The following is a 115,343-nucleotide window of genomic DNA, read 5'->3' on the forward strand; positions in this document are numbered from 1 at the left end:
TTGATTTTGGTATCTGGAATACGCTTCAGCCAAAAGATCTAATCTGTCCTTGCGATGTGCATGTTGATCGGGTAGGACGGTTGCTTGGATTGATTAATAGAAAGCAGACCGATTGGTTAACTGCGATTGAATTAACCAACAATTTGAAGCAGTTCGATCCCTCAGATCCGGTGAAGTATGATTTTGCACTATTTGGATTAGGTGTAGAAAAATTACTTTAAAGTTTTAGAAAAATTGAGAAAAGTCAAAAAAAAGTTCTTTTTTCAATTCAATCTTCCTATACTTACGTAGTGATCCTGCTTCGGTTTAGCAGGATTGTGTCTATCCAATGTTTCGCTATGATTGCAGTTAATTTATCTGATGAAGATAGGTGGAAGAAATATAATAATTTTTCTCCTTTAGTCTCAATTTTTAAGAAATTCCATCCGCTTAATGATGAAATAGAAAAGCGGATTAACCAGCATACCTTTCCGATCAGCTACAAAAAAAATAAATACCTTGTTTCGCCTGTAGACCGTAACAAGTTCCTTTTTTTAATTGTTAAAGGTGTAGTTAGGGGGTTTATTAAGGATGGGGATAACGAGATTACCACGTGGATTGCCAAAGAAAATGAAGTTGTAGGTACCATACGTAATTTGTGGATAGATGGCGATTCTGATGAGTATTTACAGGCATTAGAAGATGTGGATTTAGTTGCTATCCCCCATGTATTGTCAGAATACCTTTACGAAAATTTTCCTGAAGCCAATATTGTTGGCAGAAAGATGATGGAGTTATATTACCGTTCGGCAGAGGAACGTGCATACCTGTGCCGGATTTCGTCAGCAGAAAAAAGATACAAACGGTTTTTGCTTTCATTCCCTGATTTAATTAACCGGGTTTCTTTAAAACACATTGCTTCTTTTTTAGCCATCAGGCTCGAAACATTGAGTAGGATTAGGGCGAAGATTTAACTTTTTTACTCCGATTTTATTTCTTGTTTTTTCAGGTGAAGGGGTCTGAGATTTTAACAAATCTCAGACCCCTTTCTGCTTGTGTTCCAAAAAATCATTTTTATCTTAAATTGGTAGTATAAAAACTACACATTGTTATATAGTTGTTGATTAAAATCAAAAAAACACTTTGGGGATCAGCGGTTGTCTGCGTGAATAGTTAAAGTCGATTTCCTTTTTTAGTTTCTTTGTAGCATTGATAATACAGTTTTTGACGAAAATAGTACAAAAACAGGCTGCAGTTTTGTGGTTTATTGGTTCTTGCAGGAGTGTGAAAAATAATATACTTTTGCGGCCCTTAAAAATGGCATTTTCAAATGGTCTCTATCTCTCCAAAAGTGTTTTATAATCAGCGTTTAAACGCTTTTTTTACTGCGTCCTACTAAGAGAATTTTCTATTGAATACAAATTTTTTAGGAAGATTTTGTGCTCATCGGATGAGATCATTTATATGCAGTGATTACCCTATTATTTCCAGGTGGAAAATGAATAAAAATATGCAACGCTTTCTCTTTAAGATCATGCCTTTCGGCAAGATATCATCTCTTGTTTTATTCTTACTTGTATTAGGAATAAGTCATGCTTCGGCTCAATTTAATGTTACGGGGTTATTTACAGATTACAAAGGATACTGGTCTTCTAAACAGGGAGCCATTAATCCGGTTTGGCCCGATAATAAAAATAATTTACTCGGTTTCACTTTTAATAATATAAATTATTCGACAGGGGTAAACGATGCTTTACTTACATCGAAGCTCGTTTCATTTACTCCTGGAACTTATCAGGCTTTTCCTGTTAGAAACATTCCCTTACCTGGAACAGCTTCAAATTTTATTGGCTTGGGGCAGCTCGAAGATGGCGTAGATAATGGCGGTGTATATCCATATTCTGTTCCTGTTACCGTAGCTCAGATTCTTACCAGAGGCGTGAGAGGTCTTGATATGGGGTCTTGTATTACTAATATTCCGGCAACAGCAGCACCATTGAGTTTTAATTTTGGTGCAATTACCGACGATTCACAAATTGGTGATGGTATTCCTGATATTTTAATTACTCAGGTAGCGCAAGCTACCGGCGCGCTGGATCAAGTATATTTTGAAGATGGTAATGGGAATCTTGTTGGTAATAAGATCAGTATTGATCAATCTGCTATTCCGGCAATCGGCACATGGTTGCCTGATTTCTATGATCCCAATACAGGAGTCATTCAACCAGGTTTTATTAAAACTGAAAGGCCTATTAGAATATGGGCTGCAGATGCGAGTGCTTTTGGAATAACCAGTGCCAATTATTTGCAGCCGCTGGTTTTAAGATATAAACTTGGCGGGAGTAGTGATCCGGCCTTTATTGCCTTTAATACCAAGTTCATCAATTTGGTAACTGCAAATGATGATCAGGCAGCGACCACGTTGAATACGCCCATAAATTTTGATATACTGGCTAACGACCAACCACACGATCAATCTGCATTATACTCTTATACTGTTCCAACCACTTCGGCACATGGCACGATAGTTAAAAATGCGGATGGAACCGTAACTTATATTCCAAATGCTGGTTATTATGGACAAGATAGTTTTACTTATACCATTTGCACCAATATAAACGGAACAATTACCTGTGACGATGCCGTTGTTACTATAAATATCTCTCCTAATGTTATTGCTCCGGTATTTAGTGCAGGAGTTGATTTGAGGTGTCAGAGGACAGGTACTTCTTCTTACACGGCTAGTTCGGGTTTTGCTACATCCATGGCTTTTGCCATTAGTCCTAATAATGCCGGCACTGTTTCAGCCTCACCAATGACAACCAGTGCAAATGTTGGAACAGCTACTGCAACAGTTACATGGGCTGCAGATTATTCCGGAAGTGCCACTATAACAGCAATTGCATATGGCTCAAACGGGCCCAAATCCACTGCATATAACGTTACAGTAAACCAAGCGCCAACGTTGGTGGTGAGTAGTAATGCTAACCAAACCATTTGTGCCGGATCGTCAATTGCGTCTACAACTTTTACCTGGGGTGGAAGTGCAACAGACGTTACTATTACTAATCTTCCAGCTGGATTATCAGTCATTAAAAGTGGTAAAATATTAACGGTAAGCGGAACTCCCACTTCTTCTGGTAGTTATACGGTTAGTACAACTGGTCAGGCCAGCCCTTGTGGAGCTGCGAATGCTACTGGAACAATTAATATTAATCCTATTGCGACATTGGTTTCAGGTGGTGGGGATGTTAATCAGGTAACGTGCGCAAATGGAGCAATTACACCGATAACTTATACATGGAGCGGGTCGGCAACCGATGTGAATTATACGACTCTTCCAGCTGGTTTAATAGCAAGTAAGAATACAACTACAAAGGTTTTAACCATCAGCGGAACGCCTACATCTGGTGGAACATATAGTGTTAGTACAGCCGGGCAGATTACTCCTTGTACTGCAGTAACAATAACTAGCCAGATAACTGTTAATCCTTCAGCAGGGCTGGTAGCTGGAGGAGGATCAAGTAATCAGATAATATGTGTGGGTAGCTCCATAATCCCAATTACTTATACCTGGTCTGGCTCTGCTACCGATGTGGTAGTGAATAATTTGCCTTCAGGGCTTGTGACATCCAAAAGTGTAAAAACGTTAACCATAAGTGGAATACCAACCTCAGGAGGAACTTTTGATGTGAGCACTATTGGGCAAACTGTGCCATGTTTACCTGTGTCTTTAAATGGTTCAGTAACGATTACCGCAACGCCGGCACCAACGGCAAGCAATCAAAACTTCTGTGAAATTTCGAATGCTACGGTTGCCAATCTAGTTGCCACAGGAACAGGTATTAAATGGTATACGCAGGCAATGGGCGGAACGGCATTGGCTTCAACTACAGCCTTGACTAACGGAACTTATTATGCCAGCCAGACTTTAAACGGTTGTGAAAGTGTTACACGTGCTTCGATCACCGTAGCCATTACTGCAACGCCGGCACCAACGGCGAGCAACCAAAACTTCTGTGAGATTTCGACTGCTACGGTTGCCAATCTAACCGCAACAGGAACAGGTGTTAAATGGTACACGCAGGCAACGGGTGGAACGGCTTTGGCTTCAACTACAGCCTTGACTAACGGAACCTATTATGCCAGTCAGACATTAAACGGTTGTGAAAGTGCCACACGTGCACAGATCACAGTGAGCATTACTGCAACGCCGGCACCAACGGCGAGCAACCAAAACTTCTGTGAGATTTCGACTGCTACGGTTGCCAATTTAGCTGCAGCAGGAACTTCAGTTAAATGGTATACGCAGGCAACGGGTGGAACGGCATTGGCTTCAACAGCAGCCTTGGCGAACGGAACTTATTATGCCAGTCAGACATTAAACGGTTGTGAAAGTGCCACACGCGCACAGATCACGGTAGCCATTACCGCAACGCCAGCACCAACGGCAAGCAACCAAAACTTCTGTGAAATTTCGAATGCTACTGTCGCCAGTTTAGCTGCCACAGGAACAAGTGTTAAATGGTATAGCCAGGCAACGGGTGGATCAGCTTTAGCTTCAACTACAGCATTAGCGAACGGAACCTATTATGCCAGTCAGACATTAAACGGTTGTGAAAGTGCCACACGTGCACAGATCACAGTGAGCATTACTGCAACGCCAGCGCCAACGGCAAGCAACCAAACCTTCTGCGAGATTTCGAATGCTACTGTCGCCAATCTAACCGCAACGGGAACAGGTGTTAAATGGTATAGCCAGTCAAGCGGTGGAACGGCATTAGCTTCAACTACAGCATTAGCGAACGGCACTTATTATGCCAGTCAGACCTTAAATGGTTGTGAAAGTGCTACACGTGCACAGATCACGGTAAGCATTACCGCAACGCCGGCACCAACGGCAAGCAATCAAAACTTCTGTGAAATTTCGAATGCTACGGTCGCCAGTTTAGCTGCAGCAGGAACTTCAGTTAAATGGTATACGCAGGCAACGGGTGGAACGGCATTGGCTTCAACAGCAGCCTTGGTGAACGGAACCTATTATGCCAGTCAGACATTAAACGGTTGTGAAAGTGCTACACGGGCTTCGATCACGGTAGCCATTACTGCAACGCCGGCACCAACGGCAAGCAACCAAACCTTCTGCGAGATTTCGAATGCTACTGTCGCCAATCTAACCGCAACGGGAACAGGTGTTAAATGGTATACGCAGGCAACGGGTGGAACGGCATTGGCTTCAACAGCAGCCTTGGCGAACGGAACCTATTATGCCAGTCAGACATTAAACGGTTGTGAAAGTGCTACACGTGCTTCGATCACGGTAGCCATTACTGCAACGCCGGCACCAACGGCGAGCAACCAAAACTTCTGTGAGATTTCGACTGCTACGGTTGCCAATTTAGCTGCAGCAGGAGCTTCAGTTAAATGGTATAGCCAGTCAAGCGGTGGAACGGCATTAGCTTCAACTACAGCATTAGCGAACGGCACTTATTATGCCAGTCAGACTTTAAACGGTTGCGAAAGTGCCACACGTGCTTCGATCACGGTGAGCATTACCGTAACACCGGCACCAACGGCAAGCAACCAAACCTTCTGCGAGATTTCGAATGCTACGGTTGCCAATTTAGCAGCAGCAGGAACAGGTGTTAAATGGTATACGCAGGCAATGGGTGGAACGGCATTGGCTCCAACTACAGCCTTGACTAACGGAACTTATTATGCCAGCCAGACTTTAAACGGTTGTGAAAGTGCTACACGTGCTTCGATCACGGTAGCCATTACTGCAACGCCGGCACCAACGGCGAGCAACCAAAACTTCTGTGAGATTTCGACTGCTACCGTTGCCAATCTAGCTGCCACAGGAACAGGTATTAAATGGTATAGCCAGGCAACGGGCGGAACGGCATTGGCTTCAACAGCAGCCTTGACTAACGGAACTTATTATGCCAGCCAGACTTTAAACGGTTGTGAAAGTGCTACACGTGCTTCGATCACGGTAGCCATTACTGCAACGCCGGCACCAACGGCGAGCAACCAAAACTTCTGTGAGATTTCGAGTGCTACGGTTGCCAATTTAGCTGCAGCAGGAACTTCAGTTAAATGGTATACGCAGGCAACGGGTGGAACGGCATTGGCTTCAACAGCAGCCTTGGCGAACGGAACCTATTATGCCAGTCAGACATTAAACGGTTGTGAAAGTGCCACACGCGCGCAGATCACAGTGAGCATTACCGCAACACTGGCACCAACGGCAAGCAATCAAAACTTCTGTGAAATTTCGAATGCTACGGTTGCCAATTTAGCTGCAGCAGGAACTTCAGTTAAATGGTACACACAGGCAACGGGTGGAACGGCATTAGCTTCAACTACAGCCTTAACTAACGGAACTTATTATGCTAGCCAGACTTTAAACGGTTGCGAAAGTGCCACACGTGCACAGATCACGGTAACGATCAATCAAACACCAAAAGGGTTTAATGATACCAGGACTTTAGATTTTGCGGGAAGCTTCAGCTATGATATTCAGACACTAAATATTAACAATACTGCAAATGGAGGAAATTCTGTACCTGCTTCATTTATCTGGACGGTAAATTCAACTCTTAATGTTTTAGGCGCGGCTAACGGAACGGGTAATACAATTACGCAAACTTTAATCAATACAACTAACAGTATCCAAACAATAGTATATACCGTAACACCGAAAGCGACCGTAACAGGTGGCTGTGTTGGTAATAGTTTTACGGTAACGGTTTCTGTTCCGGTATGCTCATCGATATCAATTACAAAGTCTGCAGATGTTTCATCTGTTAATAAAGCAGGAAATGTCATCAATTACACGATTACAGTCGCTAATACTGGGAATGCTAATCAAAATAACATCACCATTAGTGATCCCTTGCTTGGTGGTAATTTAAGTAATCCTGCTAAAACCGGAAATACAGATAATATTTTAGAAAAAGGCGAAACCTGGACCTACAACGGATCCTATACTGTCCTTCAATCTGATTTAAATAATAATGGTAATCCAATTAATAATACGGGGAAGATTGTCAATACAGCAAGTGTTAATAGCACGGAACTGCCAATCGCTAAAACAGCAGCAGCTGATGTCAACATTGTTTTAAATCCGGCGGTTACTTTAGTGAAAACAGGAACATTAAACCTTAATGGAAACTCGGTAAGTTACCTGTTTACCGTTAAAAATACCGGTAATATTACCTTGAACAACCTGGTTATAACCGATAGTAAAGTTACAGGTTCAATAACCCTGGCTGCTACAACATTGGCGCCTGGAATGAGTACAACAGCTACGGCTTCCTATGCAATTTCTGCTGCAGAAAAGTCTGCAGGATCGGTTAGCAATACAGCTACAGTTAATGGAAAGGATCCATTAAATGGTAATGTTTCAGATATTTCGGGTACTGCAGAAGGCAACAATACGCCAACTGTAACCAATACCGGGGTTTACGCATTAGATGATGAAGGAACTTTAAATGCAGTAAATGGTGGTGTGGCAGTTACTAATGTTTTGGCTAACGACAAACTAAATGGTAGTCAGGCTACTTTAACTAATGTAACCATCAGCCCGATTTCGAGTTCAAATCCCAATATATCTATTGATCCGGCGACCGGAAAAGTGAATGTTCTGCCAGGTACACCTGTGGGATCTTATACATTGGTTTACCAAATAGAAGATAAGGCAAATCCAGGGAACGTAAAGCAAGCAACTGTTACCATTCATTTGATTGCAGGTGCTTTATTGGCGAAAGATGATGCAGGTACCGCCAACTCAATAACAGGCGGAACAGCGGTAGCAAACGTACTTTCGAACGATACCTACAACGGAACAATGTCTGCTCCAACATTAAACGATGTAACCATTACCCATGGTACAAATGATAGCAATGGCAAAGTAACACTGGATCCAACAACGGGAGCGGTTAATGTTGCAGCCAACACCCCGGCAGGCGTTTACACTTTAACTTATACGATCACGGATCAACTGGACGCTTCGAAAACTTCTACCGCAACAGTAAAAGTAACAGTGGCTTCCGGTGCTTTATTAGCTAAAAATGATGCAGGTACATCAAACTCGGTAACCGGTGGAACAGCGGTAGCCAATGTTTTAGCAAACGATACTTACAACGGAACAACAACAGCGCCAACCTTGGCTGATGTGACCATTACGAACGGAACAAACGACAGCAATGGCAAAGTAACACTGGATCCAACAACGGGAGCGGTTAATGTTGCAGCCAACACCCCGGCAGGCGTTTACACTTTAACTTATACGATCACGGATCAACTGGACGCTTCGAAAACTTCTACCGCAACAGTAAAAGTAACAGTGGCTTCCGGTGCTTTATTAGCTAAAAATGATGCAGGTACATCAAACTCGGTAACCGGTGGAACAGCGGTAGCCAATGTTTTAGCAAACGATACTTACAACGGAACAACAACAGCGCCAACCTTGGCTGATGTGACCATTACGAACGGAACAAACGACAGCAATGGCAAAGTAACACTGGATCTAACAACGGGTACGGTAAATGTTGCAGCAAATACCCCGGCCGGCGTTTATACTTTAACTTATACGATCACGGATCAACTGGACGCTTCGAAAACTTCTACTTCGACAGTAAAAGTAACCGTAGCTTCCGGTGCTTTATTAGCGAAAGATGATGCAGGAAACGCAAACGGTTTGATAGGCGGAGTAGCTGTAAATAATGTTCTTTCTAATGATAGTTACAATGGAACTTCTACAGCTCCTACATTAAATGACGTAACTTTGTCGCAGATCTCAACATCAAATCCTAACGTAATACTTAATGTTGCAACTGGACAGGTTGATGTAAATGCCAATACGCCAGCTGGTATTTATACAATAATTTATGAAATTGTAGATAAATTAGATGCAAATCAAACCAAACAAGCTACGGTAACCATCACGGTTGGGTTGCCGGTCTTAGTTGCCACAAACGATTCTGGAAATGCAAACGGCTTCGCGGGCGGAACAGCGGTTGAAAATGTATTGATTAACGATACTTACAATGGCAATCCGGCAACATTAAATGATGTAAAACTGAGCCAGGTTTCAACTAGTCATCCGAATGTTACTTTAGATGTAACGACCGGAAAGGTGAACGTGGCGCCGAACACTCCGGCAGGAAGTTATACGCTGGTTTACCAGATCGAAGATAAACTGAACCCGGGTCAGACCAAAACGGCTACGGTAACCATCACAGTTGGGACACCTGCATTGGCTGCTACAAATGATTCAGGAAATGCAAATGGCTTCACGGGCGGAACAGCGGTTGAAAATGTATTGATTAACGATACTTACAATGGCAATCCGGCAACATTAAATGATGTAAAACTAAGCCAGGTTTCAACTAGTCATCCGAATGTTACTTTAGATGTAACAACCGGAAAGGTGAACGTTGCGCCGAACACTCCGGCAGGAAGTTATACTTTGGTTTACCAGATCGAAGATAAACTGAACCCGGGTCAAACCAAAACAGCTACCGTAACCATCACAGTTGGTACACCTGCATTGGCTGCAATAGCCGATTCAGGAAATGCAAACGGCTTTACGGGCGGAACAGCGGTTGAAAATGTATTGATTAACGATACCTACAATGGCAATCCGGCAACATTAAATAATGTAAAACTGAGCCAGGTGTCAACCACTCATCCGAATGTTACTTTAGATGTAACAACAGGAAAGGTGAACGTTGCACAGAACACTCCGGCAGGCACCTATACTTTGGTTTACCAGATCGAAGATAAACTGAACCCGGGTCAGACCAAAACGGCTACGGTAACCATTACTGTTGGGACACCTGCATTGGCTGCAATAGCCGATTCAGGAAATGCTAACGGCTTTACGGGTGGAACAGCCGTTGAAAATGTATTGAACAACGATACTTACAACGGCAATCCGGCAACATTAAATAATGTAAAACTAAGCCAGGTGTCAACCACTCATCCGAATGTTACTTTAGATGTAACAACAGGAAAGGTGAACGTTGCACAGAACACTCCGGCAGGCACCTATACTTTGGTTTACCAGATCGAAGATAAACTGAACCCGGGTCAGACCAAAACGGCTACGGTAACCATTACTGTTGGGACACCTGCATTGGCTGCAATAGCCGATTCAGGAAATGCTAACGGCTTTACGGGTGGAACAGCCGTTGAAAATGTATTGAACAACGATACTTACAACGGCAATCCGGCAACATTAAATGATGTAAAACTAAGCCAGGTTTCAACTGGTCATCCGAATGTTACTTTAGATGTAACGACCGGAAAGGTGAACGTTGCGCCGAACACTCCGGCAGGAAGTTATACGCTGGTTTACCAGATCGAAGATAAACTGAACCCGGGTCAAATGACATCAGCTACGGTAACCATCACGATTGGGTCGCCGGTATTAGTTGCCACAAACGATTCAGGAAATGCAAACGGCTTTACTGGTGGAACAGCCGTTGAAAATGTATTGGCCAATGATACTTACAATGGCAATCCGGCAACATTAAACGATGTAAAACTGAGCCAGGTTTCAACTAGTCATCCGAATGTTACTTTAGATGTAACAACAGGAAAGGTGAACGTTGCGCCGAACACTCCGGCAGGAAGTTATACGCTGGTTTACCAGATCGAAGATAAACTGAACCCGGGTCAAACGACATCAGCTACGGTAACCATCACGGTTGGGTTGCCGGTCTTAGTTGCCACAAACGATTCAGGAAATGCAAACGGCTTCACGGGCGGAACAGCGGTTGAAAATGTATTGGACAACGATACTTACAACGGCAATCCGGCAACATTAAATGATGTAAAACTGAGCCAGGTTTCAACTACTCATCCAAATGTTATTTTAGATGTAACAACCGGACAGGTGAACGTGGCGCCGAACACTCCGGCAGGCACTTATACTTTGGTTTACCAGATTGAAGATAAACTGAACCCGGGTCAAATGACATCAGCTACGGTAACCATCACGATTGGGTCGCCGGTATTAGTTGCCACAAACGATTCAGGAAATGCAAACGGCTTCACGGGCGGAACAGCGGTTGAAAATGTATTGGACAACGATACTTACAACGGCAATCCGGCAACATTAAATGATGTAAAACTAAGCCAGGTTTCAACTACTCATCCGAATGTTACTTTAGATGTAACAACCGGAAAGGTGAACGTTGCGCCGAACACTCCCGCAGGCACTTATACCTTGGTCTACCAGATCGAAGATAAACTGAACCCGGGTCAGACCAAAACGGCTACGGTAACCATCACAGTTGGTACACCTGCATTGGCTGCAATAGCCGATTCAGGAAATGCAAACGGCTTTACGGGCGGAACAGCGGTTGAAAATGTATTGGACAATGATACTTACAATGGCAATCCGGCAACATTAAATGATGTAAAACTGAGCCAGGTTTCAACTAGTCATCCGAATGTTACTTTAGATGTAACGACCGGAAAGGTGAACGTGGCGCCGAACACTCCGGCAGGAAGTTATACGCTGGTTTACCAGATCGAAGATAAACTGAACCCGGGTCAGACCAAAACGGCTACGGTAACCATAGTTGGGACACCTGCATTGGCTGCCACAAACGATTCAGGAAATGCAAACGGCTTCACGGGCGGAACAGCGGTTGAAAATGTATTGGACAACGATACTTACAACGGCAATCCGGCAACATTAAATGATGTAAAACTGAGCCAGGTTTCAACTACTCATCCGAATGTTACTTTAGATGTAACAACCGGAAAGGTGAACGTTGCGCCGAACACTCCCGCAGGCACTTATACCTTGGTCTACCAGATCGAAGATAAACTGAACCTGGGTCAAACCAAAACAGCTACCGTAACCATCACAGTTGGTACACCTGCATTGGCTGCAATAGCCGATTCAGGAAATGCAAACGGCTTTACGGGCGGAACAGCGGTTGAAAATGTATTGGACAATGATACTTACAACAGCAATCCGGCAACATTAAATGAGGTAAAATTAAGCCAGGTTTCAACCACCAACCCAAATGTTACTTTAGATGTAACGACCGGGAAGGTAAATGTTGCCGCAGGAACGTTTCCAGGGGTTTATGCGTTAACTTATCAGATTAGCGATAAACTGGATGCGGCAAAAACTTCGACAGCCGTAGTTACAGTTAACATTCCGAACTGGATCACCGATCTTCAGATCAGCAAAACAGCCAATGTAACCGGTGTTGAAAAGAATGGTGATATCAGTTATACGATTATTATTAAAAACAACGGACCTGCTACGGTATTAAGCGGTGAAGCTATCGGATTGATAGAAAATCTCCCGGTAGGATTAGAAAATATAAGCTACCAGGCAACTGGCGGAACCTATGATTCAACCGCAAAAACATTTACCGTTAATGCGGACTTATTGGCTGGTCAACAGGTAAGTTTAACCGTTAGTGGCCGTGTAACAACAGCATTTGCCGGAGCAGACTTAGTCAATACTGTATCGTTAAGTCCAACTGCTAAATCAACAGATCCGGATCATACCAACAATCAGTCAACGGTTACCACAATCATTTTGAGAGGTAAAATCACATTGGTTAAAACAGGTGCTTTAAGTGCCGACCGCAACAGTATTACTTATACTTTTAACGTGATCAATATAGGTGATGTAGCTTTGAGTAACATAGTGCTGATCGACCAAAAATTAGCTTTGAATAAAACCTTCTCAACTGCGTTGGCAGTAGGGGCGAGCTTTACTTTCGATCAGGTTTATACACTTTCTCAAAGTGATAAAGATGCGGGATCGGTTAGTAATACGGCTTCTGTGAGTGCCAAAACACCTGCAGGAAATACCATTACCGATGTTTCAGGAACGACTAGCGGAAATGATAATCCTACAGAAACCCCAATTTTAAATACTTCTTCACTTACTTTTACAAAAGTAGCCGGTGCTGCAGGAACAAAAGTCGGCGAATCGATCGATTATACCTTTGCTATTACCAATACTGGAAGCGTAACGTTAAGCAATTTAACTGTAAGCGATGCTGCGGTTGATGCCGGATCGATCAAACCCGCAGTTATTTCAACTTTGGCGCCAGGTGCAAGTATAAATGTTAGCGCTAAGCACACTTTAACGCAAAACGATATCAATCTGGGATCGTTTACCAACCAGGCGTCAGTCAAAGTAACTGATAATAAAGGCCTTGTAATCACCCAATTGTCTGATGATCCGGCTACACCAGCACTAAATGATGCTACCGTAACCCAATTAACGCCATCGCCTGGTTTCACCTTGACTAAGTCGGCTACAAACAGTGCAACCAAGGCCGGAGATGTGATCAATTATAACATTATATTCAAAAATACCGGGAATGTAACTTTAACCGATATTGCATTGGTTGATGCAAATGCCGATGCCGGCAGTTTAACTCCGTCGAATATAACTTCGGTGCCGCCAGGGGCCACGGTGAATATTACAGCCAAACATACGGTAAAACAAAGTGATGTAAATGCCGGTGGTTTCAGTAATCAGGTAAGTGCAAACGTAAAAGATCCGAAAGGGAATACGATCACAAAAGTATCCGACGATCCGTCGACTCCTGTAGTGGACGATGCAACCTTTAGCCCGATTGTAGCCAATCCATCGCTAAGGTTTACCAAAGTATTTGCAAATGCTGCGGGTGTTGTTAAAGTGATCGAGTACAGCATCCAGGTTACGAATACAGGTAACGTTACGCTTACTGATATTGTAGTAACCGATGAGGGAGCAGATGCAGGTAGTATTACCCCTGCTACTATCGGTAAATTAGAGCCTGCTGAAACTGCTTGGATTTTAGCCAGACATACCTTAACACAACCGGAAATTGATAACGGCAAGTTTGTAAACCAGGCGGCTTTAGTTGCCAAATACTCCGGCGCTAATAAACTGAGTAAACTTTCAGATGATCCGAGAACTTTGGCACCTGATGACCCTACGGTATTCCTGATTAAAGAAACACCAGGTCTTACCTTGGTTAAAACAGGTGTTTTAAGTGCTGATGGAAATGCCATTACCTATACTTTTACAGTAAAAAATACCGGGAATGTTACGTTAAGCAATTTCAGATTGCTTGATCCAAAACTTTCATCAACGCTAACCTTTGCACCTGCAAGTATCGCACCGGATCAAACGGCAGTAGCCACGGCAGTATATGCCATTACGCAGGCAGAGAAAAATGCCGGTACAGTGAGAAACACGGCTACGCTTACGGCCAGCACGCCGGCTGGAACACCAGTTTCTGACGTTTCGGGAACGGAGGAAGACAACGATTATCCAACCATTATAGAATTGCCAAAAATTGTAAGTTCTAAAACCGTTACAGATGCCAATAACAACGGAATGGCCGAAGCAAATGAGGTGTTAACTTATAGTATTATGGTTAAAAATAATGGAAATACAGCCAGAACAGGTGTGAAGATTACCGATGCAATTCCGGCGAATACGACTTGCATAAGCGCCAGTGCAGATAATGGCGGGGCGTTAGTTGGCAACGTCTTAAACTGGAATAATTTAACCATTCCTGCTAATGGACAAGTACGGGTAAGCTTCAAAGTAATGGTTAACGCCATCATTCCTTCGGGTATATTAAGTGTGAACAACACAGCCACGGTTACAGATCCTGGAAATGCTTTAACGCCATTGAGTCCAGCGGTATCGATTCCTACAGCAGGCATGTTGGAAGGCAGTAAATCGGTTGCTGATAGCAAGGGCAATAAAGACGGCAAAGCACAGGCTAACGAGATTTTGACCTATTCACTCCAGGTCAAAAATACCGGAGGTTCAGCACTAAATGGTGTAACCATAACCGATGAGCTTCCTGCGGGCTTAACTTATGTGGCGAACTCGGTTTCTGGCTATGGTACGGTTATGGGGAATACCCTGAAATGGACGATTAATATGCGCGCCAATTCGAGTACAGTATTAACTTTTGATGCGAAAGTTGCACCAGATGTAAATAACTACAATACGGTAAAAAATGTGGCCATTATGACGGGTCTTGCAGGACCCGTCATCAAGCCAGAAGCGCTTATAGCAATAGATAAATCAGCTGATTTGATGGTTACAAAAGAATTGGTAACAAAAGGTGATATTAAAACAGGTTCTGATGTAACCTATAAAATTACCGTAACCAATAAAGGACCGAATAGGGCAACGGGAGTTACCGTAACGGATAAGCTGTCAACCATTATTGATGCACCTAAAGAAATTACTGTTCCCATTGGTACCACAACTTATTCGACCACCAGCAGAGATTTAGTGTGGTTAGTTGGAAGCTTAGATTTAAACCAGAGCGCAACATTAACCTTTAAAGCAAGAACCTTAGCTGCCGGTGTATTAAATAATTCTGCAACGGTAAAAGGAGATCAGCCCGATCCGATATTAAATAATAATACGGTGCTGGCAGATGCTGCTAGCATAACAGGCGATGACTTATTGATTCCGAACCTGTTTACACCAAATGGTGATGGAATAAACGACACCTTCGAGATTAATGGCCTGGCCGAGTTTGCGGAGAACGAACTCACCATTATTAACCGTTGGGGTAATGAAGTATTCCGAGCCAAAGGCTACCAGAACAACTGGACAGGCGAAGGTTTAAATGAGGGGACTTATTACTATCTGCTACGCGCTAGAAAAGGTGGAAGTAATGAATGGAAAGTATTTAAAGGTTATATAACCTTGATCAGGGCATTTAAAAATTAATAGTAAGGAAGGTAATGAAGAAATTAATATGGTTAATAGCAGGTTCTTTGCTGTTGCTTTGGCTGCCGGCATCTGCACAGCAGGATGCCCAGTATAGCCAGTATATGTTCAACGGGATTTATATCAATCCCGCTTATGCAGGCTATAAAGAGGTGCTGAATGTGCATAGCTTTTACCGGAGCCAGTGGACAGGCATAACCGGAGCACCCAGAAGCATGTCGCTGGCAGTAGATGCTATTGCAAACAGCGGTAACGTGGGGCTGGCCCTTCAGGTGGCGAGCGATAAACTTGGTGCACAGACTAACCTGAGTGTTTATGGTAACTATTCTTACCGCATCAGGATGAATGATGATGGTAGTTCAAGACTGGCACTGGGTCTTGGCCTTGGAATGGTGCAATTGGGTATCGACGGCTCGCTGCTAAACCCAAATAATCCGGAGCCCAACCAGCCGGTCGGCACGCAGAGCACCATTGTGCCCGATGCAAGGGCCGGAGTTTACTTTGCCAACGATAAGTTTTATGCAGGTTTTTCGGCCGATAACCTGATTGCCACTTATATCAATATCGACCGTTATGCCTTTATCCCGCAGCCAAAACCACATTATTACCTTACTGCGGGGGGACTGTTTCCACTTTCGGAAGATTTTCAGGTTAAGCCTTCTTTCCTGTTAAAAGACGACCGCGGAGGTCCGACAAGTTTGGATCTGAATGCCTTTTTAATGATCAAAGATTTCATTTGGGTGGGTGGTTCGTACCGCACAGGAGTTAAGTTGTATGATAAAACCTATTTACAGCGTGATCTTACCCCCCGTAATTCAGCCGTAGCAGCGATACAGATTTTTCCATCCGAGAAACTCAGGATCGGTTATGGTTACGATTTCTCAATCGGTCCGTTACAGGGCTATAGCGGTGGTACACATGAGATTTCTTTGTCTTATTCCTTCATTAAACCAAACATCAGATTGGCAACTCCAAGGGTATTTTAAGCAAAACTGTAAAGTTGTGTATAATAATATTTACACATTTAGGCGAAAAATTAACTACAATTGCGTACAAAAAAATAACTTTTTATTAACTTGCAGAATATTCTTAAAATAATGAAAACAAAAAATGCCGTAAGTACCTTTACAGTGCTCATCGCTGATGATCATGAGATCATCCGTCGTGGCTTAAAAGGTTTAATATCAGACTTTTGGCCTGGTGTTGAAATCATTCATGCATCTACATTAGAGCAGGCGCTTGTCGAAACAGAAAAATCGCCGAGTTTAATCATCATTGATGTAAACTTGCCAGGCGGTAACAACCTTAAGGTAATCGATCAAATTAAGTTGGTGCAGCCAAACGCAAAAATTCTGGTATTTTCATCTTTAAATGAGAATATTTATGCTGTTCCGTATTTAAAATCGGGTGCATCAGGTTACCTAACCAAAAATGCAGAAGAATCAGAAATTGTAACTGCTATTACAACCATTTTGGCAGGCAGTCGCTACTCGAGCAGAAATGTGAAGGAAAATATGTTCAACAGCATATTAGGTAATGATGCCGATAATCCTTTTACCAAACTTTCAGGTAGAGAATTAGAAGTGGCAGAGTTACTGACTAAGGGGATTGGGGTATTAGAAATCTCTAATCAGCTTAATCTTCAGATGGGTACAGTAAGTACTTATAAATTGAGACTTTTTCAAAAGCTGAAAATTAAAAGCATTATAGAACTGGCTGAAAAGATGAGTATCTATGAAAGATAAAAAGAGTATTTTACTCTTTTTATCTTTCCTGCGCTTTTTTATTTTTATCTACAGTACCGGGTCCATTCTCTCCTGATTCGTTAGGGGTGGAGCCAGCCTGGCCAAATTTATCAGAAGCGCCCTTTCCGTTTTGATCGAAGGAAGCCTTTTCCTTTGAGGTTCCTTTACTATTACTTTCTTTTTCGTTTTTATTTTCTTTTGTTTTCATAGCATAAATGTTGATTATTTAGTTCAACATTTTAAACTGATCAAAAGTTTTATTTTATTATTTTCCATTCGCTGCAATAATTTTGATTTTAAATGAGTTGTTCATCTACAATGTTTAGCACCGCTTTGTCTAATATTTTCAATATAGCCATAAGTTGTATTGGTTTGGTTGATCAGGATCAAACAAAGTTGTATAATAAAAACTATTTGCAGCGTGATCTTACACCTCATAACGCTGCCATAACTGATACAGATTTCCCATCCGGGAAGCTCAGGACCAGTTATGGCTACGATTGCTCAATCGGTTCATTACGGGGTTATAGCAATATCACAGATGAGAATTATACCGCTTATTCCTTTACCAGACAAAATATCAGATTGGGCAACGCCAAGGACATTTTAAACTAAACTATAATTAGTATTTTTAATTAACTATCCCAACAACATAATGAAGAAAATTTTAAAAGGCACCTGCCTTTCTGCATATTGTTTATTTGCATTCAGTTTTTCAGCAAGTGCTCAGTATGCACTGAAAGATGCAGATAAGCAATACAAACTGTTTAATTATAGCAAAGCGATAGATTTATACGAACAAGCCTATAAAAAGAAAGAAACTTTACATGCTGCAGAGCGTTTAGCAAGGGCTTATGCGCTTGTTTATAATTACAAGCAGGCCGAAAGCTGGTATGCCATTGCGGCTAAAATGCCTGGCAGTGGCCTTGAGAATATTTTGGGATATGCCAAAGCCCTACAAAGCAATTCAAAATATAGCGAAGCAAAAGTCCAATACCTGAATTACATCGATAAAAAGAAGAATGTATCAGAAGAACAGGAGGCCATTTGGATTGCTTCTTGCGATTCGGCTTTGAAATGGATCAGAAATCCGGAGAAAATCGAACTCATCAACCAAAAAACTTTAAATAGCACACAGTCTGATTGGGGTGCTGTTAACTACCAGGGGGGAGTCGTATTCACTTCCGACAGATTAAACAGTGGATTGAATACTCTGGAAAAAAAACCGTTTTTAAAATTCGATGGATCAAAAGAACCCGATAAAAAAGTATACGGGTGGACCGGCAACGGATACCTGAAACTATATATAAAACCTTCTACAAACGATAGCCTCCAGTTGTTTCCTGTAAAAGCGGCTACCAGGTATCATGTGGGTTCGGCAAGCTTTACAGCTGATGGAAAAACCATGTATTTTACGCTAACCCGTATTACCGGTGAACTGGAACGCTTAAAAAAACAGCCAACAACTGTTAATGTAGAAATTTTTAGCAGTACCAAAGGAACCGACGGTGTTTGGGGTGAGCCGGTTTCATTTGCTTATAATAATGTAAACCACTACGCTGTAGGTGATCCTTTTATTACCAAAGATGGAAACAGCCTTTATTTCGCTTCGAACATGCCAGGCGGATTAGGTGGCACCGATATTTATGTATGCTTAAAAACCGATGCCGGCGAATGGGGCAAACCGATTAACCTGAAAGAAGTAAATACCGAAGGCAATGAACGCAGTCCGGTTTTTGATGAAAAGAATAACTTCTACTTTTCGAGCGATGGTAGAGTTGGGATGGGAGGATTAGACGTTTATCGTGCTTTAAGAGAAAGGGGCAAGATTGGTCAGATCGAAAATATGGGCTATCCCTTCAACTCCCCACAGGATGATTTTGGTTTTAGCTTAAACGAAAAGGGCGGCATTGTTTATCTTTCTTCCAACCGCGAAGGTGGTTTAGGTAGCGATGATATTTATACCATTGATCAGAAAATGATCCTGGCTTTCAAATTAGAAGGCAGGGTTTATGATAAAGACAGTAACCAGCCTGTTGCAGGTGCATTGGTAACGTTAGCAAAAGCAAACGGTGCTGTTTTAAAAACCGAAACTGATGAGAATGGCGGTTACCGGTTTAATTTGGCCAAAGAATCTGAATACAATCTTTCTGCAGAGAAAACAAACTACAGGTCTGACGTGAAAAATCTGACAACTGTTGGTTTAACAACTTCAGACGTATTTACCCAAAACCTGTATGTAGAAAAGATTGTGGTGAATAAAGCCATTAAACTAGAAAATATCTATTACGATTTCAATAAATGGAACATTAGAGCGGATGCTGCTGTAGCGTTGGATAAACTGGTTAAAATTATGACCGATAATCCGACCATCTGGATCGAATTAGGTTCGCATACCGATAGCAGGGGCAAAGATGCTTATAACCTGAACCTATCGCAAAAGAGAGCAGAAGCTGCTGTGGAATATATTATTTCGAGGGGTATCGATAAAAACCGCATTACTGCAAAAGGATACGGCGAAACGCAGCTGTTAAACAAATGTAGTAACGGCCTCGAATGTAGCGAAGAAGCACATCAGTTAAACAGGAGAACTGAATTCAAAATCGTAAAACAATAACACAATTAAGATTTACAATATATTTTAATTTTTTTTACTGCCCCCGATAAAAATCGGGGGCATTTTTATTGTTAGTGTTGATGCTATCGGTTTGTCAGTCTGAGGGTTAATTAATTGTTTAAAGTTAATATGAGTGACGTACAATTGCCTTCTCTTGTTCTACGGCGCGGTCTTGCATCGGCTACCGATGAAAAATCAGCATAGGTCTACCGCCGCCGAAGGGTTCTTTCTTTTTAGCATCAAAGCGGATTTAAGTAGAACGGGGATACCGTACTATGGCCTGGCTGGATGGAAATGTGGAAGTTGTTAAAATGTTGATTAATAATTATTTGCCAAATAACCTCAATGGTAGTGTAGTCGAAGACCCTTCTTGATAAGAAATATAAGGGCATATGAGCTTATATTTTCTTCAATGCCTTATATGGTTAATGATGCCTGCGTTAAGATGCACGCAACTCGCCCCGTAGTTGGTATCTTCGCCAACCATCCATTGTTTAATCCCTGTGCTGTTTATATCATATAAGTTCCCATTGGTCAATCGATTGGTAGTCTAATTTCGTACTTTCCGTGGCAGATCCTTCAGGCATAACTCAACATAATAAATTGTAGTATTAAAAAAAAACTAAATTTGTTAGTATTTTGTTTAAAATTAATTAATACTAATTTTCTTTAAAACTAAAAATATTAGTATTTTTGGTATCAATCATCCTTATAATACGAGAATGGATAAAGAAAGGCAGATTATTCATATGGATCAGGATGCATTTTTTGTGTCGGTAGAAATCAGAAAAAACCCAAAGTTATTGGGTAAACCCGTAATCATCGGTGGCGGTGGCGACAGGGGTGTGGTAGCCTCTTGTAGTTATGAAGCACGCCAGTATGGCATACATTCTGCAATGCCCGGTAGAACAGCAAAATTGCTGTGCCCCCAGGCTATATTTTTAAAAGGCGATATGGAAGAATACTCCAAAGCTTCGCACGAGATTACCGAAATTATTGCCGATAAAGTTCCCCTTTTTGAGAAGGCCAGTATTGACGAGCACTATATCGATATGACAGGTATGGACCGCTTTTTTGGTTGCATGAAGTTCGCGTCAGAGCTCAGACAAAACATTATCAAAGAAATGGGCTTGCCGATTTCCTTTGGCCTGTCGATCAATAAAACCGTAGCCAAAATAGCCACGAACGAATCTAAGCCTGATGGCGAACGACAGGTTACTTTTCCTGAATTGCGGCCCTTTCTCGATCCTTTGGCTATCCACAAAATTCCAGGTATCGGCCATGCTACTTATAAAAAACTAAGCGAAATGGGTGTTCGCGAAATCCTTACACTTACCCAGATCCCACAGCAGCTTATGTTTAAAATACTGGGGCAGCATGGCTTAAGTTTATGGCAAAAAGCAAATGGGATCGATCTTTCGCCAGTTGTACCTTACCGCGAAAGGAAATCTATTGGTACGCAGGCTACCTTCGAAAGCGATACCATGGATATGGCCAAACTAAAGGCCATTATAACCGGAATGGTTACCGGTTTAACTTTTCAGCTGCGCAACCAGAAAAAATTAACCGCTTGCATTACCGTAACCGTTCGTTATACCAATTTTGAAACTGTTACCCAGCAAGAACGTATTCCCTATACCTCGCTCGATTCTTTTCTAATCAGCAAAGCACATAGCCTGTTCGAAAAAGTGTATGCCAAACGGATGCTGTTGCGCTTGGTAGGCGTAAAACTTTCACATCTGGTAAGCGGTTACGAACAGATTGGCTTATATAATATTGCCGAAGAGGAATATAGCCTTTACCAGGCCATGGATAAGGTACGCAACCATTATGGTGCCGAAGCAGTGGTAAAGGCCTGTATTGTTACCCAACCACCCCGCGATGAAACGGGGAAAATAATCAAGTACAATCCGCGCAAAAAGAAAATATTGATCGAAAACAAAACAGAGGAAGAACAGCAGGAAGTAAGGAAACGATCGAAAATTAGAAGCTTTATGAGTGAAAAAGGAACAATAGGTACTAAATCTTATGATTAGCGATGTTTTTAAATGTGCATTCTTCTTATAGCTTAAAATATGGCACGCAGCGCATTGACCAGTTAATTGCTACGGCCCGGCGTTTGGGTATCCACCAAATCGTACTTACTGATATCAATAATTCAACTGGGGCGGTAGAGTTTATTCGCGAGTGTTATAAACAAGGCATTGCTAAAGAAGCCGACGAAATACACAAAGGCAATATTCCATATCAGATTAAACCCGTTGCAGGGATCGAGTTTCGAATTGATAATAAATTGTTGTATGTGGGCATTGCGAAGAATAAAGAGGGGATGCGTGAGCTGAATGAATTTTTAAGCCACCACAACATCAACCATATTCCGTTGCCCAATATTCCACCCGAAATGGAGCATGTTTACATCATTTATCCCTTTCAAAAATCTTTTAACCCCGTACTAAAAGCAAATGAATTTGTAGGCATCCGGGCCAAACAGCTCAATCTTTTGTACAAACACCCGCTTTTAAAACAGAAAGAAAAGTTGTTGGTGTGGCATCCTGTTACCGTTAGCGATAAGATTACCTACCGCCTGCACGAATATTTTAGAGCCATTGAACTTAATACCCTTTTAAGTAAAGTGTCCGATGAGCAAAAATGTGATCCGGATGAGTTCCTGATTCCAGAAGTAGAACTAACCCAGCAATTTGAACAGTATCCTTTCATTGTTCAAAATACACAGAAACTGATAAACAGCTGCGATTTAAGTGTTTATTTTGAGGACAGCCCTATACCTACTTCTAAAAACAAGTTTTTTTATACCGGAGATTTCGAAGGAGATAAAAAAATGCTTCGGGAGTTGGCCGAAGAAGGGCTTAAATACCGTTACGGTGAAAATAATACAGAAGCCATTGAGCGTTTGGAGAAAGAGCTCCGGATCATCGAACTTAAAAACTTCTGCGCCTATTTTCTCATTACTTACGATATTGTGCGGTACGCCATGACTGAATGTGGTTTTTATCACGTTGGCCGTGGCTCGGGTGCCAATAGCATTGTAGCTTATTGTTTGCGCATTACCGATGTAGATCCGATTGATCTCGATTTGTATTTCGAACGTTTCCTGCATGAAAAACGGACAAGTCCACCAGATTTTGACATCGATTTCTCCTGGGACGAAAGGGAGGTGATACAACGTTATATCTTTGAACGTTATCCCAAATGGCATGTTGCTTTTTTAGGCACTATGAGCACTTTTAAAGATCGTGCAATTATCAGGGAAATTGGTAAAGTGCTGGGTTTACCCAAAGGCGAAATAGATAGTTTTACAGATCCCACCAAAGAACGTGAAAATTTATTGAATGTTACTTACCAGAAGTTATTGGCCGTTTACCAATACATGAAAGGAATGCCCAACCAGCGTTCTATTCATGCCGGGGGGATTTTAATTTCCGAAGAACCGATTACCTATTATACAGCCTTGGATATGCCGCCAAAAGGTTTCCCAACCGTGCAATGGGATATGTACGAAGCCGAAGCCATTGGTTATGAGAAATTCGATATTTTAAGCCAGCGGGGTATCGGGCATATCCGCGAAGCCGTGCAGCTCATTAAAAAGAATAAGGGTAGGGAAATCGATATCCACGATTTTAAAACTTTTAAAGAAGACCAGAAATTGAACTGTATTCTTAAAGAAGGACAGCCCATTGGGTGTTTTTATATCGAATCGCCAGCCATGAGGCAATTGCTCAAAAAACTAAAATGCGATAATTACCTTACGCTCGTGGCAGCCAGTTCCATTATCCGTCCGGGGGTGGCCAGTTCGGGCATGATGAAATCCTATATCGAACGCTACCATGCACCCGAAAAAGTAGTATACCTCTGCGAGGTGATGAAAGAGCGGCTTAGTGAAACCTATGGGGTAATGGTTTATCAGGAAGATGTGATCAAAGTATGTCATTATTTTGCAGGTTTAGATCTAGCCGATGCCGATATCCTGCGCAAAGCGATGAGTGGTAAATATCGGTCTAAACTGGCTTTTGATGAACTGGTAAACAAGTTTTTTGTTTCAGCCAGAAAGGAAGGGCACTCAGAAGAACTCATTACCGAAGTTTGGCGACAGATTTCATCTTTTGCCGGTTACAGTTTTTCGAAAGCACATTCGGCCTCTTTTGCGGTAGAAAGTTACCAGAGCTTATTTTTGAAAACGTATTATCCCATGGAATTTATGGTAGCGGTACTGAATAATTATGGCGGTTTTTACAGTCGCTGGGTTTACGTGCACGAACTGCAGAAAACAGGAGCAAGGGTGCATTTACCCTGCGTTAACTGTAGCGATGATGTGGTAAATATAAAAGGTGAAGATGCTTATCTGGGCTTCATTGCCGTTCAGGGCCTGGAAGAAAAAAACATCAAAATCATCCCGCAAGAACGCAGGGCGAACGGCCTGTATCTCGATCTCGAAGATTTTGTAAGACGGACCTGCATCTCATTGGAACAGGCCATTATTTTAATCCGTTTGGGCGCCTTACGCTTTACCGGGAAAGACCGTAAAACCCTGCTTTGGGATGTGCATAACTACCTCGGCTTTAAACAAAAAAAAGTGAGCCATGCCGAGCTTTTTAAGCTGAGTTACAAAACCTATCAGCTCCCCGTACTGGCCGATTCCGAACTCGAAAATGCTTACACAGAATTGGAGTTATTGGGGTATCCACTCAATTATAAAATGTTCGATTTTTTAAAAACGCCTTATCGTGGTGATGTTATGGCGGCAGATCTGCACAAACATTTTGGTAAAACGGTAAGGATGGTAGGAAACTATGTTTGCGAAAAAACGGTACATACTATTAAAAATACCAAAATGTGGTTCGGTACTTTTTTAGATGCCAACGGAGATTTTTTTGATACAACGCATTTTCCCAATACCACACCCATGTATCCTTTTAAAGGAAAGGGCTGTTACCTTATTTTGGGTAAAGTGGTAGAAGATTTCGGCTTCCAGAGCATCGAGGTTTTAAAGTTTGCCAAATTGGATATCCAGATGAACCCGGTAGCAATTGATTAAATAAATTGATATGGATTTAAAATTAAAAAAAGACAGGTATTCAATAGTTGTTTACCCTCACCGAGAAGCTATTAATGATGTTAAAGTTTTGAAAGATATACTCTGGTACAAAGTTGGCTGGTATAATAGTAGAAATTCTGAGGCTCATATTACCATTATTGAGTTTTCAGCAGATCATTACGAGCTGGGTTTTTACAAAAAATGCATTGAGAAAATTTGTAGTTCACAAAGGCCACAAGAAGTAACTTTTGATTATTTAAGTTTATCTAAATTTAGTCAGGCTATTGTTTTACTTCCTAACGACCCGTCCAAATTGTACCTGAATGATCTTTTAAAAGCATTTCGGAAAAGGCTTAAATCTAAGAATAACATAAACGGTAGTAATGCCCATATTTCAATAGGGCGTAAACTGAGTTCGGCTCAAATTGATCAGGCCGAAAATTTGTATGATAATATCAATATTGCATTTAATTGTGATACGATTGCCGTTCGCAAACTTGATGAAATTACAAAACAATTCGTGGTAATTAATGAGTTTAAATTGACGGGGAATCCTTTAAATCATCATCAATATCCTTTGTTATACTAATTTGTTTTAGATATTGAGCCGGTTAATCTTGCTAATCGGCTCATAATTTGGGTTGTTTTTGAGCCGATTAAATTGTATATTCGGCTCATGCAGTATAATTGGGAGCTCACAACTTGGCCAAACTTTACATTTTCTATAAAAAATATTGAACATGATCTTTATAGTTTTGCCCAGGAAACAGGTGAGGTTAATGCCTTACTAAAGTCATTGCCTGATGATATTAGGCAAGAAACATTGCTGGAAATGATATTATCTGAAGCAATAAAAACTTCTGAGATAGAAGGGGAATTTTTGAGCAGAAAAGATGTGATGTCTTCCATTAAAAATAACCTAGGGATTAATAAAACACCTGATGTTGTTAAAGATAAACGTGCTTCCGGGATTGCCGATTTGATGATTGATGTGAAAAACTCCTATTCTGATCCACTAACTGAAGCTACTTTATGGAAGTGGCACGAGCTTTTATTTACTGGAAATAAATATATAAATATTGGCACATGGAGAAAAATCGATGATCCGATGCAGGTTGTGTCTGGCGGGATAGGTAAAGAAGAAGTTCATTTTGAAGCACCGCCATCACATCGTGTTGATGGCGAAATGAAAGCTTTTGTCGATTGGTTTAATGAAACCAAACCACAAGGAGTTAAAGAAATTAAAGATCCTGTAATAAGGGCAGGTATTGCACATTTGTATTTCGAAACAATCCATCCTTTCGAAGATGGGAATGGGCGTATTGGGAGGGCGATTGCTGAAAAAACTATTTCGCAAACATTAGGTCGGCCAGTTATGCTCAGCCTATCCAAAGCAATCGAAAGTAATAGGTCGGCTTATTATCAAGCTTTAAAAAATGCACAAAGAAGTAATGAAATTTCTGCATGGCTCAACTATTTTTCGACTATTGCACTTCAAGCGCAGTTAGAAGCCAAGCAAATGATCGACTTTACACTTCGCAAAATAAAAGTTTTCGACTTATTCAGCGCAAAGTTGAACGATAGGCAGAAGAAAGTTTTGCAAAAGATGTACAGCTACGGAATCGAGGGTTTTGAAGGCGGGATGACCACTAAAAAGTATATTTCAATCACTAAAACTTCAAAGGCAACTGCCACAAGAGATTTACGAGAGTTGGAGAGCTTAGGGGTTTTAATAACTTTTGGTAGCGGCAGGAGTGTACATTATAAAATCAAAGAATCATAAATTTAAACTATGATCCACTTTAAAGCAGAAATAGAGCGTTTCGAAACCATGGGTGAAAAAACCGGCTGGAGTTATGTGTTTATTCCGGCAGTTTTAGCCAATGAAATTAAACCTGATTGTAAAAAGAGTTTCAGGGTAAAAGGAAAGATAGATCAGTTGGATATTAACGGTATGGCGACCATCCCAATGGGAGAGGGCGACTTTATTATTGCTTTAAAAGGGGAAGTCCGTAAAAAACTAAGAAAGGAAGCCGGAGCAGGTGTTGAACTTTATTTAGAAGAAGATAAAGATTTTAAGATCGAAATGCCCGAAGACCTCGAAATCTGTTTATCAGAAGAAGAACATTTAATCCGGAATTTTTTAAAACAGCCTAAATCGCACCAAAACTATTACATCAACTGGATCAATCAAGCTAAAACAGAACCTACACGTACCAAAAGAATCGTAATGACCGTTAAAGCCATGGATAAAGGGCAGGATTTTGGCGCAATGATCAGGGAATCGCAGGGAAAGTCTTAATTTATAGTCCTAAGTCTGTAGTCTTTAGTCGGAAGTCAATAGAACTAGGCGATTTGAATTTAAGATTCTGGACTTCGGACTCTGGACTTCGGACTCTGGACCTCGGACTCCCTATTATAATTCCTAAACCAACTCGAAACCTTCATTTGTATTACACCTAAAAAAGCCTCCCTAAAGATACGGGTGCTCATTTTTGATGTTCCTTCGGTACGGTCGGTGAAAATGATTGGAACTTCAACTACTTTAAAGCCAAATTTAATGGCGGTGAATTTCATTTCGATCTGAAACGCATAGCCAACAAACTTAATTTTATTTAATGGAATGGTTTCCAACACAATTTTGCGGTAACATTTAAAGCCAGCAGTAGCATCCTGAATATTGATCCTGGTAATCATACGCACATACATTGAAGCAAAATACGACATTAAAACCCTGCCCATTGGCCAGTTTACTACATTTACGCCTTTAACATACCTGGAGCCAATGGCTACATCAGCACCGTTTACACAGGCTTCGCGTAAGCGGGATAGGTCGTTAGGATTGTGCGAGAAATCGGCGTCCATTTCAAAAATGTAGGCATAATCGTGCTGTAGCGCCCAATTGAAGCCGTAAATATAGGCTGTACCCAATCCTTGTTTCCCTGCACGCTCTTCAATAAATAAATGTCCTTCGTATTCGTCTTGTAACGACTTTACAATTTCAGCAGTTCCATCAGGAGAACCATCATCAATAATTAAAACATGAAAAGGCTGCGTTAAAGAAAAAACCTTTCTAATGATTTTTTCGATATTTTCCTTCTCGTTGTAGGTGGGAATGATGACTAAACTATCTGACACGTTTGTTGTGGTTTTTAATAATATAAGCTTTTGTATGTGGTATGCTGTGCTTATTTGCGCTGAGCAATTGCTTTTAATGTGCGAAAGTAAATATTTAATGTGAAACCTTTATGAATTTTCATTAATAACCAATGATTCCTATTCCTGAACTTGTTTTATAGTAGTTTTTATTGTTTTTAAAGCATTGTCAGTCTGAGCGTGGTCGAAGACCTTACCCAAATATTTCCCGCTGATTTCGCAGATCACCGCCGAGAAACTTCTGATGGTCCGGATTTGTAATCCAGATCTTCGTTCTCCAGATTTGTAATCTGGTTTAGCAGTTTTGCAAGGATTACAGGTCTCAACTCGCTGTTGTATTTACTTTCAGTTTTTACTGCACAAACCTTGTTCCTAAACCCGATAGGCGTGTAAAGCCCGCAGACCGAAGCATGAGGGCGAGGACTTGGAACAAGAGCGGGACAGCAGGCCTCCAAGAACCACTGTCCTTTCATTTCCAAGTCTTATAGTATATCAATAAATAATCGTTTTATAGATTTCTCCACTTCAGTCGAAATGACGATCCTTTCTTACCTCACCTCTTGCATTAATTTCTTAACCAATTGCGAGAAAATAATCAGCGCCAAACCTGCAATTAATGAATATAATGCCAATGCTTTATAACCTTCAGTATAAGCCATTAATTTCGTTGGAAGCGATGCATTATCAATACTCGACATTTCTGCGCCTAATTTTCCGGCTGCCAATTGTCCGAAAGCACTTGATAAAAACCAAAGGCCCATCATCATCCCGAACATTTTCTTTGGCGAAAGTTTAGTAATGATCGACATACCTATCGGGCCCAGACAAAGTTCGCCAAGGGTTAATAATAAATAGGCTAACGTAAATACATTTAACGAACTAATGCCCTGTACATTGGCGAAGAACCTGGTGGCGTAAAAAACATAAAAGCTCAAAGCCAGTAAAAGGAAGCCAATTCCGAATTTTACAACCGTGTTCGGTTCTATTTTACGTTTGTATAAGCCTAACCACAAAATGCCAACAATCGGACTAAAAACAATTACAAAGAATGAGTTAACACTATTGTTTACCACATTTGGATCGATGTTGAAAAAGAGTATTTTATGATCAAGATTGTCCTTTGCAAATAATGATAGTGAACCGCCGCTCTGCTCGGATATGGCCATAAAAATGAAATAACAGAAGATAAAAACGAAAGCAGCAAGCAGTTTATATTGTGCTTTTTTATCTTTTATTTTAAACGTTTCGTACAAGAAATAAACCAGGGCAATAATGCCTATGGTGTACATGAAATAATCGGTAAAGGCCGTATTTTTTACCATGATATAAATCAGTGGAATACAAAGTATCGACCCCACATAAACGGCTATTTCCCATAGCTGCTGTTTTGATTTTTTAAGATGCAGCAAAGGCGAATTCCCGATCGGACCTAAATATTTTTTTGTGAAAATAAATGTGCCCAAACCGAACATCATTACCAATGCGGCAGATAAGAAACATAAGTGCCAGCTGTAATATTTACCGAGATAAATACACATCGCACCGCCCAATAATCCACCCACGTTTATCCCTGCATAAAAAAGCCCATAACCCGCATCTCTGCGGTTGTCTTTCTCGTGGTATAATTCGCCAACCATTGATGAAACATTGGGTTTAAAGAAACCTGTTCCAATAATAGATAAGGTAATTCCAACATAAAACAGATCGTGAGGAGAGAAGGCTAGGATTAAATTCCCGATAATCATCAATGATCCGCCCCAAAAAAGAGATTTTCTGAAACCTAAAATCTTATCGGCAAAAATACCACCTATAAAAGTAAAGGCATAAACAAAGGCTTGTATAGCACCGTACTGTAAGTTCGATTTTTGGTCGCTTAAACCCAGTTGCTCAACCATAAAGAAAGCCAATACCCCGCGCATTCCATAAAAACAGAAACGCTCCCACATTTCTACCAACGATAAATGCCAGAGCTGTTTCGGGTATTTTCCCTCAAAATTTTGAATGTCTTCTATTGAAACTGTTTTTTCCATTAAATAGGTTTAAAAATTAAAAGCCCGATGTAGATCGGGCTTTATGTTAAATTTATTTTTTGATTAGTGAACGCCGTGCATCCATTTACGCAATATCGGACTTATAGCAAACATAATTAAGCCTGCAACAATAGGAATAATGGTAAATATTAAGAAGAAAATTGAAATGGAGTATTCTGAACTTATTTTGTCAATTAAGCCGCCAGTGGTACCCGCTAACCAGTTACCAATCGCTGTACAGGTAAACCATACACCGAACATTAAACCTACCACTTTGGCCGGCGCTAATTTACTAACGTAAGACAATCCAACAGGTGAAACACATAATTCGCCAACAGTATGAAAGAAGTAAGCGAAAATTAACCAAAACATACTTACCTGTGCAGATGTAGCACCTTTTGCAATATCCATACCGCCATAAGCCAATCCTGCAAAACCTATACCTACAAAAATTAAACCGAGTCCAAATTTTACGGGCCCACTTGGGTTAAATTTAGTTTCCCATATTTTAGATACAAATGGTGCAAGGGAAACAATAAAGAATGAATTTAGAATTCCAAACCATGAAGCAGGAACTTCTGTGTTTAAAGCGGTAAATTCTTTTTCTACCTTCCAAATGGCTAATCCCCAGATAATAATGAAGCTTATTGCAGTGAAAATTATTGTGGCAGGATATTTTTTTGCGATTTTTGCCGCTAGACTTAATAAAACAACAGTTACAGCAATGAGTGGGAAAATAGTAAGTATTGCATCAACCCATTTAAAAATTGTACTTGCATTCCCTGTTAAATTTCTAAGTGTATAATCTTTAGCAAAAATAGTCATTGAGCCGCCTGCCTGCTCAAATACCATCCAAAAGAAAATGGTGAAAATTGAAAATACAGCAACTACAGCTAAACGTTGATTGCTTACTTTTTTTGGTAAAATTTCATCAGTTGGATCAATAACTTTTTCTGTTTTATTTACAGCAGCACCTAAAACACCAAAGATCTTTTGTCCAAAATAAAATTGAAGCATTCCAAAAAACATAAATACCCCCGCTAATCCAAAACCCCAATGCCAGCCCACTTTTTCGCCAATGTAACCGCACATTAACATACCTAAAAAGGCACCAGAGTTAATGCCCATGTAAAAAATAGTGTAAGCAGCATCTTTTTTATCACTTGTAGATGGGTAAAGTTTTCCTACAATAGAAGAAATGTTTGGTTTGAATAATCCGTTTCCAGTAATTAATAAAAATAATCCCAGATAAAAGAAATTGGTATTTGAACCTTCTAACGCCATTGATATGTGGCCAATGGTCATAATTAAAGCGCCTATGATAACCGCTTTCCTATATCCGGTCAGTCGATCCGCAATTAAGCCACCAATTATTGGCGTTAAATATACTAAACCTGTGTACCAGGCGTAAAGTTGTAAAGCCTCTGGCCTTGTCCAGTGCCAGCCACCTTTACTTATTTCGCTTACCAAGAATAAAACAAGTAATGATCTCATTCCATAGTAACTAAATCTTTCCCACATTTCTGTGAAAAATAGCACAAAGAGGCCTACAGGGTGGCTAAATAATTTTTCTTTGGATACATTGTTACTGTCTAAGTGGAGATCTAGTTCCTTGCTATGGTCAATACTAATGGTTTCATTAGATGTTTGCATAAAACATTTGTTGGTTTTAGTTTATGAATTCAGAATTTGTGTGTTGTTTAAGCTAGTTAAGCAGGGCGCAATATAGTCAGCGAATGCCAAACTCACAAATTTTTAAATGATGTGTTAGGTAAATGATTTGTTAAGGTTTGTTAAAAATTAGAACTTTCTGATGGGTTTTACATTTTTCTTTGGGTCGGCATAAAGTTCGTCGCTCGCATTCGGATCGTTGTTAAGTGTGATATCTTCCTGCAGTATTAGCCTTCCCCCAATAATTTTAAAACCATCAAAAGTACCGTCTGATCCATGATATTCAAATGTATCTTTCATTTCCGGATTGAAGGATGCTAAATGGTCGAACACGATCATCCCGGCTTTTAAATCCGTTTTTAAAGTCATCGCATTCGATTTGGCGTACTCAAATATTACCCTGTTCTTTCCTTTTAGTTCCTTTCCATCGAAAACCGGGGCACCAAAAGTGAGATTATCTTTATCGAAAGAAAGGATTTCGATTACTTTTTTAGTAGTAAATTGTGTATTTCCTTTCCATCCTAAAAGTACATAATAGGGAAGGCGGTTTCCACTGGTTACCGGAACAATTTCATAATACCTGGCGCCGAACCATTTCTGGTTATTGGTAATGCTGTTCGGGTCGGCTAAATTTTCGGTCTGATCGATCAGGGGATAAAGTTTCAATGGGCCACTTTTGGTATTCATTTGGATGGCGCCATAATAGCGGTATGTACCGTCTTCGAGTAGTACATACCAACTCAAAATCCTAAAAGCCTGATCGGATGATTTAATTACCGATACATTTTTAAGAGAATCGAACGGATAAGAAAAAGAATTGGGGGATTTTAAGGCCTCTACCAAAGTTTTTACAAAATTGCCGTTTATTTCTAATTTTTGTGTATTACTTTGAGCAGCAATAACCCTTGCCGATATTTTAATCAGTGTATCTTGAAAAACTTCTAACTTATTTGGTGCTTGCTGTGCTTTTAAGTTAAAGCTTAGCGCTCCGAAGATTAAAAGGATATAAAATCTGATAAGTTTCATACGATCAAATGCGCAAAGATTATGCAAAATTAAAAATTATAATTTCTCGATAACAAGTGCACTTGCGCCACCACCTCCGTTACAGATTCCGGCAACACCGATTTTTCCAGCGTTCTGTGCCAATACCGAAAGTAGGGTAACTACAATTCTTGCGCCCGATGCGCCAAGTGGATGGCCCAATGAAACGGCACCACCATTAACGTTAACCTGGCTGTCGTTTAATTCTAAAAGTTGATTATTCGCAATGGAAACGACAGAAAAAGCTTCGTTAATTTCGAAAAAGTCAACATGCTTAATGTCGATATTGGCCTTGTGTAAAGCCAATGGAATTGCTTTTGAAGGTGCGGTTGTAAACCACTCCGGTGCTTGTTGTGCATCAGCATAGCCTAATATTTTGGCCAAAGGTGTTAAACCTAGTTCTTTTGCTTTATCGGCACTCATTAAAACCAATGCCGCTGCGCCATCATTTAAGGTAGATGCATTTGCTGCAGTTACTGTTCCATCTTTTTTGAAAACAGGTTTTAAGGAAGGTATTTTGTCAAATTTAACGGCCGTTGGCTCATCATCGGTATCAACCAGGGTAATTTCACCTTTACGGTCTTTCACTTCTACAGCTACAATTTCGCCGGCAAATTTGCCCGAAGTTTGTGCTGCCTGCGCTCTTTTGTACGATTCTATTGCAAAATCATCCTGCGCTTCGCGGCTGATGTTACATTCAGTAGCGCAAAGTTCGGCGGCAGACCCCATATGATAATCGTTGTAAACATCCCATAGACCATCTTTTACCAAGCCATCTGTAATTTGTCCATGGCCTAAGCGATAGCCGTTTCTTGCCTTATCCAGATAATAGGGAACATTACTCATGCTTTCCATGCCGCCTGCTACAATAATTTCATTATCGCCATTAGCAATACTTTGCGCTGCAAGCATAATTGCTTTTGTGCCCGAAGCGCATACTTTATTTATTGTAGTGGCAGGTAAATCTGGTAAACCTGCAAATTTTGCGGCTTGTGTAGCTGGTGCTTGCCCCAGGTTTGCAGATAAAACATTCCCCATATATATTTCCTGGATCTGTTCTGGTTTTAAGCCAGCTTTTTCAATAGCAGCCTTAATGGCAAAGCCACCAAGTTGAGTAGCAGAAAATTGAGCTAATGAGCCTCCAAAACTGCCAATAGGTGTTCGCACAGCTGATACAATTACAACTTCTTTCATGTAAACTAAATTTATGAATTTTTGGTTAGGCCGCTAAGTTATGCATTTTAAATATTAAACAAACCTCGCAGGTTTAATTCGGGGTTTCTGATGTCTTCATTAGCCTCATTGAGGGCTAACGCCGTTCCAAAACCCGCAAGGTTTAAAAATAACGTTTAGAAAATGATTTTAGCCTATTGAAAATATAAGTTTTAATAGATTTTTGGAAAGGTGCTGTGGTAGTACTTGGGTTTGTTCAGTCCTGCTGTTCGCTGTAGCCCTCATACTTCGGGGCTGTCGCAGCCATCAGGTTTAATTAACTTGGGCTGGTGGTTCTTTGGCGAGGTTGCTTTTCTAACGTCGATTATTCCCCTCCTTGTTTAAGGGAGCATAGGGGCGGGGCGGTTAAGTAATATGAATTTATTCGGAAAGACGCTGCAGTAATGCTTGGGTTTGTTCAGTCCTGCTGTTCGCTGTAGCCCTCATACTTCGGGGCTGTCGCTGCCATCAGGTTTAGGTTACTTGGGTTGGTGGTTCTTTGGCTAGATTGTCTTTCTGGCGTCGATTACTCCCCTCCTTGTTTTAAGGAGGGGGTGCCCCTGGGGCGGGGTGGTTAGCGTTAGGGATTGTAAGGGTTTAGTACCGATCCTTCATCGGTACCGGAGCGTAGCGCAGCCCTGCAAAGCCCGACCCTTGCGTAGCTTGGGGAACGCCCAATTCAGTTAAGAGTTGGCAGTTAGCAATTAACAGTTGGTTCTTGTAGACTTCCGAAGTTTGCTGATGCCCTAGGCCCTGAAAACTTCGGAAGTCTTGCTTTTATTCTTCTTTTGCTTTTCCCTTTTTTCTCGATTTTATAGCTTGTGTAAGTAAAAACTCGATCTGCCCGTTCGTACTTCTGAACTCATCGGCAGCCCAGGTTTCTACTTCTTTTAATAAAGCAGGACTAATTCTTAATACAAAAGCTTTTTTATCTTTCTCCGCCATTCTTATTGTATTGCTTGTATATTATACCTCGTTTTTAAATTAATAAGGAACATTTCGAGTTCTTCTATCTTATTTGAGCTGAACAGGAGCTTTTTGCCGTTTTTAAACTCCAATTGTAGTCCTCTGTTTTTATCGTTTAAAAGGTAAGCTTTGTCTCTAAATTTAAACCAAAGGCGGTTTTTTACACCATAACCGCCGTATTCAGAAAATGCATCATACTTCCTGATATAAGCTTTTTCAATGCTTACCCAATGGAAACGACTTGGTGTAAAGTGAAAGGGAGGATACCGGAAGGAAACGCCTTCAGCAGTTATTTTTAGTATGAGCTTACTCTGTTGCACGAAAAAAATGATTAAAAATGGTGATAGAAGCGCTAAAACCGGAGCGAAGTACATGGCTTTAAGTTCAGCGAAACTAAAACCGTTATTCTGAAAAATAAGTATGGCCGCTGTTGGGAATATAGTTGCTGCAGTTACCAGATATAGCCACCAGATCTTCAAACCATGTTTTTCCTCAAATTCCATTTTGTCTAATTATATAAGGTTCCGGTGTTTACCACGGGCTGTACATGGCGATCGCCGCAAAGTACAACCAGTAAATTGCTTACCATAGCTGCTTTACGTTCTTCATCCAGTTCAACAATTCCTTTTTGCGATAATTTCTCTAAAGCCATCTCTACCATACCTACAGCACCTTCTACAATTAATTTACGGGCTGCAATAACCGCAGTGGCCTGCTGACGCTGTAACATGGCACTGGCAATTTCTGGTGCATAAGCCAAATGTGAAATTCTGGCTTCTAAAACTTCAATACCCGCTCTCGATAAACGTTCGTTCAGTTCGTTTTCTAAAAGCTCGCTTACTTTATCTGCACCATCTTTTAAGGTAATGGTGGTTTCTTCACCTTCGGAATGATCATAAGGGAAAATGTTGGCCAAATGCCTTACAGCGGCTTCGCTTTGTATGTTTACGTATTGCATGTAATTTTCAACAGAGAAAACGGCTTTGGCTGTTTCGTTTACCTTCCAAACTACCACAGCAGCAATTTCGATCGGGTTGCCCAGTTTGTCGTTAACCTTTAACTGTTGCCCGTTTAAATTGTTTGCTTTTAACGATAAACGCCTTTTAGCGGTTAGCGGATTTACCCAGAAAAATCCATCGGCTTTTACTGTACCAATATATTTTCCGAAAAGGGTGAGTACCATTGATTGATTGGGATTGATGATTAAAAAGCCCGGGAATATTAAAAATATATCTATGGCCAGTAAAATTCCTCCCCAGAGAAAAATTTCTGAAACAAAACAGAAAATAGAAGCGCCCAGCAATGCAATGCATAGTGCGAATGTTAGATAGCCAGATGGCGGGTTAATAATTTTTTCCTGATACATAATTGATATTAATTTGATATCATAAAGTAAAATATAAAATCTGGTAATTGCAAACAAAACCTGTAAAATGTATATTAGATAAAAATGCTATTTTTGACAATACAATAATTACATCGTTTTGGCCAAAATAAAGAGAAATTCACACAAAATCCTTTACCGGAAGTATTCATCAAACCTAAAATATGTGATGATGATATTTACCGTTTTCATTATTACGTTATTCCTGCCCAAACAGCCCCGGTTTAGATATGAGTTTGAAAAAAATGCAGTATGGAAAAACAAGGACCTGATTTCGCCCTTCAGTTTTGCTATTTTAAAAACCAATCCGCAGGTTAACGCCGATAAAAAGAATGCACTAAAAGATATTTTACCTGTTTACCAATTCGATAGGGGCATTACGGCAAATGCGCTGGAAGAGTTTGCCAACGAGTTTGATGTGAAATGGAAATCCAAGCAACTTAACGAAAAAGATAAGGACGTTTATAAAAGTGCTTCCTATAAATTGCTGCAGAACATTTACGAGAAAGGGATTATTGGTTTAAATGTGAAACATCAGGCAGGAGGGAAGAACTATGACTTTTCTTTACTTGAAAACAATGTTGCTCAGGAAAAGAATACTCAGGATGTTTTTACTGCAGAATCGGCCCTGAAGTTTTTTAAAGATAATTTTAAAGCCCCCAATCAGGTAATGGGCGATCTGGTTGCAAACCTTGCCATTGATCACATTACCCCGAACATTGTATTTGATGAGCGGCTAACCCAAACCATACAGGATAACACGGTTAACAATATCTCTACTACCAAGGGTATGGTACAGAAAGGAGAGCTTATTGTAGCGAAGAATGATGTTATTGATGAAGAAATTTATCAGAAACTGGAATCTTATAAAGCAACCTACGATGCGCAAAGCAAAACAATTGGTAGCAGGGCATTGGTTTATTTGGGGCAGGTAATATTGGTTGGCTTTATACTTGCCATTTTAATGTCGTTCCTTTTTCTTTTCAGGAAGGATATTTTTGCCGATAACCGTCAGCTTTCCTTAATCCTGATTGTTACCACGGGGATGTTACTGGCATTAACCTGGGCCATTAAAATGGAAATCCCGAGTTTGTACTACATTCCGTTCTGTGTAGTACCCATTATTATTAGGATCCTGTTTGATACCCGTTTGGCACTTTACCTCCATATGCTGGTGATTTTAATTGCTGGTTTTTTTGTGGCCAATAGTTTCGAGTTTGTGTTTTATCAGGTTACTGCGGGCATGGTTGCCATATTCAGTATAAAAAACTTTGTTAAGCGCGAAAGATTCCTGGTTTCGGCCTTATTTATTCTTCTGGCTTATTTGGTTTCTTTTATAGGCATTGCCCTGCTTCGTGAAGGATCTTTCCGTGAAATAGAATGGATGAATTTTATTCCTTTTGTTTTTAGTGTACTCTTATCTCTTTTAGCTTACCCCTTAATTTATCTGTTCGAACGTATTTTTGGTATCACATCAGATGTGGCTTTAATTGAGCTCACCAATACCAATAATAAATTGTTAAGGGAGCTTGCCTTTAAAGCGCCTGGAACGTTTCAGCACTCTTTACAGGTGGCAAACCTTGCAGAGGCCGCAATATTTAAAATAGGGGGTAATTCTGTCCTGGTAAGGGCAGGTGCCTTATATCATGATATTGGTAAGGTAGACAATCCGCAATATTTTATCGAGAACCAGAATACCGCTGTTAGTCCGCACGATAAACTGCCATATGAACAAAGTGCGCAGATTATTATTCAGCATGTGCATAAAGGAATTGAAATTTTAAGGAAGAACCAGATCCCTGAAGCGATTATTGATTTTATCAGAACACACCATGGAAATACCCGGGTGGATTATTTTTATCAGTCTTTTTTGAAAAATACGCCTGAAAAATTTGTCGACGAAAACATTTTCCGCTACCCCGGACCAATACCTTTTAGTAAAGAAACTGGTGTGTTAATGCTCGCCGATTCGGTTGAAGCTGCCTCAAGAAGCCTGAAAAATCCCGATGCGCAGAACATAAATGACATCGTTGAACGGATAATTAACTACAAATTGGAGCAAAATCAGTTAGATGACTGCGATTTAACATTAAAAGATATTGAGACTATCAAATTGATATTCAAGACGATGCTTATGAGCATCTATCATGTGCGTATAGATTATCAACAAATTTTGTAATTTTTTTTTGTTGGATAACTTGTTTTACTATATTTGCAGACCTCAAAACAACGCCGGTAGGGCGGAAAATAGAGGTCGAAAGGAGAGGTGCCTGAGTGGCCGAAAGGAACAGTTTGCTAAACTGTCGTACTGGTAACGGTACCGCGGGTTCGAATCCCGCCCTCTCCGCAGAAAATAAAAATTTGCAAATAAAAATGGAATTATCAATTTAAAACCGTTTCTTTGCAATCCCTTCGAAAAAGGGAAATTAAAAAGAAGATACCAAGTTCGGGATGTAGCGTAGCCCGGTATCGCGCCTGCTTTGGGAGCAGGAGGTCGTAGGTTCGAATCCTGCCATCCCGACAAAAAGTTGATCCACTTTTAAAACAGGATTAAAAGATCGATACCAAGTTCGGGATGTAGCGTAGCCCGGTATCGCGCCTGCTTTGGGAGCAGGAGGTCGTAGGTTCGAATCCTGCCATCCCGACACAAAACAGAGAGCCTTTAGATCGTTAGATTTAAAGGCTTTTTTGTTTTAATGTTGATATTTTGGGAATCAAACGGGATCAAGGATCAATAGGATCAAGCGGAAAAGTTGGGGGAATATCTAGGCATATATTTTCGATAATCTAAATAAGAAGAATTTAATATCCCTGACGCCTCTTGATGTTGCCCTAAAAGCTTTGATCTTTGCATTGAAAGATTCTTCAGAGGCATTTGTGGATCTGTTAATAAAGAAATTAAGGATATACAGATAATGCGAATGAATTGATATGGCAATAGTCCTGAAGCAATCAATTCCGCATGATTCGACTTCATAATACCTTATTGCCAATCTTAATCACCGATAATAAAATTCATTTGATGACAATACCGATCGATCCAATTGAGTAGTCCGTGACTATCTATTAAATCTATTAGATGGCTCATTTCATGTTTTCTTTTCCACGCATCTGCTGAAAAATGAGAAGTAGTGACTAAAATGCCTTTGTTTGCCCGCTCTCGTAGTAGCACATCATTAAAACCTCTAACAACATTTATTCCTACAGGATTTTTTTTCAAGTTGCGTTTACATTCAATAACTATCTTGATATCGAATCCAGAAATATTTTTAGTGGCTTCAATATCATAACCATTGTCCCTAGTTTGCTGAGTTAGCCTGATTTCAAAATTTTCAGCAAGAAGCATTTCAGCAATAATATGTTCGAAAAGTCTTGGCGATATTTCGAATAGCAGGTCATTATTATAATGAATATCTTTGATAATGCTACGTATATATTCTTGCTTTTCGGTAGTAAATTCTTCTAGTTTTACAAATATAAAATCTGGAATTTCAGCCCAGGTTTTCTTTATGGCATTAAGGATTTCATTGTAATAGGACAAACTTCTTACAGCTTTAATTTGACGAACAATAGATGCATATCCTGTAGCAGGCCATATACTTATACATCCGAGTTTATCGAGCGCTTGTACATAATCCAGCAGTTGATGATTGTTTTTAGCATGTTGTTCATCAACGAATCTTGAAAACTCACAATCTCCAAAAAACGTGATTCCTGCCTCTTCGTCAATAAATTCTGCTGATGCTTCTTTATCTAAATTTGAATCTTGCGGTTTAAACTTCCTGTTATACATACGGTAAATAATGTTACTGATACATAATTATGTTATGACTCTATAAAGGTATCTGATCCGATGGCGGATTTTGGTAAATTCAGCTGTCTGTTTTTACATTTATGATGATTGGGCCTTTCGTTAAAAACTGACTAATGATTCCGTGTGCAAGTGATTGCGGAGGAGAATCTGACCGCGTTTTTGGGTGCCCTTGGTCAATTTTGTGTCTAACAGTTCTGCGATTTAGGCCTGATCCTTGTTGTAGAAGTTGTACCAGGCGTGCAGTTCTGCAAATCCGGCTTCCATCCGCCTTTATATGATCTAACATCCATAAATTTTCCCTGGTATATTTTTGCCGATTTGTCAAATGCATCAGCAGGTTTCAAAATTTTCATACCTTCAGCAAGATTTAAACAATAAAATTAAAAATAACGCACGCTGGTTTTATATTCTTTTGTTTTCTCCTGATCGGATCCTGCTTAACGTTTCCAGCCTTAGTCCAAGGAACGAAGCAACATACCGGAGCGGCACACGGTTAATCATCCAGGGGAAGGCTTGAAGCAGGTGTTTATAGCGGCCCGTGGCAGAGGGAATCTGGCAGATAAAGCCCCTGTCATTCGCTCCTCTATAATGAAGCTCCATGATCTTTCTACCAATAATGTTTGCCTCTGCAAAATTTTTATAAAGCATAGTCGTGAGCTCATGAGGTATGGCAATCAGCTCTACATCCTCTATCGCCTGAAGGTATTCGTCTGATTCCTCTGCAGTCCATAAATTGCGGATGGTTCCTACAATTTCATTTTCCTGACAGATCCAGGAGGTGATCTCCGTTCCCGAGTCCTTTTAGAATCCCCTTACTACCCCTTTTAAAATCAGGTACAGATATCTATTACGGTCTATCGGGGAGATAATATATCTGTTCTTGCGGAAACTCACCGGAAAGGTGAGGCTATCAATAAGTGCCTCCATTTCAGCTGTTAGGGGGTGAAAGCTATTGTATAGGGCAATAAGTGGGGAAGCACCGTTATAGGAGTCCCATTTGCTATTTTCCTGCGCACCGGCCATGATTCTTTAGTTTAGCTTTTCAGATAGGATAAAAGTAATTAAAAGACTAAACTTTTCAAATTTCGTTGGTGCAGATTAATTGGATGGTGTTTTGATCTCAGTTAGCAGGAAAATTCAGCTGATCATAAAGTCCTATTAAAATACCAGGTCGGTAGCTATATCGCGGTTCATCAGTATAAATTTGGCAAATATTAAAATGGCTTGTTTTGGGCACTTAGTGATGTGCGTAAAGCGCCCGATAAGGCAAGCATTTCACAGACTTTATCATTCCAGTCTATCAGTGCATCTTCAGGAGATGTTCCAAGGCCTGAAACATCGTGTTCCTCTTCAAAAGATAATACAGCGTAATAGCAATCACCGTCTTGATAAACGGAGGGTTTAAACTGCATTACAAATGTTGGTAGCCTGTATCTGTTATAATCAAAATCTATCAGTTTTCCTGGGATTGTCCTGGCCGGCTGTTTCATAGCTTGCTATTTTATTGAAACTCTTGGTTTACTTGCCATCTGCTTATGGTAAGCAAATGCATTTGTAAATTAGTCAATCAATGTTTCCTTAAGGTTAGCAGGTTATTGTTTGTTTGTTAACTGTTTGGTGTAAATATGTTTTAGCAAAAATACCTGATATGCTTTTTCTTAAGATTGGGGTTTCCCATTTGCCCAGAATCATTTTTTACAGGAGAAACCTGTTGCTGAACTTTTAGATGTGGCACATTGAGCAGGAGAATGATGGTGAGCAGGCATTTTTAATATTGATATTTGATCGATATGATCAGTGAATAAAGATATTTTTTTTTGCGTTTAATCTTTTTGGCTCAACTACAGTCAAATCCCATCTATACCCATTTAGCCATGAAGGTTGAAAAGAAAACTTTAAAAACATCAGATAAAAGCGAGAATGAGGTACGTGAAAGTGTCTTTCCCAAAAGAATGGTGCTTTTTATCCTTGTGTTAAGCACAATACTAATGATCTTGATTTTGTTTAAAGATTAACCTGGGTTGAAATGTTTTCTCTTATCCAACGCATGCTGAGTACGGTTATTAATATAAGTTTTATTTATGTTCAGTTTTCAGGATTTAAAGCTTGGTTGGTTGATCTTGCAGATGAAAAATTAATTTTCCGCCTTGCACCAGCAATTGGTGTTTAATTTGGTTTTGGGTAAAAGGCTTTCCATTTAAACTGATTTTTGAAATGTAAATAGAATTTTTGTTCTTTTTAATGGCTGTTATAACTAATTTTTTGCCGTTTATGAAAGATATGGTAGCCTGTTTAAACAAAGGGCTGGTGAGTTGATAGTTTCCTGAAACAGGATCTACCGGATAAAAACCGAGTGCTGCAAATACATACCATGCCGACATTTGCCCCGCATCGTCGTTGCCACTTAAACCACCAGCGCCTTCCCCATACTCTTCTGCCAAAATGCGTGATACCTGCATCTGGGTTTTCCATGGAGAAGAGGTGTAGTTGTATAAAAATGGAATCTGGTGACCAGGCTCATTACCATGCCAATATTCTTTTTTATTAAAGAGCGAATCCAGTTCATTTTCGAGTTTTTTACGCCCACCCATCAACTTGATTAGTCCGGGCATATCATGCGGTACATAAAAAGTATACTGTCTTGGGGTTCCTTCTGTAATATAAGGTTCGCGGTGATCTGGATAAAAAGGCTTGTACCAGTTGCCATTGGCAAAACGGCCGCTAACCATTCCAACATTGGGATCAAAAACATGTTGGTAATTAAGCGATCGTTTTGAAAGCTCCTGGTAATCGGTGTCTTTGCCCAAATCTTTCGCGATACTTGCGAGTGCATAATCATCGTATGCATACTCTAAGGTTCTACTTACCTGTTCTTTTTTATGAAAAGCGTTTGGGATACTGTCTTCTAACGGAATATAGCCATACTTTAAATAACTGTTAATTCCACGTCGGCCTTTTCCATTCAGATAATCAACAGAATCGGGCATTTGAAAGGCATTTTGCCTCATCAATCGGTAAGCTTCATTAATATCATAATTGCGGATTCCTTTATTATATGCGGAAGCAATGAAAGCAGTGGCATGATCCCCAATCATAGCGGCAGTATAACTGTTCCAGCAAGGGAAAATAGGCATCCAGCCACCTTGCTGACCTTTTAATACCATCGAATTAACAAGGCTGTTAGCTAAGTTGGGATTTAATAGCTCAACTAAAGGTAATTGCGCACGGTAAATATCCCACATCGAAAAATCATCGTAATAATTGCCTTTATTTATTATTTTGTTCTGATATTTTCCATCAAATTGCGGATATTTCCCATCTACGTCATTGTACAACCTGGGATGTTGCATAGCATGATAGAGGGCCGTATAAAAGATTTTTTTCCCTTTTTCATTTGTGTCTGAAATACGTACCTGTGATAGGAATTTTTCCCAAGCCTGATTGGTACGTGTTAAAACAGTATCAAAATTATCATTTTTAATCTCACTTTCCAGGTTGGCCTTGGCAGCTGCGATACCTGTAAAAGAGGTGCCAGAATAAATCACTAACTGTTCTCCTTTTTGCAGTTTAAAGCCTGCATAGGCACCAAGATCTTTTTTATTGCTGATGTTTTGCTGATTAAAAATATGACCTTCGCTATAAACCCCTGCTGAAGTAAAGGATTTTTTAAAACGGATGAAAAAATAACCACTAAAGCCTGCAGGTTCTCCCCATCCCTGATAAATCCGGTGAACAGGATTATATCCGGAAACTTCACCTTTTTCTGCATCAACTTGAATAAAACCTTTGTTCTGATCGCTATTGGGTGTAACTAAAACATAAACGCTATCCGTTTTTAGCGCGGTTATCCGCATTACACCGCTTCTAAGGCTGGCTGTAATTTCTGTTAACAGTTGATGTTGGGGTAATTTTAATTTGTAATAGGAGGGAGTAGAAACTTCGTTTTCGTGGACATAATTTTCTGCATATTGAGCTGCATTGGTTTTAAGTTGACCTGAAATGGGCATAATGGTAAAGCTTCCATAATCTTGGGTGCAAGAACCACTGATCCAATGGCTTGCCCTAAATCCATAAAACTTTTTGTTGTTGTAATAATAAGGTGCCAAACATTTTTTTTCAGTCAATTGCGTTTGTGGCGTCCATTGTGTCATACTAAAAGGCGGCGCTACAGCCGGAATGGTATTGGCCAGGCGTTCGGTTTTATCTTCAATATGCTGGCTGGCCAGTGTGGTGCTGGCAGAAGTACCCGAAAATGGCTGAACGTATGGAATTAAAGGCTGTTTTTGTGCATAAACAACGTTTGTATAAGTAACCGCTATAGCCGAAAGGAACAGAAACTGTATTACTTTTTTTAATTTTGACGCGCTATTTTTTAAATCAGTTAATAACATATGTATAGTGGGGCAGGATTTGATATTAAAGGAAGTTCTTTTAATGGCTTCTTTGGTCTTCAAGAGTAATTTGGTGTTTTTAATATCGCTCGTTTCGTCATCCTGAACTCGTTTCAGGATCTTTCTAGTAATTACTTAGCGTATGGAGCCTACTAGCCTGCCTTAAATTTTCAAGAACCATTTTCTATCATAAAGAAATTTCAAGATTCCAAGCTGTATCAGTAGAACACCTAGCCATAAACCTGCCTGCTGCCAGGTCAAAGGTATTTTAGCGATAACTCCACCAAAGAGGAATTGTGAGGTAGATTCGAAATTGAAAAGCCCATGGGCGCAAACATAAATTAAAATAGAGTTTGTACCGATCCAGATGAAAGGTAAGCTCCATTTTTGATGAGTTTTAACATCAATAATGTAATAGAAGAAGGAGAACAGCACCAGACTGAATCCACCGGCAACCAATACAAAAGAACTTGTCCACATGTTTTTATTGACAGGAAAAAACTGGTTCCATAGTAATCCAAGCGAAACCAGTACTATGCCTGCTATAAAGAGGTATAAAGCTTTTAAAACCAGACTGAAACGATTGCTTTTAGCGTTTAGGAATGTTCCCGTAAATACCCCTAAAAGGGCTGTTGCAATAGCAGGGATAGTGCTCAATAAACCTTCTGGATCGTAAACTGTACGATGGAGTTTGCCGGGCAACAATAAGCGGTCTACATATGCTGCCAGATTACCTTCGGGTGTTAAAACGCCATTTCCAAAACCAGGAACAGGTATGGCTATCATAATGATGTAGTAGCCCAATAAAATACCCAGCAGCCAGATAAGCTGTTTACGTAACGAAAAATTGAGGTAAATTAAGGCGGCAAAAAAAGTGGAAAGGGCAATCCGGCCAAGTACGCTCGCGAAACGTGTACTTTCGTAGCCTTCCCATTTGAGCAGGCCGTTTACCACCATTCCAAGAAAGATTAAAATCAGTGTTCTCCTGATCAGTGCATAATAAATACCTTTTGCCGATTTTTTTTTATCATTTCCGGCATTTAAATGTTTTTCGTAGGAAAATGGCATCGAAACACCAGAGATAAAAATGAAAAGCGGAAAAATCAGGTCGTAAAAAGTAAAACCATTCCAAAGGGAGTGATGAAGCTGGTTGCTGAGGCCAACCAAAAAACTTTCGAAAAATGATAAATGGCCATTGCTGGCGATGGTCCAATCATTGGGGTTTCTAATCAAATGGTGTGCTTTCATTACACCGTTTGCTAGTCCGTGGAAAATACCTTCTCCACTAATAATCCAGAACATATCAAAACCGCGTAAGGCATCTAAAGAAAGTAGTCTTTTCTTTTTCGGTAAAAGCAAATCCTGTGGTGCAGATTCGGTAATGGCCATAATATTTTTAAGCTAATGATGGGCGATTTTTGTTTTCTAAAAATAAGCGCTGTTAGGAGAAAAGCAGCATTTATTTTTTGATAATGGTATTATAAATAATTTCTCCTTCATCGTTAATGGTTTGTACACGGATTAAATCTTTACTGACCGAAAAAAGCATGAAACCATACACAGAAGCCACCATCTGGGCATTATCAATGAGTTTTACAGGTGTTTTTTCTGATGCTGCTCCTGAAATAAAGTGATGCGTTTTGCCTTCAGGTTTAATATACTGCAAGCTGTGCTCATGCCCGGTGAGGTATACATCTACGCCATAACGATCAAGAATTGGTTTAAGAGAACGGCGGATTGCTTTGGTATCATATCCATCTGTGCGGCTTCCTCCAGTATACATGGGATGATGACCTACAACAATTTTCCATCTGATGCTTGGATCTTCATCACTTAATATTTTGGCCAGCCATCGTTTCTGTTGGGTAGTATCCTGGCCTTTTACGTTTGGGCCGTATTCTGAATTTTTGTAAAATTCTGGAATTAAAGGGTTGGTATCGATAAAAGCAATCAATACCTGATTATTCAGATCTCCGTTGATGGGGAATTTCTTTGCGTGATAACGGGCAGGCATTTTCCATCTTCTGCTGATTTTTGAATAGGCTACCTGGGCATCTGGATTGGATTTATAATCGTGGTTACCCAGTACCGGATACCAATCCCATTGCAAAGAAAATGCAGTATAAATATCTTCAAATGAATATTTAAAAAGTGGATCGTGCTCACTGATTACACCGCTAGGGTAGAAGTTATCGCCCGTAGAAATGATAAACTGTGCCTTAACATCCGCTGCTGTAATGCCCATTTGCTGTGCAACCTGTTTCTGATGGTCGGCACCGTTCCTTCCCCAATCGCCCATGGCAATAAAATTAAGCGATAGGGCATCTTTAGTTAAAGTTTTGGTTGGTGGGGTGGTTTCAGATTGTGTTTTTAGTAAAACCTGAGCTTGCAATGAACAATAGGTAAATAGGAAAATCAATAAAAGTAAGTGTTTCCTCATGGAGATAAATTTAAAGTGCTTGAGCAATTTTGGTGGGCCATCGGCCTTAAACAGGATGGGAAAAAAGAAATTCCTCTGGCTTTTACACCAGAGAAATTTTTAGTTTTTTTTTACCGATGGTTAATTGTAACCAGGGTTTTGCTTTAGCTTAGGATTTAAAATCATAGCTGATGATGGAATCGGCATTAGTCGATGAAAAGTTTGTGCATCCGTTTTAAAACCCCATGTTCCTTCATATTTACCAAAGCGGATCATATCGTTGCGGTGCCAGCATTCCCAGGCCATTTCTCTGCAACGTTCTTTATATAAATCCTCTAAAGTAATTGATGTCCATGCAGGAGAAGTAGTACGAACGGCACGTAACTGATTTACTAATGATAAGGCTGTTTGCCCTTGAGTAGGCGTTGCACCTCTAAGTATAGCTTCAGCTTTCATCAACAGGATATCAGAATATCTGAATATTGGTACATCATTATTTTGATTTCTGCTGGATGAGGTGCTATCACAATAAAATTTATTGTTCCGATAACCCATATTCCATGAAACCTCGTCATTTCCGGCATCAAAAGGTCGGGATGCATCTCTAAGGGTAACATTTGGTGTAATATCAACCTGGTAAGTGAGTGCAGCTGAACCATCAGCGCCTGCATAAAATTGATCGTATCCTTTTTTGGTGGTAGCTACTGTTACTGGTCTGCCATCATTCAAAAATTGTAGTCCCTTAATCCATTGTGCATTTCTTTTATCATTAGGATCGTTAAAATTTGCGTAAAATTCTGGTAATGTACTCATCGGGGCACTTGGTGTAAATTTTAAGCTGTATTTTGCCTGTAACGATCTTGGTAGCGAATATCTCGAATAGATCATGGTACCATTACTAAATCCAGGATCGAAAGGGATAGCAAAAATAAATTCTTTTATCTGCGGGCCATTATCAATGAAGAACATTTTTCTGTAATCGCTTTCTAAACTATAAGGAGAACCTGAGGCACCAATAATGGCATCACACATGGCTACCGCTTCATTGTATTTTGGTGTATTGATATAAACTTCTGCATTAAGGTACATTTTAGCCAAAATAGCATACGCTGTATATTTATTTGGGCGGCCATAGGTCGCTGTTCCTACGGCGCTGCTTAAATTAGGCAATACTTCTTTAAGTTCCGCTTCAATAAAATTAAAAACTTCCTGACGCGATTTGGTATCGGGCGGTGTTGTTTGTCCGAAAGTAGTTACAACAGGAATATTCCCCCATAAATCCATCATCATGAAGAATGCCAAGGCTCTGGTAGCCCTAACTTCTGCTACTGCTGCTGTTTTTCCCGAAGATTCAGGCGCGTCTTTCAGTAAGAACAAGCTTTGATTTGCTTTACTGATTGTTGCGGAAAGCCAGCCCCAGCCACTATTAACATGGCCATTATCCTTATTCCAGGTATGCTTATGATGGTTTTCAAATACTCCACCATCATACCAGTTACCGCCCCTGGCAGGCATAATGGCTTCATCGGTACTTAACGACTGCATAAAGAAATAATCGGTACTCCAGTTTTGGCGAAGCTGTACATATACCTGACCGGTTAGCTGTATAAAGTGCTGGTCTGTTTGGGGAAATGTTTCAGGAGTTAGCTGTGTTTCCACTTTCAAATCCAGTTTATGGCAGGATGTCAACATGCTTAGAGATAAAGCTGTCCCTGCAATGTATTTGATAAGATTTTTCATCTTTTTAAATTTTAGTTAAATGATACGTTTAACCCGAATAAAAATGTTCTGGTTTTAGGGTAAAAGTTATTGGTATCTACCCCTGGAGCGGTACCGCCCTGGTTGATCTCTGGGTCTATTCCTTTATAACCGGTAATTACAAACAGGTTATTCGCTGTGGTATACAATCGGATAGAATTTACACCAGGGATAAGGCCTTTTTTGAAAGTATATCCAAGTGTAGCATTATCTAAACGCAGGTAACTGCCATTTTCTAAGAATCTGCTTGAATATTTATATGAGTTGAAATCAGCTGATGATTCATTTTCAACCTCTACAGGGATATTGGTGAACTGGGCCGTGCTCGGTCTGAATAAATCAGCACGTGTTACGTTCATAATTTTAACGCCCAATACTGCTCTCATAAATACACTTAAATCAAAATTTTTATATCTTAAATTGTTTGACCAACCTAACAGCGCTTTCGGTTGCGCATTTCCAAGAATATAATAATCTGTTTTATTAAGCAGATTTTGTGTTTTAATGTTACCTGCAGCATCATAATACTGTGAAACACCATTTGCATCTTTACCTGCATATTTAAATGTGAAAAATGTTCCGATCGGCTGCCCTGGCTGAAGTATTTGCAATGTTGCACCACTTTGTCCGGCACCGTCAGGAGAAACGGTAAGGCGATCCTCGATATTGAATCTACTATCGTCAGATAAGGTAATAATTTTATTTTGGTTATGTGCCAGATTAAATCCGGTAGTCCAGCTGAAGTTATCGGTGCTTACTGGCGTACCGTTTAAAACTACCTCAATACCTTTATTACTCAGTTTACCCACATTGGCCGTATAAAGTGGCGCTGGAAACAAGTTATTATCAACGCCAAATTGCAGTATTAAATCAGTTGTTTTTTTATCATATAGATCTACAGATCCTGTTAATCTGCCATTGAATAGCCCGAAATCTAAACCAATATTGGTTGTGGCCGTTCTTTCCCATCTTAAATCGGGGTTTTCATTTTGGACTGCACCATACGCACCTTCTCTCGGCGAACCGTTATAATAAAATTGCCCTACCTGCCCATAAATGAGTTTAGTGGTAAGTGGAGCAAAGCCAAGAGAGTTACCCGCAATACCATAACTACCTCTCAATTTAAGGGTTTTAATTACGCCTGCGTTTTTAAAGAAATTTTCCTGATCAATGTTCCAGGCTGCACCCACAGATGGGTAATAACCCCATGTTTCATTTATTCCGAACACATTTGACCCATCTCTTCTGATTGATCCCTGAATAAGGTATTTGTTTTTATAATTATAATTTACCCTTGCAAAATCAGAGATCATCAAAATTTCCTGATAAGTTACGCTTGGATTAAAATCAACTCTAAAATCAGTAACCGCATAAGGGTTTCCTAAACTTAAATTATTATAATTTACCTGGTTAATCGGGAAATTTGTAGAAGTAGCTTGAAAACCATCGTTATTCAGCGATTGCTGATAAGAATAACCAACCACGGCATTGATATCATGGTCGCCAAATTTTTTATTCCAGGTTAAGTAGGTTTCAATAATTTTATTGGTGTTTTGATAGGCATTTCTTACTGCCAAACCATCCTTACCTACTAAGGTTACAAAACTTGGATTTGCTGGTGGATCTGGTGTATTTCGAACATTGTTATACCTGGAAGTATAAATGCTATTATAAAATGCGCCATAAACATTTTGGCTATTCTGATATGATGCTGAAATATCGTAAGAGAAGCCGAATGGTAATTTTAAGTTAATCGTTAAATTACCCAGGATGTTTTTATTCTTAAGATTCTCATTACCGTTTTCAAGCATAGAAACCGGATTATAGTAGCTGGTCTGGATTAGGTTATCGAAATAGGATCCATCTGGATTTTTAACAGGCGCTGTTGGCAGATAAGTAAGCATTTGTGACAGCACCGTATTACGATAAGGAACCAGATTAGCGTTGGTTACCGAGTTGCTGATGTTCAATCCAATCTTCAACTTATCGTTTAAAGCCTTTTGTTCAATTCCGATGCGGCCAATAAATCTATTTAAATCACTGGTTTTAATAATTCCATCTTGTTTAAAATAATTTAAACTGGCATTATAAGTAGTCTTCTCGGTACCACCACTTAAAGAAATATTGTGGTTGTATGATAAAGCATCACTGCGCTGTACCTCATCCTGCCAGTTGGTATTTGCACCTTTATCGTTTGCAGGCGTTAATGCAGAATTGGTTTTTGCTAAAAAGGCACGTAACTGATCTGAATTCATCATGTCATATCGGTTAGATACGTTTTCTACACCAAAGTAACCATTGTAAGCAATTTGTGTTGCACCCGCTACACCTCTTTTTGTGGTTACCATAATTACACCATTGGCAGCTCTGTTGCCATAAATAGCAGCAGCGGCAGCATCTTTCAATACATCGATCGAAGCAATATCATCTGGTGCAAGAATAGAAATGTCAGCACCAACCACACCATCAATTACAAATAGTGGCGATTGAGCACCTTCACGAAGGGTAGATGCACCACGCATAATGATTGCAGCGTTACGGTTTGGGTCGCCGCTTCTGGTAATGTTTAATCCTGGTACTTTACCTTGCAACATCTGACCAACATCGCTAATTGCACCTTTATTCAAATCATCACCTTTAACAGTAGAGATAGAACTGGTTAATGCTTTTCTTGAGCTTTTACCATAACCAACAACTACTACATCAGTAAGCGATGAACTCGCTTCGTTGATGACTACCTGATAGGTGGATGCGTTAGTTACCGTAAGTTCTTTTGTTTGGTAGCCCAAAAAACTGAAGAGGATTTTGTCACCTGTTTTTGCTGAAATGGTAAAGGATCCGCCGGCACTGGTTGAGGTAACTTTAGTAGTTCCTTTAACGGTAACTGAAGCGCCTACAATAGGCAGTTTAGCGTCGTCTATTAAATTTCCGGTAATTTTTCGTTCCGTTTGTGCAAAAGCAGTATTGAACGATTGGCTGATCAGTAAAAGTAGCAAAAAGATGCTGGCATACTTTAAGCTCGTACATTTAAATCTCATGATTTTTGTAGATTTAGGTTCATAAATTGTTTGTTTTGTTTAGTTATTGTTTGGAGATAGAATGTTAAAATTTAATAGTAGCCGGCAGATATTTGGCCACAAGCGCTTTGTAATAAGGCTCTAGTTCTGCCCAGCTCTTCTGATTGGGGTTTTTAGAGTACAGATCATAAGGGTTAAACAGGTTAACCCATTTGAACATTTCATGATCTTTATCATTCATCAGGTGATCGTATGCATTTTCCCTGTGCTGCGAGTAAAAGGAATGGTAACGGAGCATGTATAAACCTGGCTCCGGAATGTAGGGCTTCATCATGTGGTATACATATTCGTCATGGCCCCAAGACATGTCTACATTGTCTAGACCACAATTTTGGGTATACACACCCAATTTGGTCTGATAGGTTTCGTTTTTAAAATCGGGGTTCTGACTGAAAAATTCTGGATAAACAATTTTATCTGAATAGGCGCAACCTACCGGAAAAGTATCGCCCACTACGGCCCATTGCGGTTCCCCAAATAAACAAAGCACTTTACCCATATCATGAATTAACCCCACCAATACCATCCAATCGGGGTGGCCATCATTACGAATGGCTTCAGAGGTTTGCAACAAATGCTGCATCTGGTCCAGATCGGTATCAGGATCAGAATCATCTACTAGCTTGTTCAAAAAATCAAATGCACTCCAGATTGGCATTTCCTGTTTGTCGAACTTTAAATAATCTGCTTTTTTCTGTTTTACGAAATCATATGTTTGATAAGTATGGTTAAGCCTGTAAAATTCTTTTACGCTGTCTTTTTCCGTTTCATCATAATTTCTGAACTGCTCTTCTTTTTTTTCAGCATTGATGTTTTTTGGATCAGGATAGCGGATTAAAATATCCTCTTCCCATTGATCAAGATTTTGCAATGGATTTTGATTATCCTTTGAAGCTTCGCTTTGGTTTCTCATAAGGCTAGAAATGGATTGGTTAAAGATTTTCTTTGGTTTTATAAGTTAAAGTTGAGTTTTTAGAAGCTTAAACTTTTATATTTCACCGATTTTATTTACGTAAACGATTAAGTAAAATTTAATTCTATACGATGTAATCAACTTTAATTTGTTTATATTTAATAGGTTACAGTTTGTGTTTCATTAACGGTCGTGCTTTTCTGCCTGAATGCCCATTAGTGAAATGTATAAAAGAAAAGAAATAAACGTTGTTATTACGATTATTTCATATTTTCGTTTGTAGCAGATACTTTTTCTTAGTCGAAAGAAGTATCTTATTGCTGTAACCAACAAATGTTATGGACATAAATTCGGTAAACCCGCTCTAAAAATCGGAGTAAGCTGGATTGTTTTTGATGAAGATGCTGGTGAAAAAGAAGCTTTTGACCTATTGTATCGCTAATTAGTGTTATATAGGGCATTTCCTCTGAAAAAAACTAACGAAACAAATTTTTAAAACATGGCGGAAGCAGTGAACATTAAGCGGTTGGCTCAGGAATTAAATATTTCCATCGCAACCGTTTCTAAGGCCCTCAATGACAGTTACGAGATCAGTTTAAAAACTAAAAACAGGGTGTGGACCTTAGCCAAAGAGTTAAATTATACACCCAATCCAGCCGCCAGCAACCTACGGAGCCATAAAACTAAAACGGTAGCGGTGATTATTCCCTGTGTAGCCAATAACTTTTTCTCACTATCCATTAAAGGAATCGAAGAAATTGCAAGGCAATACGGTTACCATGTACTTATTTATCAAACGCACGAGAATATAGAAGCAGAAGTAGCCTTCACCAATAGTTTATTAAATGGCAGGGTAGATGGCATTCTTACATCAGTATCGAGTAGTGAATATAACAGTGAATATTATACCAACCTGGTTAAGAAAATTCCATTGGTGTTTTTTGACCGCGTTTATGAAAACCTGGATGCAGTTAAAGTAACTACCGATGATTACGAAATTGCTTTTCAGGCGACTGAGCATTTAATTGAATGCGGTTGTACCAAAATTGCGTATTTATATGGATTGGAAAATCTTCCTGCTGGTAAAGCCAGGTTTGCAGGTTATCTTGATGCATTGAAAACACATGGAATAGCTGCTGATGAGCAGCCCATTGTTAAATATCAGGATGACGAAGAACTTAATCTGCAACATATAAAGGAACTGCTTAAGAAGTATAAGCCCGATGCACTTTTTTCTTCCATTGAAGAATTTATTATTCCTGCTTATTGCGCCTGCAGAGAAATGGACCTAAAAATTCCGAATGATGTAAAAATACTGAGCTTTTCGAACCTGAGTACAGCAAAACTATTGAGCCCCTCACTTACCACAATCTCACAGCCAGCCTTCGAAATCGGACGCGAAGCGGCAAAATGCCTGTTCAAAATTCTCAATAATAAACAACTGGATGATGAACAGAACATTATATTGAAATCGGTGCTCACTAAGCGTGAATCAACAGGCTGTTAACAGGAGTAGATCTATATATTGCTGGCTGCTACGCGAAAACGTTTACGTAATTAAATAATCGAATTTAGCCCCCAACATTAGGATTTTTTCTGATTTTTAAAAAAAACCAAATATAAAAAATCTATATGAACCACCTGTCTGCATTCGATTATGCTGTTTTTTTGATGTATTTTATTATTGTTTCGGCATATGGTTATTGGGTTTATCGAAGCAAGAAAAAAAAGCGTACCGATACCAAGGATTATTTTCTGGCAGAAGGCTCGCTCACCTGGTGGGCAATTGGTGCCTCTATCATTGCTTCTAATATTTCTGCGGAGCATTTTATTGGCATGTCAGGTTCGGGTTTTGCTATGGGGCTTGCCATCGCAAGTTATGAATGGATGGCAGCTGCTACGCTAATTATTGTAGCCATATTTTTTCTGCCCATTTATATCAAGAACAAAATTTATACCATGCCACAGTTCCTGTCCAACCGCTATAATAATACGGTAAGTACGCTGATGGCTGTTTTTTGGTTACTCGTTTATGTATTTGTAAACTTAACGTCTATTTTCTTTCTTGGTGCTATTGCTATTGAAACCATTACGGGCGTTCCTTTTAATATATGCATTGTTTTTCTGGCCATTTTTTCTGCTATCATTACGCTGGGAGGGATGAAGGTAATTGGTTATACCGATGTAATACAGGTTTTTGTCTTAGTTGCAGGTGGGTTGATTACCTGTTATATGGCACTTAAACTCGTATCCGAAAAATTAGATGCACCAAGTGTTTTAGCCTCGCTTCCATTATTACGCAGTGAAGCTTCTGATCATTTTCATATGATATTTTCGAAAGGCGATAAATTCTACAACGAACTGCCAGGTATTGCGGTATTGGTAGGTGGTTTGTGGATCAATAATTTAAATTACTGGGGCTGTAACCAGTATATCGTTCAAAGGGCACTGGGAGCCGATTTAAAAACCGGGCGCAACGGACTAATATTTGCTGCATTTTTAAAATTACTCATTCCGGTAATTGTTGTTATTCCTGGTATTGCGGCTTATGTGCTTTATCAACGTGGTTATTTCCATTCAGAAATGCTCGATGCCGCCGGAACAGTTAAACCCGATCATGCTTATCCGGTGCTCATGAATTTATTGCCTGCAGGAATTAAAGGCCTTGCTTTTGCCGCACTAACTGCTGCTATTGTAGCCTCTTTAGCAGGGAAATGCAACAGTATAGCCACTATTTTTACGCTTGATATTTACAAAAAGTTTATCAAACCCGAAGCTTCAGAAACCCGTTTGGTTTCAGTTGGGCGGTGGTCTGTTGTTATTGCATCCTTAATCGCTATCGTTATTGCGCCTGCATTGCGTAGTTTCGATCAGGTTTATCAGTTCATTCAAGAATATGTCGGTTTTATTTCGCCAGGTGTTTTTGCCATCTTTTTACTGGGCTTTTTCTGGAAGAAAACAACCTCGCGTGCTGCACTTACCGCTGCATTATTAACCATACCATTATCTATCCTGTTTAAATTTTTACCCACATTAACCGATGGGGCCATTGAGCCAATCCCTTTCTTAAACAGGATGTCGTGGGTATTTGTGATCATCATTATTTTGATGGTTTTGGTTACGCTAACCGATCCGAAAAGTAAAGATAATCCACAGGGTCTTGAAATAGACCGCAGCATGTTTAAAGTTACTCCGGCATTTACCATTGCCTCGGTTATAATATGTGGTATTCTTGCAGCACTTTACACCGTTTTTTGGTAAACGGGCCTTTGCCTAAAATAGCCTTATGTATTTATTCCTAATGAATTGAAAATGAAGATCAAAATATTACTTTTTTTTGCAACGCTGATTTCTTTCGGTGCGCTGGCCCAAAATAAATTGTACAATATTAAAAGCTACGGTGCAGTTGGCGATGGCAAAACCAATGATGCAGTTGCTATTCAGAAAACCATCGATGCCTGTGCAGCAGCAGGCGGCGGACAGGTAATTGTACCAGCTGGTTATGTGTTTTTAACAGGTCCTTTTAACTTAAAATCGTTCATCGATTTAAGAGTGGAAGGTGGGGCTAAGCTTTTGGCTAGTCCAGATGAAAGATTATACACCCAAAGTGCCTTTCGTGAAAACAAGGGCGAGGGAACCATCTGGATTGGAGGAGAAAAACTTGAACAGGTAAGCATCAGCGGAACAGGCATAATTGATGGAAATGGAATTTCGTTTATGGGGGAGGAGCTTAGCGACTCATATGTATTAAAACCTTTTAATGTTGTAGACCCCAGGCCGCATTTGCTTACTTTAATCGGCTGTAATAAACTGAACATAGATGGTGTAACTTTTCAGAATTCAGCTTATTGGACGGTTCATTTAGTGGGTTGTAATGATGTATCGATATCAAATATTACGCTGTTGAACAGTATTAAAATCCGTAACAGCGATGGGATTGATCTTGATCACAGTAAAAATGTGAGGATTACCAATTGTTTTATCGAATCGGGTGATGATTGTATCTGCTTAAAAAACAGACGGGAATTTGAAGAATATGGTGCATGCGAAAATATTGTGATTAGCAACTGTACCATGACCTCTAGCTCATGTGCCATTAAAATAGGTTCTGAAAATATGGACCGGATCAGTAATGTGCTCATCAATAATTGTAATATCAGGAAAAGCAACCGCGGCATTGGTATTCAAAACCGTGATGAGGGGACAGTAGACAACGTAATTTTCTCCAACCTGTTTATCGAATCGAAACTTTTTTCGGATGTATGGTGGGGCAAGGCAGAGCCGATTTATATTACTGCTTACCCAAGAGCAACCAGCAACAATAAAGATGCGGGTTGGCGTTTACCAAAAGGACAAACCAAGGGAAAGGTAGGAGCGGTTAAGAATATTTATTTCAGCAATATCCGCTGTACGGGAGAAAGTGGTGTGTACATCAGCGGCGAAAGTCCAGATAAAATTTCAGAGATCTACTTTGATCAGGTTAGTGTTTATCTTAATAAAACGACAAAGGAAGAAGGAGGTGTGTACGACCGTAGGCCGAGCAATGTGGAAGGGCTTGTTAAAAGTGCAATTGCTGGCTTTTATTTTGAAAATACAGGATACATCAGCTTACTCAACAGTAATGTGGTGTGGGGCTTAAATAAACCTGGTTATGCAGGAAAAGCCTTAGAACAAAAGAATGTGAAAATGCTTAAAACGGTTAACTTCAGCGAAACTACTGTAAACAAATAATTAGCGGATAAATAACAGCATTAAGGCTTTGGCTGTACATCTGTCAGCCCGGCATTGCTATGCGCTAATGTGCTTTTTAAATACTTTCTTACTTAAACGTTTACGCAAATAAATACTTCTAAATCCAATTAAAGGCCTGCTTTTTTTAACAACTTCGCTATACTGCAATCTATACCAGAGCTAAACTTAAGGAAGATAACAGCCATCGTGAGAAGAAAGAAAAATATGTTAAAAACAATAAACGTATTGGTTGATCTGCCAGATTTTGGCATTGTAGAGTTGCCCTTAGTTTATGAAATGAGCATAGAAAGGGGTGAAACAGGCGTTAGTTTGGCCAGCTGTAAGATAATGTTGAGTGCAGAAAATCTACCTGAATGGCTATTAACAACTACTTTTAGCATTGTTTATACCCCAGCTGGGGTAAGAAACGCAAGCACTGTTTCAGTGAATACCGATAACAGCACTACAAATCGCTATCATGAAATCATGTTGAGTATTGTATCGTCTTATATTAAGCTTATAGAAGACCATATTGGCTTAAATGAGCGCTTAATGACAACAAAAAGTACAATTGATTAGGTTACTGATTCTGTTGTTTTTCTTTGAGCAATTTCAGCCATTGAAATAACAATTTCGTTAATGGTTTTGATGCTAAAAACATGCCTGCCCATTAACCACCTTTTAATTTCGTCAGGATTGATATCCAATATAAAAGCCAGGTCGTTTTCTGTTGCACCCTTTTCTGCAAGTACTTTTGTAGTTTTATTGGCAACTTCAAGATTTAGCTGCGCTAGTTTCTCAATTGCAGGATTTCCGGTTTCTTCCAGCCAGATAGAAACAAAATCGTTTTCTTCCATTTTATTCTTTTTTACCGTTCAGAACAATCGTAAACGTTATATTAATTGTTCATTTGGGCGGCAAATTTAACGATTAAGTCCATTATTGCAAGCCAGAATCAAAAGATAAGCCATAGCCCTATGAATTAGTGCATGGGCATACTTAATATAGTCGACGATTGTTCCTATTTTAGAGCTTGAAACAGGCGAAATTTGATGTTGAAAGCAGCTAAAAATTTTCTTTGCAATCATTCATTTAGCCTTACTCATGTTACAACGTTCAAATTAGATTAATTTACAATGGCCTCAGAACAGAAATTCGTAGACTTTATAATAGATCAGATCAATTATTCCGGACATGTTACTTATAAAAAAATGTTTGGTGAATACGGCTTGTATTTTGATGATAAGTTGTTTGCGCTGGTGTGCGACAACAAACTGTTTATTAAGCCTACTACAACAGGAAGAGCATACATAAAAGACGTTGTGGAAGCTCCGCCTTACCCTGGTGCAAAAAATCAATTTCTAATAGAAGAGCAGTTGGAAAATCGCGATTGGCTAAAAAAACTGGTTAGCATTACTGTAGCTGAACTGCCTGAACCTAAACCCAAGAAAAAGAAATGAGAACAGCATCTTACATGCTTCTAAGTGGATGATTTTACCAAAAGCTAAAATGTGCACTACGGTAAGCTGTACGTGCGGCGCTTAAATTTGTAACAAGCTTGTTTTATTACCCAGATTAAGGGGCACTATGCCAGTATAGCGCTGCTATGGTACATATTTTAACTATATTGGAACTATGAAAAATTTAGCCCTGTTTCTGTTATTATCATTCTCTCTTCGCCCTTTATTTGCACAGCAAACGCAAAAGCCAATGCTTTACGGCAACAGCTGGATGGCCATTACCGGAAAGCCAATGGCAGCAACAGCTGGATCGATGATCTTTCAGCAGGGTGGAAATGCAGTTGATGCGGCATGTGCCATGTTGGCTGCTACTTGCACCATGTGGGATACTTTAAGCTGGGGAGGAGAAACACAGGCGCTGATTTACAATCCGAATACAAAAAAGGTGATAGCGATTAATGCAATGGGTGTTGCCCCAACCGGAGCAACCGTAGCCTTTTTTAAAGCTAAAGGTTATAGCTTTCCGCCAGAATACGGGCCTTTGGCTGCAACCACGCCAGGCACACCCGGCGGACTGATTTACATGCTAAGTAAATATGGCAGCATGAGCCTGGAGCAGGTTCTGGCACCTGCTATGCATATGGCTGCGGGTTATGCCATAGAAGCACAAGCTGCAAATAGCATGGAGCGCGACAAAGAATTGATCAAAACCTGGCCTTATAGTAAAAAAGTGCTATTGCCACATTTGGGCGAAAAACGTGAGGCGCCAGAAGCAGGTGAGGTTTTTATTCAAAAAGATTTATTGGCCACCTTAACCAAAATGGTTGAAGCAGAGCAAGCTGCGCTGAAGAAAGGTAGCTCTCGACAAGAGGCATTAATGGCCGCTTACGATCGTTTCTATAAAGGAGACATTGCGAAGGAATTCGTGAGTGGGAGCAAGGAACAAGGTGGATTAATTACCATGGATGACCTTGCTAAATGGAAACCAGTTGAAGAAGAAGCGCTAAGTACCGATTATAAAGGCATTAAAGTATACAAATTAAAACAGTGGACACAAGGCCCAGTTTTGCTGCAAGCTTTGAATATATTAGAGAATTTCGATCTAAAAGCAATGGGCTACAATAGCTCAAAATATATTCATACTGTTTATCAGGCCATGAACCTTTCTTTTGCCGATCGCGATTTTTATTATGGCGATCCTAATCAAAACCCTGCTGAACCGATGAAAGGTCTGTTAAGTAAAGATTACGCAAAACAAAGGGCCTCACTTATTCAGCTTGATAAAAATGATGCAAATACCGGTCCTGGCGATCCTTACCCATACGAAGGCAAGAAAAACCCTTATTTAAATCTGTTAAAAAGTAGAGGCTTTAATCCCGATACAACCAAGCGTAACTTTGCGCCAAAACACGATCTTGGTAACAATACGCCAAAAGAAATTTATGAAGACCGTTTATGGCGGGGAACAACATCGATAGAAGCTGCAGACAAAGCCGGTTGGGTGGTATCAGTTACCCCAAGTGGCGGCTGGCTTCCTGCCTGTATTGCCGGTAATACGGGAGTTGGCATGAGTCAACGTATGCAAAGCTTTGTGCTCGATTCTACCTTAAATCCCTTCAATGTTGTTGCGCCGGGCAAACGGCCAAGGGTAACCCTATCGCCTTCATTGTTTATCAAAGATGGTAAACCATTTGTATCGGCCGCAGTGCAGGGCGGAGATACCCAGGATCAGAACCTACTGCAATTCTTTTTAAACATCGCTGAGTTTGGTATGAATGTGCAAAAGGCAACCGAAGCGGCTAACTTTAATACAAATCAGCTTTGGCTTTCTCTTGGTGGTAATAAAACAAGTGACAGAGCACCAAAACCTGGTCAGATCCTGTTAAACACCAATACGAAAGAGGAGGTGCGCAATGAATTGAAAAAAATGGGTTATACCCTCAGTTTTTCAGAACGGACCAGTGGGCCAATCAATGCCATTTATTTTGATTGGAAGCACAATAGTTTGCAAGGTGGCTCGAGTAACCATGGCGAAGATTATGGTGTTGCATGGTAGTATCAATCCCAATTAAAAATTAACCCTTTACAGTGGAGGGGCCCTATGGGGTTTTGATTTTCATTTCAGTCACATTCGAATGTTTAGCTCGATTAAGAATTTGCATTGTCTGACTCAGGAGTGCTGGGCGTTTCACCTAAGGGGGCTATTCCACAGGCAGCCCATATAAATTTGAAAATATTGAGGAATTCACATCGGATATCCCTGTCAGATTGTATTTCGTTCTCCATGTTGTACCGCTTTAATCTATTTATTAAAACATAGAAAGGCTGGTTTTGTGTTAGCGAAGGTAATCCTTTAATGTAAGTATATTGTTGCCTAAATGTTAAGGAAGATGTTTTAAAGCTTAGCCGATTCTGCGTAATATTTATTTAACTGTTCTGCCTTATTCCTGAAAACCTGCTGGAACCATTGTTGGTATGCGCACTGGCAATTGCTTTCCGAAGGTCATTTGCTGAAAATGCCGGCAATAGTATCGGTAGCAAGGATTCCGACATCACAGACATTAATATTTCTTAGCGGCGTCGTTATCAATGACGGATTGTAAAAGAGAGGGCCTGTATATAATTAACTTTATATTAGTTTGCCGTCAATAAATTCTATTTACACTTCATTTCGAAATAACTGTGAAATAGCGTAGGATGGATTTTTTTTGTTAAAAATCGTCATTTCTTCATCTAATTCTAGTTGTTAACTAATAATTCGTTCAAAATGTAGGGCTAAATGATCTAATTATTGCGATAAATCAGCTTTTGCTTCACTAAATCATAATTTCTCAATCCAAACCTGAAGTTCAACTTCATTATAACTTCATAAATCTGTACTTATTTCGCTTTCGAATTAAATCATTGCGTAACCCTAATTTATTGAAGTCAATTGAGTATCTGCACACAGTTGTAGGCTGCTTCTTATCATAAATTGGTTGCAAAGGGAGACTAATTAGAGAAAAAAATAAATCAGATTAAAACCATTTAACAAAAAAAAATGAAAAGAGTTGTCATGTGCTTAGGCTTATGTACTTTGCTTTACGTAACGGGTTGTACCTCGAAAAAAGAAGAAAAAGAAGAAGTCGCTACTTATGCGGTAACCACGCCGTTAAGAATGGATACTTCGTTTACCAAGGAATATGTTTCGCAGATTAAATCTGTGAGGAATATCGAAGTTAGGGCGCAAGAAAAAGGCTATCTCCAAAATATTTATGTAGATGAAGGCCAGCATGTAAAAGCAGGCCAGCTGTTGTTTAAGATTATGCCTAAAGCAGCACAATCTGAGTTGTTAAAAGCACAAGCCGAAACTAAATCTGCAGAAATTGAACTTGAAAACACCAGATTACTATCTGATAAAAACATCGTTTCTAAAAACGAGCTGGCTATGGCTAAAGCCAAACTTCAATCAGCAAATGCCGAAACCTCATTGGCCAGATTCCATTTATCCAATACCGAAATCAGGGCACCATTTGATGGTACCATCGATCGTATTCCTTTAAAACTGGGTAGTTTGGTTGATGAAGGTGCTTTATTAACCAGTCTTTCAGATAACAGTCAGGTTTTTGCGTATTTCAATGTATCTGAACCTGAATACCTGAATTATCAGCGTACAGCAAAAGCAAAAGGCCAGCAAGAAGTTAGTCTGTTATTAGCGAATAATGAGTTGTTAAAATCGAAAGGTAAGGTTGAAGTGATCGAAAGTGAATTTGATAACGAAACGGGAAATATCGCTTTTAGAGCCAGGTTTAACAATACTGATAACTTATTGAGAAACGGAGAGACTGGCAAGATCCAGATGGTTGTTCCTTTAAAAAATGCTTTGGTGATTCCACAAAAAGCTACTTACGACATTCAGGACAAAACCTATGTTTTTGTAATCGATAAAAATAATAAAGTACATTCTAAAGCAATTACGATCGCAGGTGACCTTCCCGATTTATACATCGTAGGTGATGGCATTAACAATGGCGATAAAATATTGCTTGAAGGGGTGCAGAAAGTAAAAGACGATGATAAGATTGCCTTCAAATTCCAACAACCTCAGGAAGTGATGAAACAATTAAGATTGAAAACTGAATAATCTACCACCCTCCATATTTATTTTATGTTTAGTAAATTCATACAAAGGCCTGTCCTTTCTATAGTAATATCGCTTGTCATTGTGTTTCTTGGGGTGTTGGCCATCAGCTATCTGCCCGTTACACAATTCCCTTCTATTTCGCCGCCTAAAGTTAATATTACGGCAGAGTACCCGGGGGCAAATAACGAATTATTGATCAAATCGGTAGTTATTCCGCTCGAACGTGCCCTTAACGGCGTTCCGGGCATGAAATATATTGCCTCTGATGCCGGTAATGATGGTGAAGCCTCTATTCAGGTCGTATTTAATTTAGGTACCGATCCCAATCAGGCTTCGCTTAACGTACAGAACCGTGTAGCGGCTGTTACCAATAAACTTCCTCCTTTAGTGGTTCGCGAGGGAGTAAAAATCACCCGCGAGGAGTCTAACATGTTAATGTACATCAATTTGTACAGTAAAGACCCTAAAATGAACCAGAACTTCCTGTATAATTATGCTGATATCAATTTGCTTTCTGAGTTGAAAAGGGTTGATGGTGTAGGTTTTGCCGATATTTTGGGTGATAGGGATTACGCCATGCGGATCTGGCTTAAACCCGACCGTATGCAGGCTTATAAAATCTCAGTAGATGAGGTGATGAAAGCACTTGATGAGCAAAGTTTAGAAGCCTCTCCAGGTAAAACCGGTGAGAGTTCTGGTAAACGCTCTCAGGCTTTTGAGTATGTGTTAAAATATTCAGGACGTTTTAGTACGAAAGAAGGATACGAAAATGTAGTACTAAGAGCAAGTGCTAATGGCGAATTACTTCGTTTAAAAGACGTTGCAGATGTAGATTTTAGTGCTTCAGCCTACAATTTATATTCTACGTTAAACGGAAAGGCTTCTGCAGCTATCGTATTGAAACAATCTTACGGAAGTAATGCCAGTCAGGTAATTAAAGATGTAAAAGCGAAAATGGCCGAGATCAAATCGAGCTCATTTCCTAAGGGTTTAGATTATGAAGTAAGTTACGACGTTTCTAAATTCCTGGATGCCTCCATTGAAAAAGTAATCCACACCCTTGTCGAAGCCTTTATCCTTGTGGGTTTAGTGGTATTCCTATTCCTTGGCGATTGGCGTTCAACGCTCATCCCCGCTATTGCAGTACCCGTATCCTTAATCGGAACCTTTGTATTTATGCAGTTCTTCGGCATTACACTTAACTTAATTACCTTGTTCGCCTTGGTGTTGGCCATTGGGGTGGTAGTAGATGATGCCATTGTGGTAATTGAAGCAGTACACGCCAAGATGGAACACGATCGGAAACTTTCGGTACTGAAGGCTACCCAACAGGCCATGAAAGAAATTGGCGGCGCAATTATCGCCATTACCTTTTTAATGGCATCTGTATTTATTCCTGTAGCTTTTATGTCGGGGCCAGTAGGTATTTTCTACCGTCAGTTCTCCATCACCATGGCAACGGCAATTATCCTTTCGGGTATTGTGGCGTTAACACTTACCCCTGCATTGTGTGCCATTATGTTAAAGAATAACCATGGATCCAAGAAAAAGAAGACGATTATTGATCGCTTTTTAGATGGTTTCAATAATGGTTTTGCTAAACTTTCAGGCAAATATGAGCTGGTGCTAACCAAGGTAGTAAGCCGCAGGATATTAACTTTTGGTATTCTGGCAGCCTTTTGTTTAGGTGTTTGGGGGTTAAGTGGAAGTGTACCATCAGGTTTTATTCCGAACGAAGATCAGGGAATGGTTTATGCTATTATCCAAACGCCTCCGGGATCTACCTTGGAGCGTACCGATCAGATTGCGGAGAAACTGCAGAAAATGTGCGAAGATATTGATGGCGTAAAGTCGGTTTCATCTTTGGCAGGATATGAGATTCTTACTGAAGGTACGGGATCAAACTCCGGTACCTGTTTAATCAACCTGAAAGACTGGAGTGAACGTAAACATTCGGCAGTAGAGATTATTGAAGAGCTTGAAGAGAAATCAAAATCTATTCCAGGTGCAACCATCGAATTTTTCCAGCCACCAGCCGTTCCAGGTTATGGTGCAGCGGGCGGTTTCGAGCTTCGTTTACTGGATAAAGCCGGTAGTGGCGATTACAAAAAAATGGAAACCGTTGCCAACGACTTTGTAAAAGAGCTGAACAAACGTAAAGAGCTATCATCAGTATTTACTTTTTACAGCGCGAGTTTCCCTCAATATATGTTAGATGTTGACAACGATATTGCGCAACAAAAAGGAGTGAGTATTGATAATGCAATGAATACACTGTCGACTTTTGTAGGAAGTAATTACGAAACCAGTTTTATTAAATACGATCACCAATATAAAGTAATTGTACAGGCATTGCCGCAGTACAGGGCTTTGCCGGAAGATATTTTAAAACTGTCGGTTAAAAACGACCGCGATGAAATGGTGCCTTTCTCAGCTTTTATCAGAATGCGGAAAGTATATGGTTTATCCGAAATTACCAGGCATAATATGTATAATGCTTCGGAGATCAGCGGACAATCTGCTCCAGGTTATAGTTCTGGTGAAGCTATTAAAGCCATTACCGAAGTGGCTAAGAAATCACTTCCAAGAGGATTCGGTATCGACTGGGCCGGTATATCTAAAGATGAGGTATCGAGGGGTAACGAAGCCATTTATATTTTTCTGATCTGCTTGGGCTTCGTTTATCTGGTTCTGGCAGCACAATACGAAAGTTTTATTTTGCCCCTTTCGGTTATCCTTTCTTTACCAGCGGGTATTTTCGGTGCCTTCTTATTCCTGAAGTTATTGGGATTGGAAAACAACATTTATGCACAGGTTGCGATGGTAATGCTGATCGGTTTACTCGGTAAGAACGCGGTGTTGATTGTAGAATTTGCCGCACAACGGCAGGCCCAGGGGGCAACGGTACTAAAAGCGGCAATGGAAGGTGCAAGTGTCCGTTTTCGTCCGATTTTAATGACCTCTTTTGCCTTTATTGCAGGTTTAATTCCTTTAATGATTGCTTCCGGGCCTGGGAAAATAGGTAACAGGACCATTGGCTCTGCTGCTGCCGGAGGTATGCTTTTCGGTACCATTTTCGGGGTGGTTATTATCCCGGGATTATATTATGTATTTGGAACAATAGCAGCCAGACACAAGCTAATCAAAATTGAAGAAGAACATCCATTAACTGAAGAAGTAGAAGATAATGTTTAAGAATAATATTTATAAAGGCCTTGGCTTAGTGCTAATATGCGCCACATATGCAGCATGTAAATTGCCAGAAGTGGTCCAACGCGCCGAAAATAAAAATGTTCCTGCGGCCTTTAGTGGCGCACAGGATACCGTAAGTACAGCCAGTATACAATGGCGTAAGTTTTTTACCGATCAAAATCTGGTAAATCTGATCGATACCGCATTAAAGAATAACCAGGAGCTGAATATTACGCTTCAGGATATCGAGATTGCTAAAAATGAAATCAAGGCTAAAAAAGGAGAGCTTTTACCAAGCGTAACCTATGGTGTTGGTGCAGGCTTTGATAAAGTTGGCCGTTACACCAGTTCGGGTGCCGGCGATGCTTCTACAGAAATTACACCAGGTAAAGAAGTACCTGAAATATTGCCCGATTATCGTTTCGGTTTACAGGCCAACTGGGAAGCCGATATCTGGCACAAATTGCGCAATGCGAAGAAAGGAGCCATAAGTCATTATTTAGCAACGGTTGAAGGCAAAAATTTTGTAGTAACCAATTTGATAGCTGAGGTTGCAAATTCATATTACGAATTGCTAGCTGCCGATAATCAGTTAGAGACAGTGAAAAAAAATATTGAGCTGCAGAAAAATGCCTTAGAACTGATGAAAATTCAGAAACAGGCCAGTAGGGTTAACGAACTTGCAGTACGTAAATTTGAAGCTGAGGTGTTAAGCTCTAAGAGTTTGGAATTTGATATTCAGCAAAACATCACCGAAACAGAGAATAAGATCAATTTCCTGCTAGGCCGTTTTCCTCAACCCATTGTTAGGGATAAATCGAGTTTTACCGATCTGCTACCACCAACAGTGCAGACAGGTTTACCTTCACAATTGCTGGCCAACCGCCCTGATATTAAACAGGCTGAATTAGAACTTGCTGCGGCTAAATTAGATGTTAAAGTAGCTAAAGCACAGTTTTATCCATCTTTAGGTATTTCTGCGGCTATTGGTTACCAGGCCTTTAATCCATCTTATTTGTTGAGAACGCCAGAATCGTTGATCTACTCGTTAGCAGGAGACCTAGCCGGACCGCTAATTAACCGCAACGCCATAAAAGCGGAGTATTTAACCGCAAATGCAAAACAGTTGCAGGCCGTTTACGATTATGAAAAAACGATTTTGAATGGTTATATCGAAGTGGCCAATCAGATGTCGAAGATTAGCAACCTGCAAAAAAGCTACGATTTGAAATCGAAACAGGTAGCCGCACTCACTCAATCAATTGATATTTCTAATGATTTGTTTAAATCCGCAAGGGCTGATTATTTTGAGGTATTGATGACCCAACGTGATGCTTTGCAATCAAAATTAGAATTAATCGAAACCAAAAAACAACAGTTAAATGCGGTGGTAGATATCTATCATGCCTTAGGTGGGGGATGGAATTAGGTAAAGTATAGTCGCAATTCATATTATCGTTATATTTCTATTAAGGCTGCTTCAGGTTATTGAAGTAGCTTTTTCGCTTTATTCATCTATTTATCATAAAAATTAGTTTAAAAACAAAGCCACTCACTTAGGGTTTATCTTTATGATATAGAAATTATTATCATATCTAAAAGCACATGGGAAATACAACATTTAAATTAGGCGAATTAGAAATTAACCGTTTAGGTTATGGTGCAATGCAGCTAACAGGTAACGGTGTTTTCGGCGAAGTGGAAGATCGCGAAAATGCAATAAAAGTTTTGCAGGAAGCTGTAGCAAATGGCGTTAATTTTATTGATACAGCAGAAGCTTACGGACCAAAATTTAACGAATCTCTAATTGCTGATGCACTACATCCTTACAAACACGATCTCCTTATTGCTACCAAAGGTGGTTTTGAACGACCTGGTCCCAATAATTGGGTTCCGAATGGGAATCCTGAAAAAATCAGGCAAGATATTGAAGGGAGTTTACAGCGTTTAAAAGTAGACTCGATTGATTTATGGCAACTGCACCGTATCGATCCTAAAGTTAGTGTAGCCGATACCCTTGCACCAGTTATAGAAGCGGTAAAAGAGGGTAAAATAAAATATGTTGGTCTCTCTGAAGTAACCATCGATCAGATCAAACAGGTACAGGATATTCTACCAATTGTGTCAGTTCAGAATTTATACAACTTAGCCAACAGACAATGGGAAAGTGTACTTGATTTTACTGCCGAACAAGGTTTAGCTTTTATTCCATGGTTTCCACTGGCTTCTGGCCCTGCAAAATTAGAGGATAAAATTAAAGCAATAGCCGAAAAACATCAGGCCACTACAGCACAGATTGCACTGGCGTGGTTATTAAAAAGATCTTCAAACATCCTGTTAATACCTGGAACAAAATCTATTGCGCATTTAAAAGAAAACTTAAAAGCTATAGAAATCGAATTAACTGATGCAGAATTTGAAAGTTTAGCGCAATAAGAACGGAAAATTCCCCACGATCGTCATTTCGAGCGGAGTGCAACGCAGTCGAGAACCCGAAGGCTCTGCGAAGCAAAATCTGTCTGGATAGATCTCTCTCCCGAAAGTTCGGGACTGTGCTCCAGTTGAGATGACGATTTTCACTTACTGGTCTTAGCGTTTCGCTAAGACCTTTTTTGCTAATTTTTTGCCACGGATGCACGAAGAGCACGGAAATTACACTAGTGACAACGGTAAGGGACAATTTATTAATAAAATTAATATGAATGACAGTAATTAACTAGCCGTAAAAATTTGCTTGAATTTCCGTCATTTCAAGTGCAGTGCAACGCAGTCGAGAACCCGAAGGCTCTACGAAGCAAAATCTGTCTAGATAGATCCCTCCACTCCGCGATGCTTCGGTCGAGATGACGATTTTTCTGTTGAAGTCTTTCAATGTTAGCACAGCAAAGAACCTGAAGGCGCTGCAAAGCAATTTTCTTAGCATGAATACATTAACTCGTTCCGTCATCCTGAACTTGTTTCAGGATCTTTACTTGATGTATGATCAGGTTCAAAGATCTCGTTATTTCGCGTCGCTCTTGGATATAATGATCTCGCTTTTAGGTTTTTGCGCTTTGTCATGCCGAGCGGAGTCGAAGCATTTCCAAACAAAAAATGTCTACTGAGTCATATTATTTGTATTTATTTATCTGTATTTATCCTTTTTATCTGTGGTTAATAAGTCTGCTCGATAAATGCCCGCTGAGTTTTGCTATCCAAAACGGAGTCGAAGAATGTATTAAAAAATTTATTAAAATTATTCCTTTATAAGTTTGATATTTAAACATGAAAAAAATCTTCCTGTTTACCACTATTTTATTTTCTATCATTTTTCAAAAAGCAATGGCGCAAAATAAACCTGAAAATGTACCTGCTGTTTTAAATCATATCGCTGTTTATGTAGCTGATCTAAGCATAGCAACAACTTTTTACGAAAGTGTATTTAACCTTAAAATCATTCCCGAACCTTTTAAAGATAACCGCCATACATGGTTTACTTTAGGGCCAGCCGGACAGTTGCATTTAATCCAGGGCGCAAAAGGAAATGAGGTTTTTGATAAAAACGGGCATTTGTGTTTCAGTGTTCCATCAGTTGATGAATTTGTAAAGAAGCTGAATGCTAAAAATATAAGTTTCGAAGACTGGCCAGGAAAGAAAGGTGGAATTACCTTGCGTGTAGATGGTGTAAAACAAGTTTATTTCAAAGATCCGGATGGACATTGGTTAGAAGTAAATGATGCCAAGTAAATTTTTCACTACGTGTAGATTTTGTTCTGTACCATCACTTATATTTAGGTTTTATCCGCTAAGCTTATGAAACTAAAATTACTGAAGTATTTTTGTGTTACCTTTTTAATAATTGGTGTAGTTGAGCAATTAAAAGCTCAAAATGCTAACACTGAAGCAGAATTTAAAGCTGTAATGGAGAAATATAATGCGGTTGGTGCTGCTGTGGCTGTGGTAAAAGAAGGTAAGATTATTTATACCCAATCTTTTGGACTAAAAGATTTAGAAAATAAAAAGCCTTTAACCGATCAGGATATTTTCAGAATTGCATCTATTTCGAAGTCTTTTTCGGCAACATCCGTTATGCAACTTGTAGAGGCCGGTAAAATTTCCTTAGATGATGATTTTGGCGATCTGGTGGGTTTTAAAATCAGGAATCCAAAATTTCCTGATCAGAGAATTACCCTAAAAATGGCTTTGTCGCATACATCCAGTTTAAACGATTCTCAGGGATATCTTAATCTGGATGTGATCAATCCGGATAAAAATCCAAACTGGGCCAAATGTTATAACGATTACGTCCCAGGAAGCAAATTCGACTATTGCAATCTTAATTTTAACCTGATCGGTACTATCATCGAGAAAAAATCGGGTGAGCGTTTCGATAATTATGTAAAAAACCATGTGTTGAAACCTTTAGGGCTCTATGCAGGCTATTGCGTCGACTCTTTAGATAGCACTCGTTTTGTTAATTTATACGAATATCACGCCGATACGAAAACTTTCACACCGTCACCAACAGCGTATGCACCACGAAGAACAGAAATTGCAAATTACATAATGGGTTATAGTACACCTGTTTTTTCGCCAACAGGTGGCATGAAAATTTCAGCTACTGATTTGGCTAAATATATGATTATGCACATGAATTATGGCACATCAAACGGTGTTAAGATAATTAATAAAAAGAGTGCGAAAAAGATGCAGACTGCCTTGACCGATGATGAAGGATATGGCTTAGCCATCAGGACTGCAGACCAGCTTATCCCAGGAGTAAAACTTAAAGGGCATACCGGCTCGGCTTATGGTTTGTTCAGCACCATGTTTTTTAATCCGAAAGAAAAATTTGGCTTCGTAATCATTACGAATGGTATAAACGCTACTTATACTGATGGCTTCCCTGATTTTAGCAGGGCAGCTATCAACAGTTTGTATCAGGCATTTATTAAGTAAGCCCAAATTAACCTTTAAACCTATGAAGGATTAAGAAAGCGTTTATAAGCATTTCCAGATTTAATTTTTTCCATTGTTAAATATTCTTTCACAATAGAAAATTCCATGCTCTGGAGGGCTTTAACTACCGATTTTAGTTTTTCACCTGTAACACCTAATCTGGCTGCCCAGTAATTGCGGTCTTGCTCGTCAGCAATCTCAATAAACTCTTTTCGGGCATTCATCGAATTAATTTGATATTCCATCTTTTTACTGATTTTTGGTTAGTCAATATGTGATATAAACACCGCTAATTCTGATTTGGTTTTGGAGTTTTGTCAATAGATGATCAAATATAATTGTGAGAAAACCTTTTTGTTAATGATTATGAGGCGAAAGCTCTTAATTGCCCTAAACCGATCGTAAAACTGGTCTTAAAAATCGATTTAGGCCTATTTTTTTTGAAGGATATTTTATCTCAGAAAATAGTAACATTTTCTTTACAAAACATTAGGAATTTTCAATTAGCATTTTTATTATTGTATTGTAATGTAATTTTTACAAATGCTAAATCCTTTTCTAACCAACGCTACAAGTTTATCCCATCGTCCAAAATATTATCAGAACAATCGTTTTGTATTATTTATTTGGGTATTGATTACACTCATTTTTGTGATCGATTCTTGGGCAACACACAGGTATAATAACTACCTTATTTTTGAGAATACCTTCAGGAATCTTCTTCAGCAAAAATCTCTTTATGCATGGTACCCGGCTTATCATGAAGATGCCAATCATTATGGTCCTATTTTTAGTCTGTTAATTGCTCCATTTGCCTTAATGCATAATTGGATTGGCTTATTATTTTGGAACTTATTTAACTGTTTCATGCTCTTTAAAGCGGTTCAAACCTTACCGCTGAGCGAAGATAAAAAGGTGATTATCGGTTATATTGCCATTCCCTGTTTAATCGAATCGATGCTTAACCAGCAGTTTAATGCCGGTGCCGCGGCCTTAATGATATTGAGTTATACGCAAATAAATAAAGGTAGAGGGATATGGTCTGCGCTTTGTATTGTACTGGGTACATTTATTAAGCTTTATGGCATTGTAGGGCTAGTATTCTTCTTTTTTACCAAGAAAAAACCAGTTTTTGTATTATGGTTAATCATGTGGTGTATCGTGATATTCTTATTGCCAATGTTGTTTGCCTCTCCTGATTTTGTTGTGCAGAGTTATATCGATTGGAAAAACTCACTGATCGGGAAAAATATGATTAATGTCTCAGGTGGAGGAGATATTTCGATTATGGGTTTTTTTAGGCAACTATTTGATATTCCTAAAGTATCAAATTTTCTTTTTCTTACACTTGGCACCCTGTTGTTTATGTTGCCTTTTCTGTACGTTACTTATTTTTCGAAAAGTAAATTCCAGCTCATGATTCTATCTTCCGTATTGTTGTTTCCTGTGCTGTTTAGTACTGCAGCAGAAGATTGTACGTTTATCATTTCTATAACTGGTGTTGGCATTTGGTATGTAAACGAAAATAATAAAGTGCTAAAAAATACATTGTTGCCAATTTTACTTTTCATCACCTGCAATTTCCCTTTGCTACTTTTTCCAACTTTTGCAAAAGCACATCAATTATCATTATCCATCATTAGTTTTCCTTATTTTTTGGTATGGTTGAGGGTTATCCATATCGCTATAAATAACAAACTCGTCCATGAGAAAGAAACAGAATCAGAGATAGTAACAGCACTAGTAGATTAACCTTTAAGTTTTATTTTTTTTAAGGTTTTAATATCCGTTTGTGAAAATGGCTGTTAAAACCTTTTTTAATATTCGGCTGTTTTATTAACTGTCTAATCAAAAAATAGTTATGGATGATAAACAAAAAAACGGTAGTGCTGATCGGGCTAGAATCAACATTAACGAAGGTTATGAACTAGATTATTGGTCTAACAAATTCGGAGTAAGCAAAGATAAACTGAAAGCCGTAGTGCAAACAGTTGGTACCTCAGCACGCGCAGTTGAAGATTATTTGAAAAAGTAAAATATTTATTATGAGTCTGAAAAAGTATGTTGCCAAGCGCGATTTCTCAAAAACTACCGAACCAAAGTCGGGTAAAAGCAGCGATCGGAATAAATTACACTTTGTAATCCAAAAACATGATGCTTCCCGTTTGCACTACGATTTCAGGCTCGAAATGGAAGGCGTTCTAAAAAGCTGGGCTGTACCCAAGGGGCCATCAACCGATCCTAAGACGAAACGTTTGGCTATGATGGTAGAAGATCATCCATACGATTACAAAGATTTTGAAGGTATTATCCCACAGGGGGAGTATGGTGGCGGAACCGTTATTGTATGGGATGAAGGAACTTATGAGCCGATAGAACCGATTAAAGGCAAAAAAGCACAAGAAAAACATCTGTTAGGTCAGTTAAAAGATGGTTCTTTAAAAATCAAATTAAATGGAGAAAAGCTTCAGGGCGAGTTTGCCCTTGTAAAAACACATGGCATGGGCGAAAACGGTTGGCTGTTAATCAAACATAAAGACGAATATGCTTCTATAAAAGACATTACCAAGGAAGATAAATCTGTGCTCTCCGGAAAAACAATCGAAAAGATGGAAAAAACATCCGATAAGGTCTGGAAAGAAGGAAAAGAGCAGGATTTAAAGACTGAAAAAAAAAGCCCCAAGCAAAAAGCAAAGAAAGAAACCACGCCCGTGGGTGATGACTTAGAGGCAGATGTAAAAAGTATATTAAAGAAAGCACCTAAAACAGCTATCCTAAAAGGAGTGAAACCTATGCTGGCTACCCTGGTTGATGAGCCTTTCGACGATCCAGATTGGCAATATGAGGTGAAATGGGATGGTTACCGTGCCCTGGCTTTTATTAATAAAGGAAAGGTTGATTTGTTTTCCAGAAATAATAAATCCTTTAACGAAAAATTTTACCCCATTTACGATCTGCTTTTGACCTGGAAAATGAATGCGGTATTTGATGGTGAGATTTTGGTGCTAAATAATAAAGGTGTATCTAATTTTGGCTCACTGCAGAATTGGAGAAGTGAAGCAGACGGAGAACTTGTTTTTTATGTATTCGATATCCTCTGGTATGAGGGTAAAAACCTTATGGATCTGCCGCTTTATCAACGCCAAGCAATATTAAATGAAGTCCTGCCAACTGATGACGACCGCGTGCGCCTTGGTAAGGTTTTTAAAGCCAGTGGTGTCGATTTTTTCGATGCAGCGAAAAAAATGGGCTTAGAAGGCATCATCGCAAAAAAAATAGATAGTACTTATGCAATAGACCGAAGATCAAAAGAGTGGCTGAAAATTAAAGTGCAGAAACGGCAAGAAGTGATTATTGCGGGCTTTACCAAAAATGCCGATACTTCTAAATCTTTTAGCTCTTTACTATTGGGGGTTTATGAAAAGGGAAAATTGCAATATGTTGGTAAGGTTGGAACAGGGTTTTCGGATAAATTGCAGAAAACAATGATGGAGCAGTTTAAGCCAATTATTATCGACAAAAGTCCTTTCGAAAGTATACCTGATGTAAATAAGCCCTCGCGATTCAGACCAAACCCACCAAAAGCGAAAGCAACGTGGTTAAAGCCAGAACTGGTATGTGAAGTCGCTTTTACAGAAGTAACTGATGATGGTGTTTTTCGTCACCCGTCTTTTCAGGGCATGCGTGAAGATAAAAAAGCCAAAGAGGTAGTAAGAGAAGTAGAAGTACCAACAGAAAAAATTGTTGACGACACTAGTGAAGAAAACCCACATGCACAGGCAATAAAAGCGCCAAAAGGTAAAATGCCTAAAACTTTGTTGAACCCGAAAGATGAAACGCAGGTAAGGAAAATTAAAGGTCACGAGCTTAAATTTACCAATCTGAGTAAAATTTATTGGCCCGAAGATAAAGTTAGCAAAAGAGATATGTTTAACTACTATTATCAGGTTGCTGATTACATTTTACCTTACCTGAAAGACCGCCCACAGTCGCTTAACCGCTTTCCCGGCGGAATTCATGGCAGTAGTTTTTACCAGAAAGATGTTAAAGGCAAAGCACCAGATTGGGCCGAAACTTTTCCTTATGAAACTAGTGAAGGCGAAAAAAAAGAATACCTGGTTGGAACAGATGAAGCTTCATTACTCTGGATGGCGAGTTTAGGCTGTATAGAAATGAATCCTTGGTTTAGCCGGGTGCAAAGCCCTGATAATCCTGATTACTGTGTGATTGATTTAGATCCCGATAAACATACTTTTGATCAGGTGGTTGAAGCCGCGCTGGAAACAAAAAAAGTATTAGATGCCATTAATGTTCCCAGTTTTTGTAAAACATCAGGTTCAACCGGCATGCATATTTACATTCCTTTAAATGCCAAATATAATTATGATCAAAGTCAGATGTTTGCTAAAATAGTGGTTAACCTCGTGCATGATCAAATACCCGAATATACTTCGCTCGAGCGTATGATAGCAGCCCGAAAGGGAAAAATGTACCTCGATTTCCTACAGAATAGACCGGGGGCAACCATAGCCGGACCTTATTCCTTAAGGCCAAAAATTGGTGCAACGGTATCAATGCCATTGCATTGGGATGAAGTTAAACCTGGGTTAAAAATGAAAGATTTTAATATTTTTAATGCTATCGATCGTTTGAAAGTTGAAGGCGATCTGTTTAAAGGTGTTTTGGGTAAAGGAATAGATTTAGTTAAGGCTATCGAGAAAGCAAAAAGTGTTTTTGGATAAAGCTCGCGATCTTTTCCTGCTTTCATTATATTTGGAAAAAATTAAAAAATGATAGCACACCACGTTTTATTCTGGCTAAAAGCCGATACCACCGATGAGCAGAAAGTTGCTTTCCGCAAAGGCTTACAAACATTAGAAAATATTGAAATTGTTAAAACTTTTCACATTGGCGTACCAGCACCAATTGAGCGTGCAGTTGTAGATACCACATATACATTTAGCCTTTTGCTGTTATTTGAAGACTTAGCTGCACACGATGTTTATCAGGTTCATCCATTGCATAAAGCTTTCCTGGATGAATTCAGGGTCTACTTCGAAAAGGTTGTAATTTACGACGCAGAATAAAAGAAATACCTCCGACAAAATCGGGGGTATTTTTTTATCGGTTATTTTTATAAATCTAATTTATTATTTGGAATTATTCTAAATAATAAGATATTTGTCAAATCTATCAATTAATTTGAACTGTAGAAACCATGTGTAAAACAACCGTACTTGCTCAAAACAAAAACATCACCATCGCCCAATGTAATAATTGCAAAGTTTTAAATATATGGCGCTCGGGCGTTTTAATGAACTTTTCTTTTGATCAGTTTGATGCTTTTTATGTGGCTACCAAAAAACTTGATTTCGACGATTATTTGGAGAATAGTCCCGATGGGAGGCAGGTTGTTATTTTATCAACCCCATTTCCTGATATCAGTTTAGTTTTTACAAGAGAAGAATGGCACGAATTTTTTACCAAAATAGATGAGGCGTTGTACATGAAACGGGTTTATGAAATAGTGTATTGCTAATTAACACTACGATTTTGTATGTTTGGTACTTATTAATAAGTAATTTATGATACTACAAAACTAAAGCGTTTTTGGTTACGTAAATACTTCAAACTGCAACCTTATGGAAAAAACAGCTACATTAATTAAAAGAGGATCGCTTAACGTAAATCAGTTAGATAACATTAAAATTGGAGATTTATTATATGATGAATATGGTAAATCAGGCAAAGTGTGTGAAATCGAAAAAGTAAACCGCCATGGTGAATTTCACTATTACTTTAAATTATTTAAATCGGGCACCATCTTAATTATTCTCTAGTTTCTTTCTTGCCTTAACCAATTGGTTGTGTTGTTTACGAGGATATATCTTGTAACCATTGGCTTGGTATTGCTCATCAGTTACTTTGTTCTGGCGTAAAATCATCAACGATGGACGATATAAAACATTGCCTACTTTGTAAAAACAAAAAGCTCCAGATCTGCTGATCTGGAGCTTTTTGTTTAACCTATTCTTGTAATTAGAATTTATAAGATAATGTCGTTACAAACTGGCGTGGAGCAATAGGGTTTACGCTGTAGTTTTCGTGAACGAAATAGTTTAGCTCATTAGTGATGTTTGAAATCTTAGCCAATAACGAAATTTTTTTCCAATTATAGCCAGCAGATAGGTCAAATGTGGTGAATGCGCTTAACGGAATTAATCTACTATAAGTTTGGACTTTAGTGTCGTTATAACCACCATTACGTGCTCCTGTATAGTAAGCAGAGGCACCAAGCTTTAAGCCTTTAATACTTCCTTCCTGGAAGGTATAAAATAAGGTACCATTGGCTGTGTTTTTTGTAGAACCGACCAATCGTTGTCCTTCTATAATACCACCTACGATAACATCTCTAGTTGCATTAGGATTGGCTTGAGTTGGTGCCGCGACTTTCAAAACTGTTCTGTCACGGGTTTCTGTATAACGGATAAAGTTGTAGCTATAACCCGCAATAAAGTTTAGGCCCTTTACAATTGTACCTGTAATATCAAGTTCTAAACCATCACTTAACGATTTCCCATTAAGCTCTTTAATATTCGCATCACCATTTGGTGCTCCTTGAGCATTGATAAGCGCTTGTTGGGCAAATTTATCGTTCGCAATTCTGTACCAGGTCAAGTTAACCGATAATCTGCCTTTAAATAAATCGTTTTTAACGCCGGCTTCATATTGTTGTAAAGTTGATGGGTCTAATGGCGCTAAATTTATATCGGTTCCGGTATTCTGAACAAAATTGCTTGAATAACTAGCATAAACCGATGTTGTTTTTACCGGTTGGTAGATCAATCCAAATTTCGGTGTGAATGCACTTTCTACCTTTGATTTATCTAAGCTGTTAACACTTAAGGTTTGTACACCTGTGGCTAGGTTTGTAGTAACTGTTCGAGGTGTTTTCTGGAAAGTATAGCGAATTCCAGCGAGTACTTTAAATTTATCAGTAATAGAAACTAAATCCTGAATAAAAGTACCCATGCGGTATAATGGTGCAAAAACTTCAGAAACTACGTTCACATTCGGTTCAATACCCGATCCAAAATAAGTTGATGGATCAAGCAGATTTACAGTGCCGTAATTAAAAGTGGTCGCGTTATTATTGCCATAAGTAAATCCACCACTTGTGGTACGCGATTGGTCCGCATCAGCACCAACCAATAAGGTGTGGCTTATGCTTCCGGTTTTAAAATAACCATTTAAGTTAATCTGTTCATTATATGTAAATTCTCTTGTTTTAGAGCGGGTTACATTACGTAAAGCTAAACCATAAGGAAGTGGAGTTGCTATTTTGGTATCTGCAAACGGACGTTCTGCACTGAAATAGTTACGGTTATAAGACTGTAGATTAGCCAATACATTCAATTTCCAGTTATCGTTAAATTTATGGTTTACACTTAATTGAGAGGTTGCGGTATTGGTTTTATTGTAAGCCCAGGGTGCATTTACAAAAGCTTTACGTCCGATGTCAGCTATCTGGTTTTCAACGGTACCCACACCAAAATCTGGTGTCATGTTGCTTTTCAAATAATCTCCTTGTAATAAGATATCTGTTTTCTCGCCAATTTTATAAAGCACAGATGGATTTACATAAATTCTATTAGAAGTTACACCGTTTCTAAAACTTGCAGCATCTTCGTAGGTTCCAATTAAACGGAAAGCAAGGTTCTTTGTAACCGGACCATAAATGTCGGCTGTTGGTTTGTACATACCATAACTGCCTGTACGCATTGATACTTCGCCACCATTTTCAAATTTAGGCTTCTTCGTAACCAGATTTACTACAGCTCCACCGCTTACACCGCCATAAAGTAATGCAGCACTTCCTTTTAAAATCTCAACCGATTCTAAAGTACTAGTTTCGGGCATACCACCACCGGTAGCACGTGATCCATTTTTGAAAACATTGTTGGCACCTAAATTATAACCACGGGCAAAAAAGGTTTCGCCACTTACCGAACCACGATTTTCAGCAAAAGCTACGCCGTTTACATTTTTCAGTACATCGCTTAAGCGATTAGCTTGTTGGTCAGTAATTACCTGATTTCCAATTATTTGTACAGCCTGTGGAAGATCCATAGGGGCAATGGCAATTTTACCTAAGTTAGCTGGCTTTCTATTTGGCGTTTTGTAACCGTTAATGGCTACTTCATCCAATTGCGATGAAGATTCTGCTATGGTAAAATCAGCAGTTACAGTTTCACCGGCTAATATAGTAACAGATTTTTCCTGGGCAGAAACACCAATAGCAGTTGTTTTGATCGTATAAGTGCCGGGAGTTACATTTTTAATGGTGAAATTACCTTTCTCATCAGTTTGTGTAGTTTTACCAGCATTTTTTAAACCAACACTTACATAGCCTGCAGGATTGCCATCGCTAGTTTTAATTGAACCTGAAACAGATCCGTTTTTGCTTTGTGCCATTGTATTCCCTGCTAAAAACAGAAAAAAGGCTATAAAATTTAAAAGAAAAGTAAATTTTTTATTCATCTTTATTTAGATTAATTCTTAGTGGCGCAAAGGAACCATTTTTGAAGCGGATTAGCAAATTATTTTTATTTGTTCTAAATAAGATTAATTTTTAGTCACCTGTTAGAAATACTTAAGCTTTTCTTATGCGTATATTAGGTTGTATTAATTCGAATTATGCCAAATAGCGAAGATCATTTCTATTCCAATCTGCTCATTCATAAATTGCCATTACATCAATTATTGATTCAAAATAAATTATTTGAAAAAGTGATTGCGAGCTGGTGTGTAATCATCACGGATATCAAGCGTTCAACAGCGGCTGTGAATTCAGGTTTACACGAAAATGTTAACCTCATTGCTACGGGAAGTATTGTTGCCGTGCTCAATATTGCATTTAAAGCAAATATTTCGGTACCATTCTTCTTTGGTGGCGATGGAGCCACTTTTATTGTTCCACCAAGTATTGTAGATGATGTGATGAAGTCGTTATTGAAATACAAGGACAATACTTTACAGAATTTTAACCTTGATTTAAGGACTGGGGTTATGCCAGTTGAAGAAATTTATAAAAAAGGCCATACGCTTAATATTTGCAGATTTAGTAGCGCTGAAACATTTTCTATCCCCATTGTTTTGGGTGATGGTCTGGCTTACGCCGAACAAATTATCAAGGGAGAGAATTATCTGTTAGCCGGCCATGATACTGCAAGTGATGAAATCGATTTAAGTGGCATGCAATGCCGTTGGGATAAGATAGAACCACCCGAAAACAGTGATGAGGTGGTTACATTAATCGTTATAGCTTCAGAAATAGAACAACAGGCAATAGCATTCAGCAAAGTGATCCATCACCTCGATCAAATTTATGGAACACCCGAAAAGCGTCAGCCGATTTCAGTTTCTAAGTTGATTTTCAAAACAAGCTTTAACAGTTTAGGAAAAGAGATGAAACACCGAATTGGAAAAATTAAACTTTTTGAACTGATCAGATCATGGCTCATCAACATTTATGGCTATATCTATTTCCGAACAGAGCGTGGTAAAAAATACCTGAAACAGCTTGTAGAAATGTCTGATACGCTGGTGATAGATGGTAGAATAAATACGGTAATTACCGGAACTGCACAGCAGCGGTTAATGTTGCAGAAAGCGCTTAATCAGCTCGAAAAAAATAATGAAATTTTATATGCCCTTTACGTTAGCGGCGAATCGATCATGTCTTGCTATGTTAGAGATCTGGAGGATGATCATATTCATTTTGTTGATGGAGCAGATGGGGGATATACTCAGGCCGCGGGAATACTTAAACAGAAAATACGCGATAAATTAAATGCCAGATGTAAAAGGTAAATAATAACCAAACTTTTGTAAAGGCCACTTGTATGATTATTAGTATAATTTGATTTATCATAAATATCAGCATAGTCGGGTTTTAATTTTTAATTATAAATGGAAAATTATTCAAGGGTTTTAAGTAATAATCAACTTTTAGAGGTTCTTTCCTTATCAAAAGATGCAACAGCAATATACACATCCGAGCATATTGTAATCGAAATGGCTAATGATGCCATGATTGCTTTTTGGGGAAAAGACCGATCTATTATTGGTAAACCTTTAGAAGATGCTGTGCCAGAGTTGAAGGGCCAGCCTTTTATCAATATGCTGAAAAATGTATTGCTAACGGGCATTACAGATAAAGGAAATGCCATTCCGGCCGAAACCCTAAGGGACGGGAGGTTACAAACAGCTTATTATGCTTACGAATATCGCGCCATTAAGAATGAAGCCGGGATGCCTTATTGTATTCTTCATACCGCAAGTGATGTTACTGATATGGTTAATGCGAAAAAGGCCATTAAAGAAACTGAACTGCAACGGGAGGCACTAGACCAGGAACAGATGCTAATCAGTATAAAGGAAGAGCGGCAAAAGAATGATTTCATCAGTATGGTAAGCCACGAGTTAAAAACGCCTTTAACCTCTATTAGTGCTTATGTTCAATTGATGCAGAGTAGGAGTTTAGCAGACCTTTTTGTCGTAAATACTTTAGATAAAGTTCAAAAACAGATCCGGAAAATGAGTTCTATGATCACTTCTTTTTTAAATGTATCACGTCTAGAATCAGGAGAAATACATTTGACCCTATCTCATTTTGATCTTGATAAGCTAATTTGTGATATTGTAGAAGACCTAAGGTTGATTCATCCCAATAATCAGATCAATTTTATAGAGGGAGAGCCTAAATTAATATATGCAGATAAAGATAAAATTGGCTCTGTAATTTCAAATTTGATTAGCAATGCCGTAAAATATTCAGATCAGGGCAGTACTGTTTTTGTTCAATCAGAAGCCTTGGAAAATGAAGTACATGTTTCTGTAAGAGATAATGGCATTGGTATTGAGGCTCATGATCTGGAAAAGCTTTTTGATCGGTTTTATCGCGTAGAAAACCAGCAAACTAAAACAATTTCAGGTTTTGGGATCGGTTTATACCTCAGTGCAGAGATTATAAACTTACATCAGGGTAAAATTTGGGCAGAAAGTAATTATGGCGCTGGTTCTACATTTCATTTTTCGCTCCCTGTAAACCGTTAATTTCAGATTGGATCAATGCCGGACCATTTTTTCGAATCGTCATCCTCAATAGCTTTGAGGATGACGATCGCTTTTTTTAACTTAAAATTTCATCAATCAGTTTTACTTCAGTATCACTAAATTTTATATTATCAAGAGCTTTAATTGAATCCGTTATCTGCTCTGGTTTACTGGCACCTATCAATACTGTGGTAATTCTCTCGTCTTTCAGTATCCAAGATAAAGCCATATGTGCTAATTTTTGTCCACGCGATTTGGCAACATCATTTAGTTTGGCAATCACTGCCAATTTCTCTGGCGTAATATTGCTTTCTTTCAGGAAAATACCACTGGTGGCAATTCTCGAATCGGAAGGAATGCCATGTAAATATTTATCGGTAAGTAAACCTTGTGCCAATGGCGAAAACGGAATACAGCCCACACCATTTTGCTCCAAAACATTAAGTAAACCATTTTCTACCCAACGTTCAAACATCGAATATTTAGGCTGGTGGATTAAACATGGCGTACCGTTATCTTTTAAAATTTTGATGGCTTTTGCGGCTTCTTCTGCCTTATAATTCGAAATACCTACATACAAAGCTTTTCCCTGTTGAACCAGGAGACTTAAGGCGCCCATGGTTTCTTCAATCGGAGTTTCAGGATCTGGACGGTGGTGGTAAAAAATATCAACGTAATCCAGCTTCATACGTTTTAAGCTCTGGTCTAAACTAGAAACCAGGTATTTTTTCGAACCCCAATCGCCATAAGGGCCATCCCACATGGTATATCCGGCTTTGCTGGAAATAATCATTTCATCACGATAGCCCCTAAAATCTTCATGGAGAATTTTTCCGAAAACTTCTTCAGCCGAGCCTGGAGGCGGGCCATAATTATTTGCTAAATCGAAGTGGGTAATTCCATTGTTAAAAGCAGTGTAGATTAGGTTTTTGCTGTTTTCAAAAACGTTTACATGTCCGAAATTATGCCATAAACCCAACGATATTGCAGGCAGTTTTATGCCACTGTTCCCGCAACGGCGATATAGCATTTTGTCGTAACGATCTGTTGAAATGATTTGATTCATATTTGGGATTTGATTGCCACAATAATAATCAGTTTTACTGGATTTTAGTTGATATTAGGTTAATATATCTTCAAATAGGTGAAAATGCTGAAAGTTCAATTTAGCTGAATAGTAATCGTTATACCAACCCGTTTCTACACCTTGTATTTAGCTCATCTTTTTAAAATGATCCTGGAATAAATCCGATGGTTATCGGATCAGGAAGATGATGAAAATAAACAAATATTTTTAATCGTTCTACATTTTGTTGTCACCGATTCTACAAATCGTATCATTGCTCGTGTTTAATTAAATTATTCTTTAATATATGCATTTTAGATTATTCTAAATCGTTTTATTTGTAAAGTTAAGTCATATACTTATATTTAAAAACTTAATTGAAAATCTAAACCAAATATCCCATTTTATGAAATTACAATCATTAACGAAACTCGGTATGCTAGCTGTAATTGGCTTTGCATCTTGTCAATCCGGAACCAAAAAATCTTCATCAGCTGATAGTTTAAAAAGCGACTCGACAGCCGTCGTAAAACTTGTTGCCGATTCTTTTAAAAAGGAAATTGATGGTAAACAAACAGCGTTGTACACCTTAAAAAATAAGAACAATGCCGAAGCTATTTTTACCAATTATGGTGGTCGCCTGGTTAGCTTATTGGTACCAAATAAAGAGGGTAGGTTAGTTGATGTGGTAGTGGGTTTTAAAAGTATTAATGATTATGAAAAATCAACCGAGCCCTACTTTGGTGCAACGATTGGCCGATATGGCAACCGCATAGCAAAGGGTAAATTTACGCTTGAAGGTAAAACCTATTCGCTGTTTACCAATAACGGACAAAATACCCTTCATGGTGGAAAAAAAGGCTATCAATATGTAGTTTGGGACGCAATTCAGCCAAGTGCCAATACCTTAGTACTTCATTACCTATCAAAAGATGGTGATGAAAATTTTCCAGGCAATTTAGATGTTAAAGTAACTTATACCTTAACGGATGATAATGAACTGAAAATGGACTACGAGGCTAAAACCGATAAAACCACTATCGTAAATTTAACAAACCACGCATTCTTTAATTTAAATGGCGATGGAAGCGGTGAGATTTTGAACCACGAGGTGCAGATTTATGCAGATGATTACACGCCTGTTGATTCTACCTTGATCCCGACAGGAAAAATTGAAAAGGTTAAGGGAACGCCGTTCGATTTTACCAAAGCAACTACTATTGGTGCGCGTATAAACGATAAAAATGAACAGTTAACCTTTGGGAAGGGTTATGATCACAACTACGTGCTAAATAAAACCAAAGCTATGGGTATGTTCCACGCGGCTACGGTTAAAGGAGATAAGTCGGGTATAGTGATGGATATTTATACGCAGGAGCCAGGCTTACAATTTTATAGCGGCAACTTTATGCAAAGTAAAAATACCTTTAAAACTGGTGCTAAAGATGATTTTAGAACGGCAATTGCATTGGAAACACAGCATTTTCCAGATTCACCAAATCAACCCGCTTTTCCATCAACAGTTTTAAAGCCTGGGCAGGTATATAAAACAAGCTCTGTATATAAATTTACCAAATAATCGTCTGGTGATCTCCCAAAAATGACAAAATAAAAACGGCCTGTAGAAATGCAGGTCGTTTTTATTAGAAAAGTTCTTGTAAAACCGGATCGGTATAGTCTTCTATAAAAGCAATAATGTTGTTATAAGCTGCAAATTCTTCTTTCGTATGCATAGTTGTTAGCACAATACATCTCATCCCGGCATTCTCTGCTGCTTCAACACCTTTTGGTGCATCTTCAAAAACTATGCAATGGCCGGCAGCAATGCCTAAAATTTCAGCCCCTTTGGTAAAAGTTTCCGGATCGGGTTTACTATTTACCACATCTTCTGCACTTACGATGGCTTTAAAATAGGAACGGATATTTAAATTATCGAGTACAAAATTAATATTGAAGGGAATAGCTGCCGATCCAATAGCCATTTGAACGCCTGATCGTTTTGCTTTTTCTAAGAAGTCGCCTAAACCTGCTATTAATGTTAAATGTTTTTTATAAGCAGCTTGATATCTATGCTCTTTTTCGATTGAAATCTGATCAATCTGTTCCTGAGAGAAATGACCAATACCAAAAACACGCTCTAACAGGTCTTGGTTTTTACCATACATCTGTTTTTTAACCGCATCGAAGCTAATACTTGCTCCTAAATCTTTTGTAAGTATGTTATGCCAGGCATGATTGTGGAAAGCCATATCGTTAATCATGGTTCCGTTAAGATCGAAAAGAAAAGCTTTGGGTTTATTATTCGTCATGGCGACAAAATTATCAGATTTTTTTATGATTAAGTTAAAATATCTATCAAAGCGAAAATTTAACGAATAATTTATTCCTCAAAGTGGTGCCAAAAATAGATAGCCTGAAAAATAAATTTTCCACAACAGTAATTTTTTGGTTGTTATACGCGTTTTCATATTTGGAAATCCGGTATTCAAGCAATAGCTTGCATCGTTTTAAAACCCCCAGATAAATATTATGACTGCTGTCCATCATGAAAGTGATCCTCTTATTAAGTATTTAAATGAGCTGCAGCCATTAAGAAAAGAAATAATTGAGCGGATAAAAACAGAAACATTCAAAATCATTGTGCGTAAGAATGAGGTTTTGCCTAACCTTAGTGATATTAATGGCGATTGTTTATTTTTTATTGTTAAAGGCTTAGTGCGGGCTTTTGTAATAGATGAAGGAAAAGATATTACCGCCTGGTTAACAGACGAAAATCATCTTATTGGTAGTATTCGAAATCCGGGAACGCTTATCCCAACTTATCAGGAACAATATCAGGCACTGGAAGATTCTGAATTACTTATACTGCCATATCGTTTAATTGACGACATATACGCACAGTTTCCTGAAACCAACATATTGGCCAGAAAATTATTGGCCATACATTATCATATGTCGCAAGAGCGATCTATTTTATCACGAATCCCCTCAGCAGAAATAAGGTACAAGCAGTTTAAAATCGGGTATCCTACTATCAAGTCTAGGGTTCCTCTAAAATTTTTGGCCAGCTACCTGGGGATGAGAATAGAAACTTTAAGCAGGATCAGGAAGAAAGAAAAGGAAAAAGAATAGGGTTAATTTGCTTTCTTTTTGAAGTAAAAATAGCAAAGCGGGAAAAGGCAGATTAAGCCTAACAGAAAACCACCAACTGTATCGGTAAACCAATGTGCACCCAAGTAAATTCTGGATGGGGCAATGGTGATCATCAAAAATGCTGATAAATAAGTTACTATATTTCTAGTTAACTTCGGCACCCCTTTTAAAGTATTTATCAAAATAATTAAGAAGCCAAAAAAGAGGGTATAAGAAAGTACATGCCCGCTGGGATAGCTCTGAAACCGGTTTACTTCCACCAGTCGCACATAAAATGCAGTAGGGCGTGGGCGGTTAATCACATTTTTTATACCCAGGATAATTAATCCAGACAATAGCACTGTCGAAATGAATAGGCCTTCGCGTTTATACTTTTGTTGATAAAATATGTTTGCTACCACCACTACCGAAAGTAATGAATAAGGGAGTTCTCCAAAAAAACTGATGGCCAGCATCAATTTATCTAACCAATCTGCATGATATTGCTGAATGAACAACGAAGTTTTAATGTCAAAATCAAGTATAGGATGATGCGCAATGAAAAAACTTAAACAAGTGAATGCAGCAATCAGTAAAATAAGTATAAAAATTAGTGTATTTCGTTTTAAAAGCATAGGTATAGATTGATCAAAAACCAAAACTATGGTTTTTATGTCAATAGATGCAAAATTTTCAGCTTTTTAGAAATGGATTGATTTGAAATCAAAATCTATGAAAGTCTAAATTTAAGTATAAGAAAAACTACAAGGCCAAAAATATTCATCAAGGAAATAAAACGATTCATCAAGGAAATATGCCTATCTGTATAATCCGCTATGATATGTTGAAATGATTTTCAATCTTCGAATCAGATAATAAGGATATCTATGCTTACGAGGTCGGCAGGATTAATTTCCTGCCGACTGAAGGAGCACTCCTTTCGACAATTTACTCACAAATTATACGTTTTGTATTAACGCTCCAGCCGAAGCTCTCCTCCTTTAAATAAGGAGGTGCTTAGGTTGATCAATATCACCCCTTTCTGTCGCCAATTTTTTAAACAATTTATATCTATTATTGGTTTTCTTTGGTATGGAGCCTAAGCCATATAAAGATGAGGATATTAAAGTGCCCCGCTTTGAAGAAAGTGCTGGTTTTTACACCACAGCACAGCGGAGTAAGAACATGTCTAAAATTAAGGCGAAAAATAGCCTGGCAGAGTTGAAACTACGCAAGGCGCTTTGGAGCAAACATGTTAGGTTCAGAATCCACCCTAAAAATTTTCCTGGCAAACCCGATCTGGTTATCAATAAGTACAGGCTTGCCATATTTGTAGACGGCGATTTTTGGCATGGTTACAAATGGGATGAAAAAAAATCAGCTTTAAAAACAAATTCGGGTTTTTGGATCCCGAAGATTGAACGAAATATGCAACGTGATAAACATATTAACCAATTGCTACATGCTCAGGGTTATACCGTAATGCGGTTTTGGGAACACGAGGTACAGGAAAGTTTAACAGCATGTGTTAATCAGGTTTTACTTTATATTGAGGCAGCTAAAGCGGCAATCATTCCGCAGTTTGATGATTAGGCTGTTTATTTTACGGTAATCTGCTTCGGATCGGTAACTAAAATCTGTTTTTTGCCTTTATAATCAGATATAATTCCAGTAACACAGATTTTATTTCCCATAAACATGCTCGAAGGTTCTGAAGAAAATTTACGCTCATCTTCTTTATTGATGACTATAGTGATCAGCTCTTTTGGATAGGCACCACCTAAATTAATTAAAGTTAACTTGTCTAAAGACTTTGCACTATACACCGAATCGCAAATAGTTACATTTTTACCGATATTTTGAGCGGCATCTTTGGCTAAGACCAGCGTTTGACTCTTTGTATATAATGTCGAGGCAATTAGCAACAACAGGAGGGGTAATTTTTTCATAGATAGGATGATTTAAATGAAAATTTAATAACGCAAAAAGCATTAGTTTAGCCTTTCAAAGTTAAGCTGAATTTGATGGAAATCAATAACTAAAACCAAACAAGCACAAATATTACATGAATTAGATTTTATGTTAACATTAAAAATATCTAAATTGTAAGTAAATATTGCTGGCCAAATATTTCTTCGCGTTGATATGAAAGTAGATTACATTGCGTTATCTGTCCCCGTGTTTTTTATTCTGATCGGAATAGAATTGGCTTATAATTTTTATAAAAAACTAAATTATTATCGGCTTAATGATAGTATTGCCAATTTAAGTCAGGGTATAGGGCAGCAGCTCACCGGGATTTTTATGAAAACCGCATTGTTTTTTGGTTACAAATATATTTTTGAGCACTGGCGTTTATTTGAATTGCCCAAAACAATATGGGTTTGGATACTGCTATTTATTAGCGTCGATTTTTTCTATTATTGGTTTCATCGGATGAGCCACGAAGTAAATGCTTTATGGGCAGCACATATTGTACATCACCAATCAGAAGAATATAATTTAACCGTGGCTTTGCGGCAAAGCTGGTTTCAGGGCTGGTTTAGCTGGTTATTTTACCTGCCATTAGCATTTATTGGTTTTGATCCGATTATGTTTTTAACATTAAGTTCTTTCAATACCTTGTATCAGTTTTGGATTCATACCAGAGCCATTAAAAGCATGGGCTTTTTAGAGTATATTTTAAATACACCTTCACATCACCGGGTACACCACGGCTCTAATCCTAAATATCTTGATAAAAACCACGCAGGTACATTGATTATCTGGGACCGCTTTTTTGGTACTTTTCAGAGAGAAGAAGAAGAGGTTTATTATGGTATCACTAAACCTTTAGCCAGCTGGAATCCCGTTTGGGCTAATCTTCATTATTGGGATGATCTGGTTAAAACAGCAAAATTATCACCTAAATTCAGTGATAAAATTAGAGTTTTTCTTGAACCACCTGGCTGGTTTCCTGCACACCTGGGCGGATTTCAACATGCGCCGGAGATAAATGTAGAAACCTATAAAAAGTATAATCCAGCATATCAATCAAAGTTGACAGGTTACGTTCTGATTCAGTTTTTAGTTGCTTTAACTGCAGGTTCTGCAATATTGTTTTCTTATCATAAAATGGAAACCATTGCTTTGGTATCAGGGGCAGTTTTTACTATATTCACATTAATTACCTGTGGTGCGTTATTAGAACAAAAGGCATGGCAAATTAGGTTCGAATATTTTAGACTGCTATTTGGTGTTTTGTTGGTTTTATTTTTGAAATTTCCGATAGGATATCAAGTAATTTTTGTGGCTATCCAGTTAATATCCGTAATTTGGTTTTTTAATTTGCAAAAGGCAAATCCTAATCCTGATGAAGACTAAGCTATTTTCATTTATATTTTTTCTTGTATTTGTAATTCAGCTATATGCCGAATATGCCAATAATATTGAGCTCCGAAATTTCTCTAAGCCGTTAATTGTGGTGGTGCTTTTGGTATGGCTTTATCTCAGCACAAACTTGAAAGGGCGTTTCCATAAGAGAATTTTCATCGGATTAATTTTTGCCTGGGCTGGTGATATTTTGCTGATGTTTCAAAGCGGTAAACCAAGTTTTTTTATATACGGATTAATCGCCTTTGTGGTCTGCCATATTTTTTACATCAGGGCATTTACACTCGATCACAGATCAAATCCTAACCATAAAACGCCTTATTTTTTGTGGGCTGTAGGCGCATTTGCTATTTTTTGTTCAGGTCTGTTTTTCTACCTGCAGCCAAAACTGGGCGCAATGCAGTTCCCCGTTTTAATGTATGCCATTATTATCACGGTTATGGCTATTATGGCTGTTAACCGATATGGAAAAGTGAATATTTTCAGCTTTAAACTCATCCTATATGGGGCGCTGTTTTTCTTATTGTCAGACAGTGTGCTGGCTGTAAATAAATTTGCTCAGCCCATTCCACAAAGTGGTGCTTTAATTATGGCAACCTACATGATTGCACAGTATTTAATTGTTTATGGAACAATTTCGCGGCAGCTAGTGGTTACAAGAACTGAAATATAACAGATCTATGTAAGCCATTTAATCTTTGAAGTTTTAGAAAAGTAGGTTTCTCTGGTAATTGGTTGCAGTAGTCCTGCTCTCGTTCCAACCTTTTTAGCTGCGTTAAAAAAGTAAGTTACTGGAAAGTAAAAAGGATTTCCACATGATCAGGTTTATAGAACTTTACAGAGTTGAAACAAGCAAAATATAAACTGGTGTTAGCGGTTGACCCTAAACCCTAAACCCTAAACCCTAAACCCTAAACCTTGCTACCTTCCACCTTTCTTTTCCTTGTCTAAAACCGTAAAAGTTTGCACCAGCCTTTCTCCGTTTTCATCAACAAGGGTTAAAGTATGTTTACCAGGCGGTGGACTAATGGCCAGTTGATGAAAATTTGTAGTAGTGCTAATATATTCATTGTCAATATGCCAATATATTTTAGAACCTGAATTTCTGTGGGCTGCATTAATCACAATTTTGCCTCTTGTTCCATCCAGTTCTAAAGGAATGTAAACTATAGCATTGTTTTTCGGATAAATTACTTCCATTACGCTATTTCCACCTGAAAGGTCGCAGCCATCTTTAAAAGGAGGGAGCGATTTATAGTCGCTATTTTTTATTTTGTAATAATACTCCATTGCTGGTGGTAGAATAAACCAGCTTTTGTGTTGCATATGGGGTATGCTTTCACATTGGTCGGTAACCCTAAATGTGCCTGTTCTGTCCAAATGAACCAATTTATGGAAAGGGCAGACGGCAGTTTTCTCTCCTGCAACCGGCACTAATTCTTCTGTTACATTTGTACAGTATTCTCCAGCTTTATACCCGCTCTGCTTGCATATTTTTATCTTTTTAAGTTTGGTGGCTGGTGTTTCGAACCATTTTCCATTGGGCAGTAACCTAAAAATATCAAATAGAACTGGGGCAGCTGCTTCAATCCCTACCAGGCCAGGTCTTCCTTCTCCATCGGCATTGCCCACCCAAACACAAACTACATAATTTGGTGTTAAACCAACAGCCCAGGCATCGCGAAAACCGAAACTCGTTCCTGTTTTCCAGGCAACTCTTTGCGATGAGGAAAATTGCTCCCATAAACCTTCATCACCTGGTCGCATTACTTCTTCCATTGCATTAAATGTAGCCCAAATCGAGCCGTGGTCTAAAAAGGAGGTGCGCTGATAATCTTTTTCATCTTTATTTTCGTTATTGAAATAGCTTGCAGGTTTATAATCTTCAGGGTTATACAAACCTTTATAGGTATTGAAATGGTTCAATGTGCGCACCATGCCCATGTAGGTGTTGGCGAGGTCCCACATGGTAACTTCGCTGCCGCCTAAAATTAACGACAAGCCATAGTGATCAGCTGGTTGGTTAAGTGTTCCAATTCCAATTTTTTTTAGTTTATCGTAAAAACGTTCGTATTTGTATTGCTGCAGCATTTTCACCGCAGGGATGTTTAGGGAGCGGCTCAGCGCTTTATCTGCAGCAATGGCACCATCATAGCCCAAATCATAATTTTGTGGTGAATAACCCGCTATTTGAGTTGGGATATCGGGGACTAACGTGTGTGGTAATATAAAGCCATCATTCATCATACTGGCATAAAGCAGGGGTTTTAAGGTACTGCCAGGACTTCGTGGTGCTTTAATCATATCTACGTGGCTTTGCAGGCCGGCATTTTCTGGCTGATAGATATTGCCTACATAACTCACTACCTGCCCAGTTTTGGCATTGAGTACCAGCGCTGAAATATTGTTGATGTCGTTTGCCCGGTAACGGTTGTTGTACCGTTTTAATATGGCGTTAACCTTTAGTTGGATATTTTCATCCAGCGTAGATGTAATTCGAGTGGAGGGGATTTTAAGACTTGCTCGTTCTACTTTAAAACGGTTCAACAGGTGCGGCGCATTTTGGGGTAAGGGCATAGGCTTGCCTGGAACGGGTTCTAGCTTAGCTAAATTAGCCGTTGCCTGATCGATGTATTTTAGTTTAGCCAGCTTATCTAATAAATCATTTCTTTTTTTAATTAATTTCGCCGAGTTTTTACCCGGATGAACCAAAGAAGGACTATTGGGCAATACGGCCAATGTTGCCATTTCACCCCATGAAAGGGTTTTTGCATTGCGACCATAATAGCGCCAACTTGCCGCTTCTAAACCCACAACATTACTGCCGAATGGCGCATTGGCAGCGTATAGGGCTATAATTTCCTCTTTTGAATATTTTATTTCTAAGCGAAAAGCTAAAATTACTTCCAATAATTTCTGCCAAATCGTTCGGTCTTGTTTTCGCGATAAACGAATTACCTGCATGCTTAATGTACTACCGCCACTAACCACACTTTTAGCCTTCCAATTCTGACGCATGGCCCTGCTCATGGCCAAAAAATCAATGCCAAAGTGATTATAGAACCGCTTATCTTCGAAAGCAATGATACAATCTTTAAATTTTACGGGAACACTATCTGCAACAGGGAACCGCCATTGTCCATCGCTGGCAATTGCTGCACTTAATAAATTGCCATTGCTGGCCTCAATTACAAACGATGTGGGGGTTTTAAACAGTTTCGATGGTAACGAAAAAAGAAAAGCCAAAAGCAGGACAAAGCAGATGAGATCGGAAATGAGGAAAGCTTTTGGGATTTTGTTCATTTAATTTTTAAAAATAAATTTCGGTCCGCGGAGACATGGGCCGAGTCTCTTTTTTTAGTATTGTGCGCCGTGTTTCGTGCATCCACGAATCAATTCGAGAGTGAAATAACGTGCTATAAAATTATTTATCAAGCGCCTTATTTAATATCGTTTCAAAAACTGGCTGAAAATGGATTAAAACTTTATCGTTTATTAGTTTGTAATTCTCTTTATCGAAAACCACATCATCGAATTTGTGATTTTTATAACTAGGTGCTAGGACAACTTTAAAATCATTGCTTCCTTTTAAATACTTGATTAGTGAAAAATTATAAAACAACATCGGTCGTTTATCATACATACTCAATGTTGCAATGCCAAAATCGTGATCGAATCCATCAAACATTTGCATCGGATCTGTTAAGGTGTAAGCATTTTTTTTTCTAATAATTATAATTTGATCCAGGTTGTTTTTAATACAGAAGTCTTCAGCATAGGCAACCATTTTTTTGTATTTATGTCGCTCAGAAAAATATTCAAGTTCTTTAAAATCAAAGTTTTCTAATTCCTTATTTTCAATGTTTTTTTTATTTAAGTAAGTAGTTAAATAAGTTAATAGATTAAAATTTAAGTTGTTTTCTGCAAGTACTTTTGGATTAAATGCTCCTTTAAGGTAAACATAACCCATCTGGTAGTTAGTGTCGGATACGATTCCGGTTTTTTGTGCAATTGAACACAACGGAATAAGAAAAATTAAAATTGTAAATATAATTTTCATTTTGGATGGTTTCTGTTTTAACTACATTGTATTTTCTAAGTATATTCTTCATTCGCCTTGTTTCGTGTCACCACGAAACAATCCATTAATAAGTTTTTGTTAAAATTCTATTCTTAAATCTTTTAAGAATGAATAATTAATTTCATTGTTCTCGTAAAAAGAAGCTGATGAATATAAGTAATCCTGAGGTTCATTTGCTAATTGCCAGTGTTCTGTACAGGGATTGTTGTGTAAATAATCTAGTTTTTGATAAGCAACTTCTGGAGAATATAGATGTATTGCCACTGGATCTCTCTGCCAAAATTCATAATTTTTATTAGCCGCATTTGTATAATAATTCATCAGCTCATTTCGATTCAATAATTTTTTGAACTCATGTGCTGTATATTTTAAAAATGAGCCTTGTGCTGTTCCTTTTCCATTTAATTCTTTTATTCGCCAAATTGTGTGAATATGATTAGGCATAATTACAAACGCAAAAACATCGATCTTCTTTAACCTGTTTAGGTATTCAAATGAATTTAATATTACTTCTTTAAATTCTACCTTTTGCAAAAGTTTTTGCCAATTGTTTATAGTTGCCGTCCAAAAATAAATTTGACCTATTTCAATATAACTCTTTCTTTTTTGTTCGAATAGATCATCAATTGTTGTTTAAATTTCGGTCCGTGGAGACACGGACCGAGGCTTGGATTTTTATTTTACGCTGTGGTTCATGCTTCTTTTATGCCGTGGTTCGTGTCTCCACGAACCACAAATTATGCTACTTTACCACCTGCACCCACTTACCTGCTTCAGTTGCCGAAATATCATTATTGTACATTGCTTCACATTGAACAGCTGATAAGTAATATTTACCTAGATAAGAGGCATTAAGTAATACCTTGTAAACTAAACTTTCGCCTTCCCTTACATTAAAATAGGTGAAAACGCGGTCATCTCTGATATCCTGATAGGTAAAAGGAGATGAGGCTAAAATGCTTTGATTATCGTTAACGCGGGTATTGATGATTTCCCAGCCTGAAGGGAAAATCTGTGTTAGCGCCATTTGTTCGTAATAACCCATTCTGCCAGGATTTTTTACGGTTACCTCCGCATAAAAATCTGTTCCCTGTTTTAAGGTAGTCGGATCCAGTACTTTACCATTTAAACGTTTATAGATCACGTTCATATCCAATACCTCTGGTCGGTTTGGCAAGAAATTGTTCTGACCAGCAATTGGTTGTCCTTCTAAAACCAAGCGAACAAACAACACGTTATTGCCATTATTGGTAATAGAAGCCGTATTTCCTTTAAAGGTTACAGGCGTACTGTTAATGTATTGATTTGAACTTACAGGGGCCGATTTTCCGTCTAGTACATACTGATATTGCAGTTTATTTGCCGATTGGTTTGAACCACAGAATTTTGCAATAGCCAACAAACTATAAGCGGTTGTTTGTGTGCTGTACCAGGTGTTTTCGCCAAGTTTAGCAGCTAAAGGTTGTAGTAAACCTGCAGCTTTTGCTTTCTGACCGAGTAGGGTTAGGGTTTCTAAAATCATGGCCTCATCGCGTACGTCAGAGCCATAAGTCCCACCCAATTGTTTGTAAGCCTGAATGGATGTATCTAAACCTCTGATCATATTTTGAGCAACATCATTTTGTCCGGCCAGTTTATAAGCAGCTGCCAATCGCCATTTTGCAGCGATTGATAAATATTCAAAAGCTTTTAAACGGTTCATTGCTGCCATTTCGGGTTTTTTAGCTAATGCAAGCATATACAAACGATAGGCCTGAGACAAATCTCCACCATAAAAATTATTACTGTTTGGCGCCCAGTTTGCCGCTTTTGATTTTTGAAAACGCAACAGTTCATCCAAAAGGCCAACAGGAAGGGTATAACCAGCATTTTGTGCTTCAACCAGGAAGTGTCCGGCATAATTGCTTCCCCATTCATCAGCAGTACCTTCGCCAGGCCAGTAAGACAAACCGCCATCTGTAGTTTGGAAACCTTTTAGCCTGTTTATGCCAGCTTTAATGTTTTTCTCTGTTGTGGCTTTTTGTTGTTCATTCAACGGACTCAATCTATCCAAAAAGAGTTGAGGAAATATACCCGAAGTAGTCTGCTCAATACAGCCGTGCGGATATTGGATGAGATAACTCAATCTTTTGCCAAGGTTGATAGCAGGGATAGAAGAAACTTCCAGTGAACCAGAGTTTGTACCCGTCATACCAATTGGTAAATAGTTTACCGCCCATTTGGTATGCGGCTGAACCGTTGCAGACACCACATTGGTTACATACGGGTTTGGATTTCTGATATCCATTTCCACATCGTAAACTGTTTTTTCAGCTCCACTTTGTGCAACCACTTTTACTTTGGCAATACCTACTGTGTTGGGTGCTTTCACTTCGAAATAGGTCATTTGCTCACCTGTTTGTTTGTAGTAAAGCTGCTGTTTGTTACTTCCCTGAACAATTAAGTTATTTGTCTGGAGTTGTACAGATACATTTTTAAGGTTGTTCTCCGTAGCAAAAACGGTTACTGGTAAGGTGAAACTTTCTCCCGGACCGATAACCCTTGGCAAAGTAGCCAAAACCATTAACGGCTTTTTAACCTGAACTGATTTTTCGGTAAAACCATATGCAGCATCCTGTCCGGCAACTACCATAGCTCTTACTGCACCAATGTACTGGGGTAATTTAAATTTGTGCGTTTTACTTTCGCCTTTGCCAATGGTAAATGGCCCCATAAATTTAACCACCGCTTTAAAACGGTTGGCTTTTGCTGGATTTAAGTTCTTGTTGATGCTACCATCACCACCAATGCTTAAAATGCGTTCTAAATTTCCTCCCCATGCGCCTAACACATAGTCGAATAAATCCCATGTTTTTACGCCTAAACCTTCGCGGGCATAAAATGCACCATGTGGATCAGGTGTTTTAAAACGTGTTAAATCTAATAATCCTTCATCTACTAGGGCAATGGTGTAAGTCATTGCTTTACCGTTCTGCTCAGCAACAGTGATGGTGTTTTCGGTCTCAGGCTTGATTTTATCCAACATTTTTATGGTTGGTTTTAGGATGGTTTGCGGATCTTCTACCGAAAGCGGAATTGCGCCGTACATCCTGATCGGTAAATCGTTAACCGTTTGTGCATGCGGTTGCAATAAAGTAATATTGGCAAAAACATTTGGTGCCATTTCTTTCTCTGCTTTGAACTTAAATTGCGTTTGTCCGGCTTTGGTATCTACCCAAAAGGTTTTTAATACCCGGCTTCCATTTTCTATAGAAATTAATGCTCTTCCGTTTTTACCAGTTGGGATGGTTAAGGTAATATCCTCTCCAACAGTAAATTTTTCCTTATTAGCAGTGAAAGATAACATAGACGCTTCAGTTGGATTGCTGCCCTGTTCGCGCTGTGCCCAGCCTGGCCAATCTACATAAACAGATTTTCCGGTAACGTGGCCACCGTTTACATCGCGTACTAAAATCAAATAACGGCCCCATTCTGGTTCATCAACGCGTAAATTCCAGCTTCCTTTTCCGTTAAATAAGTTTACCTGATGGCTTTCTACCAGTTTATTATACTGGTTTTGTGTAAAGTTAGCGTAGGTGTACTGATCATCCTGTTCCCACCACCAACGCCATTGTGTTTTATATAATTCTACCTGAACGGTTTTGGTTCCGCTCAGCAGTTTTCCATCGGTATTTACATTTACAATTTCGATTTTATGGTCTTTTCCGGTAACCAACATGCCACTCAAACGGTCACCTTTCTCTGGTCGGATACCCAAATAACTGCTGTACACATGATAAGGAATGCTAAAATTATCTATACTGAAATTACCTCCTGGTTCGAAAACTTTGGTTGTAAAGTTTGCCCTTAACACGCCGGGAGCGGTATTATTCTCATTGAGGTTGGTGTTAATCTGAGCTGTACCGTTCTGGTTTAAAGTGCCTTCGAAAATGGTTTTAACCTGCGATTCGAAGTTAATGGTTGGGTTATCGAAACTAAAACCGTCAAAACCTTTAAATTTGGTTTCTGTAGTATTTAAGTTTACATCAACCTTCGCTTTTAAGTTTTGTGCAACGGCACCGAATAGCCATTTGGCCGATAGGGTAGCGGCTGAGGTTCCTGAGCTCAAATATGTTCTGTTGCCAACGTTGAAATCAATCTTCAAACGGTTTGGCATTACGGTTTCGATTTTTAGGGTTTTAGTAAATGTAGCACCACCTGCTTTAACTTTTGCCATCCAGTTGCCAGTTGGCGCTGTACTTTCAGTAGCGGTTTTAAAGGTATAGAACCCATTTAAAGGTTTACCATTGATTAATCTTTTATAAAGCTGGCCTTTCGGGTTATAGAATTCCATCGTTACCGGATAATTGGCAGGCAGTTTTTTAAGTTTGTCTTCCAGCACAAAAGAAACAAATAAACTGTCGCCAGGCCGCCAAACGCCACGTTCGCCATAAATGAAGCCTTTTAAGCCACTTTGAACTACATCCCCACCCACATCGAAGCGGCTTAACGGAAGTGAGCTTCCATCGTCTAATTTAAGGTAGCCACGTTCTGAACCATTTTTAGCAATCAATAAGAAAGGCTGACGTTTCAGGTCAAAACTTGCAAAGCCATCACCATCAGTTTTAGTCGTGAATATGATCTGTTTTTGGTAATCCATCAACTCCAGGTTTACACCACTTAATGGTTTTGCCGTCAATAAATCTGTTGCAACGATAAGCATACTGTTATCATTACCACGTTTGGCTACCAAACCAATATTTGAAGCAATTAAGTTTCTACTGGCCCAGCGCTGGTTGGTGTAAAACGATGGCGTACATGGATTGTCTTTATCGTTCCACCTGTAATTTGGCGGGTAATAATTATTGTAACGTTGCCAAAAGTCATCATCTTCGTCAATCTTTTCACCGTAACCTTCATAATCTCCATATTCGGCTTCTTCCTCATTACCATCGGCTTTTTCTTCCCCGGTTTTACAATTGTAGGCATTGTATTCCTGTCTGAAAGCAATGGTAACCCTGTACATTGCACCCGGCTCAGTACGGATCATTTTATCCAGATCGAGGGTGAAACGGTTCTTTTTATGGAGATTAAGCGCTTTATCTTCATCTAATCGCACGGTTTTTTGCAGAATAGGTTTTGCTACCCTACGCAACTCGTTACCATCTTTATAACTATTCGTTTGAAAAAACTGCGGTATGTTATTTTCATAAATTTTGATCACGGTTACATCAACAGCCTTTAAATTAATCGCTTCGAAAGGTAAAACCAGCTTTCCGGAGTTGGGTAAAATGGTACCATTACCGGCAATGGTAACGGCTGGTAATTTATCCTCGAAAACTAGATTGGCTACTTTACCGTTTGGAAGTGTTTTCGCATTGATGTTTTCTACTCCTGCATTCACACTTAGCGTATAATTGCCTTTAAGTTCTTCGGCAGCATAAACTTTAACCTGACTGGCATCAATGGTATACCTTAAGTCGCTCAGATTGCCAAGCGTAATCATACCTGTTAAATCCTGTCCTACACCAATGGGTTCAGAAAATTGCACCAAAGCATAATCTTCTTCACCCTGAATGGCCTTCATATCCAGTATTTCGAATTTATTTATGGCTGGAACTCGGATTTCTACTTCTCCTTTTTGTTCTGCATCAATGGCATCGCCATCCCAATCTATTTTTAAATTTTGATCGTTTCCAGTCTTTTTTATGCTGTCGATAGTAAATTTTGAAGTGTTTTTTGCCGGATCATGCTGCCATTTGATTTTTAGCTTTTGGTCAAAATCTAAAGAAACCGTTTTCTCTATTTTACTGGTTTCTTCTTCATCTGCAGTAGCCACTTCACCAGTTAATTTCATATAATCCATCGCAGTATTGTTCTGCGAAACCAATCCGTTTTGAGAAAGCATCATCCCTGGGGTAATTACTTTAAACTCAAAATCGAAATCTTCAAGGCCTTTTTCTGTAGCGGAAACCTCCGAAAGTTTGAATGTAGCTTCGTAGTTTTTGCCAGGTTTGAGGTTTTCATCTGGCCTAAATTCAACCGTCTGTGGATCTATCCAATAGGTTTTGCCCGAGATGGAAGGGGAGAAGTCGAAAAGTTCGCGTGAATCTGCCTTGCCCAGATCCTGCATGCCTGTTGCCGCATTGGCTAAATGAACTCTGATAAAACTCTTTTTGGAAATGGTTCCGGAAGTATAGGCTTCGATATATTTTGCATAAGCCTGATTTTCTTCATGATTTTTTTTCTTTCTATTGAAATAAATAAATACGATTGCCGCTATAGAAACAGCAAGTAATCCGATGAAGATAAATTTCTTTTTAGAGGAAGATTGATAGGTAGATGGTTGTTCCATGTTTGAAATTCGTTAAGATAAATGGGGATATAATGTTACGGTAAAAGCAATAGATGTGTCGCAATTTATCCTTTGCATCCTAAACCCTATATTCCATCCGAAAATAAACTAAAATTCACGTTAAAATAAATTATGTTGAAAATTAACGCTTATGGTTTGTTCCTTTGCATGGTTTTGGATAAGTTTACAACATTAACCCAATACAACCAGATATGATAAAGAAACTCTTGATTTTTTCGAGCCTGTTAATTACAGCAAATTTTTGTTTTGCACAAAAGACAAATGCAGAAAAAGAAGTTAATGAAGCTGTAAACAAACTTATTGGTCTAATGATTAATCCTGATAGCTTAGGCTTAGACAAGTTGTTACTTAATAATTTGAGTTATGGTCACTCAAGTGGAAAAGTGCAAACTAAACAAGAGTTTATGCATTCATTATTATCAGGCGAATCAGATTTTTTAGATGATATTATTCTGGGTGATCCAAAAACAATTGTTCAAGGGAATACTGCTCTAGTGAGACATAAACTAATGGCCCAAACAAATGATAAGGGTGTAAAGGGTAGTGTAAATTTATATATTCTTCTAATCTGGAGTAAAGAAAAGTCGAGCTGGAAATTAATTGGAAGACAGGCTGTTAAGGTGCCTTAGTTGAGTTCCTAGTCTTAAGTCCTAAGTCGGTAGTCAAAGACGCTAGACTGAGGACTTAAGACTCATGACTAAACTATTTAATCATCACCCCGGGTCTGTTTACCAGCGGAATCTTGATCATATTGGAATCGATGATGCTTTCGGGCAAGAAAATGAATTTCTTATCATAAATAGTGCTGCCAATATAATAGCTTAGCCAATATTCGTTTGTTAAGCCGAAAACTTCAGGATCAATGGCTTCCACTCCTGCAAAAGAATTTGCTTCCATGTCGCCTACAAAATGCCTTAAAACAGAAGTTTTTACCTGCTTTCCATCTTTTTCTCCATAACCTTTAGAACTGATTAAAACATTGGTAATTGGTTCGTTTTTTAAATTAACGAGATAAACCGTCCAGCTTTTTACTTCAGGTGTTTCGCCCATCAATACAACGGCCATTGCAATATCTTCAACTGTATTTTCTGGTAAATCTGCTTTCAATTTTTGAAATTATTGAATGAGTAAATAAATGAATTATTGAATAAGCGGCCTTCATTTCGGGCTGTTAAAATCTTTAATTGACCGTCACCTTGTGCCTGTTGATAAAATATGTATGTCCTTCGACAGGCTCAGGATGACAATATGAATATTTGGGTTGCCAAATTTTATCCTGGCAATCCAAATATCATTTAATCCTGGCCTATTTTTTCTTAGCCACAGCCTTTTTCGCTACTGCTTTTTTCTTTGCCGGTGCTTTTTTCTTCGTTTCGAAGGCATTAGGCACCTGCTCTACAATCATTTTCTTAACTACTTCCAAATCAATATCAACCAATTCTTCTGGTGTATATTTTTGTTTGGTAGACTCGTTATTCCTCAATTTGAGCATCAACTTGCCAAAACGGATAAATGGTCCCCAACGGCCGTTTTCGATAGAAATTTTTTCAGCATCCCAGGTTTTAATGTATCTGTTAGCCTCTTTTTCTACTTTTTTGCCGATTAAGGTATTAATATCTTCTTGTGTTAAATTGTCGAAATCGTATCCTTTTGCAGGAATATTGATGAAGAGGTCGTTCCATTTGATAAACGGACCAAAGCGGCCTTTGCCCTTTGTTACACCTAAACCTTCGTAATAGGCAACAGGTGCATCATCATCCATTTTCTGGCGGATAATTTCAACTGCTCTTTCGTAAGTAACCGATAAAGGCTCCTCGTTTTTAGGAAGGGAAATAAAACTTTCGCCCCATTTTACATAAGGACCAAAACGGCCAACCCCGATCATTACCTCTTTTCCTTCAAAATCAGGTAGTTGAAAAGGAAGTTTAAATAGCTCCAGCGCATCATCTAAAGTAATGGTTGCAACAGATTGCGTACGCATTAAGCTGGCGTACCGGGGTTTTTCCTCTTCATCAAGCTCTCCAATTTGAACCAATGGTCCAAATTTACCTACTTTGGTGTATACATTTTTACCTGTTGCCGGATCTAAACCCAATAAACGCTCACCAGTGGCACGTTCTGCCGTTTCAAGCGTGGTTTCTACTTCGGTATGAAATGGATTATAGAACGAGTGCAGCATTTTAGTCCACTCTTGTAAACCTTGGGCAATTTCATCAAATTCTTTCTCCACCTTTGCCGTGAAGTTAAAATCGACAATGCCTTTGAAATGTTCTACCAGGAAATCGTTTACAACCTCACCAATATCGGTAGGGAAGAGTTTTGATTTCTCAGCACCGGTAATTTCAGATTTTATTTCTTTTTTTACCTGTCCATCAGCTAAAATGATAGAAGTAAACTTGCGTTGTTTGCCATCTCTATCTTCTTTAACTACATAACCACGGTTTTGTACTGTAGAAATGGTTGGTGCATAAGTAGACGGGCGGCCAATGCCCAGTTCTTCTAGTTTTTTAACCAAACTGGCCTCTGTATATCTTGCTGGCGGACGCGAATAACGCTCGGTTGCCTGCATTTCCTTTAAAAATAGTTCCTGTCCTTTGCTTAATGGAGGTAAAATTGCACCACCTTCTTTTTCTTCGTTTTCTTCATCATCGGTAGATTCCAGATAAACTTTTAAGAAACCATCAAATTTTAATACCTCACCTTCAGCAACTAAATGTTCTTTTCGGGTTGAGGCGGTAATCTGAGCGGTTGTTTTTTCGAATAACGCTTCGCTCATTTGAGAAGCGATTGAACGTTTCCAGATTAAATCGTACAAGCGTTTTTCTGAAATATCGCCGTCTACACTGTGTCTGTCGAAATAAGTAGGTCGGATGGCTTCGTGAGCTTCCTGGGCACCAGCCGATTTTGTTTTATAAACGCGGTGTTGGTGGTATTTATCGCCGTAAGCAGATTTAATTTCAGCGGCAGCGGCGTTTAATGCAGTTTCGGATAAGTTTACGGAGTCTGTTCTCATGTAGGTAATCTTACCAGCTTCGTACAGTCTTTGTGCAACCTGCATGGTTCTTGCTACCGAAAATCCTAATTTTCTGGAAGCTTCTTGTTGTAAGGTTGAAGTGGTAAATGGGGCTGCAGGATTACGTTTTGCCGGCCTGGTTTCTAGACTGGTAATATCGAACCTGGCATTTACACAGTCCTGAAGGAATTTTTCAGCATCAGCCTCGTTTTCGAATCGTTGTGGCAATTCTGCTTTTACAATTTCTTTTCCTTTGCCGGTAGCAAACTGGGCAGTGATTTTATAGGCAGCAGCTGCGTTAAAGTTTAAAACTTCTCTTTCTCTATCAACAATTAAACGTACAGCAACTGATTGTACACGGCCTGCCGATAATGATGGTTTTACCTTTTTCCACAAAACAGGAGAAAGTTCGAAACCCACCAAACGATCTAATACACGGCGTGCCTGTTGTGCATTTACCAGATTATAATCAATTCCCCGCGGACTATCGATTGCTTTTAAAATTGCTGGTTTGGTAATTTCATGAAAAACGATGCGTTTTGTTTTCTCCACTTTTAGGCCTAAAGTTTCGAATAAGTGCCACGAAATAGCTTCTCCCTCACGATCCTCATCGGATGCCAGCCATACCATTTCGGCTTCCTTAGCTAGTTTTTTTAACTCGGCGACAATGTTTTTCTTGTCGGCGGGCACTTCGTATGTCTGCGCAAAATTATTTTTGATATCAATGGCCATATCACCTTTAACTAAATCGCGGATGTGGCCGTAGCTAGATTTTACAAGAAAATCTTTGCCTAGGTAGCCTTCTATGGTTTTAGCTTTTGCGGGTGACTCGACGATTAATAAATTTTTGGCCATGAAATACGTTTTTGTGCAAATAAAGCTATAATTAAAGCATAAATCCAAACCTGAGGAGAATTTAATACATTTTTTTTATTAAATGCAGCGGAAATATGTTGGTTTATAGGTTAATTTTAATGTGGTTTAATCTTTTTTTTGGAAAGCAATATCAGTAATTAATAGGTATGGCTTTTTCCCGCCCTTTGCTACAAATCCTCAACCTCGTTCCTCGGTCTGCGGGTTTTCCGCTTCGGTCGGGTTTAGGTGGCCTGTGTAGTGCTGCTATTTAGGTTTTAATAGCGTTGTGCCAGGCTGAAGGTACAAAATGGCATCTGGCTTTGTTAATTAAACCAGATAGAGCGGAATAGCCCAGAGCACAGCGAGGACTATAAGCGATAGCGGGGCTGTAAACCGCCAAGAACCACTGCCTTCAATTTCCAAATCAGAAAAGACTGTTATTTAAAGGGTGAAATACATGCTTTCATTTTCAATCAAACCTTAAGCTCTTTAATTATCCATATTGCATAATTTACAACAACGTTACGTTGGCACAACCTATTTGTACCTATATTCGTATATAAAAATAAAACAACGATGATCAGCACAATTTTAATCCTATTAAACTTATTGGTATCTCCACCAAAAAATGTTTACGATTTCAGCTTTAAAACCATTGATGGTAAAGAAATTAAACTGTCGAAATTTAAAGGCAAAAAAATCTTAATTGTTAACACCGCTTCTAAGTGTGGTTTTACCCCACAGTATGAAGATTTGGAAAAACTTCAAAAACAGTATGGTAAAAAGGTAGTATTAATTGGTTTCCCTGCGGGTAACTTTGGCGGACAGGAGTTTTCTACCAATGCAGAGATTAAAGAATTTTGTACCGGAAAATACAATGTATCTTTCATGTTGGCAGAGAAAAGCAGCGTGAAGGGTGATGATATCAGTCCATTGTTCAAGTATTTAACTTCTCAAACCAATACGGAAGAGCAAGGTGATATTAAATGGAACTTTGAGAAATTCTTAATCAATGAAAAAGGAGAATTGGTACACCGTTTCCGTTCTAAAACAAAACCTACTGACGAAGCGATTGTTAAAAACTTATAAAGCTTAGCGTTTAGGGGTTAGTGTTTAGGCGCTAAACTCTAAACGCTAACCCTTTAACAATTCAATTTAAATTAGTTTTTCTCCAAAACTGTTTTCCAAACCAAGGCACTGAGCGCCGCACCAATAATGGGTGCTACAATAAAGAGCCAAACCTGGCTTAAGGCTTCTCCGCCAACCAAAAGTGCCGGACCAATACTTCTTGCCGGGTTTACTGACACACCCGTTACCGGAATACCAACAATATGGATCAGCGTTAAACTTAAGCCAATTGCAAGTCCTGCAAAGCCGCCGTTGATATTTTTAGTAGAGGTTGAGCCGAAAATAACCAGTAAAAAAATAAAGGTGAGTACAATTTCGGCAATAAAACCAGCTGCTAAACTGTAATGTTGTGGAGAAAGCGCCGCAAAACCGTTTTGTCCTAATCCATTTGCTGTTAAAGAATATTCTGCTTTCCCTGATGCAATTTGCAGTAAAATAAATGCGCCTGCAATGCCCCCTAATACCTGTGCCACAATGTAATAAGCGGCTTCAGCAATTTTCATCCGGCCAGCGATTACCATTCCGATTGAAATTGCCGGATTAATGTGACAGCCTGAAATGTGCCCAATAGCATAAGCCATAGCCGTAACTGATAAGCCGAAGGCAAAAGATATGCCTAATAAGCCAACGCCGGTTGTGCCATTTGCGCCAGCTATAACCGCGCTACCACAACCCATTAAAACCAATACGAGCGTGCCTAGAAATTCGGCACTGAATTTAGAAAGTTTACTTGTCTCCATATAATTTATTATTTAAAGGTTTAAATATTATATCCGGATGATTGTCAATCGAATATAACTAAAAATTTAGAATATAAAATGGAATAGGTACTGGTGATTTTAGTCTGATGATTACGGAATTTTAGACAAGAGAAAGGGGCTTAAATCCATAAGCCCCATTTAAACCAAACAAACTATTTATGAAGTCTATATAAAACGCCTATGCAAATAAAAAGTTTTGTGAAAATTAAATTATTTGCTGTTGATTATAACTTAATATGGTTAATGGCTCAAAATAAGCAATACTGTAACCGAATTGATGGAAAAAGGCAATCTGTTTTTGACTTTAGGATGTTAAAACAGGTTAAGTTGTGCTGGCTGATATAAGCTAGGATCGAAATTGTAGGGTGTGTTTTGAGTATTGCTTACGTAATACAGCGCTGTTTCTTCATGTCTTGAAGCTACTTTAACAAAAGTATTGCCGGCAACGTTTTTAAAAAGGTTTTCAACCAGCTCTGGGTCGTTATTATCTTTTGATAAGTGGCTCAGCAATAAATGACTCATGTACGGGGCTTTATGGTTAATGAAAAGCTCCAACGCCTGCGCATTGCTCAGGTGACCATGTCCACTCGTAATCCTTCTTTTTAGAAAATAAGGATATCGGCCATTTTCCAGCATTTGAGTATCGTAGTTGGCTTCTAAAAAAGCCGCATGGCAATTTTTGAAATGGGTAATTAAACGATCGCACACCGAACCTATATCTGTAAAAACACCCACTCTTACCTCGTTACATTCAACAGTAAAACTATAGGGATCAGCCGCATCATGAAATTTAGAAAAGGCAGAAATCTTTAAACCGCCGATCTGAATATGTTGTAAGTGGCTTAATGAAAAGGTATTGTTTGCATCCAAAACTAACCGGCTGCTTTTTAGGGTAGCTGTGCTAATGTAAACCGGGAGTTTATGTTTTTTAGCAAACACCGCTAACCCTTTAATGTGGTCGCTATGTTCGTGCGAGATAAAAATGGCTTTTACTTTACTGATTGATAAACCTAAACGGTTCATCCGAGTTTCAACCTCTTTGCAGGTTAGGCCAATATCAACCAAGATTGCTTCATTATCGTTACCTACATAGTAACAATTGCCATTACTTCCTGAATTGATTGATGTAAAATATAGTGCCATTTTTCAGCCTGCAAGATAAGGCTTATTGGGCAAAGGAAAAAGGAAAACTATACTCTTGTACCGTTGTGTTCTACCAGGCGCGAAAGGAGGGGTAGGAAAGCCTGGATCAAGTTAATTTCTTCAGAAGAGAAAATTTTTTCCATCGTTTGCGCCAGCCATTCCTCTTTTATTTTCCTGCTGGCAATAATGTGTTTTTCGCCCAGCTTGGTTAAGCTTATAAAAACCTTTCGTTTATCCTCATTGCTTGGAAAGCGTTCTACACACTTGGCATCGAACAAGCGGTTAATGATCTGCGAAATAGCTTGTTTTGATACCCTTTCCATGTCTGCCAGTTCTGTCGATAACATTTTACCGTGTTGTTCGAGTAGCGACATCGTTAACAGTTCAGCGTTACTAAAGTCTGAGCTTACGTTCTGTTTGCGTAACTGTCTGGTTAAGCGGGTAACGGTGCTTCTTAGTTTTGCGGCTATATCTTGTGTTTGGGTAGGCATCTTAATGGTAAATAAACTTTACAAATATAAGCTTTTAATTTTATAGATAAACTAATATGGGTTTCCATTTTGTTTGAAATGTGATTCTGTGATGATAAAAATTTCAGTTTTTGGCTTTTTGAATTGGTTTTCGTTTTGTACTTTTGTAAAGTTACTTTACTATTTTAAACATGAGTATTTTTCGTTCGCTAAGGCATTACAATTACAGGTTATTTTTTACAGGTCAGGCTATATCACTAATCGGCACATGGATGCAGCGTGTAGCCATCAGCTGGTTGGTATATCGTTTAACAGGATCGGCTTTTTTGCTGGGATTGATAACTTTTTTGAGTTTAATTCCTTCACTGGTGCTGGCGCCATATGCTGGGAGCTATGTAGATAGGCATAACAAGTACAAGATATTGGTGATTACCCAAATAATCCTGATGCTGCAGGCTGGCGCCCTGGCCTTGATGATCTGGTTTAAAGTATACGATATGTTCTGGATTGCAGCACTTTCGCTGGTTCAGGGCCTGGTAAATGCTTTTGATGTTACCGCCCGTCAATCGTTAATGGTAAATTTAATTGATGATAAAGAAGATTTACCAAATGCCATTGCGCTCAATTCTTCCATGTTTAATGCAGCCAGGTTAATCGGCCCGGCATTGGCAGGGGTAATTTTGAGTACTTTGGGCGAAGATATCTGTTTCCTGATCAATTTTGTGAGCTTTATTGCGGTACTGGGTTGTATGGTAATGATGAAGCTTAAACTCACCGCACATCAAAAATCGAAAGAAAATATCTGGATTGACCTGAAAAAAGGTTACGATTATCTTAAATCATCGCCAGATTTGGCATCTATGGTATTGATGATGGCTGCATCAAGTTTATTGGTAATCCCTTTTACTACTTTATTGCCTGTTTTTGCCAAAGATATTTTTAATGGAAATGCCACAACATTTGGCTGGTTTGAAAGTGCAGCAGGATTTGGTGCATTCTTCGGTGCCATTTATATGGCTACATTAAAGGCTAGTCAAAATTTACAGAAAATTGTAATGATGTCGGGTATTTTGCTGGCCATTTCTGTTGTAGCGCTGGCTATATCACCATCGCTTGTTCTGGCTTTAATCTGTACTGGTTTAGCTGCTTTAGGTTTAATGGCACAAACCTCATCTATCAATACTTATCTGCAGACCCATGCCGATGATGTAATGAGGGGAAGGACTTTAAGTTACTATATCATGGCTTATCAGGGGGTATTGCCAATCGGCAGTTTGTTGATGGGGTATTTAGCGCACCTTTTTGGTACGCAGACTGTAGTTGCTTTTGAAGGTGTTGCGGGCTTGTTGATTGTAGCTGCGTTTGTGTACAATGAAAACCGTCGTAATCAATTGAAAAATAGATTTTCTCTCTTCGGAAACTAATAAAACCATTAAGGCATTTGGGAAAATAAATTTTTTGTGGAAATGCTTCTTAATGACCTTAACTGCTTAATGGTGCGCGATGTTGTGAAGGTTTTTTGCCATTAAGAACATTAAGTTTGGTGTTACAGTTTTTTCTTCACATACGTAGAAAGAGCGTAGATTTAGATATTTAAGCAATGGTTATGCTAAACGCCATCCGCCAAACGCTTATCCATGCACGATCAACTTACAATCCACCATTACTTTTTGGTAATTATGAAGATCAATTTCTTTGTTGATCAATTGTATCAATAGTTTAATTGCGTTTTCACCTACTGATTCAGGGTTTTCTTCAATAGAGGCAATAGGGGGTGAATCGAGATAACTGATGAAAGAGGTATTCCCGAATCCTATACATTCAATTTCGTTAAAGTTGGGGTGATTTATTGATCTTAGGTATTTTATTGCATCAAACAAGATCGGCTCTTTAAAAGCCACAAGTGCTGTAGGCATATTTTCTGGATTGGCAAACAAATTTTTAATTGCTGTGATTGTATTTTCTTTATCAAAATCAGTATAAGCAACCAGTTCAGCTGAAAATGGCACTTGATTATCTTTTAACGCATTAATATAGCCATTAAAGCGGTCGTGTGTAAAATTAATCATTTTTGGGCCACCCAGATAAGCAATCTTTTTATGTCCCCTGTCTATTAAAAATTTTGTAGCCTGGTAACAGCCCTGAAAAGTATTGCCCAATACTTTATGGCAGCTTAAGTTAAAACTCGGGTTTCGGGTATAATACACCACCGGAATGCCCATGTTTTCGAACTGGTCTAAATGCGCAAAATCTTGTGTGTGTTTCGAAATAGCCACAATTAAGCCATCCACCCGGCTCCGCAACAACATATTTGCAGATTGGATCTCTTTTTCAAGATCATCGTGAGATTGACTGATGATCACATTGTATCCATTTTGAGTAGCAAACTGCTCCACGCCATAAATACTTCTGGTAAAAAAATGATCTAAAAGATTGGGTAAAATAATGCCAATAATGCGAGATCTTTTTTCCTTTAAATTAATAGCTGATTTATTGGGCGTGAAATGCAAATCGCGAGCCATTTCCTGAACACGTTGTTTTGTGTATTCGTTTATGGTAGGGTAGTTGTTAAGGGCTTTTGATACTGTTGATACTGACATCTTTAACTTCTCAGCCAAGAACTTTAGTGTAACAGGGGTATTGTTCATCATCTTTTCCAATCTCAATGCATAGTTAAGAAAAAAAACGCAATTATTTCAAACGTTTGAAATGTAGTTTCAGTGGATTTTATTGCGTTTTGGCCTATTTTAAAACGTTTTAATCTTTTAAGCTTTTCTAAATTCGTCATCACAAACACAAACTAACCAAATAAACATGATGAAATCATTACTTACTAACTTCAGTTTTAAAAGGGCATCTACTGAAGTATCAGGTTTAGTTGCAAAAACTAACTTTATTCTGTCGCAAAAATATTACGCTTCAAAGCCGACATCATACCATTCTCAGGACGCTTAACCGTAAAGCTCAAACATTTTTCTCATCGCTTATCATGCATAATGATGGGCAATATTTTAGACCAAATTAAATGGATCTGTACGACTAACAGAATCTATTTAATAAGGACTGACTACGCATTAAATTTTAACAAAATAGATTTAATATTTATTACAATTATGGATAGACTTTACAATTTGAGAAGCACTTTACTATCTGTTGGGTTTGAGAAAATTCAATGGTTAAAAGTGCTTTATACCTTCACTTTACTTTTTCTGATCAGTTACTCTTTTACAGCCTACGCGCAAACAACGGTAACAGGCACAGTGAAAGATAACAAAGGAGTTACTTTACCTGGAGTAAGCGTGAGGGTAAAAGGCACCACAGTGGGTGCGGTAACCGATAACGATGGGAGATTTTCTATCAGGGCATCTGAAAATGCAACCTTAACTTTTACCTACGTTGGCTATGTAAACAAAGAAGTTGCCGTAAATAGCAAAAGCAGTTTGACTATTGTGCTTGATGATGATTCTCAGGGATTGGATGAGGTGGTAGTGGTAGGTTATGGTGCACAGAAAAAATCTACTTTAACGGGCGCTATTGCACAGATTAGTTCAGAAGAGATCATGAAATCGCCAACACCAAATCCTACCAACAGTTTGATTGGTCGCTTACCAGGTTTATTGGCCGTACAAACAAGCGGTCAGCCGGGCGCAGATGGTGCCCAGCTTAAAGTAAGAGGGGTGGCTACCTACGGGGCCAACAATGCAGCAATTGTAGTGGTAGATGGCGTAGAACGTCCGAGCTTTTCTGATGTGGATGCCAGCGAAATTGAAACTATTACGGTACTAAAAGATGCGGCATCGACGGCTATTTATGGGATTCGTGGTGCCAATGGTATTATTGTAATTACAACTAAACAAGGTAAAATTGGTGCGCCAAAAGTTACCTATACAGGTAATTATGCTTTACAAACCTACACTGGATTAGCTGTTGGGTTGCCAGCACTAGAAAGTGCAATTTTATTAAATCAATCTTACATAAACGACAGTAAATCAGTGTTTTTTACCGATGCAGAAATTCAGAAATTCAGGGATAAATCAGATCCGATTGGTTATCCTGATGTGCAATGGTTTGATTATCTGACTAAAAAATATTATTCTCAAACACAACACAACATCAATATTAATGGTGGCACCAGAATTGCCAAATATTTTGTTTCGGCAGGTTATGCTTTTCAGGATGGAATTTTTAAAAAATTCGATTCTCCCTACGGAATTAATACCGTACCGAATTATAACCGTTACAACTTCCGCTCGAATGTAGATTTAACCCTGAACAAAGATTTTACTGTTGGGATTAAACTGGGTGGCCGTTTTGCAAACCGTTACCAACCTGCAGGCTTAAGATCATCCTCTGCATTCTCATACGATACGATTGAAGGCATGATCTCGCGTATTTTACAGGTTCCGGCTTATGCCTATCCGGTTACTTTGCCTGATGGAAGGATAACGGCCAACCCGAACGTAGGTACAAATATTTGGAACCCTTATGCTGTTTTAACCCGTTTTGGGACACGTAACGACGACAATAATACTATTGAAAGTACCTTCAATCTAAACTATAAATTGGATTTTATAACCAAAGGATTAAATTTTAAAACTGTTTTTGGTTACGATTCTTACTACAACAATACTGAAAGAAGAAATGCCAATTGGGCAGCTTACGTGTATAATCCGGCTACAGGCGAAGCTACTTTATCAACTGATACGCGTAACCGCGACGAACCTTTGGGAGCTGTACAGGATGGTGGCGTTACCGAAGGTAGTACAAATATGAATTTACAGGCGGGTTTTGATTATAACCGCAATTTTGGAAAACATAATATTGGTGGATTGTTGTTGGGAACCAGGCAGTTGATCAAATCAACAGGTAGTACTGCCTTTACCGCACCACCAAAAGCATCACAAGGTATTGCCAGTCGTGTTACCTATAATTATGATGAGCGTTATTTTGCTGAATTTAATGCCTCTTATAACGGATCGGAAAATTTTGCTCAAGGGCTACGTTACGGTTTCTTCCCGGCGGTATCAGCAGGGTGGACATTAACGAACGAGGATTTCTGGAAAAAGAACGATATTTTATCCTATTTAAAAATAAGGGGTAGTTATGGTTTAGTGGGTAATGATAGGATTTCGGATAGCCGTTTTCTATTCCTGACCAGTTATTCTACGTACACCACAACTACAGCTGGTGGACAGGTAGCTCCATTTGGGAATCCAAATTCGATTACCAATTATCCAACTATCCTGATCAGGGATCCCCAATTTTTTGGTGCTACCGGAAATGATCTCGGTAACCCGATAGTAACCTGGGAAACGGGTACTAAACGCAACATCGGTTTTGAAGCCCGTTTATTTAAAGACAACCTAAAAGTAACATTCGATTTATTTGACGAAACCAGAAGAGATATTTTGACGCCTTCGTTAAGTGGTTCTGCGCTTTATGGTCATACCTATCCGAATTTCAACAAAGGTATTGTTTACAATAAAGGTTATGAGATTGAACTCGATTATCAAAAGCAGGTAGGAAGTATAACACTTGGTCTTAATGCGCAGTTAAGTTACGCGAAAAATAAAATTGTAGAAAATGATGAACCAGATGGCCTGCCACCTTCGTTGGTAAGAAAAGGAACAAGCGTTGGCCAGTTTTTCGGTTACAGAACTGATGGTTTTTTCCAATCTGCAGCTGATATAGCAGCCTCCCCAAAATTACAGGGTTATGCACCAATTCCCGGAGATTTGAAATTTAAAGATTTAGATGGTGATGGTATTATTACCAGCTTAGATCAGGAAGCCATAGGCCATACCAATACACCTGAGTATGTTTATAGTTTTAGTCCACGTATTTTGTACAAAGGCTTTTCGCTTTCTGTATTATTTCAGGGGGTTGGAAATGTAAGTTCAAATGTTATTCTGAACGAACAGAACAACGGGCAACAAATGTATCCGTTTATGCTCGATTCATGGACACCTGCAACTGCAGCAACAGCAACCTGGCCAGCTATACATGCCAGGGGAACTGCGTCATTAAATTATGCATTAAACGATTTTACTTTACAGAATTCTTCTTATTTGAAAATCAGGAACGTGGAATTTGCCTGGAACTTACCTAAAGAGTGGGCTACAGCATTGAAGTTAAGTAATGTGAGACTTTTTGTGCAGGGGCAGAACCTTTATACCTGGACGAAGTATAAATTTTATACCGATCCTGAAAACGTAAACACCATCAATACGGCTTTCCCATTGCAATCCATTTACCCTACATCAAAAGTTTACAATTTTGGTTTAAACGTTCAATTCTAAGGAACATGAAAAATTATAAAATATTTACAGCAATTCTTTTATTAACCCTCTTCTCTATTTCCTGTAAAAAGGATTATCTGGAACGTACTCCGGGGGTTGCCATTAGTGAAGATGATATTTTTGCCGACCCGGCATTGGCGGCAAGATTTGCCGATAATGCCTATAATTATGTAATTACCAAATACGTACGTTTTAACGATCACCGTGGCTGTACCGCTCAGGCTTCTGACGAGGCTGTTTCCGGAAACTCAGAAGGATCTGTAACCTCTTTGAATAGAGGCTTGTACCATGATCATTCTAACGGTCCATCATTAAATGATATTTATGGTGTTTGGAAATTGATGTACGCCGGTATTGCCGTGCAAAATAAAATGTTGGCCAGGATAGGTGAGGTACCCCCACCGCCGAATGCTTCTGTTCCGATTTTTGATGCAAAACGGGTTGAAGGTGAAATGCGTTTCTTACGTGCACTTTCTTATTTCGAATTGACCAAAAGGTTTGGTGGCGTGCCTATTATAGATAAAGTTTATGCGGTTACCGATGATATGAACAGCATACCAAGAAGTTCTTTTGCCCAGGTAACCGAATTTATTTTAAAAGATATAGAAGTTGCCCTCACTAAATTAGGTACCGATGCCGATTATGGTGCTTCTAACTATGGCCGCCCAACGCTTGGTGCTGCACTGGCTTTAAAAGCACGCGTTTTATTGTATGCCGCAAGTCCAATAAATAATCCAAATAACGATAAAACCAAATGGCAGGCTGCTGCTACTGCTGCTGCAGAAGTAATGAAAGGTGCTGATGGTTTGGCAAAGCAAACTTATGCACTGCAAGCCACTTATGGAGATCTGTTAAATCTTCCCAATTCAACAGAATACATTATGATGAGGATTAAAGGACCAACTCCTTTAGCTGGCGAAATGATGCAGGATTTTTCGATGTCGCCTGGTTCTGGTGGTGCACAAGGGCAAATGAACCCTACACAAAACCATGTGGATATGTACGAAATGGCCAATGGTAAAGCCATTACTGATCCTACCTCCGGTTACGATCCGCAAAAACCTTATTTAAACCGCGAACCACGTTTTTATAATAATATTATTTATAACGATTTAGCCTGGCAAGGTAGAAA

80 protein-coding genes and 3 tRNA genes (2 of these 83 only partly in view) are annotated in these 115,343 nt (G+C 39.0%); 46 read left to right on the plus strand and 37 right to left on the minus strand.

The annotated features are described in order from the left end of the window. The 5 genes from ACTJKN_RS09175 to ACTJKN_RS09195 all read left to right on the plus strand — a co-directional run. A protein-coding gene (locus ACTJKN_RS09175; RefSeq protein ID WP_440824295.1) for a TIGR02757 family protein crosses the window boundary here: on the plus strand, window positions 1-221 show its final stretch. It extends 631 nt beyond the left edge of the window; only the last 221 of its 852 coding nucleotides appear in the window; the start codon falls outside the window, past its left edge; the stop codon is at window positions 219-221. A 117-nt stretch (window positions 222-338) separates the two neighbouring features. Then, window positions 339-953, plus strand: coding sequence for a Crp/Fnr family transcriptional regulator (locus tag ACTJKN_RS09180; protein WP_057935324.1), 615 nt, complete (start codon window positions 339-341; stop codon window positions 951-953). A gap of 536 nt (window positions 954-1,489) precedes the next feature. Further along, complete coding sequence (locus ACTJKN_RS09185) at window positions 1,490-15,724, plus strand: DUF7507 domain-containing protein (RefSeq protein ID WP_440824298.1); 14,235 nt, start codon at window positions 1,490-1,492, stop codon at window positions 15,722-15,724. A 14-nt stretch (window positions 15,725-15,738) separates the two neighbouring features. Continuing rightward, the gene (locus tag ACTJKN_RS09190) at window positions 15,739-16,710 is read left to right on the plus strand and encodes a PorP/SprF family type IX secretion system membrane protein (RefSeq protein ID WP_440824300.1); all 972 of its coding nucleotides are present in this window, start codon (window positions 15,739-15,741) and stop codon (window positions 16,708-16,710) included. A gap of 111 nt (window positions 16,711-16,821) precedes the next feature. Next, window positions 16,822-17,469, plus strand: a complete 648-nt coding sequence (locus ACTJKN_RS09195; protein WP_057934807.1) for a response regulator — start codon at window positions 16,822-16,824, stop codon at window positions 17,467-17,469. 19 nt (window positions 17,470-17,488) lie between these two features. Here ACTJKN_RS09195 and ACTJKN_RS09200 read toward each other — a convergent pair whose 3' ends face one another. After that, on the minus strand, window positions 17,489-17,677 hold the full coding sequence (locus ACTJKN_RS09200) for a hypothetical protein (protein WP_440824302.1): 189 nt from the start codon (window positions 17,675-17,677) through the stop codon (window positions 17,489-17,491). 92 nt (window positions 17,678-17,769) lie between these two features. Here ACTJKN_RS09200 and ACTJKN_RS09205 point away from each other — a divergent pair, with 92 nt between their 5' ends. The 7 genes from ACTJKN_RS09205 (at window position 17,770) to ACTJKN_RS09235 (ending at window position 27,441) form a co-directional block, all read left to right on the plus strand. Beyond that, the gene (locus ACTJKN_RS09205; protein ID WP_440824304.1) at window positions 17,770-18,084 is read left to right on the plus strand and encodes a hypothetical protein; all 315 of its coding nucleotides are present in this window, start codon (window positions 17,770-17,772) and stop codon (window positions 18,082-18,084) included. Window positions 18,085-18,124: 40 nt separating this feature from the next. Beyond that, entirely contained in the window at window positions 18,125-20,086 is a 1,962-nt protein-coding gene (locus tag ACTJKN_RS09210; protein WP_440824306.1) for an OmpA family protein, read from the plus strand. 722 nt (window positions 20,087-20,808) lie between these two features. Further along, window positions 20,809-22,122, plus strand: coding sequence for a DNA polymerase IV (dinB, locus tag ACTJKN_RS09215; RefSeq protein WP_440824308.1), 1,314 nt, complete (start codon window positions 20,809-20,811; stop codon window positions 22,120-22,122). A 2-nt stretch (window positions 22,123-22,124) separates the two neighbouring features. Then, the gene (locus tag ACTJKN_RS09220) at window positions 22,125-25,139 is read left to right on the plus strand and encodes a DNA polymerase III subunit alpha (protein ID WP_440824310.1); all 3,015 of its coding nucleotides are present in this window, start codon (window positions 22,125-22,127) and stop codon (window positions 25,137-25,139) included. Window positions 25,140-25,149: 10 nt separating this feature from the next. Continuing rightward, window positions 25,150-25,728 (plus strand): hypothetical protein, encoded by a 579-nt coding sequence (locus tag ACTJKN_RS09225; protein WP_440824312.1) that lies wholly within the window; start codon window positions 25,150-25,152, stop codon window positions 25,726-25,728. Window positions 25,729-25,815: 87 nt separating this feature from the next. Beyond that, window positions 25,816-26,922 (plus strand): Fic family protein, encoded by a 1,107-nt coding sequence (locus ACTJKN_RS09230; RefSeq protein ID WP_440824314.1) that lies wholly within the window; start codon window positions 25,816-25,818, stop codon window positions 26,920-26,922. Window positions 26,923-26,931: 9 nt separating this feature from the next. Next, a complete protein-coding gene (locus ACTJKN_RS09235; protein ID WP_440824316.1) occupies window positions 26,932-27,441 on the plus strand; it encodes a YdeI/OmpD-associated family protein in 510 nt (169 codons plus the stop codon). Between the two features lie 59 nt (window positions 27,442-27,500). On the opposite strand, the gene ACTJKN_RS09240 is transcribed toward ACTJKN_RS09235, so the two are convergent. The 8 genes from ACTJKN_RS09240 to ACTJKN_RS09275 form a co-directional block, all read right to left on the minus strand. Beyond that, window positions 27,501-28,277 (minus strand): polyprenol monophosphomannose synthase, encoded by a 777-nt coding sequence (locus tag ACTJKN_RS09240; protein WP_440824318.1) that lies wholly within the window; start codon window positions 28,275-28,277, stop codon window positions 27,501-27,503. Between the two features lie 566 nt (window positions 28,278-28,843). Then, window positions 28,844-30,325 carry a peptide MFS transporter gene (locus tag ACTJKN_RS09245; protein ID WP_440824320.1) on the minus strand — a complete coding sequence of 494 codons (1,482 nt, stop codon included), beginning with the start codon at window positions 30,323-30,325 and terminating at the stop codon, window positions 28,844-28,846. A 63-nt stretch (window positions 30,326-30,388) separates the two neighbouring features. After that, a complete protein-coding gene (locus ACTJKN_RS09250) occupies window positions 30,389-31,978 on the minus strand; it encodes a peptide MFS transporter (RefSeq protein ID WP_440824322.1) in 1,590 nt (529 codons plus the stop codon). Window positions 31,979-32,125: 147 nt separating this feature from the next. Next, the gene (locus tag ACTJKN_RS09255; RefSeq protein WP_440824324.1) at window positions 32,126-33,022 is read right to left on the minus strand and encodes a hypothetical protein; all 897 of its coding nucleotides are present in this window, start codon (window positions 33,020-33,022) and stop codon (window positions 32,126-32,128) included. A 36-nt stretch (window positions 33,023-33,058) separates the two neighbouring features. Continuing rightward, complete coding sequence (locus tag ACTJKN_RS09260; protein WP_440824326.1) at window positions 33,059-34,234, minus strand: acetyl-CoA C-acyltransferase; 1,176 nt, start codon at window positions 34,232-34,234, stop codon at window positions 33,059-33,061. A 795-nt stretch (window positions 34,235-35,029) separates the two neighbouring features. Next, window positions 35,030-35,197, minus strand: a complete 168-nt coding sequence (locus tag ACTJKN_RS09265) for an Arc family DNA binding domain-containing protein (protein ID WP_086545783.1) — start codon at window positions 35,195-35,197, stop codon at window positions 35,030-35,032. 2 nt (window positions 35,198-35,199) lie between these two features. Continuing rightward, window positions 35,200-35,721, minus strand: coding sequence for a hypothetical protein (locus ACTJKN_RS09270; protein ID WP_440824328.1), 522 nt, complete (start codon window positions 35,719-35,721; stop codon window positions 35,200-35,202). A 5-nt stretch (window positions 35,722-35,726) separates the two neighbouring features. Beyond that, window positions 35,727-36,584 (minus strand): SPFH domain-containing protein, encoded by an 858-nt coding sequence (locus tag ACTJKN_RS09275; RefSeq protein ID WP_230140059.1) that lies wholly within the window; start codon window positions 36,582-36,584, stop codon window positions 35,727-35,729. Between the two features lie 190 nt (window positions 36,585-36,774). Between ACTJKN_RS09275 and ACTJKN_RS09280 the strand changes: the two genes are divergently transcribed. From ACTJKN_RS09280 to ACTJKN_RS09295, 4 genes are all read left to right on the plus strand, one after another. After that, complete coding sequence (locus tag ACTJKN_RS09280) at window positions 36,775-38,781, plus strand: HD family phosphohydrolase (RefSeq protein ID WP_440824960.1); 2,007 nt, start codon at window positions 36,775-36,777, stop codon at window positions 38,779-38,781. 81 nt (window positions 38,782-38,862) lie between these two features. Next, window positions 38,863-38,949 (plus strand) — tRNA-Ser (locus ACTJKN_RS09285). 100 nt (window positions 38,950-39,049) lie between these two features. Next, window positions 39,050-39,123 (plus strand) — tRNA-Pro (locus ACTJKN_RS09290). A gap of 50 nt (window positions 39,124-39,173) precedes the next feature. Then, a tRNA-Pro gene (locus ACTJKN_RS09295) sits at window positions 39,174-39,247 on the plus strand. 120 nt (window positions 39,248-39,367) lie between these two features. Here the strand turns inward: ACTJKN_RS09295 and ACTJKN_RS09300 are convergent. The 11 genes from ACTJKN_RS09300 to ACTJKN_RS09350 all read right to left on the minus strand — a co-directional run bounded on the left by ACTJKN_RS09300 (window position 39,368) and on the right by ACTJKN_RS09350 (window position 52,974). Continuing rightward, window positions 39,368-39,595, minus strand: coding sequence for a transposase (locus tag ACTJKN_RS09300; protein WP_440824330.1), 228 nt, complete (start codon window positions 39,593-39,595; stop codon window positions 39,368-39,370). A gap of 2 nt (window positions 39,596-39,597) precedes the next feature. After that, a complete protein-coding gene (locus tag ACTJKN_RS09305) occupies window positions 39,598-40,395 on the minus strand; it encodes a restriction endonuclease (RefSeq protein WP_440824332.1) in 798 nt (265 codons plus the stop codon). Between the two features lie 206 nt (window positions 40,396-40,601). Continuing rightward, a complete protein-coding gene (locus ACTJKN_RS09310; RefSeq protein WP_440824334.1) occupies window positions 40,602-40,769 on the minus strand; it encodes a hypothetical protein in 168 nt (55 codons plus the stop codon). 448 nt (window positions 40,770-41,217) lie between these two features. Then, a complete protein-coding gene (locus ACTJKN_RS09315) occupies window positions 41,218-41,439 on the minus strand; it encodes a hypothetical protein (protein ID WP_440824335.1) in 222 nt (73 codons plus the stop codon). Between the two features lie 191 nt (window positions 41,440-41,630). Continuing rightward, the gene (locus ACTJKN_RS09320) at window positions 41,631-41,906 is read right to left on the minus strand and encodes a hypothetical protein (protein WP_440824337.1); all 276 of its coding nucleotides are present in this window, start codon (window positions 41,904-41,906) and stop codon (window positions 41,631-41,633) included. A gap of 609 nt (window positions 41,907-42,515) precedes the next feature. Next, entirely contained in the window at window positions 42,516-44,870 is a 2,355-nt protein-coding gene (locus ACTJKN_RS09325) for a GH92 family glycosyl hydrolase (RefSeq protein ID WP_440824339.1), read from the minus strand. Between the two features lie 99 nt (window positions 44,871-44,969). Next, window positions 44,970-46,196, minus strand: coding sequence for an acyltransferase family protein (locus tag ACTJKN_RS09330; protein WP_440824341.1), 1,227 nt, complete (start codon window positions 46,194-46,196; stop codon window positions 44,970-44,972). A 70-nt stretch (window positions 46,197-46,266) separates the two neighbouring features. Continuing rightward, the gene (locus ACTJKN_RS09335) at window positions 46,267-47,247 is read right to left on the minus strand and encodes a purple acid phosphatase family protein (RefSeq protein WP_440824343.1); all 981 of its coding nucleotides are present in this window, start codon (window positions 47,245-47,247) and stop codon (window positions 46,267-46,269) included. A 120-nt stretch (window positions 47,248-47,367) separates the two neighbouring features. After that, window positions 47,368-48,966, minus strand: coding sequence for a RagB/SusD family nutrient uptake outer membrane protein (locus tag ACTJKN_RS09340; protein WP_440824345.1), 1,599 nt, complete (start codon window positions 48,964-48,966; stop codon window positions 47,368-47,370). An 11-nt stretch (window positions 48,967-48,977) separates the two neighbouring features. Then, window positions 48,978-52,022: a SusC/RagA family TonB-linked outer membrane protein gene (locus ACTJKN_RS09345; RefSeq protein ID WP_440824347.1), complete on the minus strand. Its 3,045-nt coding sequence runs from the start codon at window positions 52,020-52,022 to the stop codon at window positions 48,978-48,980. A 64-nt stretch (window positions 52,023-52,086) separates the two neighbouring features. After that, window positions 52,087-52,974, minus strand: coding sequence for an inositol oxygenase family protein (locus ACTJKN_RS09350; protein WP_440824349.1), 888 nt, complete (start codon window positions 52,972-52,974; stop codon window positions 52,087-52,089). A gap of 499 nt (window positions 52,975-53,473) precedes the next feature. Between ACTJKN_RS09350 and ACTJKN_RS09355 the strand changes: the two genes are divergently transcribed. The 4 genes from ACTJKN_RS09355 (at window position 53,474) to ACTJKN_RS09370 (ending at window position 58,284) form a co-directional block, all read left to right on the plus strand. After that, a complete protein-coding gene (locus ACTJKN_RS09355) occupies window positions 53,474-54,481 on the plus strand; it encodes a LacI family DNA-binding transcriptional regulator (RefSeq protein WP_440824351.1) in 1,008 nt (335 codons plus the stop codon). Between the two features lie 125 nt (window positions 54,482-54,606). Then, complete coding sequence (locus ACTJKN_RS09360; protein WP_440824353.1) at window positions 54,607-56,235, plus strand: sodium/sugar symporter; 1,629 nt, start codon at window positions 54,607-54,609, stop codon at window positions 56,233-56,235. 51 nt (window positions 56,236-56,286) lie between these two features. Further along, entirely contained in the window at window positions 56,287-57,705 is a 1,419-nt protein-coding gene (locus tag ACTJKN_RS09365) for a glycoside hydrolase family 28 protein (RefSeq protein ID WP_440824355.1), read from the plus strand. Window positions 57,706-57,930: 225 nt separating this feature from the next. After that, window positions 57,931-58,284 carry a hypothetical protein gene (locus tag ACTJKN_RS09370; RefSeq protein WP_440824357.1) on the plus strand — a complete coding sequence of 118 codons (354 nt, stop codon included), beginning with the start codon at window positions 57,931-57,933 and terminating at the stop codon, window positions 58,282-58,284. On the opposite strand, the gene ACTJKN_RS09375 is transcribed toward ACTJKN_RS09370, so the two are convergent. Beyond that, entirely contained in the window at window positions 58,281-58,562 is a 282-nt protein-coding gene (locus ACTJKN_RS09375) for a hypothetical protein (RefSeq protein WP_440824359.1), read from the minus strand. The genes ACTJKN_RS09370 and ACTJKN_RS09375 overlap by 4 nt on opposite strands. Before the next feature lie 279 nt (window positions 58,563-58,841). On the opposite strand from ACTJKN_RS09375, the gene ACTJKN_RS09380 reads away from it, so the two are divergent. The 8 genes from ACTJKN_RS09380 to ACTJKN_RS09415 all read left to right on the plus strand — a co-directional run bounded on the left by ACTJKN_RS09380 (window position 58,842) and on the right by ACTJKN_RS09415 (window position 71,418). Then, window positions 58,842-59,165, plus strand: coding sequence for a TfoX/Sxy family protein (locus tag ACTJKN_RS09380; RefSeq protein ID WP_440824361.1), 324 nt, complete (start codon window positions 58,842-58,844; stop codon window positions 59,163-59,165). A 175-nt stretch (window positions 59,166-59,340) separates the two neighbouring features. Next, on the plus strand, window positions 59,341-61,221 hold the full coding sequence (locus ACTJKN_RS09385; protein WP_440824363.1) for a gamma-glutamyltransferase family protein: 1,881 nt from the start codon (window positions 59,341-59,343) through the stop codon (window positions 61,219-61,221). A gap of 984 nt (window positions 61,222-62,205) precedes the next feature. Next, window positions 62,206-63,288: an efflux RND transporter periplasmic adaptor subunit gene (locus tag ACTJKN_RS09390; protein WP_440824364.1), complete on the plus strand. Its 1,083-nt coding sequence runs from the start codon at window positions 62,206-62,208 to the stop codon at window positions 63,286-63,288. A gap of 24 nt (window positions 63,289-63,312) precedes the next feature. After that, the gene (locus ACTJKN_RS09395; RefSeq protein WP_440824366.1) at window positions 63,313-66,483 is read left to right on the plus strand and encodes an efflux RND transporter permease subunit; all 3,171 of its coding nucleotides are present in this window, start codon (window positions 63,313-63,315) and stop codon (window positions 66,481-66,483) included. After that, window positions 66,476-67,909 carry a TolC family protein gene (locus ACTJKN_RS09400; RefSeq protein ID WP_440824368.1) on the plus strand — a complete coding sequence of 478 codons (1,434 nt, stop codon included), beginning with the start codon at window positions 66,476-66,478 and terminating at the stop codon, window positions 67,907-67,909. Before ACTJKN_RS09395 ends, ACTJKN_RS09400 begins: the two co-directional genes overlap by 8 nt. A gap of 176 nt (window positions 67,910-68,085) precedes the next feature. Then, window positions 68,086-68,916 carry an aldo/keto reductase gene (locus tag ACTJKN_RS09405; RefSeq protein ID WP_440824370.1) on the plus strand — a complete coding sequence of 277 codons (831 nt, stop codon included), beginning with the start codon at window positions 68,086-68,088 and terminating at the stop codon, window positions 68,914-68,916. Window positions 68,917-69,744: 828 nt separating this feature from the next. Next, entirely contained in the window at window positions 69,745-70,206 is a 462-nt protein-coding gene (locus tag ACTJKN_RS09410) for a VOC family protein (RefSeq protein WP_440824372.1), read from the plus strand. A 66-nt stretch (window positions 70,207-70,272) separates the two neighbouring features. After that, entirely contained in the window at window positions 70,273-71,418 is a 1,146-nt protein-coding gene (locus tag ACTJKN_RS09415) for a serine hydrolase domain-containing protein (RefSeq protein WP_440824374.1), read from the plus strand. Window positions 71,419-71,438: 20 nt separating this feature from the next. On the opposite strand, the gene ACTJKN_RS09420 is transcribed toward ACTJKN_RS09415, so the two are convergent. Next, complete coding sequence (locus ACTJKN_RS09420) at window positions 71,439-71,663, minus strand: DUF3606 domain-containing protein (RefSeq protein WP_440824376.1); 225 nt, start codon at window positions 71,661-71,663, stop codon at window positions 71,439-71,441. A gap of 298 nt (window positions 71,664-71,961) precedes the next feature. Here ACTJKN_RS09420 and ACTJKN_RS09425 point away from each other — a divergent pair, with 298 nt between their 5' ends. The 6 genes from ACTJKN_RS09425 (at window position 71,962) to ACTJKN_RS09450 (ending at window position 77,258) form a co-directional block, all read left to right on the plus strand. Continuing rightward, window positions 71,962-73,170 carry a glycosyltransferase family 87 protein gene (locus ACTJKN_RS09425; protein ID WP_440824378.1) on the plus strand — a complete coding sequence of 403 codons (1,209 nt, stop codon included), beginning with the start codon at window positions 71,962-71,964 and terminating at the stop codon, window positions 73,168-73,170. A 109-nt stretch (window positions 73,171-73,279) separates the two neighbouring features. After that, window positions 73,280-73,453, plus strand: coding sequence for a DUF3606 domain-containing protein (locus tag ACTJKN_RS09430; protein WP_215127755.1), 174 nt, complete (start codon window positions 73,280-73,282; stop codon window positions 73,451-73,453). A gap of 10 nt (window positions 73,454-73,463) precedes the next feature. Then, the gene (gene ligD, locus ACTJKN_RS09435) at window positions 73,464-76,160 is read left to right on the plus strand and encodes a DNA ligase D (protein ID WP_440824380.1); all 2,697 of its coding nucleotides are present in this window, start codon (window positions 73,464-73,466) and stop codon (window positions 76,158-76,160) included. Between the two features lie 48 nt (window positions 76,161-76,208). Continuing rightward, window positions 76,209-76,505, plus strand: a complete 297-nt coding sequence (locus ACTJKN_RS09440; protein ID WP_440824382.1) for a Dabb family protein — start codon at window positions 76,209-76,211, stop codon at window positions 76,503-76,505. A gap of 131 nt (window positions 76,506-76,636) precedes the next feature. Further along, on the plus strand, window positions 76,637-76,957 hold the full coding sequence (locus ACTJKN_RS09445; RefSeq protein ID WP_440824384.1) for a DUF6686 family protein: 321 nt from the start codon (window positions 76,637-76,639) through the stop codon (window positions 76,955-76,957). Between the two features lie 103 nt (window positions 76,958-77,060). Continuing rightward, window positions 77,061-77,258 carry a hypothetical protein gene (locus tag ACTJKN_RS09450; protein WP_440824386.1) on the plus strand — a complete coding sequence of 66 codons (198 nt, stop codon included), beginning with the start codon at window positions 77,061-77,063 and terminating at the stop codon, window positions 77,256-77,258. A 199-nt stretch (window positions 77,259-77,457) separates the two neighbouring features. On the opposite strand, the gene ACTJKN_RS09455 is transcribed toward ACTJKN_RS09450, so the two are convergent. Then, complete coding sequence (locus tag ACTJKN_RS09455; protein WP_440824388.1) at window positions 77,458-79,959, minus strand: TonB-dependent receptor domain-containing protein; 2,502 nt, start codon at window positions 79,957-79,959, stop codon at window positions 77,458-77,460. A 156-nt stretch (window positions 79,960-80,115) separates the two neighbouring features. Between ACTJKN_RS09455 and ACTJKN_RS09460 the strand changes: the two genes are divergently transcribed. Both ACTJKN_RS09460 and ACTJKN_RS09465 read left to right on the plus strand, forming a co-directional pair. Further along, a complete protein-coding gene (locus ACTJKN_RS09460; RefSeq protein WP_440824390.1) occupies window positions 80,116-81,291 on the plus strand; it encodes a DUF3095 family protein in 1,176 nt (391 codons plus the stop codon). Window positions 81,292-81,390: 99 nt separating this feature from the next. Further along, window positions 81,391-82,536 carry an ATP-binding protein gene (locus ACTJKN_RS09465; RefSeq protein ID WP_440824392.1) on the plus strand — a complete coding sequence of 382 codons (1,146 nt, stop codon included), beginning with the start codon at window positions 81,391-81,393 and terminating at the stop codon, window positions 82,534-82,536. Window positions 82,537-82,612: 76 nt separating this feature from the next. Here the strand turns inward: ACTJKN_RS09465 and mgrA are convergent, their stop codons facing one another. After that, entirely contained in the window at window positions 82,613-83,602 is a 990-nt protein-coding gene (gene mgrA, locus ACTJKN_RS09470; protein ID WP_440824394.1) for an L-glyceraldehyde 3-phosphate reductase, read from the minus strand. Window positions 83,603-84,008: 406 nt separating this feature from the next. Here mgrA and ACTJKN_RS09475 point away from each other — a divergent pair, with 406 nt between their 5' ends. Continuing rightward, window positions 84,009-85,181 carry an aldose epimerase family protein gene (locus ACTJKN_RS09475; RefSeq protein WP_440824396.1) on the plus strand — a complete coding sequence of 391 codons (1,173 nt, stop codon included), beginning with the start codon at window positions 84,009-84,011 and terminating at the stop codon, window positions 85,179-85,181. Between the two features lie 64 nt (window positions 85,182-85,245). Here ACTJKN_RS09475 and ACTJKN_RS09480 read toward each other — a convergent pair whose 3' ends face one another. Continuing rightward, window positions 85,246-85,911: an HAD family hydrolase gene (locus ACTJKN_RS09480; protein ID WP_440824398.1), complete on the minus strand. Its 666-nt coding sequence runs from the start codon at window positions 85,909-85,911 to the stop codon at window positions 85,246-85,248. A gap of 220 nt (window positions 85,912-86,131) precedes the next feature. Here ACTJKN_RS09480 and ACTJKN_RS09485 point away from each other — a divergent pair, with 220 nt between their 5' ends. Further along, window positions 86,132-86,734 (plus strand): Crp/Fnr family transcriptional regulator, encoded by a 603-nt coding sequence (locus tag ACTJKN_RS09485; RefSeq protein WP_440824399.1) that lies wholly within the window; start codon window positions 86,132-86,134, stop codon window positions 86,732-86,734. Window positions 86,735-86,736: 2 nt separating this feature from the next. On the opposite strand, the gene ACTJKN_RS09490 is transcribed toward ACTJKN_RS09485, so the two are convergent. Then, on the minus strand, window positions 86,737-87,369 hold the full coding sequence (locus ACTJKN_RS09490; protein ID WP_440824401.1) for a phosphatase PAP2 family protein: 633 nt from the start codon (window positions 87,367-87,369) through the stop codon (window positions 86,737-86,739). 457 nt (window positions 87,370-87,826) lie between these two features. Between ACTJKN_RS09490 and ACTJKN_RS09495 the strand changes: the two genes are divergently transcribed. Next, window positions 87,827-88,327, plus strand: a complete 501-nt coding sequence (locus ACTJKN_RS09495) for a very short patch repair endonuclease (RefSeq protein ID WP_440824403.1) — start codon at window positions 87,827-87,829, stop codon at window positions 88,325-88,327. A 5-nt stretch (window positions 88,328-88,332) separates the two neighbouring features. Here the strand turns inward: ACTJKN_RS09495 and ACTJKN_RS09500 are convergent, their stop codons facing one another. After that, window positions 88,333-88,683 carry a hypothetical protein gene (locus ACTJKN_RS09500; RefSeq protein WP_440824405.1) on the minus strand — a complete coding sequence of 117 codons (351 nt, stop codon included), beginning with the start codon at window positions 88,681-88,683 and terminating at the stop codon, window positions 88,333-88,335. Between the two features lie 196 nt (window positions 88,684-88,879). On the opposite strand from ACTJKN_RS09500, the gene ACTJKN_RS09505 reads away from it, so the two are divergent. Further along, a complete protein-coding gene (locus ACTJKN_RS09505) occupies window positions 88,880-90,097 on the plus strand; it encodes a sterol desaturase family protein (protein ID WP_440824407.1) in 1,218 nt (405 codons plus the stop codon). Continuing rightward, entirely contained in the window at window positions 90,087-90,779 is a 693-nt protein-coding gene (locus tag ACTJKN_RS09510; protein WP_440824409.1) for a lysoplasmalogenase, read from the plus strand. The genes ACTJKN_RS09505 and ACTJKN_RS09510 overlap by 11 nt, the downstream gene beginning before the upstream one ends. Window positions 90,780-91,027: 248 nt before the next feature. On the opposite strand, the gene pbpC is transcribed toward ACTJKN_RS09510, so the two are convergent. From pbpC to ACTJKN_RS09530, 4 genes are all read right to left on the minus strand, one after another. Beyond that, the gene (gene pbpC, locus ACTJKN_RS09515) at window positions 91,028-93,409 is read right to left on the minus strand and encodes a penicillin-binding protein 1C (protein WP_440824411.1); all 2,382 of its coding nucleotides are present in this window, start codon (window positions 93,407-93,409) and stop codon (window positions 91,028-91,030) included. 121 nt (window positions 93,410-93,530) lie between these two features. Continuing rightward, window positions 93,531-94,166, minus strand: coding sequence for a hypothetical protein (locus tag ACTJKN_RS09520; protein WP_440824413.1), 636 nt, complete (start codon window positions 94,164-94,166; stop codon window positions 93,531-93,533). A gap of 99 nt (window positions 94,167-94,265) precedes the next feature. Then, the gene (locus ACTJKN_RS09525; protein ID WP_440824415.1) at window positions 94,266-94,721 is read right to left on the minus strand and encodes a transposase; all 456 of its coding nucleotides are present in this window, start codon (window positions 94,719-94,721) and stop codon (window positions 94,266-94,268) included. A gap of 208 nt (window positions 94,722-94,929) precedes the next feature. After that, the gene (locus ACTJKN_RS09530; protein WP_440824417.1) at window positions 94,930-100,521 is read right to left on the minus strand and encodes an alpha-2-macroglobulin family protein; all 5,592 of its coding nucleotides are present in this window, start codon (window positions 100,519-100,521) and stop codon (window positions 94,930-94,932) included. A gap of 212 nt (window positions 100,522-100,733) precedes the next feature. Between ACTJKN_RS09530 and ACTJKN_RS09535 the strand changes: the two genes are divergently transcribed. Further along, window positions 100,734-101,171, plus strand: a complete 438-nt coding sequence (locus ACTJKN_RS09535; RefSeq protein WP_440824419.1) for a nuclear transport factor 2 family protein — start codon at window positions 100,734-100,736, stop codon at window positions 101,169-101,171. A 73-nt stretch (window positions 101,172-101,244) separates the two neighbouring features. On the opposite strand, the gene ACTJKN_RS09540 is transcribed toward ACTJKN_RS09535, so the two are convergent. Beyond that, on the minus strand, window positions 101,245-101,649 hold the full coding sequence (locus tag ACTJKN_RS09540) for a hypothetical protein (RefSeq protein ID WP_029274671.1): 405 nt from the start codon (window positions 101,647-101,649) through the stop codon (window positions 101,245-101,247). A 199-nt stretch (window positions 101,650-101,848) separates the two neighbouring features. After that, window positions 101,849-104,410: a type I DNA topoisomerase gene (gene topA, locus ACTJKN_RS09545; RefSeq protein ID WP_440824421.1), complete on the minus strand. Its 2,562-nt coding sequence runs from the start codon at window positions 104,408-104,410 to the stop codon at window positions 101,849-101,851. Window positions 104,411-104,986: 576 nt separating this feature from the next. Here topA and ACTJKN_RS09550 point away from each other — a divergent pair. After that, the gene (locus tag ACTJKN_RS09550) at window positions 104,987-105,499 is read left to right on the plus strand and encodes a glutathione peroxidase (protein ID WP_131031023.1); all 513 of its coding nucleotides are present in this window, start codon (window positions 104,987-104,989) and stop codon (window positions 105,497-105,499) included. A gap of 71 nt (window positions 105,500-105,570) precedes the next feature. On the opposite strand, the gene aqpZ is transcribed toward ACTJKN_RS09550, so the two are convergent. The 3 genes from aqpZ to ACTJKN_RS09565 form a co-directional block, all read right to left on the minus strand. After that, entirely contained in the window at window positions 105,571-106,278 is a 708-nt protein-coding gene (aqpZ, locus tag ACTJKN_RS09555; RefSeq protein ID WP_440824424.1) for an aquaporin Z, read from the minus strand. A gap of 333 nt (window positions 106,279-106,611) precedes the next feature. Beyond that, window positions 106,612-107,442 carry an MBL fold metallo-hydrolase gene (locus tag ACTJKN_RS09560; protein WP_440824425.1) on the minus strand — a complete coding sequence of 277 codons (831 nt, stop codon included), beginning with the start codon at window positions 107,440-107,442 and terminating at the stop codon, window positions 106,612-106,614. Between the two features lie 47 nt (window positions 107,443-107,489). Beyond that, complete coding sequence (locus tag ACTJKN_RS09565) at window positions 107,490-107,933, minus strand: MarR family winged helix-turn-helix transcriptional regulator (protein WP_440824427.1); 444 nt, start codon at window positions 107,931-107,933, stop codon at window positions 107,490-107,492. A 170-nt stretch (window positions 107,934-108,103) separates the two neighbouring features. Here ACTJKN_RS09565 and ACTJKN_RS09570 point away from each other — a divergent pair, with 170 nt between their 5' ends. Continuing rightward, window positions 108,104-109,336, plus strand: coding sequence for an MFS transporter (locus tag ACTJKN_RS09570; RefSeq protein ID WP_440824429.1), 1,233 nt, complete (start codon window positions 108,104-108,106; stop codon window positions 109,334-109,336). A gap of 207 nt (window positions 109,337-109,543) precedes the next feature. On the opposite strand, the gene ACTJKN_RS09575 is transcribed toward ACTJKN_RS09570, so the two are convergent. Further along, entirely contained in the window at window positions 109,544-110,563 is a 1,020-nt protein-coding gene (locus ACTJKN_RS09575) for a LacI family DNA-binding transcriptional regulator (protein ID WP_440824431.1), read from the minus strand. A 462-nt stretch (window positions 110,564-111,025) separates the two neighbouring features. Here ACTJKN_RS09575 and ACTJKN_RS09580 point away from each other — a divergent pair, with 462 nt between their 5' ends. Together ACTJKN_RS09580 and ACTJKN_RS09585 are read left to right on the plus strand one after the other, a co-directional pair. Then, the gene (locus tag ACTJKN_RS09580; protein ID WP_440824433.1) at window positions 111,026-114,211 is read left to right on the plus strand and encodes a SusC/RagA family TonB-linked outer membrane protein; all 3,186 of its coding nucleotides are present in this window, start codon (window positions 111,026-111,028) and stop codon (window positions 114,209-114,211) included. Window positions 114,212-114,216: 5 nt separating this feature from the next. Beyond that, window positions 114,217-115,343: the 5' portion of a RagB/SusD family nutrient uptake outer membrane protein gene (locus tag ACTJKN_RS09585; RefSeq protein WP_440824435.1), read on the plus strand. Its footprint extends 613 nt past the window's final position; the window shows 1,127 of its 1,740 coding nt (coding positions 1-1,127); the start codon lies at window positions 114,217-114,219; its stop codon lies off the right edge, out of view.

The sequence above is a fragment of the Pedobacter sp. 22163 genome (genome assembly GCF_052045595.1).
In the GTDB taxonomy this organism is placed as follows: domain Bacteria; phylum Bacteroidota; class Bacteroidia; order Sphingobacteriales; family Sphingobacteriaceae; genus Pedobacter.

What these genes read in the sequence shown, in the direction of transcription:
- ACTJKN_RS09180 (WP_057935324.1), top strand. Translation starts at nt 339, where the DNA reads ATGATTGCAGTTAATTTATCTGATGAAGATAGGTGGAAGAAATATAAT.
- ACTJKN_RS09185 (WP_440824298.1), top strand. Translation starts at nt 1,490, where the DNA reads ATGCAACGCTTTCTCTTTAAGATCATGCCTTTCGGCAAGATATCATCT.
- ACTJKN_RS09190 (WP_440824300.1), top strand. Translation starts at nt 15,739, where the DNA reads ATGAAGAAATTAATATGGTTAATAGCAGGTTCTTTGCTGTTGCTTTGG.
- ACTJKN_RS09195 (WP_057934807.1), top strand. Translation starts at nt 16,822, where the DNA reads ATGAAAACAAAAAATGCCGTAAGTACCTTTACAGTGCTCATCGCTGAT.
- ACTJKN_RS09200 (WP_440824302.1), bottom strand. Translation starts at nt 17,677, where the DNA reads ATGAAAACAAAAGAAAATAAAAACGAAAAAGAAAGTAATAGTAAAGGA.
- ACTJKN_RS09205 (WP_440824304.1), top strand. Translation starts at nt 17,770, where the DNA reads ATGAGTTGTTCATCTACAATGTTTAGCACCGCTTTGTCTAATATTTTC.
- ACTJKN_RS09210 (WP_440824306.1), top strand. Translation starts at nt 18,125, where the DNA reads ATGAAGAAAATTTTAAAAGGCACCTGCCTTTCTGCATATTGTTTATTT.
- dinB (WP_440824308.1), top strand. Translation starts at nt 20,809, where the DNA reads ATGGATAAAGAAAGGCAGATTATTCATATGGATCAGGATGCATTTTTT.
- ACTJKN_RS09220 (WP_440824310.1), top strand. Translation starts at nt 22,125, where the DNA reads ATGTTTTTAAATGTGCATTCTTCTTATAGCTTAAAATATGGCACGCAG.
- ACTJKN_RS09225 (WP_440824312.1), top strand. Translation starts at nt 25,150, where the DNA reads ATGGATTTAAAATTAAAAAAAGACAGGTATTCAATAGTTGTTTACCCT.
- ACTJKN_RS09230 (WP_440824314.1), top strand. Translation starts at nt 25,816, where the DNA reads ATGCAGTATAATTGGGAGCTCACAACTTGGCCAAACTTTACATTTTCT.
- ACTJKN_RS09235 (WP_440824316.1), top strand. Translation starts at nt 26,932, where the DNA reads ATGATCCACTTTAAAGCAGAAATAGAGCGTTTCGAAACCATGGGTGAA.
- ACTJKN_RS09245 (WP_440824320.1), bottom strand. Translation starts at nt 30,325, where the DNA reads ATGGAAAAAACAGTTTCAATAGAAGACATTCAAAATTTTGAGGGAAAA.
- ACTJKN_RS09250 (WP_440824322.1), bottom strand. Translation starts at nt 31,978, where the DNA reads ATGCAAACATCTAATGAAACCATTAGTATTGACCATAGCAAGGAACTA.
- ACTJKN_RS09255 (WP_440824324.1), bottom strand. Translation starts at nt 33,022, where the DNA reads ATGAAACTTATCAGATTTTATATCCTTTTAATCTTCGGAGCGCTAAGC.
- ACTJKN_RS09260 (WP_440824326.1), bottom strand. Translation starts at nt 34,234, where the DNA reads ATGAAAGAAGTTGTAATTGTATCAGCTGTGCGAACACCTATTGGCAGT.
- ACTJKN_RS09265 (WP_086545783.1), bottom strand. Translation starts at nt 35,197, where the DNA reads ATGGCGGAGAAAGATAAAAAAGCTTTTGTATTAAGAATTAGTCCTGCT.
- ACTJKN_RS09270 (WP_440824328.1), bottom strand. Translation starts at nt 35,721, where the DNA reads ATGGAATTTGAGGAAAAACATGGTTTGAAGATCTGGTGGCTATATCTG.
- ACTJKN_RS09275 (WP_230140059.1), bottom strand. Translation starts at nt 36,584, where the DNA reads ATGTATCAGGAAAAAATTATTAACCCGCCATCTGGCTATCTAACATTC.
- ACTJKN_RS09280 (WP_440824960.1), top strand. Translation starts at nt 36,775, where the DNA reads ATGATATTTACCGTTTTCATTATTACGTTATTCCTGCCCAAACAGCCC.
- ACTJKN_RS09305 (WP_440824332.1), bottom strand. Translation starts at nt 40,395, where the DNA reads ATGTATAACAGGAAGTTTAAACCGCAAGATTCAAATTTAGATAAAGAA.
- ACTJKN_RS09310 (WP_440824334.1), bottom strand. Translation starts at nt 40,769, where the DNA reads ATGAAAATTTTGAAACCTGCTGATGCATTTGACAAATCGGCAAAAATA.
- ACTJKN_RS09315 (WP_440824335.1), bottom strand. Translation starts at nt 41,439, where the DNA reads ATGGCCGGTGCGCAGGAAAATAGCAAATGGGACTCCTATAACGGTGCT.
- ACTJKN_RS09320 (WP_440824337.1), bottom strand. Translation starts at nt 41,906, where the DNA reads ATGAAACAGCCGGCCAGGACAATCCCAGGAAAACTGATAGATTTTGAT.
- ACTJKN_RS09330 (WP_440824341.1), bottom strand. Translation starts at nt 46,196, where the DNA reads ATGGCCATTACCGAATCTGCACCACAGGATTTGCTTTTACCGAAAAAG.
- ACTJKN_RS09335 (WP_440824343.1), bottom strand. Translation starts at nt 47,247, where the DNA reads ATGAGGAAACACTTACTTTTATTGATTTTCCTATTTACCTATTGTTCA.
- ACTJKN_RS09340 (WP_440824345.1), bottom strand. Translation starts at nt 48,966, where the DNA reads ATGAAAAATCTTATCAAATACATTGCAGGGACAGCTTTATCTCTAAGC.
- ACTJKN_RS09345 (WP_440824347.1), bottom strand. Translation starts at nt 52,022, where the DNA reads ATGAGATTTAAATGTACGAGCTTAAAGTATGCCAGCATCTTTTTGCTA.
- ACTJKN_RS09350 (WP_440824349.1), bottom strand. Translation starts at nt 52,974, where the DNA reads ATGAGAAACCAAAGCGAAGCTTCAAAGGATAATCAAAATCCATTGCAA.
- ACTJKN_RS09355 (WP_440824351.1), top strand. Translation starts at nt 53,474, where the DNA reads ATGGCGGAAGCAGTGAACATTAAGCGGTTGGCTCAGGAATTAAATATT.
- ACTJKN_RS09360 (WP_440824353.1), top strand. Translation starts at nt 54,607, where the DNA reads ATGAACCACCTGTCTGCATTCGATTATGCTGTTTTTTTGATGTATTTT.
- ACTJKN_RS09365 (WP_440824355.1), top strand. Translation starts at nt 56,287, where the DNA reads ATGAAGATCAAAATATTACTTTTTTTTGCAACGCTGATTTCTTTCGGT.
- ACTJKN_RS09370 (WP_440824357.1), top strand. Translation starts at nt 57,931, where the DNA reads ATGTTAAAAACAATAAACGTATTGGTTGATCTGCCAGATTTTGGCATT.
- ACTJKN_RS09375 (WP_440824359.1), bottom strand. Translation starts at nt 58,562, where the DNA reads ATGGAAGAAAACGATTTTGTTTCTATCTGGCTGGAAGAAACCGGAAAT.
- ACTJKN_RS09380 (WP_440824361.1), top strand. Translation starts at nt 58,842, where the DNA reads ATGGCCTCAGAACAGAAATTCGTAGACTTTATAATAGATCAGATCAAT.
- ACTJKN_RS09385 (WP_440824363.1), top strand. Translation starts at nt 59,341, where the DNA reads ATGAAAAATTTAGCCCTGTTTCTGTTATTATCATTCTCTCTTCGCCCT.
- ACTJKN_RS09390 (WP_440824364.1), top strand. Translation starts at nt 62,206, where the DNA reads ATGAAAAGAGTTGTCATGTGCTTAGGCTTATGTACTTTGCTTTACGTA.
- ACTJKN_RS09395 (WP_440824366.1), top strand. Translation starts at nt 63,313, where the DNA reads ATGTTTAGTAAATTCATACAAAGGCCTGTCCTTTCTATAGTAATATCG.
- ACTJKN_RS09400 (WP_440824368.1), top strand. Translation starts at nt 66,476, where the DNA reads ATGTTTAAGAATAATATTTATAAAGGCCTTGGCTTAGTGCTAATATGC.
- ACTJKN_RS09405 (WP_440824370.1), top strand. Translation starts at nt 68,086, where the DNA reads ATGGGAAATACAACATTTAAATTAGGCGAATTAGAAATTAACCGTTTA.
- ACTJKN_RS09410 (WP_440824372.1), top strand. Translation starts at nt 69,745, where the DNA reads ATGAAAAAAATCTTCCTGTTTACCACTATTTTATTTTCTATCATTTTT.
- ACTJKN_RS09415 (WP_440824374.1), top strand. Translation starts at nt 70,273, where the DNA reads ATGAAACTAAAATTACTGAAGTATTTTTGTGTTACCTTTTTAATAATT.
- ACTJKN_RS09420 (WP_440824376.1), bottom strand. Translation starts at nt 71,663, where the DNA reads ATGGAATATCAAATTAATTCGATGAATGCCCGAAAAGAGTTTATTGAG.
- ACTJKN_RS09425 (WP_440824378.1), top strand. Translation starts at nt 71,962, where the DNA reads ATGCTAAATCCTTTTCTAACCAACGCTACAAGTTTATCCCATCGTCCA.
- ACTJKN_RS09430 (WP_215127755.1), top strand. Translation starts at nt 73,280, where the DNA reads ATGGATGATAAACAAAAAAACGGTAGTGCTGATCGGGCTAGAATCAAC.
- ligD (WP_440824380.1), top strand. Translation starts at nt 73,464, where the DNA reads ATGAGTCTGAAAAAGTATGTTGCCAAGCGCGATTTCTCAAAAACTACC.
- ACTJKN_RS09440 (WP_440824382.1), top strand. Translation starts at nt 76,209, where the DNA reads ATGATAGCACACCACGTTTTATTCTGGCTAAAAGCCGATACCACCGAT.
- ACTJKN_RS09445 (WP_440824384.1), top strand. Translation starts at nt 76,637, where the DNA reads ATGTGTAAAACAACCGTACTTGCTCAAAACAAAAACATCACCATCGCC.
- ACTJKN_RS09450 (WP_440824386.1), top strand. Translation starts at nt 77,061, where the DNA reads ATGGAAAAAACAGCTACATTAATTAAAAGAGGATCGCTTAACGTAAAT.
- ACTJKN_RS09455 (WP_440824388.1), bottom strand. Translation starts at nt 79,959, where the DNA reads ATGAATAAAAAATTTACTTTTCTTTTAAATTTTATAGCCTTTTTTCTG.
- ACTJKN_RS09460 (WP_440824390.1), top strand. Translation starts at nt 80,116, where the DNA reads ATGCCAAATAGCGAAGATCATTTCTATTCCAATCTGCTCATTCATAAA.
- ACTJKN_RS09465 (WP_440824392.1), top strand. Translation starts at nt 81,391, where the DNA reads ATGGAAAATTATTCAAGGGTTTTAAGTAATAATCAACTTTTAGAGGTT.
- mgrA (WP_440824394.1), bottom strand. Translation starts at nt 83,602, where the DNA reads ATGAATCAAATCATTTCAACAGATCGTTACGACAAAATGCTATATCGC.
- ACTJKN_RS09475 (WP_440824396.1), top strand. Translation starts at nt 84,009, where the DNA reads ATGAAATTACAATCATTAACGAAACTCGGTATGCTAGCTGTAATTGGC.
- ACTJKN_RS09480 (WP_440824398.1), bottom strand. Translation starts at nt 85,911, where the DNA reads ATGACGAATAATAAACCCAAAGCTTTTCTTTTCGATCTTAACGGAACC.
- ACTJKN_RS09485 (WP_440824399.1), top strand. Translation starts at nt 86,132, where the DNA reads ATGACTGCTGTCCATCATGAAAGTGATCCTCTTATTAAGTATTTAAAT.
- ACTJKN_RS09490 (WP_440824401.1), bottom strand. Translation starts at nt 87,369, where the DNA reads ATGCTTTTAAAACGAAATACACTAATTTTTATACTTATTTTACTGATT.
- ACTJKN_RS09495 (WP_440824403.1), top strand. Translation starts at nt 87,827, where the DNA reads ATGGAGCCTAAGCCATATAAAGATGAGGATATTAAAGTGCCCCGCTTT.
- ACTJKN_RS09500 (WP_440824405.1), bottom strand. Translation starts at nt 88,683, where the DNA reads ATGAAAAAATTACCCCTCCTGTTGTTGCTAATTGCCTCGACATTATAT.
- ACTJKN_RS09505 (WP_440824407.1), top strand. Translation starts at nt 88,880, where the DNA reads ATGAAAGTAGATTACATTGCGTTATCTGTCCCCGTGTTTTTTATTCTG.
- ACTJKN_RS09510 (WP_440824409.1), top strand. Translation starts at nt 90,087, where the DNA reads ATGAAGACTAAGCTATTTTCATTTATATTTTTTCTTGTATTTGTAATT.
- pbpC (WP_440824411.1), bottom strand. Translation starts at nt 93,409, where the DNA reads ATGAACAAAATCCCAAAAGCTTTCCTCATTTCCGATCTCATCTGCTTT.
- ACTJKN_RS09520 (WP_440824413.1), bottom strand. Translation starts at nt 94,166, where the DNA reads ATGAAAATTATATTTACAATTTTAATTTTTCTTATTCCGTTGTGTTCA.
- ACTJKN_RS09530 (WP_440824417.1), bottom strand. Translation starts at nt 100,521, where the DNA reads ATGGAACAACCATCTACCTATCAATCTTCCTCTAAAAAGAAATTTATC.
- ACTJKN_RS09535 (WP_440824419.1), top strand. Translation starts at nt 100,734, where the DNA reads ATGATAAAGAAACTCTTGATTTTTTCGAGCCTGTTAATTACAGCAAAT.
- topA (WP_440824421.1), bottom strand. Translation starts at nt 104,410, where the DNA reads ATGGCCAAAAATTTATTAATCGTCGAGTCACCCGCAAAAGCTAAAACC.
- ACTJKN_RS09550 (WP_131031023.1), top strand. Translation starts at nt 104,987, where the DNA reads ATGATCAGCACAATTTTAATCCTATTAAACTTATTGGTATCTCCACCA.
- aqpZ (WP_440824424.1), bottom strand. Translation starts at nt 106,278, where the DNA reads ATGGAGACAAGTAAACTTTCTAAATTCAGTGCCGAATTTCTAGGCACG.
- ACTJKN_RS09560 (WP_440824425.1), bottom strand. Translation starts at nt 107,442, where the DNA reads ATGGCACTATATTTTACATCAATCAATTCAGGAAGTAATGGCAATTGT.
- ACTJKN_RS09565 (WP_440824427.1), bottom strand. Translation starts at nt 107,933, where the DNA reads ATGCCTACCCAAACACAAGATATAGCCGCAAAACTAAGAAGCACCGTT.
- ACTJKN_RS09570 (WP_440824429.1), top strand. Translation starts at nt 108,104, where the DNA reads ATGAGTATTTTTCGTTCGCTAAGGCATTACAATTACAGGTTATTTTTT.
- ACTJKN_RS09575 (WP_440824431.1), bottom strand. Translation starts at nt 110,563, where the DNA reads ATGATGAACAATACCCCTGTTACACTAAAGTTCTTGGCTGAGAAGTTA.
- ACTJKN_RS09580 (WP_440824433.1), top strand. Translation starts at nt 111,026, where the DNA reads ATGGATAGACTTTACAATTTGAGAAGCACTTTACTATCTGTTGGGTTT.